The sequence below is a fragment of the Hydrogenophaga sp. R2 genome (assembly GCF_049843595.1).
GTDB lineage: Bacteria > Pseudomonadota > Gammaproteobacteria > Burkholderiales > Burkholderiaceae_C > Hydrogenophaga.
Genome location: NZ_JBBHZN010000004.1, coordinates 226,450 through 338,865, shown reverse-complemented (window position 1 = coordinate 338,865; position 112,416 = coordinate 226,450). Strand labels below are relative to the sequence as shown.

The 112,416-nt window shown below is 69.5% G+C and carries 103 protein-coding genes, 1 tRNA gene and 1 other RNA gene (2 of these 105 cut by a window edge); 39 read left to right on the top strand and 66 right to left on the bottom strand.

The genetic code is table 11. From position 1 onward, the window contains the following. Positions 1–383, bottom strand: partial view of a Holliday junction resolvase RuvX gene (ruvX, locus tag WD026_RS14995; RefSeq protein ID WP_425724463.1) — the 5' portion only. It extends 37 nt beyond the left edge of the window; 383 of the gene's 420 nt are visible here — the first part of the coding sequence; its start codon is at positions 381–383; its stop codon lies off the left edge, out of view. After that, positions 367–954: a YqgE/AlgH family protein gene (locus WD026_RS14990; RefSeq protein WP_425724462.1), complete on the bottom strand. Its 588-nt coding sequence runs from the start codon at positions 952–954 to the stop codon at positions 367–369. The genes ruvX and WD026_RS14990 overlap by 17 nt, the downstream gene beginning before the upstream one ends. A gap of 65 nt (positions 955–1,019) precedes the next feature. Here WD026_RS14990 and WD026_RS14985 point away from each other — a divergent pair, with 65 nt between their 5' ends. After that, complete coding sequence (locus WD026_RS14985) at positions 1,020–2,495, top strand: cryptochrome/photolyase family protein (protein ID WP_425724460.1); 1,476 nt, start codon at positions 1,020–1,022, stop codon at positions 2,493–2,495. Between the two features lie 43 nt (positions 2,496–2,538). On the opposite strand, the gene WD026_RS14980 is transcribed toward WD026_RS14985, so the two are convergent. The 6 genes from WD026_RS14980 to WD026_RS14955 all read right to left on the bottom strand — a co-directional run bounded on the left by WD026_RS14980 (position 2,539) and on the right by WD026_RS14955 (position 12,370). Next, a complete protein-coding gene (locus tag WD026_RS14980) occupies positions 2,539–8,373 on the bottom strand; it encodes an Hpt domain-containing protein (RefSeq protein ID WP_425724459.1) in 5,835 nt (1,944 codons plus the stop codon). A 44-nt stretch (positions 8,374–8,417) separates the two neighbouring features. Further along, entirely contained in the window at positions 8,418–10,667 is a 2,250-nt protein-coding gene (locus WD026_RS14975; RefSeq protein WP_425724458.1) for a methyl-accepting chemotaxis protein, read from the bottom strand. Positions 10,668–10,722: 55 nt separating this feature from the next. After that, positions 10,723–11,253, bottom strand: coding sequence for a chemotaxis protein CheW (locus WD026_RS14970; RefSeq protein WP_425724457.1), 531 nt, complete (start codon positions 11,251–11,253; stop codon positions 10,723–10,725). A 23-nt stretch (positions 11,254–11,276) separates the two neighbouring features. Beyond that, on the bottom strand, positions 11,277–11,678 hold the full coding sequence (locus WD026_RS14965) for a response regulator (protein ID WP_425724456.1): 402 nt from the start codon (positions 11,676–11,678) through the stop codon (positions 11,277–11,279). Next, positions 11,678–12,073: a response regulator gene (locus WD026_RS14960; protein ID WP_425724455.1), complete on the bottom strand. Its 396-nt coding sequence runs from the start codon at positions 12,071–12,073 to the stop codon at positions 11,678–11,680. The genes WD026_RS14965 and WD026_RS14960 overlap by 1 nt, the downstream gene beginning before the upstream one ends. A gap of 123 nt (positions 12,074–12,196) precedes the next feature. After that, a complete protein-coding gene (locus WD026_RS14955) occupies positions 12,197–12,370 on the bottom strand; it encodes a rubredoxin (protein WP_086121230.1) in 174 nt (57 codons plus the stop codon). A 152-nt stretch (positions 12,371–12,522) separates the two neighbouring features. On the opposite strand from WD026_RS14955, the gene thiD reads away from it, so the two are divergent. Further along, a complete protein-coding gene (gene thiD / locus WD026_RS14950; RefSeq protein WP_425724454.1) occupies positions 12,523–13,464 on the top strand; it encodes a bifunctional hydroxymethylpyrimidine kinase/phosphomethylpyrimidine kinase in 942 nt (313 codons plus the stop codon). A 21-nt stretch (positions 13,465–13,485) separates the two neighbouring features. Next, complete coding sequence (gene hemL / locus WD026_RS14945; protein WP_425724453.1) at positions 13,486–14,787, top strand: glutamate-1-semialdehyde 2,1-aminomutase; 1,302 nt, start codon at positions 13,486–13,488, stop codon at positions 14,785–14,787. On the opposite strand, the gene purH is transcribed toward hemL, so the two are convergent. Genes purH through dusB form a run of 3 tightly spaced genes read right to left on the bottom strand, consistent with a single transcriptional unit; the run spans position 14,777 to position 17,645 of the window. After that, positions 14,777–16,369, bottom strand: a complete 1,593-nt coding sequence (gene purH / locus WD026_RS14940) for a bifunctional phosphoribosylaminoimidazolecarboxamide formyltransferase/IMP cyclohydrolase (protein ID WP_425724499.1) — start codon at positions 16,367–16,369, stop codon at positions 14,777–14,779. The two genes, hemL and purH, sit on opposite strands and share 11 nt — an antisense overlap. A gap of 17 nt (positions 16,370–16,386) precedes the next feature. Continuing rightward, the gene (locus tag WD026_RS14935) at positions 16,387–16,626 is read right to left on the bottom strand and encodes a Fis family transcriptional regulator (RefSeq protein ID WP_425724452.1); all 240 of its coding nucleotides are present in this window, start codon (positions 16,624–16,626) and stop codon (positions 16,387–16,389) included. Continuing rightward, on the bottom strand, positions 16,623–17,645 hold the full coding sequence (gene dusB, locus WD026_RS14930; RefSeq protein WP_425724451.1) for a tRNA dihydrouridine synthase DusB: 1,023 nt from the start codon (positions 17,643–17,645) through the stop codon (positions 16,623–16,625). The genes WD026_RS14935 and dusB overlap by 4 nt, the downstream gene beginning before the upstream one ends. Positions 17,646–17,791: 146 nt before the next feature. Between dusB and WD026_RS14925 the strand changes: the two genes are divergently transcribed. Next, a complete protein-coding gene (locus WD026_RS14925) occupies positions 17,792–18,280 on the top strand; it encodes a YqaA family protein (RefSeq protein ID WP_425724450.1) in 489 nt (162 codons plus the stop codon). A 55-nt stretch (positions 18,281–18,335) separates the two neighbouring features. Then, on the top strand, positions 18,336–19,523 hold the full coding sequence (locus WD026_RS14920; RefSeq protein WP_425724449.1) for an MFS transporter: 1,188 nt from the start codon (positions 18,336–18,338) through the stop codon (positions 19,521–19,523). A 31-nt stretch (positions 19,524–19,554) separates the two neighbouring features. Here WD026_RS14920 and WD026_RS14915 read toward each other — a convergent pair whose 3' ends face one another. The 4 genes from WD026_RS14915 to WD026_RS14900 form a co-directional block, all read right to left on the bottom strand. Then, on the bottom strand, positions 19,555–19,863 hold the full coding sequence (locus WD026_RS14915) for a hypothetical protein (RefSeq protein WP_425724448.1): 309 nt from the start codon (positions 19,861–19,863) through the stop codon (positions 19,555–19,557). A 435-nt stretch (positions 19,864–20,298) separates the two neighbouring features. Next, a complete protein-coding gene (locus WD026_RS14910; protein ID WP_425724447.1) occupies positions 20,299–21,051 on the bottom strand; it encodes an RNA pseudouridine synthase in 753 nt (250 codons plus the stop codon). Between the two features lie 16 nt (positions 21,052–21,067). Next, entirely contained in the window at positions 21,068–22,162 is a 1,095-nt protein-coding gene (gene ychF, locus WD026_RS14905; RefSeq protein ID WP_425724446.1) for a redox-regulated ATPase YchF, read from the bottom strand. Between the two features lie 50 nt (positions 22,163–22,212). Next, on the bottom strand, positions 22,213–23,103 hold the full coding sequence (locus tag WD026_RS14900) for an MOSC domain-containing protein (protein ID WP_425724445.1): 891 nt from the start codon (positions 23,101–23,103) through the stop codon (positions 22,213–22,215). A gap of 94 nt (positions 23,104–23,197) precedes the next feature. Between WD026_RS14900 and WD026_RS14895 the strand changes: the two genes are divergently transcribed. The 4 genes from WD026_RS14895 to WD026_RS14880 are packed head-to-tail and all read left to right on the top strand — an operon-like array spanning position 23,198 to position 27,338. Beyond that, entirely contained in the window at positions 23,198–24,355 is a 1,158-nt protein-coding gene (locus WD026_RS14895) for an FAD-dependent monooxygenase (RefSeq protein WP_425724444.1), read from the top strand. Positions 24,356–24,388: 33 nt separating this feature from the next. Continuing rightward, positions 24,389–25,105, top strand: a complete 717-nt coding sequence (locus tag WD026_RS14890; RefSeq protein WP_425724443.1) for a DsbC family protein — start codon at positions 24,389–24,391, stop codon at positions 25,103–25,105. Next, the gene (locus WD026_RS14885) at positions 25,102–25,575 is read left to right on the top strand and encodes a DUF3429 domain-containing protein (RefSeq protein ID WP_425724442.1); all 474 of its coding nucleotides are present in this window, start codon (positions 25,102–25,104) and stop codon (positions 25,573–25,575) included. Before WD026_RS14890 ends, WD026_RS14885 begins: the two co-directional genes overlap by 4 nt. Then, positions 25,572–27,338 carry a M61 family metallopeptidase gene (locus WD026_RS14880; RefSeq protein WP_425724441.1) on the top strand — a complete coding sequence of 589 codons (1,767 nt, stop codon included), beginning with the start codon at positions 25,572–25,574 and terminating at the stop codon, positions 27,336–27,338. The genes WD026_RS14885 and WD026_RS14880 overlap by 4 nt, the downstream gene beginning before the upstream one ends. A 13-nt stretch (positions 27,339–27,351) precedes the next feature. Here the strand turns inward: WD026_RS14880 and WD026_RS14875 are convergent, their stop codons facing one another. The 4 genes from WD026_RS14875 to WD026_RS14860 form a co-directional block, all read right to left on the bottom strand. Continuing rightward, a complete protein-coding gene (locus tag WD026_RS14875; protein WP_425724440.1) occupies positions 27,352–27,864 on the bottom strand; it encodes a hypothetical protein in 513 nt (170 codons plus the stop codon). 100 nt (positions 27,865–27,964) lie between these two features. Further along, positions 27,965–29,275 carry a phenylacetate--CoA ligase PaaK gene (paaK, locus tag WD026_RS14870; RefSeq protein ID WP_425724439.1) on the bottom strand — a complete coding sequence of 437 codons (1,311 nt, stop codon included), beginning with the start codon at positions 29,273–29,275 and terminating at the stop codon, positions 27,965–27,967. Then, on the bottom strand, positions 29,272–29,709 hold the full coding sequence (gene paaI / locus WD026_RS14865) for a hydroxyphenylacetyl-CoA thioesterase PaaI (protein WP_425724438.1): 438 nt from the start codon (positions 29,707–29,709) through the stop codon (positions 29,272–29,274). Before paaI ends, paaK begins: the two co-directional genes overlap by 4 nt. Next, a complete protein-coding gene (locus WD026_RS14860) occupies positions 29,709–30,503 on the bottom strand; it encodes an enoyl-CoA hydratase-related protein (protein ID WP_425724437.1) in 795 nt (264 codons plus the stop codon). The genes paaI and WD026_RS14860 overlap by 1 nt, the downstream gene beginning before the upstream one ends. 161 nt (positions 30,504–30,664) lie before the next feature. Between WD026_RS14860 and WD026_RS14855 the strand changes: the two genes are divergently transcribed. From WD026_RS14855 to WD026_RS14845, 3 genes are all read left to right on the top strand, one after another. Continuing rightward, positions 30,665–31,447: an enoyl-CoA hydratase gene (locus WD026_RS14855; RefSeq protein WP_425724436.1), complete on the top strand. Its 783-nt coding sequence runs from the start codon at positions 30,665–30,667 to the stop codon at positions 31,445–31,447. Between the two features lie 36 nt (positions 31,448–31,483). Continuing rightward, positions 31,484–31,560: transfer RNA gene (locus WD026_RS14850), tRNA-Met, on the top strand. Between the two features lie 110 nt (positions 31,561–31,670). After that, positions 31,671–32,231: a YaeQ family protein gene (locus WD026_RS14845; protein WP_425724435.1), complete on the top strand. Its 561-nt coding sequence runs from the start codon at positions 31,671–31,673 to the stop codon at positions 32,229–32,231. A gap of 9 nt (positions 32,232–32,240) precedes the next feature. Here the strand turns inward: WD026_RS14845 and WD026_RS14840 are convergent, their stop codons facing one another. Next, a complete protein-coding gene (locus WD026_RS14840) occupies positions 32,241–33,614 on the bottom strand; it encodes a DASH family cryptochrome (RefSeq protein ID WP_425724434.1) in 1,374 nt (457 codons plus the stop codon). Next, positions 33,601–34,173, bottom strand: coding sequence for a lipocalin family protein (locus tag WD026_RS14835; RefSeq protein ID WP_425724433.1), 573 nt, complete (start codon positions 34,171–34,173; stop codon positions 33,601–33,603). Before WD026_RS14835 ends, WD026_RS14840 begins: the two co-directional genes overlap by 14 nt. 104 nt (positions 34,174–34,277) lie before the next feature. Between WD026_RS14835 and WD026_RS14830 the strand changes: the two genes are divergently transcribed. From WD026_RS14830 to mdoH, 8 genes are all read left to right on the top strand, one after another. Then, the gene (locus WD026_RS14830) at positions 34,278–34,616 is read left to right on the top strand and encodes a hypothetical protein (protein ID WP_425724432.1); all 339 of its coding nucleotides are present in this window, start codon (positions 34,278–34,280) and stop codon (positions 34,614–34,616) included. Beyond that, positions 34,613–35,071, top strand: coding sequence for a hypothetical protein (locus tag WD026_RS14825; RefSeq protein WP_425724431.1), 459 nt, complete (start codon positions 34,613–34,615; stop codon positions 35,069–35,071). The genes WD026_RS14830 and WD026_RS14825 overlap by 4 nt, the downstream gene beginning before the upstream one ends. 122 nt (positions 35,072–35,193) lie before the next feature. Continuing rightward, positions 35,194–36,546 carry a tRNA (N6-isopentenyl adenosine(37)-C2)-methylthiotransferase MiaB gene (gene miaB / locus WD026_RS14820; protein ID WP_425724430.1) on the top strand — a complete coding sequence of 451 codons (1,353 nt, stop codon included), beginning with the start codon at positions 35,194–35,196 and terminating at the stop codon, positions 36,544–36,546. Positions 36,547–36,572: 26 nt separating this feature from the next. After that, a complete protein-coding gene (locus WD026_RS14815) occupies positions 36,573–37,961 on the top strand; it encodes an ATP-binding protein (protein WP_425724498.1) in 1,389 nt (462 codons plus the stop codon). Next, the gene (locus WD026_RS14810) at positions 37,951–38,481 is read left to right on the top strand and encodes a hypothetical protein (RefSeq protein ID WP_425724429.1); all 531 of its coding nucleotides are present in this window, start codon (positions 37,951–37,953) and stop codon (positions 38,479–38,481) included. Before WD026_RS14815 ends, WD026_RS14810 begins: the two co-directional genes overlap by 11 nt. Positions 38,482–38,537: 56 nt before the next feature. Further along, positions 38,538–39,962, top strand: coding sequence for a sigma 54-interacting transcriptional regulator (locus tag WD026_RS14805; protein ID WP_425724428.1), 1,425 nt, complete (start codon positions 38,538–38,540; stop codon positions 39,960–39,962). 190 nt (positions 39,963–40,152) lie between these two features. Further along, positions 40,153–41,742: a glucan biosynthesis protein G gene (locus WD026_RS14800; RefSeq protein WP_425724427.1), complete on the top strand. Its 1,590-nt coding sequence runs from the start codon at positions 40,153–40,155 to the stop codon at positions 41,740–41,742. Next, positions 41,739–43,730, top strand: a complete 1,992-nt coding sequence (gene mdoH, locus WD026_RS14795) for a glucans biosynthesis glucosyltransferase MdoH (protein ID WP_425724426.1) — start codon at positions 41,739–41,741, stop codon at positions 43,728–43,730. Before WD026_RS14800 ends, mdoH begins: the two co-directional genes overlap by 4 nt. On the opposite strand, the gene ffh is transcribed toward mdoH, so the two are convergent. Beyond that, positions 43,723–45,096 carry a signal recognition particle protein gene (gene ffh, locus WD026_RS14790; protein ID WP_425724425.1) on the bottom strand — a complete coding sequence of 458 codons (1,374 nt, stop codon included), beginning with the start codon at positions 45,094–45,096 and terminating at the stop codon, positions 43,723–43,725. The two genes, mdoH and ffh, sit on opposite strands and share 8 nt — an antisense overlap. 122 nt (positions 45,097–45,218) lie before the next feature. On the opposite strand from ffh, the gene WD026_RS14785 reads away from it, so the two are divergent. From WD026_RS14785 to WD026_RS14750, 8 genes are all read left to right on the top strand, one after another. After that, entirely contained in the window at positions 45,219–46,001 is a 783-nt protein-coding gene (locus tag WD026_RS14785) for a cytochrome C assembly family protein (RefSeq protein WP_425724424.1), read from the top strand. Between the two features lie 19 nt (positions 46,002–46,020). Continuing rightward, entirely contained in the window at positions 46,021–46,269 is a 249-nt protein-coding gene (locus WD026_RS14780; RefSeq protein ID WP_425724423.1) for a PP0621 family protein, read from the top strand. 2 nt (positions 46,270–46,271) lie between these two features. Continuing rightward, positions 46,272–47,993, top strand: a complete 1,722-nt coding sequence (locus WD026_RS14775; RefSeq protein ID WP_425724422.1) for a sensor histidine kinase — start codon at positions 46,272–46,274, stop codon at positions 47,991–47,993. Positions 47,994–48,009: 16 nt separating this feature from the next. Further along, positions 48,010–49,500, top strand: coding sequence for a sigma-54-dependent transcriptional regulator (locus WD026_RS14770; RefSeq protein WP_425724421.1), 1,491 nt, complete (start codon positions 48,010–48,012; stop codon positions 49,498–49,500). Next, positions 49,500–50,168 (top strand): 1,6-anhydro-N-acetylmuramyl-L-alanine amidase AmpD, encoded by a 669-nt coding sequence (ampD, locus tag WD026_RS14765; protein WP_425724420.1) that lies wholly within the window; start codon positions 49,500–49,502, stop codon positions 50,166–50,168. Before WD026_RS14770 ends, ampD begins: the two co-directional genes overlap by 1 nt. A gap of 347 nt (positions 50,169–50,515) precedes the next feature. Next, on the top strand, positions 50,516–53,416 hold the full coding sequence (locus WD026_RS14760; protein WP_425724419.1) for a ribonucleoside-diphosphate reductase subunit alpha: 2,901 nt from the start codon (positions 50,516–50,518) through the stop codon (positions 53,414–53,416). A 141-nt stretch (positions 53,417–53,557) separates the two neighbouring features. Then, on the top strand, positions 53,558–54,736 hold the full coding sequence (locus tag WD026_RS14755; protein WP_425724418.1) for a ribonucleotide-diphosphate reductase subunit beta: 1,179 nt from the start codon (positions 53,558–53,560) through the stop codon (positions 54,734–54,736). A 223-nt stretch (positions 54,737–54,959) separates the two neighbouring features. After that, positions 54,960–55,526, top strand: a complete 567-nt coding sequence (locus WD026_RS14750) for a histone (RefSeq protein WP_425724417.1) — start codon at positions 54,960–54,962, stop codon at positions 55,524–55,526. A gap of 66 nt (positions 55,527–55,592) precedes the next feature. Here the strand turns inward: WD026_RS14750 and WD026_RS14745 are convergent, their stop codons facing one another. From WD026_RS14745 to WD026_RS14715, 7 genes are all read right to left on the bottom strand, one after another. Further along, positions 55,593–56,486, bottom strand: coding sequence for a carbohydrate kinase family protein (locus WD026_RS14745; RefSeq protein ID WP_425724416.1), 894 nt, complete (start codon positions 56,484–56,486; stop codon positions 55,593–55,595). A gap of 12 nt (positions 56,487–56,498) precedes the next feature. Beyond that, positions 56,499–57,554: a zinc-ribbon and DUF3426 domain-containing protein gene (locus WD026_RS14740; RefSeq protein WP_425724415.1), complete on the bottom strand. Its 1,056-nt coding sequence runs from the start codon at positions 57,552–57,554 to the stop codon at positions 56,499–56,501. A 40-nt stretch (positions 57,555–57,594) separates the two neighbouring features. Further along, positions 57,595–58,479: a 50S ribosomal protein L11 methyltransferase gene (prmA, locus tag WD026_RS14735; protein ID WP_425724497.1), complete on the bottom strand. Its 885-nt coding sequence runs from the start codon at positions 58,477–58,479 to the stop codon at positions 57,595–57,597. 10 nt (positions 58,480–58,489) lie between these two features. After that, a complete protein-coding gene (gene accC, locus WD026_RS14730) occupies positions 58,490–59,839 on the bottom strand; it encodes an acetyl-CoA carboxylase biotin carboxylase subunit (protein ID WP_425724414.1) in 1,350 nt (449 codons plus the stop codon). Positions 59,840–59,852: 13 nt separating this feature from the next. Further along, on the bottom strand, positions 59,853–60,320 hold the full coding sequence (accB, locus tag WD026_RS14725) for an acetyl-CoA carboxylase biotin carboxyl carrier protein (RefSeq protein WP_425724413.1): 468 nt from the start codon (positions 60,318–60,320) through the stop codon (positions 59,853–59,855). Between the two features lie 189 nt (positions 60,321–60,509). Then, positions 60,510–61,037 (bottom strand): TlpA family protein disulfide reductase, encoded by a 528-nt coding sequence (locus WD026_RS14720; RefSeq protein WP_425724412.1) that lies wholly within the window; start codon positions 61,035–61,037, stop codon positions 60,510–60,512. Then, entirely contained in the window at positions 61,034–61,636 is a 603-nt protein-coding gene (locus WD026_RS14715) for a hypothetical protein (protein WP_425724411.1), read from the bottom strand. The genes WD026_RS14720 and WD026_RS14715 overlap by 4 nt, the downstream gene beginning before the upstream one ends. Positions 61,637–61,684: 48 nt before the next feature. On the opposite strand from WD026_RS14715, the gene mpl reads away from it, so the two are divergent. Then, the gene (gene mpl, locus WD026_RS14710) at positions 61,685–63,070 is read left to right on the top strand and encodes a UDP-N-acetylmuramate:L-alanyl-gamma-D-glutamyl-meso-diaminopimelate ligase (RefSeq protein ID WP_425724410.1); all 1,386 of its coding nucleotides are present in this window, start codon (positions 61,685–61,687) and stop codon (positions 63,068–63,070) included. A 12-nt stretch (positions 63,071–63,082) separates the two neighbouring features. Here the strand turns inward: mpl and WD026_RS14705 are convergent, their stop codons facing one another. From WD026_RS14705 to rodA, 4 genes are all read right to left on the bottom strand, one after another. After that, positions 63,083–63,403 carry a hypothetical protein gene (locus WD026_RS14705; RefSeq protein ID WP_425724409.1) on the bottom strand — a complete coding sequence of 107 codons (321 nt, stop codon included), beginning with the start codon at positions 63,401–63,403 and terminating at the stop codon, positions 63,083–63,085. A 97-nt stretch (positions 63,404–63,500) separates the two neighbouring features. Continuing rightward, positions 63,501–64,625, bottom strand: a complete 1,125-nt coding sequence (locus WD026_RS14700; protein ID WP_425724408.1) for a 3-deoxy-7-phosphoheptulonate synthase — start codon at positions 64,623–64,625, stop codon at positions 63,501–63,503. A 195-nt stretch (positions 64,626–64,820) separates the two neighbouring features. Further along, positions 64,821–66,281: a metalloprotease TldD gene (gene tldD / locus WD026_RS14695; protein ID WP_425724407.1), complete on the bottom strand. Its 1,461-nt coding sequence runs from the start codon at positions 66,279–66,281 to the stop codon at positions 64,821–64,823. 63 nt (positions 66,282–66,344) lie between these two features. Continuing rightward, positions 66,345–67,499 carry a rod shape-determining protein RodA gene (gene rodA / locus WD026_RS14690; protein ID WP_425724406.1) on the bottom strand — a complete coding sequence of 385 codons (1,155 nt, stop codon included), beginning with the start codon at positions 67,497–67,499 and terminating at the stop codon, positions 66,345–66,347. A gap of 20 nt (positions 67,500–67,519) precedes the next feature. On the opposite strand from rodA, the gene WD026_RS14685 reads away from it, so the two are divergent. Genes WD026_RS14685 through ruvC form a run of 7 tightly spaced genes read left to right on the top strand, consistent with a single transcriptional unit; the run spans position 67,520 to position 74,066 of the window. Continuing rightward, positions 67,520–68,122, top strand: coding sequence for a YqiA/YcfP family alpha/beta fold hydrolase (locus WD026_RS14685; protein ID WP_425724405.1), 603 nt, complete (start codon positions 67,520–67,522; stop codon positions 68,120–68,122). A 51-nt stretch (positions 68,123–68,173) separates the two neighbouring features. Next, positions 68,174–70,243 (top strand): ribonuclease catalytic domain-containing protein, encoded by a 2,070-nt coding sequence (locus WD026_RS14680; protein WP_425724404.1) that lies wholly within the window; start codon positions 68,174–68,176, stop codon positions 70,241–70,243. Positions 70,244–70,266: 23 nt separating this feature from the next. Beyond that, a complete protein-coding gene (locus tag WD026_RS14675; RefSeq protein ID WP_425724403.1) occupies positions 70,267–71,121 on the top strand; it encodes an energy transducer TonB in 855 nt (284 codons plus the stop codon). A gap of 12 nt (positions 71,122–71,133) precedes the next feature. Next, complete coding sequence (gene mtgA / locus WD026_RS14670; RefSeq protein ID WP_425724402.1) at positions 71,134–71,880, top strand: monofunctional biosynthetic peptidoglycan transglycosylase; 747 nt, start codon at positions 71,134–71,136, stop codon at positions 71,878–71,880. Next, the gene (locus WD026_RS14665; RefSeq protein WP_425724401.1) at positions 71,877–72,494 is read left to right on the top strand and encodes a lysophospholipid acyltransferase family protein; all 618 of its coding nucleotides are present in this window, start codon (positions 71,877–71,879) and stop codon (positions 72,492–72,494) included. The genes mtgA and WD026_RS14665 overlap by 4 nt, the downstream gene beginning before the upstream one ends. Position 72,495: 1 nt before the next feature. Beyond that, positions 72,496–73,491 carry a phosphatidate cytidylyltransferase gene (locus tag WD026_RS14660; RefSeq protein WP_425724400.1) on the top strand — a complete coding sequence of 332 codons (996 nt, stop codon included), beginning with the start codon at positions 72,496–72,498 and terminating at the stop codon, positions 73,489–73,491. A 26-nt stretch (positions 73,492–73,517) separates the two neighbouring features. Continuing rightward, positions 73,518–74,066, top strand: a complete 549-nt coding sequence (gene ruvC / locus WD026_RS14655) for a crossover junction endodeoxyribonuclease RuvC (RefSeq protein WP_425724399.1) — start codon at positions 73,518–73,520, stop codon at positions 74,064–74,066. Here ruvC and WD026_RS14650 read toward each other — a convergent pair. The 28 genes from WD026_RS14650 to dapF all read right to left on the bottom strand — a co-directional run bounded on the left by WD026_RS14650 (position 74,060) and on the right by dapF (position 104,765). Beyond that, positions 74,060–75,037 (bottom strand): hypothetical protein, encoded by a 978-nt coding sequence (locus WD026_RS14650; protein WP_425724398.1) that lies wholly within the window; start codon positions 75,035–75,037, stop codon positions 74,060–74,062. The two genes, ruvC and WD026_RS14650, sit on opposite strands and share 7 nt — an antisense overlap. 96 nt (positions 75,038–75,133) lie before the next feature. Beyond that, positions 75,134–75,310 (bottom strand): hypothetical protein, encoded by a 177-nt coding sequence (locus WD026_RS14645; protein WP_425724397.1) that lies wholly within the window; start codon positions 75,308–75,310, stop codon positions 75,134–75,136. 31 nt (positions 75,311–75,341) lie between these two features. After that, positions 75,342–76,265 carry a UDP-3-O-acyl-N-acetylglucosamine deacetylase gene (lpxC, locus tag WD026_RS14640; protein WP_425724396.1) on the bottom strand — a complete coding sequence of 308 codons (924 nt, stop codon included), beginning with the start codon at positions 76,263–76,265 and terminating at the stop codon, positions 75,342–75,344. A gap of 80 nt (positions 76,266–76,345) precedes the next feature. Beyond that, positions 76,346–77,569 (bottom strand): cell division protein FtsZ, encoded by a 1,224-nt coding sequence (gene ftsZ / locus WD026_RS14635; protein ID WP_425724395.1) that lies wholly within the window; start codon positions 77,567–77,569, stop codon positions 76,346–76,348. Between the two features lie 152 nt (positions 77,570–77,721). Next, positions 77,722–78,951, bottom strand: a complete 1,230-nt coding sequence (ftsA, locus tag WD026_RS14630; protein WP_425724394.1) for a cell division protein FtsA — start codon at positions 78,949–78,951, stop codon at positions 77,722–77,724. 22 nt (positions 78,952–78,973) lie between these two features. Next, positions 78,974–79,801 (bottom strand): cell division protein FtsQ/DivIB, encoded by an 828-nt coding sequence (locus tag WD026_RS14625; RefSeq protein ID WP_425724393.1) that lies wholly within the window; start codon positions 79,799–79,801, stop codon positions 78,974–78,976. A 19-nt stretch (positions 79,802–79,820) separates the two neighbouring features. Continuing rightward, the gene (locus tag WD026_RS14620; protein ID WP_425724392.1) at positions 79,821–80,759 is read right to left on the bottom strand and encodes a D-alanine--D-alanine ligase; all 939 of its coding nucleotides are present in this window, start codon (positions 80,757–80,759) and stop codon (positions 79,821–79,823) included. Beyond that, positions 80,756–82,153: a UDP-N-acetylmuramate--L-alanine ligase gene (gene murC, locus WD026_RS14615; RefSeq protein ID WP_425724391.1), complete on the bottom strand. Its 1,398-nt coding sequence runs from the start codon at positions 82,151–82,153 to the stop codon at positions 80,756–80,758. The genes WD026_RS14620 and murC overlap by 4 nt, the downstream gene beginning before the upstream one ends. After that, positions 82,150–83,232 carry an undecaprenyldiphospho-muramoylpentapeptide beta-N-acetylglucosaminyltransferase gene (murG, locus tag WD026_RS14610; protein ID WP_425724390.1) on the bottom strand — a complete coding sequence of 361 codons (1,083 nt, stop codon included), beginning with the start codon at positions 83,230–83,232 and terminating at the stop codon, positions 82,150–82,152. Before murG ends, murC begins: the two co-directional genes overlap by 4 nt. After that, positions 83,229–84,446, bottom strand: a complete 1,218-nt coding sequence (ftsW, locus tag WD026_RS14605; RefSeq protein ID WP_425724496.1) for a putative lipid II flippase FtsW — start codon at positions 84,444–84,446, stop codon at positions 83,229–83,231. Before ftsW ends, murG begins: the two co-directional genes overlap by 4 nt. A 62-nt stretch (positions 84,447–84,508) precedes the next feature. Beyond that, positions 84,509–86,320, bottom strand: a complete 1,812-nt coding sequence (murD, locus tag WD026_RS14600) for a UDP-N-acetylmuramoyl-L-alanine--D-glutamate ligase (protein WP_425724389.1) — start codon at positions 86,318–86,320, stop codon at positions 84,509–84,511. Positions 86,321–86,325: 5 nt separating this feature from the next. Then, entirely contained in the window at positions 86,326–87,504 is a 1,179-nt protein-coding gene (gene mraY, locus WD026_RS14595; protein ID WP_425724388.1) for a phospho-N-acetylmuramoyl-pentapeptide-transferase, read from the bottom strand. Beyond that, entirely contained in the window at positions 87,494–88,933 is a 1,440-nt protein-coding gene (locus WD026_RS14590; RefSeq protein ID WP_425724387.1) for a UDP-N-acetylmuramoyl-tripeptide--D-alanyl-D-alanine ligase, read from the bottom strand. Before WD026_RS14590 ends, mraY begins: the two co-directional genes overlap by 11 nt. Further along, positions 88,930–90,450: a UDP-N-acetylmuramoyl-L-alanyl-D-glutamate--2,6-diaminopimelate ligase gene (locus tag WD026_RS14585; protein ID WP_425724386.1), complete on the bottom strand. Its 1,521-nt coding sequence runs from the start codon at positions 90,448–90,450 to the stop codon at positions 88,930–88,932. Before WD026_RS14585 ends, WD026_RS14590 begins: the two co-directional genes overlap by 4 nt. Beyond that, positions 90,450–92,183, bottom strand: coding sequence for a peptidoglycan D,D-transpeptidase FtsI family protein (locus tag WD026_RS14580; protein ID WP_425724385.1), 1,734 nt, complete (start codon positions 92,181–92,183; stop codon positions 90,450–90,452). The genes WD026_RS14585 and WD026_RS14580 overlap by 1 nt, the downstream gene beginning before the upstream one ends. Continuing rightward, positions 92,180–92,476 (bottom strand): cell division protein FtsL, encoded by a 297-nt coding sequence (ftsL, locus tag WD026_RS14575; protein WP_425724384.1) that lies wholly within the window; start codon positions 92,474–92,476, stop codon positions 92,180–92,182. Before ftsL ends, WD026_RS14580 begins: the two co-directional genes overlap by 4 nt. After that, positions 92,473–93,408, bottom strand: coding sequence for a 16S rRNA (cytosine(1402)-N(4))-methyltransferase RsmH (gene rsmH / locus WD026_RS14570; protein ID WP_425724383.1), 936 nt, complete (start codon positions 93,406–93,408; stop codon positions 92,473–92,475). The genes ftsL and rsmH overlap by 4 nt, the downstream gene beginning before the upstream one ends. Positions 93,409–93,416: 8 nt before the next feature. After that, positions 93,417–93,842 carry a division/cell wall cluster transcriptional repressor MraZ gene (mraZ, locus tag WD026_RS14565; RefSeq protein WP_425724495.1) on the bottom strand — a complete coding sequence of 142 codons (426 nt, stop codon included), beginning with the start codon at positions 93,840–93,842 and terminating at the stop codon, positions 93,417–93,419. A gap of 269 nt (positions 93,843–94,111) precedes the next feature. Next, on the bottom strand, positions 94,112–95,446 hold the full coding sequence (gene hslU / locus WD026_RS14560; protein ID WP_425724382.1) for an ATP-dependent protease ATPase subunit HslU: 1,335 nt from the start codon (positions 95,444–95,446) through the stop codon (positions 94,112–94,114). A gap of 7 nt (positions 95,447–95,453) precedes the next feature. Further along, positions 95,454–96,002 (bottom strand): ATP-dependent protease subunit HslV, encoded by a 549-nt coding sequence (gene hslV / locus WD026_RS14555; protein WP_425724381.1) that lies wholly within the window; start codon positions 96,000–96,002, stop codon positions 95,454–95,456. 115 nt (positions 96,003–96,117) lie between these two features. After that, complete coding sequence (locus WD026_RS14550; protein WP_425724380.1) at positions 96,118–97,902, bottom strand: STAS domain-containing protein; 1,785 nt, start codon at positions 97,900–97,902, stop codon at positions 96,118–96,120. 42 nt (positions 97,903–97,944) lie between these two features. Next, positions 97,945–98,844, bottom strand: a complete 900-nt coding sequence (dksA, locus tag WD026_RS14545) for an RNA polymerase-binding protein DksA (protein WP_425724379.1) — start codon at positions 98,842–98,844, stop codon at positions 97,945–97,947. Between the two features lie 590 nt (positions 98,845–99,434). Beyond that, positions 99,435–100,526 (bottom strand): CobW family GTP-binding protein, encoded by a 1,092-nt coding sequence (locus tag WD026_RS14540; RefSeq protein WP_425724378.1) that lies wholly within the window; start codon positions 100,524–100,526, stop codon positions 99,435–99,437. A 70-nt stretch (positions 100,527–100,596) separates the two neighbouring features. Further along, positions 100,597–101,781: a class I SAM-dependent rRNA methyltransferase gene (locus WD026_RS14535; protein WP_425724377.1), complete on the bottom strand. Its 1,185-nt coding sequence runs from the start codon at positions 101,779–101,781 to the stop codon at positions 100,597–100,599. Beyond that, a complete protein-coding gene (locus WD026_RS14530; RefSeq protein ID WP_425724494.1) occupies positions 101,778–102,218 on the bottom strand; it encodes a DsrE family protein in 441 nt (146 codons plus the stop codon). The genes WD026_RS14535 and WD026_RS14530 overlap by 4 nt, the downstream gene beginning before the upstream one ends. Positions 102,219–102,220: 2 nt before the next feature. Further along, positions 102,221–103,183 (bottom strand): tyrosine recombinase XerC, encoded by a 963-nt coding sequence (locus tag WD026_RS14525; protein WP_425724376.1) that lies wholly within the window; start codon positions 103,181–103,183, stop codon positions 102,221–102,223. A 2-nt stretch (positions 103,184–103,185) separates the two neighbouring features. Then, positions 103,186–103,887, bottom strand: coding sequence for a DUF484 family protein (locus WD026_RS14520; protein WP_425724375.1), 702 nt, complete (start codon positions 103,885–103,887; stop codon positions 103,186–103,188). Positions 103,888–103,892: 5 nt separating this feature from the next. Then, the gene (gene dapF / locus WD026_RS14515; protein WP_425724374.1) at positions 103,893–104,765 is read right to left on the bottom strand and encodes a diaminopimelate epimerase; all 873 of its coding nucleotides are present in this window, start codon (positions 104,763–104,765) and stop codon (positions 103,893–103,895) included. A gap of 65 nt (positions 104,766–104,830) precedes the next feature. Here dapF and WD026_RS14510 point away from each other — a divergent pair, with 65 nt between their 5' ends. Continuing rightward, entirely contained in the window at positions 104,831–106,552 is a 1,722-nt protein-coding gene (locus WD026_RS14510) for an MBL fold metallo-hydrolase (protein ID WP_425724373.1), read from the top strand. A 128-nt stretch (positions 106,553–106,680) separates the two neighbouring features. Here the strand turns inward: WD026_RS14510 and rnpB are convergent. Beyond that, positions 106,681–107,029: RNase P RNA component class A (rnpB, locus tag WD026_RS14505), an RNA gene on the bottom strand. A 71-nt stretch (positions 107,030–107,100) separates the two neighbouring features. Between rnpB and WD026_RS14500 the strand changes: the two genes are divergently transcribed. Continuing rightward, positions 107,101–108,924: an NAD(P)/FAD-dependent oxidoreductase gene (locus tag WD026_RS14500; RefSeq protein WP_425724372.1), complete on the top strand. Its 1,824-nt coding sequence runs from the start codon at positions 107,101–107,103 to the stop codon at positions 108,922–108,924. 96 nt (positions 108,925–109,020) lie between these two features. Further along, positions 109,021–109,737 (top strand): glycine zipper 2TM domain-containing protein, encoded by a 717-nt coding sequence (locus WD026_RS14495; protein WP_425724371.1) that lies wholly within the window; start codon positions 109,021–109,023, stop codon positions 109,735–109,737. 78 nt (positions 109,738–109,815) lie between these two features. Here the strand turns inward: WD026_RS14495 and htpX are convergent, their stop codons facing one another. The 4 genes from htpX to pyrC form a co-directional block, all read right to left on the bottom strand. Then, complete coding sequence (gene htpX / locus WD026_RS14490; protein WP_425724370.1) at positions 109,816–110,688, bottom strand: protease HtpX; 873 nt, start codon at positions 110,686–110,688, stop codon at positions 109,816–109,818. A gap of 157 nt (positions 110,689–110,845) precedes the next feature. Next, entirely contained in the window at positions 110,846–111,460 is a 615-nt protein-coding gene (locus WD026_RS14485; protein ID WP_425724369.1) for a hypothetical protein, read from the bottom strand. Positions 111,461–111,537: 77 nt separating this feature from the next. Continuing rightward, a complete protein-coding gene (locus WD026_RS14480) occupies positions 111,538–112,293 on the bottom strand; it encodes a DUF3025 domain-containing protein (RefSeq protein WP_425724368.1) in 756 nt (251 codons plus the stop codon). Between the two features lie 18 nt (positions 112,294–112,311). Further along, a protein-coding gene (gene pyrC / locus WD026_RS14475) for a dihydroorotase (protein WP_425724367.1) crosses the window boundary here: on the bottom strand, positions 112,312–112,416 show its end. 951 nt of this gene lie beyond the right edge of the window; 105 of the gene's 1,056 nt are visible here — the last part of the coding sequence; its start codon lies beyond the right edge, outside the window — the gene reads right to left on this strand; the stop codon is at positions 112,312–112,314.

The window sequence follows — 112,416 nt, the reverse complement described above, 5'->3', positions numbered from 1 at the left end:
CAGGCCGACGCTGCGTCAGCGTCGGTGGCACCCAGGGCATGGGCTTCGGTGGTGCTGTAGCGCTCGTCCACCTCGAACACCGGCAGGCCGTGGCGGCCGCGCAGCTGGCGGGCGAACTTGCGGGCCAGCGTGGTGTTCTCGTGCTCGGCACCATCGGGATGAAACGGCACGCCCACCACCAGGGCGTCGGGCTGCCATTCGCGCAGGATGGTCGCCACCTGGGGCCAGCGCGCATCGCCTTCGGCCCGCATCGTCGGGCGCGGGGTGGCGGTGCGGGTGAGGCGGTTGCCGGTGGCCACGCCGGTGCGCTTGCGGCCCACGTCGAAGGCGACGAAGGTCTGGCAGTGCGCCGGCACGTCGGTGAGCTCAGGCGTGGCCGGCATCGCGGGAGAGCATCCAGGGTTGCAGGCCCAGCAGGGCCATGGCGCGTTCGTAGCGCTGGTCCACCGGGGCGTCGAAGATGATGGCGGGGTCGGCCTCGACCGTGAGCCAGGAGTTCTCGGTGATCTCGGACTCCAGCTGGCCCTTGGCCCAGGAGGCATAGCCCAGCGACACGAACACGCGGCGGGGGCCGGCGCCCAGGGCCATGGCCTCCAGCACGTCGCGCGAGGTGGTCATCTCCAGACCGCCGGGAATGCTCAGGGTGGAGGCGTACACGCCTTCACCGTCGTCACTCACCGCGTCGTGCAGCACGAAGCCGCGCTCGGTCTGCACCGGACCGCCCTGAAACACCGGCTGCTGCGCCAGGTCGTCGCGGGCCAGGGTCAGGTCGACCTTCTCGAACAGGCGCGAGAGCAGGATCTCGCCCGGCTTGTTGATGATCAGACCCAGGGCGCCACGTTCGCTGTGCTCGCACATGAACACCACGCTGCGGCCAAAAAGCTCGTCGCTGAGGCCGGGCATCGCAATCAGGAAATGATTGGTCAGGTTGATGGGGGCAGAATCAGCGGACATCGGCGGATTTTAAGCGGCCCCCCTCGCCCGGCCGACCGCCCCACCCCTGCATCCCCATCCCCGCCATGCAACGTTTCGACAGTGGACTCATGTGGTTCCGGCGCGATCTGCGCGCCACCGACAACACCGCCCTGCACCACGCCCTGGCCAGCTGCCGGCGGGTGTGGTGCGTGTTCGTGTTCGACCGCGAGATCCTCGACCCCCTGCCCCGCGCCGACCGCCGGGTGGAGTTCATCCGCGAATCGCTGGTGGAGCTCGATGCCCGGCTGCGCGAACTGGGCCAGGCCCACGGCGTGGAGGGCGCCGGCCTGATCGTGCTGCACGACACCGCGCGCAGCGCCATCCCGGCGCTGGCGCAGCAGCTGGGCGTGCAGGCGGTGTTCACCAACCACGACGACGAACCGGCCGCCCTGGCACGCGACGCCAGGGTGCTGGGCGATCTGGCCCACGCCGGCATCATCCTGCGCAGCTTCAAGGACCATGTGATCTTCGAGCGCCGCGAGGTGCTGACCCAGGCCGGCGGCGCCTTCGGCGTCTTCACGCCCTACAAGAACGCCTGGCTCAAGCGCCTGGGCGAAGAGCACCTGAAGGCCTGGCCGGTGGAGCCCCTGGCCGGCGCCCTGGCCCCGCGCCCGGCCGACCATGCGCGGCCGGTACCCACGCTGCAGGACATCGGCTTCGAGCCCACCAACCTGTCGCAGCTGCCCATGCCCACCGGGGCCAGCGGGGCCGGCCGGCTGCTGGACGATTTCGTGCAGCGCATCGAGCGCTACCAGGAGAGCCGCGATTTCCCCGCCGTCAAAGGGCCGAGCTACCTGAGCGTGCACCTGCGCTTCGGCACGGTGTCGGTGCGGCAGCTGGCCTCCCTGGCGTGGCCCATGCACCTGCAGGGCATGGCGGGTGCCAGCACCTGGCTGTCCGAGCTGGTCTGGCGCGACTTCTACCACCAGATCATGGCCAACTTCCCGCACGTGACCGAGCGGGCCTTCAAGCCGGAGTACGACCGCATCGCCTTCGAACACGGCGCACACGCCCAGGCGCTGTTCGAGGCCTGGTGCGAAGGCCGCACCGGCTACCCGCTGGTGGATGCGGCCATGGCCCAGATCAACCAGACCGGCTACATGCACAACCGGCTGCGCATGGTGGTGGCGAGCTTTCTGGTGAAGGATCTCGGCCTGCACTGGCAATGGGGCGAGCGCTACTTTGCCGAGAAGCTCATCGACTTCGACCTGGCCGCCAACAACGGCGGCTGGCAGTGGGCCAGCTCCAGCGGCTGCGACGCCCAGCCGTATTTCCGCATCTTCAACCCGGTGAGCCAGAGCGAGAAGTTCGACCCGCAGGGCAAGTTCATACGGCGCTACCTGCCTCAGCTCGCCGGCCTGTCGGACAAGTCCATCCACGCGCCCTGGGCCGCCCCTGCGATGGAGCGGCTGGCCGCCGGTGTGGAACTGGGCCGGAACTACCCGCACCCGGTGGTCGACCACGCGCTGGCGCGCGAGAAGACGCTGGAGCGTTACGCGGTCGTGAAAAAAGCCGCCTGAGGGGCGGCTTTCCTTTGTGGTGGCCCCGCGCTCAGGCCTGGGCTCAAGCCTCGGTGGGCGCGTGGGCGTAACGGGCCACCAGTGCCAGCAGGTCGTCTTCGGCGTAGGGCTTGCCCAGGTAGTGGTCCACGCCCAGTTCGCGGGCATGTTCGCGGTGCTTTTCGGCGATGCGCGAGGTGATCATGATCACCGGCAGCCCCTTGAGCGCCGCATCGTTGCGGATGTTGCGCACCAGGTCGAAGCCGTCCATGCGCGGCATCTCGATGTCCGACAGCACCACCGCCGGCCGCTCGGCCTGCAGCCGCTCCAGGGCCTGCAGACCATCGGCCGCCAGCGCCACGCGGTAGCCCTCGCGCTGCAGCAGGCGCTGCGTGACGCGGCGCACGGTGATGGAGTCGTCCACCACCAGCACCAGGGGCACGCTGGCCGCCACCGCATCGGCCGCAGTGCCGGCGGCACCACTGGCCACCGGAGCCGCCAGGCGTGAGGCGACCCAGCTGCGCACCTGCTCGCCGTACACGGTGGACAGCGCCACCGGGTTGTAGATGAGCACCACTGCGCCGGACGCCAGCACCGACATGCCGGCCAGACCGGGCAGGCGCGAGAGCTGCGCCCCGAGGTTCTTCACCACGACTTCCTGGCTGCCCAGCACCTCGTCCACATGCACCGCCACCCGTTGGGCCGCACTGCGGAAGATCACCACCGGCAGCGTGCGTCCCTGGGTCTCGGTCGAAGCGGCCGATGCCTGCAGCAGCGCACCCGACCAGTAGAACGGGACCGACTCGCCGCCATAGTCCATCTGGCCGCTGGCATACGCCGCTTCCAGCTCGGACGCCGACACCCTCCGCACCAGTTCGACCAGGTTGGAAGGCACGCCCACCGTCTGGTCGCCGGCACGCAGCATCACCACCTGCGTCACGGCGGTGGTCAGCGGCAGCACCAGCGTGAAACGGGTGCCCTCGCCACTGCGGCTGGCGGTCTCCACCCGACCGCCCAGACCGACCACGTCGCTGCGCACCACGTCCATGCCGATGCCGCGGCCGGCCAGCTCGGACACGCTCTGTGCGGTGCTGATGCCCGGCTCGAACACCAGCTGGGCCACACGCGGATCGGCCGCCGGCACGCTGTCGTCGATCAGCCCGGCGGCCAGGCCCTTCTCGCGCAGACGCTCCAGGTCGAGGCCGTTGCCGTCGTCGGCGAACACCACCGACACATCGTTGAGCTCCTGGGTGAGCGTGATCTCGATCTGGCCCTCGGCCGGCTTGCCGCGCGCGGCACGCACGTCGGGCGACTCGATGCCGTGCACCACGCAGTTGCGCAGCAGGTGCTCGAACGATGCGGTCATGCGGTCCAGCACCCCGCGGTCCATCTCGATGTTGCCGCCGGTGATGTCCAGCCGGACCTGCTTGCCGGTCTCCTTCGAGGCCTGACGCACCACGCGGTACAGGCGCTCGGAGATGCCTTCGAACTCCACCATGCGGGTGCGCAGCAGGTCGCGCTGCAGTTCGCGGGTCTGGCGGGCCTGGGCCACCAGGCTGTCTTCGGTGGATTCCACCGCGCGCTGCAGGTTGCGCTGCACCGTGGCCACGTCGTTGACCGACTCGGCCATCATGCGGGTGAGTTCCTGCACCCGGGTGAAGCGGTCGAACTCCAGCGGATCGAACGACTGGTCGGCATCGCGGGCCTGGGCCAGCCGGGACTGCATCTGCGACTCGGCCTGCAGCTCGATGTCACGCAGCTGCTGGCGCAGGCGGTCCAGGTTGCCGGTGAGGTCCTTGAGCGAGGCCCGCAAGGTGACCAGCTCGGACTCCATGCGCGAGCGGGTGATCAGCACCTCGCCAGCCTGGTTGACCAGGCGGTCCAGCAGCTCCGGGCGAACGCGCACGGCACTCTGGCTGCGGGCCGCCAGGGCCACCGGCGCCTGCGGTGTGGTCAGGCCGGTCAGACCGGTGCTGGCGCTCACCGTGGCGGTCGGTGCCGCCGGCTGCGCTGCCGGGGCGGCGTCGGCCGTCTCGTCCACCGCCACGGCAGCGGTGTCGCCTTCCGGTGCGGTCTGCAGCACGTCCTGCGCGGCGTCGGGATGGCGCAGCTGGTCGAAGCGGGCCACGATGGCATCGAAGGCCGCCTGCAGGGGCTCGATGTCGGCCGAACGCTGCACGTCGGAGCCCAGCCGCTCGGCCACGGTTTCCATGCGGTGGGCCATCTCGCCCAGTCGCAGCGCGCCGGCCAGCCGGGCGCTGCCCTTGAGGGTGTGCAGGTTGCGCAGCACCTCGGAACGCGCACTGGCGTTGTCCGGACGGGCGCTCCACTGGCGCAGGGCGCCTGCGAGCTGCGGCAGCAGTTCGTCGGCTTCCTCGCTGAAGATGGGGAACAGGTCGACGTCGATGGTGTCGACGGCATCGATGTCGTCGTCGATGTCCTGCACCGGCGCGGCACGCCGCTGCACCGGCGGCGCCGGCTGGGGCACCACGACCGGTACGACCGGCGGGACGGGAACAACGGGAGTGTCTGCGGCAGGTGCCTCGGCAGCGGGTTCGGCCGGCTCTGCGGCCGACACGCCCAGATGCGCCTGGCTCGCGGCCTCGCGCACGGCGGCCAGCAGCTCGGCATCCGGCGCCTTGAGGAAACCGGCGGCGAACTGGTGCAGCAGGCGCCGGATGTCTTCGGCGGCGTCGACGAACAGCCGGGCCAGCGACGACGACGCCACAAAGCCGTCCTGTTGGTGGGCAGCCACCATGCCCAGCGCATGCTCGAGCGCACGGGCCATCTGAGAAAGGCCGTCGAAACCGACGGTGGCCGAACTGCCCGCCAGCGAATGCGCCAGCGCTTCGGCCGCGTCCGGGACCGGCTCATGGCTCTCCAGCGCCCACTCCGACAGGATGGTGCTCAGGCGGCGGGACCACTCATCGGCCTCGTTCAGGTACACGTTGAACAGCTTGAGCCCGATGCGCAGCGGGCCGATGACGCGGACCTGCTCGTCAGAGGTCTCCTCCGGCGGCTCCGCCAGCAGTTCCTCGGCCGCGGGCTCGCTCAGCTCGATGGCTTCGACGATCTCGATGGCCTCGACCGCCTCGGGCATCTCTACAGGCGCCTCCGCCGGCGCCTCCACCGTTTCGTCATCCCGGTCGGGCTCCAGGAATTCGGCGTCCTCGTACGAGGCAAATATGGCCTCGGGCGCCGGAGTCTCTGGCGCCGTCGCCACCTCGGGCTCGGCCGGCGCATCGGCAACCGGTGCGGGATCGGCAAAGGCTTCCAGGCTGCCCAGGTCGATGTCGGCCAGCTCGGGCAGGGCCAGCGGCTCGGCGGGCAGGTCCGGCAGCGGCTGGCTGTCGAGATCGATCACCTCGACCACGGGCTCCGCTGGCGGCAGATCGTTCGCGGCCTCGGCGGGTGCCGACAGCGCGTCCAGCGGCTCCAGGGGAACGGGCGCCGACTGGTCGCGCAGGGCCTCGGCACTGCGGCGGAAGGCGGCAGCCGTCCACGCCGACGTGCGGCCGGCGGCAATGTCGTCGGCCCATTGACCGAAGGCCTGCAGCGCCTGCGCAGACAGGTCCAGCAGCTCTGCGCTCGCGGCGCGCTGCTCGGCCAGCGTGGCATTGAGCAGCTGCTCCATGGACCAGGCAGCCTCACCGAACTCGTTGAGGCCCACCATGCGCGAGCTGCCCTTGAGGGTATGGAATGCCCGGCGCAGCGTGGTGAGCTGTTCCAGGTCGCGGCCCTGGGCGTGCAGCTGGGCCACGGCCTCCTGGCCGTTGCCCACCACTTCACGGGCTTCCTCCAGGAAGATGCCCAGCAGGTCATCGTCCTCGACCTCCTGCGTCGTGATGCCGGCATCGGGCACCGGCGCGCTGGCCGAGGTGGACGCACTGAGGTCGACCAGCGCCTGGGCACCGGCCTGGGGATCGTTGGCCACCACGGCGTCGGCGGCTTCGCGGGCGGCACGGGCCACCGCCGGCTGATCGGCCAGCGATGCCTGCTCGGCCAGCTGGTCGAGCGCCTGGGTGATGTCGACCAGGGGCGTGCCCTCCTGCACGCTCTCCACCACTTCCTGCACGCCCTGGCTGAGCTCCAGCGCGTCCTGGGCGGCCGAGGGGCCGGGCACGTCGGCGGTGCCGACACGCCCCATGACCGGCTTGAGCTCGCCGGCCTGTTCGTCGAACACGAACAGCTTGCGGGCCAGCGTGGGCTGGTAGTTCAGCATGTCCACCAGGAAGCTCAGGGCGCTCAGGTTGTCGCCCAGCAGCTGGAAGGTGCCGGCGGCGCGGGCCTGCGCCTCGTCGATTTCGGTGTCGATCATCTGCTCGACCGAGGTGCGCATGCGGGCCACCGCATGCACCGCCTGGTCCAGACCCAGGACCGACAGCACGCCGCGCATCTGCGCCAGCTGGCTGGCCGCCACATGCAGACCCGCCTTGTCCTGGGGATCGCGGAAAAACTGGTCCAGCGCCTTCTCGGCCTCGCCCAGCGAGACCTTGAGTTCGCCCACCACACTGCCCATGGTCTGGCGGTCGCTCACCCGGCTGTAGAGCTGCTCCATCCAGACGTCCAGCGGCTGGGCAGGCGCACCGGACATGGCACCGTCCAGCCGGGATGCCAGCGCCTGGCTCCGCTCGGCCAGCTCGGTGGCATCGGGATCGAAGTCGTCGAACACGGCCTCCAGATACAGGGTGACGGTGGCCACCTCCATCGCCAGTTCGGGGGCCACACCGGTGGACGAGGCCACCGCGTGTTCGGCGGCGCGCACCAGGGAAGCAGCCAGAGCGGTGCTGGCCGGGTGCAGCTTGAGCAACGAATCGGCGATCAGGCCGATCTGTTCGCTGGCGGGTCGGGCGCGGGCGGCATCACCACCGGCGAAAAGCGACCAGGTTTCCTTGGCGGCATGGATGCGCTTGCGCGCCTGGGCCAGCACCGCCGGGTCGTACCGGCCGAGCGACGCGCGCTGGTAATCGACCGCCACCTGCCCCGCCAGGCCATGGGCCTGACGCACCGCCTGCAGTTGCGGCGTGCGCGCTGCATCGGCACCGGCGGCCTGAGCGCAGAAGAACAGCAGATCGTGCAGCAAGGTCTCGGAGACCTGGGTCTTGCCCTGCTGGAGGCTGGTGAACTGCAGCAGCACACGGGAGGTGGCCCGCTTGACGTGGACGTCGGCCGGGATGAGCCCCGCGGCCTGGGCCTCGAAGAAAGCGGCGGCCACGCGCCAGAAGGTGCGCTGCCGCGTTTGCGTGGCACCCGCCGACAGGCCGGCGCAGAACCGCGCCAGCGACTGCAGCGAGGCCGGGCTGTGGGTCTTGACCACCAGCAGCACCAGGCGGTCGAACAGGGAGCGCAAGGTGGCGCTCGGTTGCTGTGCGGTCACGCCGTCGGGCGCCGGCAGCTCGATGCCGCGGTGCTCGGCCGGCCAGAGATCGGCCGGGTGGATGCGCTCGGCGCCGGCCACCTCCTGCACATCGCGGTACTGGGGAAACAGGGCCACCGAGGGCAGCTGGCGCCCGCGCAGCACGCCCTCCAGGTACTCGATCAGGGCAAATCCGGCCCGTTCCACCCGCGCGGCGGCATCGGCCGTGCAGGTGTCGGGGCGCTGCACGAAGCGCTGCACCGCCGCCTCCATGCCCCGCAGCACCTGGGCCGGTGCGCTCAGACCGACCAGCTCCAGAGCGCCCACGGCCTGGTGGATCTGCTGCCGTGCCAGCCGCAGCGAGGCGGGATCGGCCAGCTCCAGATCACCCTGGCGGGCCTGCTCATGGTCCCTCAGGAACCGGCGGATGGCCTTGTTGGCGGCATCGAGCGATTTGCGGAGTTCCTCGAACACCCAGGCCAGCGGCCCCAGGTCTGCATCGGGGCTGTCCTTCGGTGCGCTGTCGGTGACGGGGTCAAGCATGGGCGTCCGTGGTGGGCTGGCAGAAGGGAATCGGGCGGCGGGTGTCAGGCGATCTTGAAACGCGCCACGGACTGGCGAAGTTCTTCGGCCATGGCAGAGAGCTCGCGCACCTGCTGGGCGGTGGACCGGGTACCTTCACCGGTCTGCTCGGTCACGGCAAAGATGTGCTGGATGTTGCCGGCCACCTCGTTGGCCGAATCGGCTTCGCGGGAGGCGGCGTCCGAAATCTGTTCAATCAGCTCGGCCAGTCGGCGCGACACGCGGTCGATCTCGGACAGGGCGGTACCGGCGTTGTCCGACAGCTTGGCCCCTTCCACCACACCCTGCGTGGAGCGCTCCATGGCGGCCACCGCGTCCTGCGTGTCGGTCTGAATGGCCTTCACGAGTGCGGCAATCTGGCGCGTGGCGTCGGCCGAGCGTTCGGCCAGCCGCTGCACTTCTTCCGCCACCACCGAGAAGCCGCGACCGGCTTCACCGGCGGATGCGGCCTGGATGGCGGCGTTCAGGGCCAGCACGTTGGTCTGTTCGGTAATGTCGGAGATCAGTTCGGTGATCTCGCCGATCTCCTGGGACGATTCGCCCAGCCGCTTGATCCGCTTGGAGGTTTCCTGGATCTGGTCGCGGATGGCGTTCATGCCGCCGATGGCGTCCTGCACGGCCTGCAGACCGGACTCGGCGGCCTGCAGCGATGCGCGGGCCACCTGGGCCGATTCCTGCGCCTGACCGGACACCTGGTTGATGCGCTGGGCCATGTCCAGCACCGACTGACCGGTCTCGCGGATCTCGCGCAGCTGCTCGGTGGAGGCCGCCAGCAGCTCGGTGGAGGTGGCCTCCACCGCCGACGTGGTCTGCGCCACGCGGGTCGCCGTGGCCTGCACGTTGCCCACCAGGGAGCGGAGCTCTTCCACCGTGTAGTTCACCGAGTCGGCGATGGCGCCGGTGATGTCCTCGGTCACGGTGGCTTCCTGGGTCAGGTCGCCTTCGGCCACCGTCTGCAGTTCGTTCATGAGCCGCAGAATGGCCGCCTGGTTGGCGTCGTTGATGCGCTTGGCATCCTGCTCCTGCGCCTCGGCGGCCAGCCGCTGGGCTTCGGCCACCAGCTGGCGCTGGCGGCTGTCCTGCAGCTGCACATAGGCCAGACCGGCCGCGCACAACAGGGCGAAGGTGGCGGAGATCAGCAGCGCCGCGAATTCGGTACCGCCCAGGCCCGAACGGGAGGACAGGCTTTCCTGCAGCTGCTGCAGGCCCAGGCGCAGGGGCTCGCTCTCGTTGACGATGCCCACCTGGGCTTCACGGGCCGACACCAGACCCTGCAGGTTGCCCAGGATGGCGCCGGCTTCGGTACGGGTCTGCTCGTAACGCTGCAGCAGCGCGTTCAGGCGTTCCTTGACCTGCTCGTCGGTGGCCGGACGCAGGCGAAGCTCTTCACTGCCCTTGAGCAGACCTTCGGAGATTTCCTTGAAGGTGTTGAGGTCCTTGCCCAGCAGGAACACAGCTTCCGGGCTCACGCCTTCGGCGGTCAGGAACTCGTTGGCCGACTTGCCGATGCGCTGGGTCAGCATCACCAGCTGGCCGGCCGCCGAGATCTCGGCGGCGGGCGCGTTCTGCTGCAGCTTGAGCGACGAGATCGTCTCGGCGATCTCCAGCAGGTCGGACGATTCGCGGTTGACGGTGCGCAGGGCGTTGCCCACCTGGGTCAGGATGGCCTGCTGGGCCAGCACGGTGCGGGCATTGGCTTCGGCCTGGTCAACCTTGGGCAGCAGGGTATCCAGCTGGCTGCTGTATTCGGCGCTCAGGGCGTCCAGGGCCATGTCCCCGTCACCCTGCTTGAGGCCGCGCACGCTGCGGGTGAGCACGCTGATGCTGTCCTGCACCTCGGCGAACGCCGACGGGCTGCCCACCAGGGCCTGGGACACGCTCTTGGCCAGCCGCTGCGACTGCATCAGCGCCTGACCACTGGTGGCCACCTGCTGACCGATCTTCTCGGTCTGGCTCAGCACGAAGAAGGTGATGGCACCCAGGACCACCAGGCCGAAGGCCAGCAGCACGGCCAGCGTGCGCTGATGCTGCTCGGCCGGTTTTCGGCCCAGCAGCGGCACGGACACCAGACCACCGCCCGCCAGCAACTGCTCGTCGTCCGGACTCAGATCGACGGCGCCGAAGGCAGCCTCGTCGGTGGGGGCCAGTCGGGCGGCGGCCAGCTCGGCCACGTCCTGGTCGGTCACGGTGGACAAGTCTGGCTCGTCAGCCGGTTTCTTCTTGAAAAGACCCTGGAATCGGTCAAGCGCAGCCATGTAATCACCTTCCCTCAGATAAAACAGATGACGTTGTGCAGACGGGCCACAGCCCTCAGGCAGCAATCAGGAGGAACCCGGGTTCGCTGACCAGTTGCTGCAGATCGATTTCCTGCCAGCGCTGGCCCTGGCTGTCCACCAGGACCCGTGTGATGAATGCCGGATCGTCAGGGCTGCAGTCCTCGATGGCCGAAAACTGGCCCGGACTGCGCAGACCGAGCAGCCGGTCGATCCACAACACGGCATTGAGCCCCAGGGCGGCATGCAGGCTCACCAGACGCGACTCGGAGGTGGTGCGGTCCGAAGTGCCGGCCGCCGGTCCCAGGCCCATGAGATGCGCCAGATCGATGACGCCGTTGAGGCCGCCCCGAAGGTTGGCCACGCCCACGAACCAGTCCTTGGTGTAGGGCACCCGCTGGATCGGCGCCAGCGGAAAGATCTCTCCCGACTGCACCAGCGGCAGCAGGAACTTGCGCCCACCGGCCTCGATGGCCAGCCAGGTGGCGGCAATCGCCTCGGACCTGGCGACCGTCAGACGCTCTGCCAGCCTTTCCTGCAACTCCTTGAGCGACTGTCGTTTGGCCATGCTGGGCGGGGGTACGTTGGGTGTCAGGTCTTGGGGTTGTCGCCTTTGGCAATCGCGGCGATCTTGGAAAGCAGTTCTTCGGCGTTCACGGGTTTGGTGACGTAGTCACGAGCGCCCTGGCGCATGCCCCACACCCGGTCGGTCTCCAGGCTCTTGCTGGTGCACATGATGATGGGGATGTGCGAGTACTTCGGGTCCTTGCTGATCGCCCGCGTCGCCTGGTAGCCATTCTGGTTGGGCATGACGACGTCCATCAGGATGAGGTCCGGCTTTTCGGCGTCAAGCTGACCAAAGGCAGCCTCGGCGTTCTCGGCGGTACAGACCGTGTAGCCATTTTTTCCCAGCAGGTCCGACAGGAACATCAGCTCGGTCTTGGAATCGTCCACGACAAGAATCTTGCGAATGGGCGTCGGTGCAGTGGCCATCATGCGACTCCGGTGAGGTTGGAACCGAACTGCTGCACCGCTTGCAGCAGCTGGTCTTTGGTGAAGGGTTTGGTGAGGTAGTCCTGCGAGCCGACCATGCGACCGCGGGCCTTGTCGAACACCCCGTCCTTGGACGAGAGCATCACCACCGGGATGCTGGCAAAGCGGGCGTTGCGCTTGATGATCGCGCAGGTCTGGTAACCGTCGAGCCGCGGCATGAGGATGTCGCAGAAGATCAGGTCGGGCTGGTAGTCGTTGATCTTGGCCAGGGCATCGAAGCCGTCCTCGGCCAGCAATACCTCGTGACCTCCCTGCTTGAGGAAGATCTCGGCACTGCGTCGGATGGTGTTGCTGTCGTCGACGACGAGGACCTTCAGGGGCGCTGCGTTGCTCACGGTGCGAGGACTCCCGGTTGTTGGACCGTCAGGGCTGGGACCGGCCGGATCGCGCAAATGTAGCGGGCATGGTAGCGGGATCGCCACCCTGGCTTACCAGGGCCGTGGTGCGCCGACGACAGGTCAGATCTGCACCATCTCGAAGTCTTCCTTGCGGGCACCGCACTCGGGGCAGGTCCAGTTCATGGGCACGTCGGCCCACGCGGTGCCGGGTGCAATGCCGTGTTCGGGTGCGCCGGCCGCCTCGTCGTAGATCCAGCCGCAGATCAGGCACATCCAGGTCTTGTTGTCGGTCATTTGGTCAGAAGCCCTATCGTAGAATGGCGCGATTGTATCGGCGCATCACCACGGTCCACGCCCGGGAAATTCCGATGCACGGCCGCTGATCCCGGGTGAATGGACAGCCTCCTGGTGAACGCGAACCCCCTGCCGGACGCACGTTGCGAGCCATGCCCGACACCTCCCCCGATTCCCTGCGCGACGACAGCTCCGCACCGGCCTCCCTCCCCTGCGTGCTGGTCTTCAATGCCAACGACCCCAGCGGCGCGGGCGGCCTGAGCGCCGACCTGACCGCCATGAGCAGTGCCTCGGTGCATGTGCTGGCGGTGGTCACCGGGGCCTACGTGCGCGACACCAGCGAGGTGCACGACCACATCGCCTTCGACGAGGAAGCGGTGGTCGACCAGGCCCGCTGCGCGCTGGAAGACATGCCGGTCCAGGCCTTCAAGGTGGGCTTCGTGGGCACGCCCGAGAACCTGAGCGCCATTGCCGGCATCACCAGCGACTACACCGATGTGCCGGTGATCGCCTACATGCCCGACCTCTCCTGGTGGGACGAGATGGCGATCGACACCTACCTGGACGCCTTCACCGAACTGCTGTTGCCGCAGACCACGGTGCTGGTGGGCAACCACAGCACCCTGTGCCGCTGGCTGCTGCCCGAGTGGGAGGGCGACCGGCCGCCCCATGCCCGAGAGATCGCCCGGGCCGCTGCGGTGCACGGCGTGCCCTACACGCTGGTGACCGGCTTCAACGCGGCCGACCAGCACCTGGAAAGCCACCTGGCCTCGCCCGAGACGGTGCTGGCCAGTGCGCGCTACGAGCGTTTCGAGGCCACCTTCAGCGGCGCCGGCGACACCCTGTCGGCCGCCCTGTGCGCCCTCATCGGCGGCGGTGCCGACCTGCAGTCGGCCTGCGCCGAAGCCCTCACCTACCTCGACCAGTGCCTGGACGCCGGCTTCCAGCCCGGCATGGGCCATGCCGTGCCCGACCGCCTGTTCTGGGCCCATGACGACGAACCCGACGACGATGCCGCCGACCCGCCCGGGGACACCGGCACCGACAGCACGCTGGATGCCGACGACTTTCCGCTCGACACCACCCGCCACTGAAACCCTGCCGACGCTGCCACCATGACCGACCGCAACCAGATCCTGTTCGACCGCGCCAAAGCCCTGATTCCCGGCGGCGTGAATTCCCCGGTGCGTGCCTTCCGCGCCGTGGGCGGCACGCCGCGCTTCGTGCAGCGTGCCCAGGGCGCCTATTTCTGGGACGCCAACGGCCAGCGCTACATCGACTACATCGGCTCCTGGGGTCCCATGATCCTGGGCCATGGCCATCCGGCCGTGGTGGAGGCCGTACAGAAGGCCGTGCTGGAAGGCTTCTCGTACGGCGCGCCGACCGAGCGCGAAGTGGAGCTGGCCCAGGCCATCGTCGACCTGGTGCCCAGCATCGAGATGGTCCGCCTGGTGTCCTCCGGCACCGAGGCCGGCATGAGCGCCATCCGCCTGGCGCGCGGCGCCACCGGCCGCAAGAAGATCATCAAGTTCAACGGCTGCTACCACGGCCATGCCGACGCGCTGCTGGTCAAGGCCGGGTCCGGCCTGGCCACCTTCGGCCACCCCACCAGCTCCGGCGTGCCGCCCGAGGTGGTGCAGCACACCCTGGTGCTGGAGTACAACGACATCGCCCAGCTCGAAGAGGCCTTTGCCGAGCACGGCAACGACATCGCCTGCCTGATGATCGAACCGATTGCCGGCAACATGAACTTCGTGCGGGCCAGCGTGCCCTTCGTGAAGCGCTGCCGCGAGCTGTGCACCCAGCACGGCGCCCTGCTGGCCTTCGACGAGGTCATGACCGGCTTCCGCGTGGCCCTGGGCGGCGCGCAGAGCGTGTACGCCAAGCTGATCCCCGGTTTCGAGCCCGACATGACGGTCATGGGCAAGGTGATCGGTGGCGGCATGCCGCTGGCAGCCTTCGGTGCCAAACGCGCCGTGATGGAACAGCTGGCTCCGCTGGGCGGCGTCTACCAGGCCGGCACCCTGTCGGGCAACCCGGTGGCCACCGCCTGCGGCCTGGCCACCCTGGCCGAGATCCGCAAGCCCGGTTTCTACGAAGCGCTGGGTGCGCGCACCCGCTCGCTGGTGGATGGCCTGAAGGCCGCCGCCGCTGCCGAAGGCGTGCCGTTCTGCGGCGACAGCGAAGGTGGCATGTTCGGCTTCTTCCTGATGCCCGAACTGCCGCAGAACTACCCCACCGTCATGACCACCGACGGCGCGAAGTTCAACGCCCTGTTCCACGGCCTGCTGGACCGCGGCATCTACATCGCCCCGGCGCTGTACGAGGCCGGCTTCGTGAGCGCGGCCCACACCGAGCAGGACATCGCGGACACCGTGTCAGCCGCCCGCGACATCTTCAAGACGCTCAGTGCCTGAAGTGGCGCACGCCTGAGAAGACCATGACCACGCCGCGCTCGTTGGCGGCGTCAATCACTTCCTGATCGCGCATCGAGCCGCCCGGCTGGATGACGCAGGTGGCACCAGCGTCCACCACCACGTCCAGGCCGTCGCGGAACGGGAAGAAGGCATCGCTGGCCACGGCCGTGCCCTGCAGGGTGAGCTTCGCATGACCGGCCTTGATGCTGGCGATGCGGGCCGAATCCAGGCGGCTCATCTGGCCTGCGCCCACGCCCATGGTCATGCCGTCCTTGCAGAAGACGATGGCGTTGCTCTTGACGAACTTGGCCACCTTCCAGGCGAACATCAGGTCGTCGAGCTGCTGCTCGGTGGGCTGCAGCTTCGTCACCACCTTGAGGTCGGCGCGCTGCAGCACATGGTTGTCGGCGCTCTGGATCAGCAGACCCGATCCGATGCGCTTGATGTCGCTGATGTTCAGGCCGCGCTCCCAGGCGGTGGCGCCGCCCGGCGGCAGCGCGATCTCGAGCACGCGCACGTTCACCTTGGACTTGAACACCTCCAGCGCCTCGGCCGAGTAGCCGGGGGCCATGAGCACCTCGACGAACTGCTTGCTCACGGCCTCGGCCGCGGCCTTGTCCAGCGGGCGGTTGAAGGCAATGATGCCGCCGAAGGCGCTGGTGGGATCGGTCTGGAAGGCCTTGCTGTAGGCCTGCAGCGGGTCGGCACCCACGGCCACGCCGCAGGGGTTGGCGTGCTTGACGATGACGCAGGCCGGCGCATCGAAGCTCTTGACGCATTCCCACGCGGCATCGGCGTCGGCGATGTTGTTGTAGGACAGCTCCTTGCCCTGCAGCTGGCGCGCCGTGACCAGCGAGCCCGGGGCCGGGTGCAGGTCGCGGTAGAAGGCCGCCGTCTGGTGTGGGTTCTCGCCGTAGCGCAGGTCCTGCAGCTTGACGAAGCGACCGTTGGCCTGGCCCGGGTACTCGCTGCGCTGGGGCACAGCCGCGGCTTCATCGAACTCGATGGCCGAGAGGTAGTCGCTGATGGCGGCGTCGTAGTTGCTGATGCGGTTGAACGCCGCCACCGACAGCGCAAAGCGGGTCTTGAGCGAAATCTGGCCGTGGGCCTGCAGTTCTTCGATGACGCCGGCGTACTGCGACGCATCGGTCAGCACCGCCACGTCCTTCCAGTTCTTGGCCGCGCTGCGCACCATGGCCGGGCCGCCGATGTCGATGTTCTCGATGGCGTCGTCCAGCGTGCAGCCGGCCTTGGCCACGGTGACCTCGAACGGGTAGAGGTTGACCACCAGCAGGTCGATGGTGTCGATGCCATGGGCCTTCAAGGCGGCCATGTGTTCGGGCAGGTCGCGCCGGGCCAGCAGGCCGCCGTGCACCTTGGGGTGCAGGGTCTTGACGCGGCCGTCCAGCATTTCGGGGAAGCCGGTGACCTCGGCCACTTCGGTGACCGGCAGCCCCTGTTCGGCCAGCAGCTTGGCGGTGCCGCCGGTGGAGATCAGGGTGACGCCCTGGCGGTGCAGGGCCTGGGCCAGCTCGACGATGCCGGTCTTGTCGGAGACGGAGATGAGTGCGCGCATGGGAATGGTCAAGGTTGAGGAATTCAGTCGATGAGGCCGTGTTCGACCAGCTTCTTGCGCAGGGTGTTGCGGTTCAGGCCCAGCCATTGCGCGGCGCGCGACTGGTTGTGCTGGGCCTGTTCCATCACCACCTCGAGCAGCGGACGCTCCACCGCCTTGACCAGCATGTCGTGCAGGTTGGCGGGTTCGGTGCCGTCGAGGTCCTGGAAGTAGCCCTCCAGGCTGGAGCGCACGCAGTCGTGCAGGTTGTTGTTCTTTTTCATGCAGCCAGTTTCCACGGAAGGATGGACGCACCCGCCTGCCAGGCGTCGAAGCTGCGGGTCACGGCCTGCAGCTGTTCGTCGATGGTGGTGGTGCTGTTGATCAGGTGCCGGAAGGCGTCGGCCTCGGCCGGAGCCACCGGCAGCGAGCGCACATACCAGCCCAGGTGCTTGCGGGCGCTGCGCACACCGGTGAACTCGCCGTAGAGGTCGTAGTGGTCGTGCAGGTGGTCGAGCAGCCAGGGGCGCACCTCGGCCAGATCGGGCGGCGGCAGGTGCTCGCCCGTGGCGAGGAAGTGCGCGATCTCGCGAAAGATCCAGGGCCGCCCCTGCGCCGCGCGGCCGATCATCAGCGCATCGGCGCCGGTGTGGCGCAGCACCTCGCGGGCGCGCTCGGGGGAATCGATGTCGCCATTGGCCACCACCGGGATGCGCAGGCGGCTCTTGATGTGGGCCACGGTGTCGTGTTCGGCCTGGCCCTTGTAGCCCTGCTCGCGGGTGCGGCCGTGCACGGTGAGCATCTGCACGCCCGCGGATTCGGCCGCCAGCGCCAGCACCGGTGCGTTGCGCACCGACTGGCACCAGCCGGTGCGCATCTTGAGGGTGACCGGCACCCCGTGCGGAGCGCAGGCCGCCACCACCGCCTGAATGATCTGCAGCGCCAGCGCCTCGTCCTGCATCAGGGCCGATCCGGCCCACTTGTTGCAGACCTTCTTGGCCGGGCAGCCCATGTTGATGTCGATGATCTGGGCGCCACGGTCGATGTTGTAGCGGGCAGCGTCGGCCATCATGGGCGCGTCGGTGCCGGCGATCTGCACCGCAATGGGCGCGGCCTCGCCGTCGTGGTTGGCACGGCGCGAGGTCTTCAGGCTGTCCTGCAGGTCGGGACGGCTGGTCACCATCTCGCTGACCGCGTAGCCGGCCCCCAGCCGCTTGCACAGCTTGCGGAACGGACGGTCGGTCACCCCCGCCATGGGGGCGACGAACAGCGCGTTCGGCAGGGCGTAGGGGCCGATCTGCATGGGGGTCGGGGGATGTGGCGGGAGGGGGTGTTCGGGCCAGGGAGACGGCCCGCAAGGCCGGCCGGCGAAGCGCGCATTGTACTGCCCACTTTTTGAGCACCCCGACCCCGCCGATCCGGCGGCCGCCTTCCTACAATGCCCCACCCATGCCCACCTGGTTCACCCCGCTCATGCACTGGCTGGCCCTGCCCGAGGTCGGCCTGAGCACCGTCTTTGTGGTGGCCTTCGTCTCGGCCACCCTGCTGCCCATGGGCTCGGAGCCGGCCGTGTTCGGCCTCATCAAGCTCAACCCCGAACTGTTCTGGCCGGCCATCCTGGTGGCCACCGCCGGCAACACCCTGGGCGGCGCGGTGAGCTGGGCCATGGGCCTGGGCGCCCACAAGGCGGTGGAACACGCACGGGGCGCCGGGCACAGCGCCACCGAACTGCGCGCCCTGCTCTGGCTGCGCCGCTTCGGCCCCAAGGCCTGCATGCTGAGCTGGCTGCCGGTGGTGGGCGACCCGCTGTGCGCCGTGGCAGGCTGGCTGCGCCTGCCCTTCTGGCCCTGCGTGGCCTACATGGCCATCGGCAAGCTGGGACGGTACGTGGTGATGACGTCGGGTCTGCTCTGGGTGTTTCCGGGCGCGGTGGGTTGACCGGGCTGTCACCCGCAGCACCTGCGGGTGAACCCTGATGCGCCACACTCGGGCGATGTCCAGCGCCGCCCTCGCACGCCCTTCGCTCCCGCCCGTGTTGTGGGCGCTGATGGTGGGCAACTTCGTCATCGGCACCGGGGTGATGGTGGTGCCCGGCACGCTGACCGACATCAGCCAGTCGCTGGGGGTGTCCATCCCCAAGGCCGGGCAGCTGATCACGGCAGCCGCCGTCCTGATGGGCGTGGGTGCGCCCCTGTTCGCATCGCTCGTGGCCGGGTGGGACCGCCGGCGGCTGCTGGCGCTCTCGCTGGTCTGGTACGGCCTGCTCACCCTGGCCTGCGCGCTGGCGCCCAGTTACCCGGTGCTGCTGGTGCTGCGGGTGCTGGCCGTGGTGTCGCCGGCCATCTTCACGCCGCAGGCCGCTGCCAGCGTGGGCCTGCTGGTGGAGCCGCAGCAACGGGGGCGGGCCATCACCTTCATCTTTCTGGGCTGGTCGGTGGCGTCCGTCATGGGCATGCCGCTGTCGGCCTTCATCGGCGGCACGCTGGGCTGGCGCTGGGCCTTCGGGCTGGTGGGGGTGCTGGCGCTGCTGAGTGCCCTGTGGGTGTGGCGGGCCATGCCGGATGGCGTGAAACCCGCCGCCCTGTCGCGCCAGGCCTGGGCCGCCACGCTGGGCTCGTCGGCCCTGATGATGGCCGTGGGCGTGACCCTGCTCTCGGCCTTTGGCCAGTTCACGCTGTTCTCCTACTTTGCCCCCTACCTGCTGCAGACCCTGGGCCTGAGCGGCGGCAGCCTGTCGCTGATGTTCCTGTGGTTCGGCGCGTTCGGGCTGCTGGGCAACGTGATGCTGTCGCGCTGGATCGACCGCATCGGCGCCCCGCGCGCCGTGCTGCTCACCCTGGGCTCGATGGCGCTGTGCCTGATGCTGTGGCCGCTGGGCCGGCTGGGCATCTGGCAGCAGGCCCTGGTGCTGGTGCCGTGGGCGCTGGGCTGCTTCTCGGCCAACTCGGCGCAGCAGGCGCGGCTGGTGCAGCTCTCGCCGTCGCTGGCCTCGGCCACGGTGGCGCTCAACACCTCGGCCATGTACGGTGGCCAGGCCATGGGCGCAGCCCTGGGCGGCGCCATGATCGCCAGCGGCCAGATGCTGCAGCTGCACTGGGTGGGCCTGGTGGTGCTGGGCAGCGCCATGGCCCTGAGCGTCTGGGCCGCGTCGCGCCAGATGCGGCCGATGGTGGCGACCTGAGGGTCGCCGGCCGGCCTTCAGGGCGGCCTGGTCACTGCAGGGTGTCGCGGGGCTTGTTGCCCAGGAAATGCCCACGCGGCGAGAGCATGACGCCGGACGACCTCGGGCTGGATGGCCACTGGGGTGACGACGGAGGCGTTCGGGGCGACCCGGGCACACCCCCCTGTGACGGCTCGATCACCTGGTAGCGCTCGAACACCAGGAACTCGACGCAGACCTCGCCTTCCACGTCGTCGTCCGGCGACGGGTCGATCTGGATCGGAGGCGGTGGCGACGAACCAGGGACCGGTGGAAGCTCCGGCATGGGCCGCTGGTCGTTGAACAGATTCAGCCTGGGCACCTGTCGATGCGAGTCCGTCAGCGCGAACCGGGGCGACAGTGGCGCGCCCCCGGACGACCCGCTGTCGATCTGGCGCGGCCTGGTCGGCTTGAAGGGCGAGGGGCTTTCGAGCGGGAGCTGACGATCGGACGTGCTCGAGTGGAGCAGGACGGATTTCGGCCGGGGGCTGAAGTGGGAGATCCGCTTGCCCGATGGTTTGTCGTTCGGCGTGGCCTGCTTTGCCCAGGCCCCGGACAGGGGCGATGTCGCGGGGGATGGCGGTCCTTCCGGCGAGGGCAAGGACATCGAAAGGGGGAAAACGATCGGGGGGATGTCGGGGGATCGGGGGCTCATGGAAGGACAGGCAGGTGATGGAGACCTCCCTGAGTGACAGCCGGGCCGGCTCCAATCCCTGGCGCGCGTCCGGCCGTCAACCACCCGTCCAGCGGCGGCGGCTCAGAAACGCTCGGCGGCACCCAGGCAGCGCCACTGCCCGGCGGCCATGCCGTCCAGCCCGATGCGGCCGATGCGCTGGCGGTGCAGCTCCGCGGTCAGCCCGGCGCGGGCGGTGCGGTGGGCCGGCTCGTCCGGCATGTCGTGCTTGAAAGCCAGGCGCAGACGGCGGTCGCTCTGCCAGCTGGCCTTGAGCGACGGCAGTTCGCGCCCGTCGAAGTACAGCGGCTTGCCGATGGACCGCAGCACCGCCTCGCGAGCATCAGGGGTGGTGGGCGCATCGGTCACGTCGGCCAGCCACTCCTGCTCCAGCGGCGACTGCCGGTCGGTGACGCGGCGGGCCACGCCCGGGCTCTGGGTGAACACCATCAGGCCGCTGGCGGCCGCCGGCAGGGGCGAGACCGGCAGCAGCCGGTGCAGCAGCGCGCGCAGCAGGCGCCGGCCCGAGGCGTCGGTGCGGCTGCGCTGCGCGGCACCGAACCACTGGCGGGCCAGGGCGTCGGGCAGGGTGGCATCGGGCGGCACCACCACGCCGGCCGGCTTGTGCCAGACCAGGGTGGCCGGCGGCAGGGGCTCGGCCCGGGCCTGGGGGGCCAGGGTGATGACCTGCCCTGGCCGCACACGGGCCTGGGGTTCTTCTGTCACCGTGCCGTCCACACTGACCCAACCACCCGCGATGTAGAGCTCGGCATCGCGCCGCGAGCAGCCCATCTGGGCGGCCAGCTGCTTGGCCAAGCGCTGCGCGTCGTCGGTCACCGGGCTGCGACCGGGTTCAGACGTTGAACAGGAAGTTGAGCACGTCGCCGTCCTTGACGACGTACTCCTTGCCTTCGGCACGCATCTTGCCGGCGTCCTTGGCGCCCTGCTCGCCCTTGAAGGCGATGTAGTCGTCGAACGCGATGGTCTGGGCGCGGATGAAGCCGCGCTCGAAGTCGCCGTGGATGACGCCGGCCGCCTGGGGCGCGGTGTCGCCGATGTGGATGGTCCAGGCGCGCACCTCCTTCACGCCGGCGGTGAAGTAGGTCTGCAGGCCCAGCAGCTTGAAGCCGGCGCGGATCAGGCGGTTCAGGCCCGGTTCGTCCTGGCCCAGTTCCTTGAGGAATTCGAGCCGGTCGGCGTCGTCCATCTCGGAGAGTTCGGCCTCGATCTTGGCGCAGATGGCCACCACCGGGGCGTTCTGGGCGCTGGCGTATTCGCGCAGGCGGTCCAGGAAGGGGTTGTTCTCGAAGCCGTCCTCGGCCACGTTGCCCACGAACATGGCCGGCTTGGCGGTGATCAGGCACAGCGGCTTGAGCAGCGCCTTTTCCTGGTCGCCCAGGGCCAGGGTGCGCACCGGCTTGCCCTCGTCGAGCACCGCCTGCACCTTGGTCAGCAGGGCCACCAGGGCGGCGGCTTCCTTGTCGTTGCCGCTCTTGGCGGCCTTGGTGTAGCGCTGCAGGGCCTTCTCGACCGTGCCCAGGTCGGCCAGGCACAGCTCGGTCTGGATGACCTCGATGTCGGCGATCGGGTCGACCTTGTTGGCCACGTGGATGACGTTGGGGTCCTCGAAGCAGCGCACCACGTTGACGATGGCGTCGGTCTCGCGGATGTGGGCCAGGAACTGGTTGCCCAGGCCTTCGCCCTTGCTGGCACCGGCCACCAGACCGGCGATGTCCACGAACTCCACGATGGCCGGCACGATGCGCTCGGGCTTGACGATGTCGGAGAGCTGCTGCAGGCGCGGGTCGGGCACTTCCACCACGCCCACGTTGGGCTCGATGGTGCAGAAGGGGTAGTTCTCGGCGGCGATGCCGGCCTTGGTCAGGGCGTTGAACAGGGTGGACTTGCCCACATTGGGCAGGCCCACGATGCCGCATTTGAGGCTCATGGAGGGCTTTCGGGTCGGTCGGGGAAACCGCGAATTTTAAAGGGCGGGGGTCAGTCGAACCGCAGGTCGGCCCGCACGGCCTGGCCGGTGCGCAGCATGAAGCCGTCGCCGGCGGTGACGATGGCATTCATGCCGAAGGTCACCGCGCCGCCCACCCGCGGGTCCTGGCGGTAGGTCTGCAGCACATCGCCGACCTGGTAGCTGCGCAGGGCGGTGTCGGGGTCGATGTCGGGAATGGGGCAACGGGCGCAGGGCTTGACCGGCTCGATGACCGCCTCGCCCTGGTCGGTGGCAATCGTCATGGGGCCGCTGCGGTCTTCGTCGTGGGCGGCCAGGCCGCCCAGCACGATGTTGGGCCGAAAGCGCCGCATGTCCACCGGCGCATGGCCGGCCGCGCGCAGCCGCTGGTTCAGGTCGTCCAGCGAGGCCCGGCTGGTCACCAGCAGGCCGAAACCGTCGGCGAACTGGGTGTGGGACTCGTGTTCGCCGGTCCAGGCCGGGTCGCAGCGGCGCATGGCCACCGGGTCGAACCGGGCCAGGCGCAGCCGCTGCAGACCCTTGGGCGCATCGGGCGACAGGAAGTCGGTGAACCATTGCGCGGCCACGTCGCCCATGTCGTAAGCCTCCACCTCGTCGTCCCAGACCCGCACGCGGGCGGGCTTCTCGGCAGCGTCCAGCGCCAGGTGCAGGGCCAGCATGCCCGGGGCCTTGAGCTGCAGCTGCCCCATGCGGAAGGCCGGCTGGATGAGCGCCATGCGGGGCAGCTCGCGCTGGCTCACGAAATCGCCCTGCTCGTCCACCACCATCCAGGCGCGGTCGTAGGTGAGCCCGGTGTCCGACAGCTCGGCCTCGGGCAGGCGCACGCCGGCACACGATTTCACCGGGTAGACCCAGAGTTCTTCGATGGTCGCATTCAGGTCGCTGGAGGCTGTCTGGTTCATGGAGCGTCTCGGGAACGGTTCGGAGGGGGGCCGGTCACACACGGCGTATCCGGCAGAAAGCGCCGGATTGTGCCCTGCTCCTAGAATCCAGCCCATGCCTTCCAACACCCCCCGAGCCGGCGGCGTCCGGCGCCACGACGTCGCCATCCGGGGCACGGGCGTGGTCGGTCTGACGCTGGCCCTGTTGCTGGCCCGGGAGCGGCTGCGGGTGGCCCTGGTGGGCCACAGCGCGCCGGCCGGTGCGGCCGATGTGCGCGCCTATGCCCTGAACGCAGCCTCGAAGGCGGTGCTGGGCTCGGTGCGGGCCTGGCCGGAGGATGCGCCGGGCCAGGTGCCCGCCGTCACGCCGGTGCGGGCCATGAAGGTGCACGGCGACGACGGCGGCGAGCTGCGTTTCGACGCAGCACCCCTGGGGGCCGAGGCCCTGACCTGGATCGTGGACGTGCCCGCGCTGGAACGCCGTCTGGCGGACGCGGTGCAGTTCCAGCCCGGCATCGAACGCCTGGACGAAGCCCCGCCGGCCGCGCTCACCGTGGTGTGCGAAGGCCGGCGCAGCAGCACCCGCGCCGCACTCGGCATCGACTTCGACGTCCGGCCCTACCCCCACAAGGCCCTGGCCGCGCGCCTGTCCACCACCCTGCCCCACGGCGGTGTGGCCCGGCAGTGGTTCGTGGACGGCGAGGTGCTGGCCCTGCTGCCGCTGGACGGTGCCGACGGCCGCACGGTGGCGCTGGTCTGGTCGCTGCCGCCGGACCGGGCCGATGCCCTGCAGCAGGCCGGCGGTGCCGAACTCGCCGCGGCCGTGCAGCAGCGCTGCCACGCCGCGCTGGGCGACATGACCCTGCTGGGCGCCGCCCAGAGCTGGCCGCTGGAGCGTTCGGTGGCCCGCCAATGGACCGCCCGCACCGAGCAGGGCATGGTGGCCCTGGCCGGTGACGCCGCGCATGCGGTGCATCCCCTGGCCGGTCAGGGGCTCAACCTGGGTCTGGCCGACGCGGCCGAACTGGCCCGCGTGCTGGCCGGCCGCGAATACTGGCGCGAGGTGGGCGATGCCCGCCTGCTGCGCCGCTTCGAGCGCGCCCGCGCCGCCGACGTGCAGGCCATGGGCCTGGTCACCGACGGCCTGTTCGGCCTGTTCTCGCACGACGACACCCGCATCCAGGGGCTGCGCAACTGGGGGCTGTCCGCCTTCGACCGCAGCGGCCCGCTCAAGCGCTGGCTGGTGCGCCAGGCCATGGGCCAGGGCACCTGACCCCCTCTTCTCCTCACGACCCCACACCCCGCCATGAAACGAATCGCCCACCTGCTGATGGCCGCCCTGCTCGGCCTGTCCTTCGCGGCCTCGGCCCAGGAAGCCACCATCCGCAAGAACCTGTCCGAGCGCCTGCCCACGCTGCCCCGCATCGACGAGATCAGCAAGACGCCCATGCCCGGCATCTTTGAAGTGCGCATCAACCAGACCGACATCTTCTACACCGATGCCGAGGGCAACTACCTGATCCAGGGTTCGATGTTCGACACCCGCCAGCGCATCGACCTGACCGAAGAGCGCGTCAACAAGCTCACCGCCATCAGCTTCAAGGACCTGCCCCTGAAGGACGCCTTCACCCTGGTGAGGGGCAAGGGCACCCGCACGATCGCGGTGTTCGAAGACCCGAACTGCGGCTTCTGCAAGCGCTTCGAGCGCGACCTGATGAAGGTCGACGACATCACGGTGCATGTGTTCCTCTACCCCATCCTGAGTGCGGATTCGACCGAGAAGTCGCGCAACATCTGGTGCGCCAAGGACAAGGGCAAGGCCTACGTGGACTGGATGGTCAACAACGTCACCCCGCCGGCCGCCAGCTGCGACGCCGCCGCGCTGGAGCGCAACGTGGCCTTCGGCCGCAAGGCCCGCATCACCGGCACGCCCACCATCATCTTTGCCGACGGCAGCCGCGTGCCGGGCGCGCTCAGCCCCGAACAGCTCGAAGCCCGCCTGAAGCAGACCGCCACCAAATGAACACCACGTCGCCCCGCGCCCTGACACCCGGCCCGGATCCCGCCCGGCGCCTGATCGATCTGCTGGGCTACGGCGGCCTGCTGCCGTTTGCCGGCCTGGCACTGTTGCTGTGGCTGGTCACGCCCGATCTGGCGCCCTGGGTGGCCATGGCGCTGTCGGCCTACGCCGCACTCATCGCCTCCTTCCTGGGCGGCATCCACTGGGGTGTGGCCTGGCAGCGCATGGAACGCGGGCAGGACCAGGCACGCACCCACCTGGCCTGGGGCGTGGCGCCTTCGCTGCTGGCCTGGCCCGGCGTGGTGATGCCCGCCTACGCCGGCCTGGTGTGGCTGGCGCTGGTGCTGGTGGTCTGCTACCTGGTGGACCGCCGGCTCTACCCGGCCGCCGGCCTCTCGGCCTGGCTGCCCCTGCGCTTCCGGCTCTCGTCGGTGGCCGCGCTGTGCTGCCTGATCGGGGCGGGGGCGACATGAGCCCGGTGCAGTACACGGTGGCGGTGCGCGACGCCCATGCCCACCTGTTCGACATCACCCTCACGGTGGCAGCGGCCGGGCGCCGCCAGGTCCTGGCGCTGCCGGTGTGGATTCCGGGCAGCTACCTGGTGCGCGAGTTCTCGCAGCACCTGCAGGGGCTCAGTGCCACCAGCAACGGCCGGCCGGTGGCCCTGCAGCAGCTGGACAAGCACCGCTGGCGGGCCGAGGTCGAGGCCGGCGCCAGGCTCACCGTGTCGTACCAGGTCTATGCCTTCGATGCCTCGGTGCGCACCGCCTTTCTGGACAGCACCCGCGGCTTCTTCAACGGCACCAGCACCTGCCTGCGCGTGGTGGGCCAGGAAGACCGCCCGCACACATTGACCATCGCGCCCGGCGCAGCCCCGGCCGGCTGGCGAGTGGCCACCGGACTGAAGCCGACCCAGGTGGATGCCGATGGCTGGGGCCGCTACAGCGCCGCCGACTACGACGAACTGGTCGACTGCCCGGTGGAGCTGGGCAGCTTCTGGAGCGGCGAGTTCACCGCCTGCGGCGTGCCGCACCGTTTCGTGGTCAGCGGCGCCGGTGCCTGGTTCGACGGGGATCGGCTGCTGGACGACACCCGCCGCATCTGCGAGGCCCAGATCCGTTTCTGGCACGGCGACCAGGCCCCGCCGTTCCAGCGCTATGTGTTCATGCTGCACGCCAGCGCCGACGGCTACGGCGGGCTGGAGCACCGCAACAGCACCGCGCTGATCTGCCAGCGCGCCGACCTGCCCCGCCGCGCCGACAAGCCCCGCGCGCTCAAGGCCACCGACGGCTACACCACCCTGCTGGGGCTGATCAGCCACGAGTACTTCCACACCTGGAACGTCAAGCGCCTGCGCCCGGCCGAGTTCGCCCGCTACGACTACGACCGCGAGAACTACACCGGGCTGCTGTGGTTCTTCGAGGGCTTCACCAGCTACTACGACGACCTGTTCCTGCGCCGTGCCGGCCTGATCGACGATGCCACCTGGCTGCAGCTGCAGGCCAAGAACATCAACCCGCTGCGCCAGACGCCCGGGCGCCTGGTGCAGACGGTGGCCCAGGCCAGCTTCGATGCCTGGGTGAAGTACTACCGGGTGGGCGAGAACACCCCCAACGCCACCGTGAGCTATTACGGCAAGGGCGCCCTGGTGGCGCTGTGCCTGGACCTCACCCTGCGGCAGAGCGGCAGCTCGCTGGACGATGCCATGCGCGCCCTGTGGGAGCGCACCGGCGGCGGGCCGCTGCGCGAGGCCGACGTGCGCCGCGTGCTGCGCCAGCTCGCCGGCCGCAGCCTGGACGCCGAGCTCGACGCCTGGGTGCACAGCACCGCCGAGCTGCCGGTAGAGAGCCTGCTGCAGGCGGCTGGCGTGAAGGTGCAGGACGAGCCGGTGCCCCTGGCCCAGCAGCTGGGCCTGCGGGTGAGCGAGACCGGCGGCGCGGTGCAGATCAAGACCGTGCTGCGCGGCTCGGCGGCCGAGGCCGCCGGCCTGGCCGCCGGGGACGAGTGGCTGGGCATCGAGCTGGCACCGCTCAAGCGGGGTCAGGCGGCCGAGGCCTGGCGCATCGGCAAGCTCGACGAGGTGGCCTGGCTGCGCGGTGCGCGCCCTCGGCTGGTGGCACTCGTCTCGCGCGACCGCCGCCTGCTGCGCTGCCCGCTGGAATGGCCGGCCGCCGCACAGGCGGTGCGCCTGTCTGCGCAGGATGCGGCCGCCGTGGGCCGCTGGCTGGGCGGCTGAGCCCGGTTCGGCTTCAGGCCGGTGGCAGGCGGCTGGCCCAGGCCTGATCGAACTGCTGCACCACGCCGGCGCCCTTCATGTTGCGCAGGCCGTCGCGGATGCGCGGCAGCTGGGCCTGCAGCTCGGCCGCCGTCTTGCAGCCCTCGACCTTCATGGCCAGCGATTCGCCCATGGGGCCGAGCTGGTCGTTGATGAATCGCACCACGCCCTTGCGGGCCTCGGCCAGGGGCAGCACCTCGATGACGACCGATGCCGCACCCGTTGCGGCCTGGACGGCCGACGGGGCGGCCGCAGCGGGTGCCACTGGCGCAGCGGCGCGGGGCGCCTCGATCCATCCCTGCTGTTCCAGCTGTTCCAGCAGCGCCACCGCACCGTCGCCGCCCAGCAGCTGGTTGAACTCTTCGACGCGGCGTTTGCCGTCGACCATGATGAGCAACGACCGCAGGCGCGGGCCCAGCGCCGGCGGGCGATTGGTCAACGCCTCGCGACCCGCGTCGGTCTTGGAAAACACGGTGTTCTTGTCCATGGACTCCCTTGGTTGCCGGCACTGTAGGACACGCGGTGCCCGGCAGCCTATCCGGGTTGACCGCAGTGAACTTAGGTTTTAGGGCCGCCGCATGACCGCGTCATTTCGGACGCTGGTCGACCACCCGCCGCGCCTTGCCCTGGCTGCGCTCCACCCCGCCTTCGGGCCGCAGCGTGATGTGGGCGCTGGTGCCGATGAAGGTCTTGATGTCGTGCTGCAGCCGCGCAGCGGCGGCCGATGCCGCCTCGCTGGTGGGCGAGACGCCCGGCGCGGTCTCCACCACCACGGTCAGCTCGTCCATGGGGCCGCTGCGGGTCAGCACGCACTGGTAGTGCGCGCTGAGCTCGGGGCGCTGCAGGATCAGCTCCTCGATCTGGGTCGGGAAGACGTTGACGCCGCGCACGATCATCATGTCGTCGCTGCGGCCGGTGATCTTCTCCATGCGGCGCATGCTGCGGGCCGTGCCGGGCAGCAGGCGCGTCAGATCCCGGGTGCGGTAACGGATGATGGGCAGCGCTTCCTTGGTCAGGCTGGTGAACACCAGCTCGCCGGGCTGGCCGTCGGGCAGCACCTCGCCGGTCTCGGGGTCGATGATCTCGGGGTAGAAGTGGTCTTCCCAGATGGTGGGGCCGTCCTTGGTCTCCACGCACTCGTTAGCCACGCCGGGGCCGATCACTTCCGACAGGCCGTAGATGTCCACCGCATCGATGCCCATGCGGGCCTCGATGGCCACACGCATGTCGTTGGTCCAGGGCTCGGCACCGAAGATGCCGGTGCGCAGGCTGGATTCGCGCGGGTCCAGGCCGATGCGCTGGAACTCGTCCGCAATGGCCAGCATGTAGCTGGGCGTGACCATGATGATGTCGGGCCGGAAGTCCTGGATCAGCTGCACCTGGCGCTCGGTCTGGCCGCCGCCGAAGGGCACCACGGTCAGGCCCAGCTTTTCTGCGCCGTAGTGCGCGCCCAGGCCGCCGGTGAACAGGCCGTAGCCATAGCTGATGTGCACCAGGTCGCCGCGCCGCGCACCGGCCGCGCGGATGCTGCGTGCCACCACGCCGGCCCACATGTCGATGTCGCGCGCGGTGTAGCCCACCACCGTGGGCTTGCCGGTGGTGCCGCTGCTGGCGTGGATGCGGGCGCACTGCTCGCGCGGCACGGCGAACATGCCCCAGGGGTAGCTCTCGCGCAGGTCCTGCTTGGTGGTGAAGGGGAACTTCGCCAGATCGGCCAGGCTGTGCAGGTCGTCCGGGTGCACGCCGGCCGCGTCGAACTTGGCGCGATACACCGGCGAATTGGCGTAGGCGTGGCGCAGCGTGGCCTTCAGGCGCTTGAGCTGCAGCGACCGCAGCTCGTCCACGCTGGCGGTTTCAATGGGGTCGAGCGGCAGGCCGCCGGCAGAGAGTCGGGTCATGGCTGGTCCTCGGGGAACACGGTGCCGGCGATCTGGGCGCTCTTGCCCCGGAACAGGGCCACCGCCTCGCCGCGCTGGTTGGTGACCTTCATGTCGTAGATGCCGTGGCGGCCGCTGAGGGTCTGCTCCAGGCCCTCGCAGGTGAGCACGTCGCCCTCGTGAGATGGCCGCAGGAACTCGATGCTGCAGCCGGCCGCCACCGCATTGCGGTTGTGGCTGTTGCAGGCAAACGCAAAGGTGGAGTCGGCCAGGGTGAACACGAAACCGCCATGGCAGATGCGGTGGCCGTTGAGGTGCCGGGGCGTCACCACCATGCGCATCACGGCGCGGCCCGGCTCGCAGGCCAGCAGCTCCATGCCCATGGTGTCGCGGCTGGCCACATCGTTGGCGAACATGGTCTCGCCCACCTGGCGGGCGCGTTGCTCGGGTGTCATCAGGCCCCCTTGAACTGAGGGGCGCGCTTCTGGCGGAACGCCATCACGCCTTCGATGTAGTCGTGCGTGCGGCCCAGCGCCGACTGGGTGTCGCGCTCGGCATCGAGCTGCTCGCTGAAGCTGCGGGTGCCGGCGGCGCGCAGCAGTTCGCGCGTGGCCACCAGCGCCTTGGTGGGCATGACGGCCAGACGCTCGGCCATGGCCATGGAGGCGCCCAGGCAGTCGTCGGACACGTCCCAGATCATTCCCCAGTCGCGGGCCTGCGCGGCCGGCAGCTTGTCGCCGGTCATGGCCAGCGCCATGGCGCGGGCCAGACCGAGGCGCTCCACCAGCAGCCAGCTGCCGCCGGCGTCCGGAATCAGGCCGATCTTGCTGAAGGCCTGGATGAAGCTGGCACCGGGTGCGGCAATGGCGATGTCGCAGCACATGACCAGCGAGGCACCGGCCCCGGCGGCCACGCCATTGACCGCCGCCACCACCGGCATGCGCAGGGCCTGCAGGCGGCGCGCCGTGGGGTTGAAGGCCTGCTCGATGACCGGGCCCGGGTCGGCGCGTTCCACCAGGTCGGGACCGGGTTCGAAATCGAATTCCGACAGATCGGCACCGGCGCAGAAGCCGCGCCCGGCCCCGGTGATGACCATGGCGCGGATGGCCGGGTTGGCCTCGGCGCGGTCGAGCGCGGCCCAGAGGTCGCGGTGCATGGCGCGGGTGAAGCTGTTCAGCGCCTCGGGCCGGTTGAGCGTGAGCAGGGCCACGGCCCCGCGCTCCTCGTACCGCACGGTGGGTTCGGTCATGTTGTCTCCTCGGTCGGATGGCGGCCAGGACGGCATGGGTCCTGGCCTGCTGCGGTGCAATGTAGCATTCGCCAACCAGTCGGTCGGTTAATGTTTTCCCGGGGTTGTACCCCGGTATAGTGTCCGGCTGATCCCGATTTTTCCCTTGCAAGGACCCCTGCATGAGCACCACCCCCGAGACCATCCTGGTTCGCACCGAAGGCCGCGTCGGCATCGTCACCCTGAACCGGCCCAAGCAGCTCAATGCGCTGAACGACCAGCTCATGAACGAGCTGGGCGCGGCGCTGGCCGCCTTCGACGCCGACCCCGAGATCGGCTGCATGATCGTCACCGGCAGCGAGAAGGCCTTTGCCGCCGGCGCCGACATCGGTGCCATGGCCAAGTACAGCTTTGCCGACGTGTACGTGGGCGACTACATCACCCGCAACTGGGAAACCATCCGCAGCGTGCGCAAGCCGGTGATCGCGGCCGTGTCGGGCTTTGCCCTGGGCGGCGGCTGCGAGCTGGCCATGATGTGCGACTTCATCATCGCCGCCGACAACGCGAAGTTCGGCCAGCCCGAGATCAAGCTCGGCGTGATTCCGGGTGCCGGCGGCAGCCAGCGCCTGCCGCGCGCCGTGGGCAAGTCCAAGGCCATGGACATGTGCCTGACCGGCCGCATGATGGACGCCACCGAGGCCGAACGGGCCGGTCTGGTGAGCCGCGTGGTGCCGCTGGACAAGCTGATGGACGAGGCCCTGGGCGCGGCACTCAGCATCTGCGACTATTCGCTGCCCAGCGTGATGGCGGCCAAGGAAGCGGTGAACCGTGCGTTCGAAGGCTCGCTGTCCGACGGCGTGATGTTCGAGCGCCGCCTGTTCCACGCGCTGTTCGCCACCGAAGACCAGAAGGAAGGCATGGACGCCTTCGTCAACAAGCGGGCCCCGGCCTGGAAGCACCGTTGAAGACGGCCTGAATTTCGGTCTATAATGTCGGCTTTCGGCGATATAGCTCAGTTGGTTAGAGCGCAGCATTCATAATGCTGATGTCGGTGGTTCAAGTCCACCTATCGCCACCAGATTCGATCCACACGATCAGGCAAGGGCGGGTACCGGCAACGGCACCCGCCCTTCTTCATTTCGGGCCCCATCCTCGGCCCCATCCTCGGCTTCATTCCCGGCAAACCGCATGGCCCTCAAGTCCACCATCTTCAAGGCGAACCTGCAGATCGCCGACATCGACCACGGTTACTACGCCGACCATGCGCTCACCCTGGCCCGCCATCCCAGCGAGACCGACGAACGCATGATGGTGCGCCTGGTGGCGCTGGCCCTGCAGGCCCACGAGCTGCAGGACACCTGCCGCGGTGACGGCACCCTGGCCTTCGGCGCCGGCCTGTCCGACCCGGAAGACCCCGATGTCTCGCTGACCGACTTCACCGGCCGCAAGCGCCTGTGGATCGAGGTCGGCCAGCCTGAGGACAAGCCACTGGCCAAGGCCTGCAGCAAGGCCGATGCGGTGATCGTCTATGCCTTCGGCAGTGCGGCCGATGTGTGGTGGCGTGGCATCGAGACCAAACTCACCCGGCTCGACCGCCTGCAGGTATGGCGCCTGCCCACCGAGGTGGCGCCCGCGCTGGCCGCCCTGGCCGAACGCAGCATGCAGCTGCAGGCCACGGTGCAGGAAGGCGGCCTCACGCTCAGCAGCAACATGGGCAGCGTGCAGGTCGACGCCATCCGCTGGAAGTGACCCTGGGCCTCAGCGGCCCATCCACATCTTCACGAAGGCCCCGTCGGGGTCGTGTTCACGCGCCTGCTTTTCCGGGTTGAAGCGCCGGCCGCCACGCGGGTCGGTGCCGCGCCCGCTGATGTAGAGCCAGTTGCCGTGGTTGCTGTGCACGTCGTGGTCCAGCAGCAGGTGCTCGAACCAGGCGGCACCGGCGCGCCAGTCGCCACCCAGGTCGTGGATCAGGTAGCTCGCCACCAGCTGGCGCAGGCGGTTGCTCATGAAGCCGGTGGCGGCCAGTTCGCGCATGGCCGCGTCCACCAGCGGCTCGCCGGTGCGCCCGGCCTGCCAGCGCGCAAAGCCCTGCGGGTTGTGGCGCGGCGGGGGTTGATCGGTCAGGCCACGGCCCCGGTAGAGCTTGCGGCCGAAGCGGTGGTGCAGCAGCCGGAAATGCTCGCGCCACAGCAGCTCGAACACGATCCAGCGGCTGCCGTCGCTCGCGCCTTCCCGCGCCTCGTGCGCCAGCAGCTCGGCATGGATCTGCCGGGGCGAGAGCGCGCCGGTGGCCAGCCAGGGCGAGAACTTGGTGGAGAAGCCGGTGCCCGAGAGGCTGTTGCGCGTGGCCTTGTACTGGCGCGGCAGCGGGCCGGCGAAGTAGCGCTGCACATGGGCCAGGGCGTCGCGGGCCGAGCCGGTCCAGCCGGGTCGGGCATAGGGGAAGGAGCTGCGCGGGTCGTCTCCGCCGGACGCGTCCACCGCCGGCAGCACCGGCTCGGGCAGGCCGGTGGTGTCGGGCAGCGGCGGCAGGCTGCGGGGTGCGGCCAGGGGCGCATGCACCGGCGTGCGTTCGCCCTCCACAGCGTGGCGGAAGGGGGCGAACACGGTGGGCACGGCACCGGGCTTGAACGGCAGGTCGACCAGATCGAACAGGCTGGTGGGCGCCACGGTGAGCACCTGGAAACCGGCCTGCGCGCCGGCGCGCCGCAGCGCCGCCACGTCGTCCTGCTCGTACGGCGCCACCTCGGCCTGGGTCACCACCACATCGATGGCCGCCGCCTGGACCAGGGCGGTGATCACCGCCACCGGATCGCCGGACTGCGCCCACAGGCGGCTGCCCAGCGCCCGCAGGCCACGGTCGAGGTCGGCCACCGCATCGGCCTGGAAGCGCGCGCGGTGCGGCCCCAGCGGGGTCATGCCCCATGGGCCGGGCTGGTGCCAGCGCGCCTCGTCCACCCACACCGGCAGCAGCGCGGCAGCGTCCATCGCGGCGCGCAGCCCGGGCAGGTCGGCCAGGCGCAGGTCGCGGCGGAACCAGTGGATGACGCGCTTTCCGGTGCACTGGCGCGCCACCTGCACCGGCGACTGACCGGCGTCGATGCCGGCCAGGCCACCCTCAGCGCGGGGCACGTCCGTGCTCCACCCAGATCAGGCCTTTCGTGTCCACGCCGAGCGACGCGGCCTGGGCCAGCAGCTTCTCGCGCACGGCGGCGTCCAGCGTGCGTTCGCGCGCCAGGATCCACAGGTAGCCGGTGTCGGGGCCGATCACCATGGCCCAGCGGTAGTCGGGGTCCAGCGCCACCACGTGGTAGCCGCCGAAGAAGGGGCCGAAGAAGCTCACCTTGAGCGAGCCGGTCTGGCGGTCGCCGATGAACAGCGCGCGGCCTTCGGCCTCTTTCCAGACGCCCTTGACCGGGTCAAAACCCCGGTTGAGCACCGACACGCTGCCATCCGCCTTGAGCGCGTAGGTGGCGTTCACGTCGGTCAGGCCGCGCTCGAAGGCATGGTCGAGCCGGGCGATCTCGTACCAGGTGCCCAGGTAACGCTGCACATCGAAGGGGCTCACCGGCACCGCGCCCTTGGGCACGCCGGTGAAGCAGCCGGCGAGCAGGGTGGAAGACAGCAGGGCGGCGCCCAGCAGGCCGGCAGACAGCCAGCGGCGTCGGGGCAAAGAGGTCGGGTTTGACATGGATCAGCAGGCCCGCCACGGGTGCGGGCGCAGAATGGACGTCTGTTGATTCTGGCTGCCTGCCCCCTGCCCTGCAGGCGCAGGGATATGGAGCTTCCCCGACCATGCGACGACTGCCCGGCCACACCCGCACCCCCTACGGACGCGAACGCGTGGTGCTGCGTCGCCTGCCGGTGTGGTTGCTCGGGGGCACCGTGGTGCCCGCCATGAGCGCCGGCATGGCCCGGCTGTGGCCCTGGGAGCTGCCGGCGGCCGAGCTGGCGGCCCGCATCGGGCTGATCGACATCCTGGCGGTGGCGGTGGTCATCCTGTGGTGGACCGCGCTGTTCACCGTGGGCATCGGCGCCTTCATCGTGATGGTCATGAAAGGACCGGCCTACGTGGCCGACGCCTACCCGCTGGTGGACGCCGACCAGCCGGCCGAAGGCCCCGTGCGAAAATGACGCTTTCCCACAGCCTCTGGATCTACACCATGAACCGCTGCATTCCGTTCTCCGCCCTGGCACTGGCCGCAGGTCTGCTGCTCGGCAGCCTGCCCGCCCAGGCCCAGTCGCTCAAGCGCCCTTTCCCCAAGGATGCCCTGCGCGGCACGCTGGAAATGACCCAACCCCCCTACGGCCGCATGGACGACCGCGAGGTGCGGCTCTCCCCCGGCGCCCGGATCCTGAGCGACAACAACACCGTGCTGCGCCCGGCCTCCCTGGTGGGCAAGGAAGTGGTGGTGAACTACAAGGTCGACGGGCGAGGCCAGATCCAGATGGTCTGGATCCTCACCCCCGAAGAACGCAAGGAAGAACGCCGCACCCTGGGCGTGACCCGCAACTACGTCTTCGAGTCCATGATCCCCGAGCCCGACCCGCGCGCCTACAAGCCGCCGGTCAAGCCGGCCGCCGACTGACCCCCTCCCTGCCGCTGCGGCACCACCGAGGTGCCGCCGGCATCCCCTTGCATTGCTGTCGGCGCCGACCGCCGACGCCCACGCCGGGCCTGCCCCTGCCCCGGCGTTCCAGGAGCCATTCCATGACCCGCAAAGTTTTCATCAAGACCTTCGGCTGCCAGATGAACGAGTACGACTCGGACAAGATGGCCGACGTGCTGGGCGCTGCCCAGGGCTACGAACCCACGCAGGACGTGGAAGAGGCCGACCTGATCCTGTTCAACACCTGTTCGGTGCGCGAGAAGGCGCAGGAGAAGGTGTTCTCCGACCTGGGCCGGGTGAAGCACCTCAAGAAGAAGGGCGTGCTGATCGGCGTGGGCGGCTGCGTGGCCAGCCAGGAAGGCGCCGAGATCATCAAGCGCGCGCCCTTCGTGGACGTGGTGTTCGGCCCGCAGACCCTGCACCGCCTGCCCGAGCTGCTGAACCAGCGCCAGCAGCAGGAGCGGCCGCAGGTGGACATCAGCTTCCCCGAGATCGAGAAGTTCGACCACCTGCCGCCGGCCAAGGTGGAGGGCGCCTCGGCGTTTGTGTCCATCATGGAAGGCTGCTCCAAGTACTGCAGCTACTGCGTGGTGCCCTACACCCGGGGCGAAGAGGTCAGCCGCCCGTTCGACGACGTGCTGGTGGAGGTGGCCGGGCTGGCCGACCAGGGCGTGCGCGAGGTGACGCTGCTGGGCCAGAACGTGAACGCCTACCGCGGCGCCATGGGCAACACGGCCGAGATCGCCGACTTCGCCCTGCTGCTGGAATACGTGGCCGCCATCCCCGGCATCGAGCGCATCCGCTACACCACCAGCCACCCCAACGAGTTCACCCCGCGCCTGATCGAGGCCTATGCCCGCATCCCGCAGCTGGTGAACCACCTGCACCTGCCGGTGCAGCACGGATCGGACCGCATCCTCATGGCCATGAAGCGCGGCTACACCGCCATGGAATACAAGAGCACCATCCGCAAGCTGCGGGCCATCCGGCCCGACATCTCCATGAGCAGCGACTTCATCGTCGGCTTCCCCGGCGAGACCGAGGACGACTTCGGCAAGATGATGAAGCTCATCGAGGACGTGGGCTTCGACAGCAGCTTCAGCTTCATCTTCAGCCCGCGCCCGGGCACCCCGGCGGCCAACCTGCCGGACGACACGCCGCACGAGGTCAAGCTGCAGCGCCTGCAACACCTGCAGGCCACCATCGAGGCCAACGTGCGCCGCATCAGCGCCAGCCGCGAAGGCACGGTGCAGCGCATCCTGGTGGAGGGCCCCTCGCGCCGGCCCGGCCCGGGTGGCGCGGCCGAACTCATGGGCCGCACCGAGTGCAACCGCATCGTCAACTTCGACGGCGGCCCGAACGGCGCCCGCCTGGTCGGCCAGATGATCGACGTGCGCATCACCCAGGCCCTGCCGCACTCGCTGCGCGGCGACGTGCTGACCGTCGAGGCGTGAAACCGTCGTCGCTGTCGTTCCAGCAGATGCTGCTGGTGGCGTTCCTGCTGATCGGAGCGCTGCTGGGGGCCGCTGCGGTGCGCGCGCTGTTCTCGCTGGAGTCGCTCATGGCGCAGGGCCGCGAGGGGGCCGATCAGGCCATCGCGCTGTCCACCGCCGCCCAGTCGCTGGGGGAACGCAGCGTGGCCATGGAGCGGGCGGCCCGGCAGTCGCTGGTGCTGCGCGACCGGCAGCTGCGCCAGCGTTTCGACGAGGCCGCCCGGCAGGCCGCCACCACGCTGGACCGGCTCACCGCCAACGACCTGCCCGACGAGTTCGCCCGCCCCTGGCGCGAGCAGATCCAGGCCATCGGCCATCTGCTCGATGGCCCGCCCGAGACCGCACTCGACCGCGAACGCGAGGTGGCGCGGGCCTTCCGCGAACTCGACGGCTACACCACGCTGATCGCCCAGCAGGTGCAGAGCCTGATCACGCAACGCAACGAGGCGCTGCAGGCCCGCTTCGAGACCAGCCGCCAGCAGCTGGCCCAGCAGGTGCTGGGCTCCATCGGCCTGGCCGCCGCGCTGGCGGTGGGCTTCGGTGTGTGGCTGGCGCGGCCGTTCCAGCGGCTGGAAAAAGCCATCGTGGCCCTGGGCGAGAACCAGCTGGAAGCCCCCATCGACATCCCCGGCCCGACCGACGTGCGCCGGGTCAGCCAGCAGCTCGACTGGCTGCGCCTGCGCCTGACCGAACTGGACGCCGACAAGGCGCGCTTCCTGCGCCACATCTCGCACGAGCTCAAGACGCCCCTGGCCTCGCTGCGCGAAGGCGTGGCGGTGCTGGGCGACGGCGTGGCCGGGCCGCTGACCCCCGATCAGGCCGAGGTGGTGCGCATCCTGCAGCACAACACAGGCCAGCTGCAGGACCAGATCGAGGCCCTGCTGCGCTTCAATGCCGCCGCCTTCGAGGCGCGGCAGCTCAAGCGCGAACGCACCGACCTGCTCACCCTGACCAACGACCAGGTACAGGCACAACGGCTGCACTGGCAGGCGCGCGGCCTGCTGGTGCGGGTGGAAGGCTCGCCGGTGGTGCTGCCGCTGGACCGCGAGAAGATGGCCTCGGCCCTGGGCAACCTGCTGCTCAACGCCATCCGCTTCTCGCCCGACGGCGGCGTGATCCGGGTGCTGGTGAACGACCTGCCCGGGCGCGCCAGCGTGGACATCATCGACCAGGGGCCCGGCGTGGCCGAGCCCGACCGCGAACGCATCTTCGAGCCTTTCTACCGGGGCCAGCGCCAGCCGCCGCAAGCGGTCAAGGGCACCGGCATCGGCCTGTCCATCGTCCATGAATACGTGGTCGCCCACGGTGGGCGCGTATCCCTGGTGCCGCAACCCGGCGGCGCCCATTTCCGCATCGAGCTACCCCATGCCAGCTGACACCCTGCCTTCCCTGCGACGCCCACGCCTGGTCGCCGCCCTGCTGCTGGCGCTGTCGCTGCTGGCCAGCGCCTGCAGCGCCACCCCGGCCGCCGCCGACGACCGTGTGGCCGTGGCCCATGTGCTGGCCTACGCCGACCGGGTGCGCCAGCTGGGGCCCGCCGAACTCGCCACCGAGATCGCCAGCCTGGGCGACGGGGGCGACGTGCCCCACCTGCAGCTGCAGCTGGCCCTGGCGCTGGTGCAGACCCACCAGCCGGTGGACACCGCCCGCGCCCTGGGCCTGGTGCAGCGGGTGACCACCAGCACCCAGCCCCAGGCCGCCGCGCTGCAGCCCCTGGCCCGGCTGCTGGCCGCGCGCCTGATGGAACAGCGCCGGCTGGAAGACCTGGCCGACCGGCAGGCCCAGCAGATCCGCGACGCGCAGCGCCGCATCGACCAGCTCAACGAGCGGCTGGAGGCCATGCGCGCCATCGAACGCAGCCTCACGCCACGCACGCCGCGGCCGCCTGCGCCCTGAGCCCGCCGCAGCCACACCACCCCGGAACCATCGCGCCTGCCACCTGTCCCACCGCCATGGCCGACACCGCTTCTTCCCCCCAGGCCGTCACCACCACCGCGCGCCGTGCGCGCCTGCTGGTGGTGGACGACGATGCCGACATGCTGCGCCTGCTGTCCATGCGCCTGGGCGCGGCCGGCTACCAGGTGAGCGCCGTGGGCTCGGCCGAGGCCGCGCTGGCGCAGCTCGACATCGAACGGCCCCAGGTGGTGGTGTCGGACGTGCGCCTGCCCGGCCGCGACGGCCTGGCCCTGTTCGACGACATCCGGGCGCGGCACCCGTCGCTGCCGGTGATCCTGCTCACCGCGCACGGCACCATCCCCGACGCGGTGGAGGCCACCTCGCGCGGCGTGTTCAGCTACCTCACCAAGCCCTTCGAGGCCCGCGAACTGCTGGAGAAGATCGGCCAGGCGCTGGCCCTGGGCTCCAGCGAAGGCCCGAGCGAACCGGTGGACGAGGCCTGGCGGTCGGAGATCGTCAGCCGCTCCAGCCGCATGGCCGATCTGCTGGCCGAGGCCCGCATGGTGGCCCGCAGCGACGCCAGCGTGCTGCTGCGCGGCGACTCCGGCACCGGCAAGGAGGTGCTGGCGCGCGCCATCCACAAGGCCAGCAGGCGCGCCGGCAAGCCCTTCATCGCGGTCAACTGCGGCGCCATCCCGGAGGCGCTGCTGGAGTCCGAGCTGTTCGGTCACGTCAAGGGCGCCTTCACCGACGCGGTGGCCCACCACAAGGGCCTGTTCCAGGCGGCCGACGGCGGCACCCTGCTGCTCGACGAGATCGGCGACATGCCGCCGGCCCTGCAGGTCAAGCTGCTGCGGGTGCTGCAGGAACGCGCGGTGCGCCCGCTGGGGTCCAGCCAGTCCATCCCGGTGGACGTGCGCATCGTCTCGGCCACCCACCGCGACCTGGAGGCCGCCATGGCGCAGGGGCAGTTCCGCGAAGACCTGTACTACCGCCTCAACGTGGTCACGCTCACCCTGCCTACGTTAGCCGAGCGGCGCGAGGACATCGCCCTGCTGGCCAACCACTTCCTGGCGAAGCTCGCGGCCAAGTACGGCAAGCGCAGTTCCGGCTTCGCGCCCGAGGCCCTCAAGGCCCTCACCCTGGCCAGCTGGCCGGGCAATGTGCGCCAGCTCTACAACGTGGTGGAGCAGGTCTGTGCCCTGGCCACCACCCCGCTGGTGTCGCTGGCGCTGGTGCAGCGCGCCCTGCGCACGCCGGCGGTGGAGGTGCTGAGCTATGCCGAGGCCAAGCAGCGCTTCGAGCGCGACTACCTGGTGGGCCTGCTGAAGATGACCGACGGCAACGTGGCCGACGCCGCCCGCCTGGCCGAACGCAACCGCACCGAGTTCTACCGCCTGCTGCAGAAGCACGCGCTCACCCCGGGCCTGTTCAAGAACGACGGCGGCGGGGCCGGCACCGAGCCTGTCGCCACAGAGTGACAGCCACAAGCCGTTGATCTGCAACGGTTTTTTCTCTGCACGTCACAGGCCTGTCGCCATCCGGCGACAAAAAACGCGGGTTTACCCTGATATTTCGGCCTGTGTCGCCATGACACACCTGCGCCAGCCCGCAAGTGCTTGATGTGAAACGATTTTTTCGCGCTGGCACGGGGTTTGCCCTATACAGGGCATGTCCCTGGTTTTTCACCCTGTCCGCCGTACCGCCCGCTCCCTGCGCCGGCACCTGCTGACCGGCCTGATCGTCAGCCTGGCCGCCATTTCCGGCCCTGTGGCCGCCGCGCAGGGCCTGGACTGGGACGGCGTCTCCCACATCGCCCAGACCCGCGCCACCCAGCCCTGGACGCCAGCCGGCGACAAGGCCAAAGCCCTGCCGCCCGAGCTGGCCAGCATCAGCTACGACGGCCTGCGCGCCATCCGCTTCCGGCCCGAGCGCAGCACCTGGCGCAGCCAGCAGCTGCCCTTCGAGCTGCAGTACTTCCACCTGGGCCTGTACCAGACCGAGCCGGTGCGCATCCGCGAGATCGGCCCGGACGGCCAGGTGACCGACCTGCCGTTTTCCACCGCCGACTACGACTACGGCCCCAACCGCTTCGACACCCGCGCCTGGGGCGACCTGGGCCATGCCGGCTTCCGGCTGCACTACCCGCTCAACAGCGTGGCCTACAAGGACGAGCTGGCGGTGTTCCTGGGCGCCAGCTACTTCCGCGCCCTGGGCGCCGGCCAGCAGTACGGCCTGTCGGCGCGCGGCCTGGCCATCGACACCGTGGGCGGCCAGGGCGAGGAATTCCCCCGCTTCACCGAGTTCTGGGTCCGCCGCCCCGCCGCTGCCGACCGCGAGGTGACGGTGCTGGCCCTGCTGGAGTCGCCTCGCGCCACCGGCGCCTACCGCTTCGTCATCCGCCCCGGCTTCCAGACCACCATGACGGTGCATGCCCGGGTCTACCTGCGCGAAGGCGCCGCCCCGGTGGCCACCCTGGGCCTGGCGCCGCTGACCAGCATGTTCCTCTCCGGCGAGAACCAGCCGCTGCCCGGCGACTTCCGCCCCGAGGTGCACGACTCCGACGGCCTGATGCTGGCCACCGGCGAAGGCGAGTGGCTGTGGCGCCCGCTGCAGCGGCCGCGCAGCGTGCAGGTGAGCTCGTTCGCCACCGTCAACCCGCGCGGCTTCGGCCTGATGCAGCGCGACCGCCGCTTTGCCAGCTACGAGGACGTGGAAGCCCGCTACGAGCGCCGCCCCAGCGCCTGGGTGCGCCCGCTCGGCAACTGGGGTGCCGGTCGGGTGGAGCTGGTGCAGTTGCCCACGCCCGACGAGACCCACGACAACGTGGTCGCCTACTGGGTGCCGGCCCGCCTGCCGGCGCCGGGCCAGCCACTGGAATTCGCCTACGAGCTGTCGTGGCAGGGCGATGAACAGCAGCGCCCGCCGTCCAGCTGGGTGACCCAGACCCGCCGGGGCTACGGCTACACCCGCCTCAGCCCGGCCGAGCAGTCGGCGCAGCCCAAGTTCGTGCTCGATTTCGCCGGCCCTGCGCTCGACGCCCTGCCCCCGGGCGCGGCCGTGCAGGCTGTCGTGAGCGCCAGTGCCAACGGCCGTGTCATCGAAGCCGTGGCCTATCCCAATCCGGCCACCAGCACCTGGCGGGTGAGCCTGCGCGTGGTGCGCATCGACCCGAACCAGCCGGTCGAGCTGCGCGCCTTCCTCCAACACCAACAACACGCCGTGAGCGAAACATGGACACACCTGCTGCTGCCCGAATGAGCCCCGCCAAGAGCCTGTCCGTGACCCGGGCGGTGACGCCGCGCAGCACCCTGCGCGAGGAACGCCATCCCAACGCGGTCACCGCTCCGCCCATCCACCGGGGCTCCATGGTGCCGCGCCCCTGGCGCGGCTTCTGGAACAGCGTGGGCACCGGCGCGCTGGCCCTGGCCGACCGGCTGATCCCGCCGCCGAGCCAGCCCGCTGTGCCGGCCGAGGCACCGACGCCGTGGGACGGCGCCGCGCGCCGCCGCCGGGCCGCCTTCGTGCTGCTCACGCTGCTGAGCACCGGCCTGGCCGGCTGGCTGTTTGCCGATGCCCAGCCCGAGGGCAGCAGCGGCTGGATGCAGACGGCGCAGCTGGTGCTGTTCTCGGTGCTCTCGGCCTGGGTGGTGACCGGCTTCGTGACCGCGCTGATGGGTTTCTGGGTGCTGCTGCGGGGCGACCGCCACACCCTGCGTGCCGCCGACGTGCGCGACCACGCCATGAACCCCGAGGCCCGCACCGCCATCGTCATGCCGATCTGCAACGAGGACGTGGCCACCGTGTTTGCCGGCCTGCGCGCCACCTGCGAGTCGCTGATTGCCACCGGCCACGCCGGCCAGTTCGATGTGTTCGTGCTGTCCGACAGTTTCCAGAGCGGCGTGCCGCAGGCCGAACGCGCGGCCTGGGAACAGCTGCGTGCCGACCTGGCGGCCCAGCACGGCGGCCAGCCGCCGCTGGAGGTGTATTACCGCCTGCGCCGTCGCCGCACCCACCGCAAGGCCGGCAACGTGGCCGACTTCTGCCGCCGCTGGGGCCGCGACTACCGCTACATGGTGGTGCTGGATGCCGACAGTGTCATGAGCGGCCGCTGCCTGACCGACATGGTCAAGCTGATGGAAGCGCATCCGCGCGCCGGCATCATCCAGACCGCCACCCAGTCCATCGGACACGCCACGCTGCATGCGCGCGCGCAGCAGTTCGCCTCGCGCGTGACCGGCCGCCTGTTCACCCTGGGCATGCAGTTCTGGCAGCTGGGCGAATCGCACTACTGGGGCCACAACGCCATCATCCGGGTCGAGGCCTTCATGAAGCACTGCGCGCTGGCGCCCATCCGGGGCACCGGCGGCATGTCGGGCGGCATCCTGTCGCACGACTTCGTCGAGGCCGCCCTCATGCGCCGCGCCGGCTACCACGTGTGGCTGGTGTCCGACCTGCAGGGCAGTTTCGAACAGCAGCCGCCGGATCTGCTGAGCGAGCTGCAGCGCGACCGCCGCTGGTGCCAGGGCAACCTGCAGAACGCCCGGCTGGCGGCCGAGCCGGGCATCCACCGGGTGCACCGCAGCATGTTCGCCATCGGCGCCATGTCCTACCTGTCGGCCCCGCTGTGGCTGGCCTTCCTGTCCATCGGCATCGCCCTGTGGCTCACCGGCGGCACCGATGCGCCGGTGTGGCAGGCGGTGCCGGCCGAGCTGCGCGGCCTGTGGGCCTTCACCCTGTGCCTGCTGTTCCTGCCGCGGGTGCTGGGCGTGCTGGCGGTGTTCATGAAGGGCGAGCAGAGGTCCTTCGGCGGCGGCGGCGTGCTGGTGATCAGCGCCCTGGCCGAGACCCTGCTGGCGCTGGTGCTGGCGCCCATCCGCATGCTGGCGCATTCGCTGTTCGTGCTGGTGGCCGTGACCGGCATGAAGCTGGAATGGAAGTCGCCCCCGCGCGAGGCCAATGGCGTGAGCTGGGCCGATGCCGCCGCGCGGCTGGCCCCGATGAGCCTGGTGATTGCGCTCATGGCCGCCGGTGTGGCCGCCATCAACCCGGGCGCCCTGCTGTGGCTGGCGCCGGTGGCACTGCCGCTGCTGCTGGCCATTCCGCTGGCGGTGCTGACCAGCCATGTGGAGCTGGGTCAGTGGATGCGCTCGCGCGGCGTGCTGCTGATCCCGGAAGAGTCGGCCTCGCCGGCCGTGCTGCGCCGCGCCTGGCGCCACGCCAGCCAGATGGCGCTCAAACCTACCTGATGCCCGGCGGGAGGCCCTTCATGCCTCCCATGCCGCCCATGCGTTTCATCATCTTCATCAGGCCGCCGCCCTTCATCTTCTTCATCATGCCCTGCATCTGCTCGAACTCCTTGAGCAGGCGGTTGACTTCCTGCACATGAACCCCGGCGCCGGCGGCGATGCGGCGCTTGCGGGTGGCCTTGATGATCTCGGGCTTGCGGCGCTCCTGCAGCGTCATGCTGCAGATGATGCCTTCCTTGCGCCGGATGTCCTTCTCGGCGCGGCCGAGGTCGGCCTCGCTGGCCTTGGCAGCCATGGCGCTGGGCAGCTTGTCCATCAGGCTGGACAGGCCCCCCATCTGCTTCATCTGGCGGATCTGGTCGAGGAAGTCGTTGAGGTCGAAGCCCTCGCCGCTCTTGACCTTGGCCGCCAGCTTCTGGGCCGACGCCATGTCCACACCGGCCGTGACCTGCTCCACCAGGGCCACGATGTCGCCCATGCCCAGCACCCGGCCGGCATGGCGTTCGGCATCGAAGACCTCCAGGCCGTCAAGCTTCTCGGAGGTGCCCGCAAACTTGATGGGCGCACCGGTGATGGCGCGCACCGACAGGGCGGCACCGCCGCGCGAGTCGCCGTCGAGCTTGGTCAGCACGATGCCGGTCAGGGGCAGCGCCTCCTTGAAGGCCCGCGCCGTGTTGATGGCGTCCTGACCCTGCATGGCGTCCACCACGAACAGGGTCTCGACCGGGTTCAGGATGCCGTGCAGTTCCTGGATCTCGCGCATCAGCGCTTCGTCGATGGCCAAGCGGCCGGCGGTGTCGACCAGCAGCACGTCGAAGTAGTGGCGGCGGGCGTGGTCGAGTGCGGCGCGTGCGATGTCGGCGGGCTTCTGGTCGGGCGTGCTGGGAAACCACTCGGCCCCGGCCTGCGCGGTGACGGTGCGCAGCTGCTCGATGGCAGCCGGGCGGTACACGTCGCCCGAGACGGTGAGCACCTTCTTCTTGCGCTTCTCGATCAGGTGGCGGGCCAGCTTGGCGGTGGTGGTGGTCTTGCCGGCGCCCTGCAGGCCGGCCATGAGGATGACGGCGGGCGGTTGCGCGGCCAGATTGATGTCGGCCACCCCCTCGCCCATGGTCGCCGCCAGCTCGCGGTTGACGATGCCCACCAGCGCCTGGCCCGGCGTGAGCGAACCCACCACCTCGGCACCCAGCGCACGCTCCTTGACCCGGGCAATGAAGTCGCGCACCACCGGCAGGGCCACGTCGGCCTCCAGCAAGGCCATGCGCACCTCGCGCAGCATGTCGGTGACGTTGGACTCGGTGATGCGGGCCTGCCCACGCATCTCCTTGACGATACGTGACAGGCGTTCGGAGAGGGCTGATGCCATGCGGAGCTCGGGGAAAGTGGGGAACGGCCGGCACAAAGGGGCCGTTAAACTGTGCGGATGATTTTAGCCGCGCACCCCCGTCCAGCCCTGCCGGAACGCGGCCATCCCGAGGCTTGATGCCCATGCTGTCCAGTCCGGCCCCCACCGTCATCGCCTCCGGGCTTGCCGCGCTGGCCTACGCCTTGATGATCTGGGCCCACACACGCATGTCGGCGGCCCAGCTGCGCAGCCTGCTGGGGATGGCCTGGCTGCTGCACGCGGTGGTGCTGCTGCGCGGCCTGCTCAACCAGCCGGCCTCGTTCGGTTTTGCCCCGGCGCTCTCCATCACGCTGTGGCTGGTGCTCACCGTCTACCTGCTGGAGAGCCGGCTGTACCCGCAGCTCAAGGCGCGGCGCGCGCTGGGCTGGCTGGGCATGGGCGTGGTGCTGCTGGCCGTGGTGTTCCCGGGAGCCACCTACCCCTCGCTGTCCTCGCCCTGGATGCCGCTGCACTGGGCCCTGGGCATCGCGTCCTACGGGCTGATCGCAGCGGCCGTCGGCCACGCCTGGCTCATGCAGCGGGCCGAGCGGGCCATGCGCCAGGGCCGCACCGCCGACACCGACATGCCGCTGCTCACCCTGGAACGCCTGACCTTCCGCCTGGTGGGCGCCGGCTTCGTGCTGCTGACCGCCACCCTGCTGGCCGGGGGCTGGTTCGCCGAGTCGCTCAACCACCGCTGGACCTGGAACCACAAGACGGTGTTCTCGGTGCTGGCCTGGGCCACCATGGGCGTGCTGCTGCTGGGCCGCTGGCGCCTGGGCTGGCGCGGCGGCATGGCCGCCCGCATGGTCTACCTGGGCGCCGGCCTGCTGCTGCTGGGCTACGTGGGCTCGCGCTTCGTGATCGAAGTGTTCCTGCAACGCTGACACCCTTCCCTCCAACCGCATGAAATACCTGCTCGTCCTGGTGGTGGTCCTGGTGGCCGTGCACATCTGGCGCAAGAACCGCCGCGAGACCCTGGAAGAAGAGGCCCGACGCCAGCCCCCGCCGCCCCGCCCGGTGCCCGCCCCGGTGACCATGGTGGCCTGCCGCCACTGCGGCACCCACCTGCCGCGCGCCGACGCCGTGGAAGGCACGCTGGGTCTGTACTGCAGCGCCGAGCACCACCGCCTCAACGAACCCGCCCCGCGCTGACCATGGCCCACGAGCCGAACTCCCACTTCCAGCCGTCGTGGTATTCGGCCTTCGAGTCGGCCGGCACCGAGGGTCGTGAACAGCAGCAACGGGCCTTCGACCGCCTGTGGCGTGCCTTCATGGGCGCCCGGGTGCTGGTGGCCGTGGTGCTGGCCGCCCTGCAGCTGTTCCTGCTGTTCTCGGGCATCAGCGGCTCGATCCTGCTCACCGGCCTGAGCGGGGTGTACCTGCTGCTCACCGTGGCGGTGCTGCTGTTCTGGCGTCCGCGCCAGCAGGGCCGGGTGCCCACGGTGCAATGGCTGATGACCATCGGGGTCGACGTGGCCACCTTTGCCCTGATGCAGTCCATGCAGAACGGCTCGGTCAACTACACGCCGCTCTTTGCGCTGCCGGTGCTGCTGGGCGCCATCCTGGGGCCGCTGACGCTGGCACTCGGCACCGCCGCATCGGTGACGCTGGTGTTGCTGCTGGACGCCTGGATGTCCAGCAATGGCCTGGGCAGCCAGGACACCACCCGTTTCGTGCAGACCGGCCTGGCCGGCACCGGCCTGTTCCTGGTGGCCCTGCTGGCGCACCAGCTGGCCATCCGGCTGGCGCGCGAGGAGGCCCTGGCCGCCAGCAGCCAGGCCGCCGCCCGGGCCCAGGCCCGGGTGAACGAGGTGATCATCGACAACCTGAGCATCGGCGTGCTGGTGGTGGACCTGCATGGCGTGGTGCGCAATGCCAACCCGGCCGCACAACACATGCTCATGGGCGACCGCTACCCCGAAGGCGCGCGCCTGCTGCTGTCGGCCCGCAACGGCTGGGAGCACCTGGCCGCCCTGGTGAGCGACACCTTTGCCGCCGGCCAGCCGCTGGAGACCGAGACCACCATCGAGCACGACGACCGCCCCAGCCAGCGGCTGCTGGCCCGCACCCGGCTGACCGCCTCCGAAGGCCGACGTGCCGGCCTGTGCGTGCTGTTCCTGGAAGACCTGCGTGAGGTCGAGGCCCGGGTGCGCACCGAAAAGCTGGCCTCGATGGGGCGGATGTCGGCGGCCGTGGCCCACGAGATCCGCAACCCGCTGACCGCCATCACCCAGGCCAATGCGCTGCTCGACGAAGAGGTGAAGGAGCCGGCCCAGAAACGGCTGACCGGCATGATCGAGCAGAACGCCACCCGGCTCTCGCGCATCGTGGACGACATCCTCAATGTGGCCCGGGTGCAGCCTTCCCAGTCGGCCGGTGCGGCGCCGGTGGTGCCGCTGGACGCTTCGGTGCGGGTGATCACCGGCGAATGGAATGCCCAGGTGCAGCCCGGCCAGCGCCTGGGCGTGCACACCCATGCCCCCAAGGCACAGGTGGCCTTCGAGCCCGAACACCTGCGGCGCCTGCTGGTCAACCTGCTGGACAACGCCGAACGCCACGCCAGCGCGCAGCCGGCGTCCATCCGCGTCATCACCCAGCCCAGCGGTCAGGAGCATGTGCGGCTGTCGATCTGGAGCGACGGCCCGCCGCTGGAGGCCGCGGTGCTGCGCCACCTGTTCGAGCCGTTCTTCTCGTCCGAAAGCCGCTCCAGCGGCCTGGGTCTGTTCATCTGCCGCGAGCTGTGCCAGCGTTACGGTGCGCACATCGCCTACCAGCGCACCCAGCTCGACCAGCGCGAGGGCAACGAGTTCTATGTGCTGCTGCCGCTGGCTGCACCGCCGGCCCGCACCACACGCCCGCCGCTGCAGACCGCCTGACGCACCCCCTTCTGCCATGCCGTCCTCCAGTCCCAACCCCAGCGCGTCCATCCTGGTCGTCGACGACGAGCCCGACCTGCGCACGCTCTACGAGCTCACGCTGCTGCGCGAGGGGCATGCCGTGGTGGCCGTGGGCGACCTGACCCAGGCCCGCGAGGCGGTGGAGCGCGACCGCTTCGACATCGTCATCTCGGACATGCGCCTGCCCGACGGGCTGGGCCTGGAGCTGCTGCGCGAACTCGCGGCGGCCCAGCGCACCGAGAAGTGCATCGTCATCACCGCCTATGGTTCGGCCGAGAACGCGGTGGAGGTGCTCAAGGCCGGCGCCTTCGACTACCTCACCAAGCCGGTCGACCTCAAGCAGCTGCGCAGCGCGGTGGCCTCGGCCCTGCGCAGCCAGCGGGCACCGCTGGCGTCCGGCGCCTCGGGCGAACCGATGCGGGCAGCGCCCCCGCCACCGGCCGGCGTCCAGTCGCTCGCGCGCATCGTGGGCCGCTCGCCCAGCATCCTGCAGATCAAGTCGCGCATCGAGAAGGTGGCCACCAGCATGGCACCGGTGCTCATCCTGGGCGAATCGGGCACCGGCAAGGAGCTGGTGGCCCGCGCGGTGCACGACTGCAGCCACCGCGCCAGCGGCCCGTTCGTGGCGGTCAACTGCGGCGCCATCCCCGAGAACCTGATCGAGGCCGAATTCTTCGGAGCCCGCAAGGGCGCCTACACCGGCGCCACCGCCGACCGCGAGGGCTACTTCCAGGCCGCGCGCGGCGGCACGCTCTTTCTGGACGAGATCGGCGACCTGCCCCTGGCCATGCAGGCCAAGCTGCTGCGGGTGATCCAGGAGCGACGGGTGCGCGCCCTGGGCGGCGTGCAGGAAGAAGCGGTGGATGTGCGGCTGGTGAGTGCCACCCACCGCGACCTGCCGGCCCTGGTGCAGTCGGGCCAGTTCCGGCAGGACCTGTTCTACCGCCTCAACGTGATCGGGCTGCGCACCCCGGCCCTGCGCGAACGCCGCGACGACCTGGACGACCTGGTGCAGGCCCTGCTGGAGCGTCTGTGCCAGGACATCGGCCAGCCCGTGCCCCAGCTCACGCCGCAAGCGCGCGACTGGCTCTGGCGCCGTGAACTGCCGGGCAATGTGCGCGAGCTCGAAAACCTGCTGCAGCGCGCCCTCGCCCTGAGCGACGGCCATCAGCTGGACGTGCCGGACTTCGGCGAATCCTTCGACGAGACGCCGACCGATCCCATGCCGCTGCGCCAGCCGGCGCCTGCCGGCACCAGCGACACGCTGCCGCCCGATGCCATTCCGTCCGACCTGCAGCGCTACCTCGACGAGAAGGAACGCCAGGTGCTGCTCAAGGCCCTGCGCGAATGCGACTACAACCGCACCGCCGCTGCCGCCCGGCTGGGCCTGAACCTGCGGCAGATGCGTTACCGCATCCAGCGGCTGGGCATCGTGATGCCCTCCGGCTCGGTCGAGCCGGAACCCGAGGACGACGAGGCCCGCTGATGTCCATCGACACCCGGCAGACCGGCAGGCCGGTGGCCCTGAGCGACTGGGACGGTGGCTGGCTGCGCGAGGCACGCCGTTGCCCCTCGCCCAACTTCGGCCCGCGACCGGCAGGCGCCGTCATCGATCTGGTGGTGCTGCATTCGATCAGCCTGCCACCGGGCCAGTACGGCGGCCCCGAGGTGGAACAGCTGTTCGTCAACCGCCTGGACTGGGACGCCCACCCCTACTTCGGGCAGATCCGGGGCATGGAAGTGTCCTCGCACTTCTTCATCCGCCGCGACGGCGAGCTGGTGCAGTTCGTCGACACCTTCGAGCGCGCCTGGCATGCGGGCCGTTCGTGCTGGCGGGGGCGCGAGAACTGCAACGACGATTCGGTCGGCATCGAGCTCGAAGGCCTGGAGGGCGACACCTTCGAGGCGGCGCAGTACCAGCGCCTGGTGCGCCTGATGCAGCAGCTGGCCCTGCGCCATCCGCTGCGGCATGTGGCAGGGCATGAACACATCGCACCGGGTCGCAAACTTGACCCCGGCGCAGGGTTTGATTGGGCACATCTGCAACAGCTCGCCCTGGCCCGTCTGGGCTGGGACCGTGGGTACTTTCCCGAGGTCACCCACGGACTGGCTGCCACCCCGCCACAGCCTCACCAGGACGGTGCATCCGGCTGAGCCCGGCCCCATGCGGGCTGGCACGCGAAAACGGTCTGCAGACCGCACGGACATTGAACATCGGACCCCGGCATCGCATGGCGCCAGCGATGCCGCCGGGGGGCATGCAACGCCATGTCCGGGTGCTTTTTATCCAGCGAAATATGCACGACGCGCCTTCTGCACTGCAGCAGGCCACACACCATAGGTAGTGGCTTGAAGGGGTCACAGACACCAGATATAGTGTGCTTCCGAGAACGGCCCTACAGGCCGACGAGCACCCGACAGGCACCGCACAAGGCGGCAGGCACGCCGCCCGCACCGGGCCACAGACCCCGGACATCCCACAACAACACCCAAGAGGAACCATGCTGACCGCCACCACCCCCCAGACCACCCACAGCCCCTCGGCCATGCCGACCGGCAGCATGAGCCCCAGCGCAGCGCCCGTGAGCGCCTCCGTCCTGGCCCACTACCAGATCATCCGCCGCAACGGCGCGGTGGTGTCCTTCGAACCCAGCAAGATCGCCGTGGCCATGATGAAGGCCTTCCTGGCGGTGCACGGCACCCAGGGCGCGGCATCGGCCAGCGTGCGCGAGACGGTGGACGAGCTCACCCAGGCCGTGGTGCGCGCGCTCATGCGCTCGCGTCCGGGCGGCGGCACCTTCCACATCGAGGACGTGCAGGACCAGGTCGAGCTCGGCCTGATGCGCGGCGGTCACCACGAAGTGGCCCGCGCCTACGTGCTCTACCGCGAGCGCCGCACCCGCGAGCGCGCCAGCCAGGCCGTGGCCCAGGCAGCCGAGCCACAGCTGCACGTGATCGACCGCGGCCAGCGCGTGCCGCTGGACCTGCAGGCACTGCAGACCCTGATCGCCCAGGCCTGCGCCGGGCTGGGCGCCGACGTCAAGCCCGAACCCATCGTGGCCGAGACCAAGCGCAACCTGTACGACGGCGTGCCCATCGACGAGGTCTACAAGGCCGCCATCCTGGCCGCCCGCACCCTGATCGAGAAAGACCCCGACTACACCTACGCCACCGCCCGCCTGCTGCTGCACACCATCACCAAGGAAATCCTGGGCGAGGCCGTGCCGGCCGAGCAGATGGGCGAGCGCTATGCCGAGTACTTCCCGCAGTTCATCAAGAAGGGCGTGGAGAACGAGCTGCTGGACGAGAAGCTGATGCAGTTCGACCTGGCCCGTCTGGGTGCTGCGCTCAAGCCCGAGCGTGACCTGCAGTTCGACTACCTCGGCCTGCAGACCCTGTACGACCGCTACTTCCTGCACGTGCGCAAGACCCGCATCGAGATGCCGCAGGCCTTCTTCATGCGCGTGGCCATGGGCCTGTCGCTGAACGAGATCGACCGCGAGGCGCGCGCCATCGAGTTCTACGAGATCCTCTCCTCGTTCGACTTCATGTCGTCCACCCCCACGCTGTTCAACAGCGGCACCCTGCGTTCGCAGCTGTCGTCCTGCTACCTGACCACCGTGCCCGACGACCTGGACGGCATCTACGAGTCCATCAAGGAAAACGCACTGCTGTCCAAGTTCGCCGGCGGCCTGGGCAACGACTGGACCCGTGTGCGCGCCCTGGGCTCGCACATCAAGGGCACCAACGGCGAATCGCAGGGCGTGGTGCCCTTCCTCAAGGTGGTCAACGACACCGCCGTGGCGGTCAACCAGGGCGGCAAGCGCAAGGGCGCGGTCTGCACCTACCTGGAGTCGTGGCACCTGGACATCGAGGAATTCCTGGAGCTGCGCAAGAACACCGGCGATGACCGCCGCCGCACCCACGACATGAACACCGCGAACTGGATCCCCGATCTGTTCATGCGCCGTGTCATGGAAAAGGGCGAGTGGAGCCTGTTCTCGCCCAACAGCGTGCCCGACCTGCACGACAAGTTCGGTGCCGACTTCGAGCGCGCCTACGTGGCCTACGAAGAGAAGGCCGCCCGCGGCGAGATCAAGCCCTACCGCAAGGTGCCGGCCACCGACCTGTGGCGCAAGATGCTGACCATGCTGTTCGAGACCGGCCATCCCTGGATCACCTTCAAGGATGCCTGCAACGTGCGTTCGCCCCAGCAGCACGCCGGCGTGGTCCACAGTTCCAACCTGTGCACCGAGATCACGCTCAACACCAGCGACACCGAGACCGCCGTGTGCAACCTGGGTTCGGTCAACCTGCACCGCCACCTCAAGGACGGCCCCAACGGCAAGGAACTCGACCACGCCAAGCTGCAGAAGACCATCAACACCGCCATGCGGATGCTCGACAACGTGATCGACATCAACTACTACGCGGTGAAGAAGGCACGCGACTCCAACCTGCGCCACCGTCCGGTGGGCCTGGGCATCATGGGCTTCCAGGACGCGCTGTACGAACTGCGTGTGCCCTATGCCTCCAACGAAGCCGTCGACTTTGCCGACCGCTCCATGGAAGCGGTGTGCTACTACGCCTACTGGGCCTCCACCGAACTGGCGCGCGAGCGTGGCCGCTACAGCAGCTACAAGGGCTCGCTGTGGGACCAGGGCATCCTGCCGCCCGACACCCTGGACCTGCTGGCCCGCGAGCGCGGTGGCTACGTGGACGTGGACCGCTCCAGCACCATGGACTGGGACGCCCTGCGCAAGAAGATCGCTGCCGACGGCATGCGCAACTCCAACTGCGTGGCCATCGCCCCGACCGCGACCATCTCCAACATCATCGGCGTGGACGCCTCCATCGAGCCCTGCTTCGGCAACCTCTCGGTGAAGTCCAACCTCTCCGGCGAGTTCACCGTCATCAACGGCTACCTGGTGAAGGACCTCAAGCGCCTGGGCCTGTGGGACGACGTGATGGTCATGGACCTCAAGCACTTCGACGGTTCGCTGCGCCCCATCGACCGCGTGCCGCAGGACGTCAAGGCGCTGTACGCCACGGCGTTCGAGGTCGAGACCGTGTGGCTGGTGGAAGCCGCCGCCCGCCGCCAGAAATGGATCGACCAGGCACAAAGCCTGAACATCTACATGGCCGGTGCATCGGGCAAGAAACTGGACGAGACCTACAAGCTGGCATGGCTGCGCGGCCTGAAGACCACCTACTACCTGCGCACCACCTCGGCCACGCAGATCGAGAAGTCCACCGGCCGCACCGGTCAGCTCAACGCCGTGTCGGTCACGCCGAGCGCACCGGTGGCTGCAGCGGCCGTGTCCGCCGAAGCCGCGAGCGAGCCGGCGACCGACATCAAGTTCTGCGCCATCGACGATCCGGGGTGTGAAGCCTGCCAGTGATGCAGACCCGTGCACGCTGATGCAGCGTGGTGCGTGGTGCCTCTTTTCGATGCACCACCGCAACACAAAGCATCAGGTGCATGAGCGATCACTTTGCAATTCATGCCGACACTTTGATAATCCAGCGAATTGGACACCACCATGCTGACCTGGGAAGACAACTCGACTCCCGTCTCGATGCCCTCGCAAACCCCGCGGCCTGCCGCTACCGGTTTGCCGACCTCGCCCACCGGCGGGGCTGCTCCCGCCTCCCCCTCGATTCCCTCGCGGCCTGCCGCCACCAGCGCTGACGCATCGTCCGAGCGCCGCGTCAACGTGGCCGACAAGCGCATCATCAACGGCCAGACCGACGTCAACCAGCTGGTGCCCTTCAAGTACAAGTGGGCCTGGGAGAAGTACCTCGCCACCTGCGCCAACCACTGGATGCCGCAAGAGATCAACATGAGCCGCGACATCGCGCTCTGGAAGGATCCCAACGGCCTGACCGAGGACGAGCGCCGTCTCGTCAAGCGCAACCTGGGCTTCTTCGTGACCGCCGATTCGCTGGCCGCGAACAACATCACGCTGGGCACCTACCGCCACATCACCGCGCCCGAATGCCGCCAGTTCCTGCTGCGCCAGGCCTTCGAGGAAGCCATCCACACCCACGCCTACCAGTACATCGTGGAGAGCCTGGGCCTGGATGAAGGCGAGATCTTCAACGCCTACCACGAGGTCGCCTCCATCCGCGACAAGGACGAGTTCCTGATCCCGTTCATCGACGCGATCATGGACCCCAACTTCAAGACCGGCACGCCCGAGAACGACCAGAAGCTGCTCAAGTCGCTGATCGTCTTTGCCTGCCTCATGGAAGGCCTGTTCTTCTACGTGGGCTTCACCCAGATCCTGGCGCTGGGCCGCCAGAACAAGATGACCGGTGCGGCCGAGCAGTACCAGTACATCCTGCGTGACGAGTCGATGCACTGCAACTTCGGCATCGACCTGATCAACGCCATCAAGATGGAGAACCCCCTGCTCTGGACCGCCGAGTTCAAGGCCGAGATCAAGGAGCTCTTCCTGAAGGCGGTCGAGCTGGAGTACCGCTACGCCGAGGACACCATGCCGCGTGGCGTGCTGGGCCTGAACGCCTCCATGTTCAAGGGCTACCTGCGCTACATCGCCAACCGCCGTGCCACCCAGATCGGTCTGGAGCCGCTGTTCCCCAACGAAGAAAACCCGTTCCCCTGGATGAGCGAAATGATCGACCTCAAGAAGGAACGCAATTTCTTCGAGACCCGCGTCATCGAGTACCAGACCGGTGGCGCGCTGTCCTGGGACTGACGCCCGCAACACCGGCGCCGCATTGCCAGTCAACACCGACATGCACATCGAACAACCGGAAACCCGCACACGTCGCGATGGCGCCGTTGATGGGATTTCCGTCACCGGATTCAGCCCCCTGGGGTCGGCCGTGGATGCATCCACAGGACCCCAGTGGGTTGAGTCGCTTCACCGGCATCTGCCGCGCTGAAGTGCTCTTTGCAACTTGATCAAGGAGAAAACAATGGCAACTGCAAAAAAGGCGCCGGCTAAGAAAGCGGCCGTGAAGAAGGCCGCTCCGGCCAAGAAAGCCGCCCCGGCGAAGAAGGCCGCTCCGGCCAAGAAGGCCGCTCCGGCGAAGAAGGCCGCCCCGGCCAAGAAAGCCGCTCCGGCGAAGAAGGCCGCTCCGGCCAAGAAAGCCGCTCCGGCGAAGAAGGCCGCCCCGGCCAAGAAAGCCGCTCCGGCGAAGAAGGCCGCCCCGGCCAAGAAAGCCGCTCCGGCGAAGAAGGCCGCTCCGGCCAAGAAAGCCGCTGCGCCGAAGAAGGCCGCTCCGGCCAAGAAAGCCGCTGCGCCGAAGAAGGCCGCCCCGGCCAAGAAAGCCGCTGCGCCGAAGAAGGCCGCCCCGGCCAAGAAAGCCGCTGCGCCGAAGAAAGCCGCCGCGCCCAAGAAGGCCGCTGTGAAAAAGGCTGCCCCCGCAAAAAAAGCTGAGCCGGCCAAGAAGCCGGCAGCCCCTGCGGCCGCTGCACCTGCAGCGCAAACCAAGCTCAATCCTCAGGCTGCCTGGCCGTTCCCGACCTCCAGCAAGCCCTGATTCCGATTGAGATGAAGGCTCGAACCCGGCGCGAAAGCGCCGGGTTTTTTCATGGGCGGAACGCCCTCAGGCCATCAGGGGCGCGCGGTAGTTCTGCGGTCCGTGGGTGGCAATCTTGGCCGCCCCCATGCGGTTGCCCAGCTCGGCACAGCGCCGCAGATCCCAGCCCTGAGACAGACCGTGCAGCAAGGCCGCCCGGAAGGCATCGCCGCAGCCGGTGGGGTCCAGCACCGCCGTCGCTTCCACACCCGGCACCTTGGTGGCCACGCCGTCTTCCCAGATCTCGCAGCCTTCGCCACCCAGGGTCACGACCAGGCCCTTGACCTTGGCCGCGATCGCCTTGAGCGTGAGTCCGGTGCGTTCGCACAGCATGCGGGCCTCGTAGTCGTTCACCGCCACCCAGGTGGCCTGCTCGATGAAGGCCAGCAGCTCGGGACCACCGAACATGGGCAGACCCTGACCCGGATCGAAGACGAAGGGAATGCCGGCGTGGTGCAGCTGGCGTGCGTGCGAGGTCATGGCATCACGACCGTCGGGCGCGACGATGCCCAAGGTGATGCCCGAGGCGGCCGGCACCGGGTTGAGGTGCGCCTGCGACATGGCACCCGGGTGGAACGCGGTGATCTGGTTGTTGTCACGGTCGGTCATGATCATGGCCTGTGCGGTGTAGCTGTCGGCATGCACCGCCACATGGTCCACGTTCACGCCCAGGCCACGCAGCCGCTCGATGTACTCGGCACCGTCGCTGCCCACGGTGGCCAGCGGCGTCACCTCGGAGCCCAGCAGGCGCAGGCCGTAGGCGATGTTGCCGGCACAACCGCCGAACTCGCGCCGCAGCCCCGGCACCAGAAAAGACACGTTGAGGATGTGCAGCTGGCTGGGCAGGATCTGCTCGGCGAAGCGGCCCTCGAAGGTCATGATGGTGTCGAAGGCCATCGATCCGCAAACAAGAATGGACATGGTGTTGCTCGGTCAGGGGTAGAAGACCAGCGCACGGTAACCGGCCATGGGCAGGTCATCGCTGCTGGCGATGGAGAGTCGGAAGCTCACCGGCACCGTGGCGCGCGGCGGCAGCTCGGTCACCGCCTCCGGCCATTCGGAGGGCAGGAAGACGCGGCGCGCGATCACGCGGTCGCCGACATCGGTGAGGCTGAGCTCCAGGGCGGGCGCCGCCAGTGGCAGGTCGGCCGTGTTCTGCAGCACGATGTCGAAGGAGTGGAACTGGCCCAGGCGCCGCACCAGGGTGGCGCTGTCGATGACGATGGCATCGATGCGGCGCAGCGGCTCCACCGAGCAGCCCAGCAGGTCGCAGGCCTGCACCAGATGCGGCTTGAGCGCCGGGTAGCGGGCAGCGATCCAGCTGCGCTGCTGCACCGCCCACTGACCGGCCAGCAGGGCCGAGAGCGCCAGCACCAGCACCAGCAATGCCGCGCGGACCGGGGCCGAGCGCCAGAAGGCCTGGCGCCGGGCCTGGCGCACGAAGCCGGGCTCGGTGGCCGACGCTTCCGGCGCGTCCGCAACGGCATCCACATCGGCGCCATCCCCGGCAGGGGAAGTGAGGTCGGGAGCCGAAGGCTCCGAGGCGACCGTGCTGGAGGTCGCTGGCGGGTGGTCGTCGACCTCCACGCCCTCGGCAGGCAGGTCGGTCGACGGGAGCTGGCTCGACAGATCCAGGTCCAGCGGCTGCGCTGCCGAATGCTGGGCAAACGCCTGCAGGGCCGCATGGAAGTCCGACACCGGATCGTCGGCCGGCGAGGCCGATGCGGCCGGTGCGAGGGCCGGCGCAGCCGGAGGGGCCGGCGCGACGGCCGCAGGGGTGTCCTCGGGCTCCGGCAGCGGCACCTGCGGCGGCAGGGCCTGTGGCTGGGGTGCCGCCGGGCTGAGCATGAGGGAGGCGCTCAGGTGCAGGGTGGCGTCGAACACGTTGGAGCAGTGTCCGCAGCGCACCCAGCCGTCCGAGATCTTGAGCTGGTCGGGCACCACCCGGAAACGGGTGCTGCAGGCGGGGCAGCGGGTGGTGAGGCTCATGCGCCGATTATTGCAGCGGCACCCGGCCCCACCGGGCGGGTCAGGTGCGCTGCGCAGCCATGAGGATCCAGCCGTCTTCCTCGTCGGCCACCGAGAGCTGCACCCAGGGTGCATACGCCTCTTTCAGCTCGTCGGCCTGGCGGGCCAGGATGCCGGCCAGCACCAGGTGACCACCGGGCTTCACATGCGAACACAGCAGCGGCGCCAGCACCTTCAGCGGCGTGGCCAGGATGTTGGCCAGCACCAGGTCGTGCTCACCCTGCGCCGCATCGGGCAGGCCGGCCTGCAGCCGCACGCCGTTGGCCTCGGCATTGAGGATGGTGGACTCCACCGCCGCCGGGTCGATGTCGACCGCGACGATGTCGGCGGCCCCCATCTTGGCCGCGCCGATGGCCAGGATGCCCGAGCCGCAGCCGTAGTCGAGCACGCGCGGTCCCACCGGAGCATGCCCTGCGGTCCAGCGCAGGCACATGCGGGTGGTGGGATGAGTGCCGGTGCCGAAGGCCAGACCGGGATCGAGCCGGATGATCTGCTGCGCGGCCGCCGGCGGCTCGTGCCAGGTGGGCACGATCCAGAAGGTGGGCGTGATCTCCACCGGCTCGAACTGCGACTGCGTCAGGCGCACCCAGTCCTGCTCGGCCACCGGGCGCAGCTCCAGCACGGTGCAGCCGGCAAAGAAGTCCTGGGCCTGCAGCAGGGCGGCCGCCTCGCGGGCCTGCGCCTCTCCAGGGAACAGCGCGACCACGCGCGAGCGCTGCCAGCCATCCTTGGGCGGCGGCATGCCGGGTTCTCCGAACAGGGCCTGCTCGGCATCGGTCATGGCGTCGGCGTCTTCCACCGATGCGCTCAGGGCCTCCAGGGCCTCGAGCGCATCGCTCACGTCCTCCACCGCCGTCTCCGGCACCATGAGGACGAGCTCGTGCAGGGTGGACGGATCAGCGCTCACGCTGCGACAGCCATTCTTCGAGGTAGTGGATGTTGGTGCCACCGGCCACGAAGCTGGCGTCCACCATGAGCTCGCGGTGCAGCGGCACGTTGGTCTTGATGCCTTCGATGACGGTCTCGGCCAGGGCCGTGCGCATGCGGGCCAGGGCCTGCTCGCGGGTGTCGCCGTGCACGATGATCTTGCCGATCATGGAGTCGTAGTTGGGCGGCACGAAGTAGTTGGTGTAGACGTGCGAGTCGACCCGCACGCCCGGACCACCCGGCGCATGCCAGGTGGTGATGCGGCCCGGCGACGGCGTGAACTTGTACGGGTCTTCGGCGTTGACCCGGCATTCGATGGCATGGCCACGCAGCTGGATCTGACGCTGGGTGAAGGGCAGCTTCTCGCCGGCGGCCACCGCGATCTGGGTGCGCACGATGTCGATGCCGGTGATGAGCTCGGTCACCGGGTGCTCCACCTGCACGCGGGTGTTCATCTCGATGAAGTAGAACTCGCCGTTCTCGAACAGGAATTCGAAGGTGCCGGCACCGCGGTAGCCGATCTTCTTGCAGGCGGCGGCGCAGCGCTCGCCGATCTTCTCGATCAGGCGGCGCGGGATGCCCGGCGCCGGCGCTTCCTCGATCACCTTCTGGTGGCGGCGCTGCATGGAACAGTCGCGCTCGCCCAGGTACACCGCGTTGCGGTGGGTGTCGGCCAGCACCTGGATCTCGATATGGCGCGGGTTCTGGAGAAACTTCTCCATGTAGACCTCGGGGTTGCCGAAGGCCGCACCGGCTTCCGCCTTGGTGGTCTGCACCGCGTGCAGCAGGGCCGCCTCGGTGTGCACCACCCGCATGCCCCGGCCACCGCCGCCGCCGGCGGCCTTGATGATGACCGGGTAACCCACCGACTTGGCGATGCGCTTGATGGCCACCGGATCGTCCGGCAGTGCGCCGTCCGAACCCGGCACGCAAGGCACGCCGGCGCGGATCATGGCCTGCTTGGCCGACACCTTGTCGCCCATCAGGCGGATCGACTCCGGGGTGGGACCGATGAAGGTGAAGCCGCTTTTCTCGACGCGCTCGGCGAAATCGGCGTTTTCCGACAGGAAGCCGTAGCCCGGGTGGATGGCCTCGGCGTCGGTGACTTCAGCCGCCGAGATGATGGCCGGCATGCTGAGGTAGCTCTGGCCGGACGGCGCCGGGCCGATGCAGACCGCCTCGTCGGCCAGGCGCACGTACTTGGCGTCGCGGTCGGCCTCGGAATAGACCATCACCGCCTTGATGCCCAGCTCGCGGCAGGCGCGCTGGATGCGCAACGCGATCTCGCCGCGGTTGGCGATCAGGATCTTCTTGAACATGGGAGGCCGTCCCTCACTCGATGACGAACAGGGGCTGGCCGTATTCGACCGCCTGGCCGTTCTGGGCCAGGATCTGGGTCACGGTGCCGGACTTGTCGGCCTCGATTTCGTTGAGGATCTTCATGGCCTCGACGATGCAGATCGTCTCGCCTTCCTTGACCACGCTGCCCACTTCCACGAAGGCCTTGGCACCCGGGCTGGACGCGCGGTAGAAGGTGCCCACCATGGGCGACTTGACGATGTGGCCGGTCGGCTCGGCCGGTGCGGCAGCCGCTGCCGGGGCGGCTGCAGGGGCTGCAGCCACTTCCACCACCGGCGCAGCGGCGGCGGGCGGCGCCATGGTGTAGGTCACCGGAGCCGCCATGGCCACCGGAGCGCTCTTGACGATGCGGACCTTGCCTTCCGCCTCGGTGATCTCCAGCTCCGACACGTTCGATTCGGACACCAGGTCGATCAGCGTCTTCAGTTTTCTCAAATCCATGATTTCTCCAACGAATTTCGTTCAAGTTGACCTAATTTCGGCCAACTTCGGGCGAGCAGGCGCCAGGGCCGTCGCAAAAGGTGCCGCAGTGTACACGAACCGACCGTGAAATCCTCCACTGGCCGCTGGCGGCGACGCGAGGCGGGTTTGGGTACTTTTTAGATGAAATTGGCCGACATTCGCGCCAGCTCAGGCGCGCTTGGCCCAATCGGCCAGATCGGCCTCGGACACCTTGCCGATCTTGCGGTCCAGGATGCGGCCATCCCGGCCGAACACCACGGTGAACGGCAGACCGCCGTTGCCGTTGCCCAGGCTGCGGCTGAGCTGGGTGCCGTCCAGCCCGGCCATGCCCACCGGGAATTCGATGGGCAGCTTCTGCAGAAAGCTGCGCACCGCACTGGGCTGGTCCACCGCGAGCGCCAGCAGCCCCCAGCCCTTGGGGCCGTGGGAGCGCTGGAACTGGTTGAGCAGGGGCAGCTCCTCCACGCAGGGCGGGCACCAGGTGGCCCAGAAATTGACCAGCAGGGGCTTGCCCCGGAAGTCGGCGACCCGCACCGCCTCGCCGTTCGGCCCGTCGAAAGCCGCTTCCCAGAAGGCCAGTTCGGCCTCGCTGGCCACCGGTTGCGGCTGGTGGCGGCGGTTGGACCACCAGGCGCCGGTGCCGGCGGCGGCCAGCGCCACCAGGGCGCCGATCCAGTGTCGTCGTTGCAGTTTCATGTGTCTTCTTCCAGCAGGGCGCGCACCGAAGCCATGTCGCCCCGGGGCTTGCGGCCCTGCACATCGGGTTTGAGGGCGCCGCGCAGATCGTCCTGGTCATGCACCATCAGGTGCACCAGCACCCACTGGCCCAGATCGGGACAGCGGCTGCGCAGCGTGAGCACGTCCACCGGCTCGCCGCGCCAGCCGGTCACCGTGCCAGGGTGGTAGTCCACCCGGTGATCCAGCAAGGCCCATTCGGGTTCCTTGGGATCGTCGCAGTAGAGCTGCAGGTGGATGTCGCTGTGGCGGGTGGCGGTGCCATGCCAGACGGCGCCCGCCAGGTGGGGGCGGAAAGCCTGCAGCCGCTCCATCCAGACCAGGGCCAGCTCCCGCAGGGCGCGCAGCTCGCCGGGCTGGGTGTCGGCGCAGAACACGGCGATGTGTTCACGCACGGCCGCCTCGACCAGCTGGTTGTCCGGCAGCGCGGTGCGGCTGCCCAGCCCCAGCTGCTTGACCGCATGGCGCTTGGCGGCGGCGTACTCCTGCCCCTCTTCCACCACCAGGCGGGCGGCCACGGCGGCGATCTCGGCGGCAAGGGATTCGGGGCTGGCATGCATGCCCGGATTGTGCCCGGGCATGCCGGCAGCCCCGCCTAGAATCCCCGGATGCACATTCACATCCTGGGCATTTGCGGCACGTTCATGGGCGGACTGGCCGCCCTGGCCCGAGAGGCCGGCCACCGTGTCACCGGCTGCGACGCCGGCGTCTACCCCCCCATGAGCGACCAGTTGCGCGCCCTGGGCATCGACCTGATCGAAGGCTTCGGCGCCGACCAGATGGCCCTGAAGCCGGACGTCTGGGTGGTGGGCAACGTGGTCAGCCGCGCCCGCCTGCCCGACGGCACGCCGAAGTTCCCGCTGATGGAAGCCATCCTGAACGCCGGTCAGCGCTACACCAGCGGGCCGCAATGGCTGTCGGAACACGTGCTGCAGGGCCGCCATGTGCTGGCGGTGGCCGGCACCCACGGCAAGACCACCACCACCTCCATGCTGACCTGGGTGCTGGAGGCCTGCGGCCGGCAGCCCGGCTTCCTGGTGGGCGGCGTGCCCATGAACTTCGGTGTCTCGGCCCGGCTGGGCCAGGGCCCGGCCTTCGTGATCGAGGCGGACGAATACGACACCGCCTTCTTCGACAAGCGCAGCAAGTTCGTTCACTACCGGCCGCGCACCGCCGTGCTGAACAACCTGGAGTTCGACCACGCCGACATCTTTGACGACCTGACGGCCATCGAACGCCAGTTCCACCACCTGGTGCGCACCGTGCCGGGCGAGGGCCGCGTGGTGGTCAATGGCCTGGAGGACAGCCTGGAGCGCGTGCTGCACCAGGGCTGCTGGAGCGAAGTGCGCACCTTCGGCGCTGCCGTGAGCGACTTCACCGCGCAGGGCGAACCGCACGATTTCGAGGTGCTGCACCAGGGCCGGCCGGCGGGTCGGGTGCAGTGGGGCCTGAGCGGCGTGCACAACCAGCTCAATGCCCTGGCCGCCATCGCCGCCGCCGAGCACCTGGGCGTGGCACCGGCGGATGCCGCCGCTGCCCTGGCCAGCTTCCAGAATGTGCGCCGCCGCATGGAGGTGCGCGGCACGGTGCCACGCCCGGGCGGCGACATCACCGTCTACGACGACTTTGCCCACCACCCCACCGCCATCCGCACCACGCTGGACGGTCTGGCGCGCCGGCTCGGCCGGCCGCGCGGGCGCATCCTGGCGGTGTTCGAACCGCGCAGCAACACCATGAAGCTGGGCACCATGAAGTCGCAGCTGCCCTGGAGCCTGGAGATGGCCGATCTGGCCTTCTGCCACTCGGGCGGCCTGGACTGGGACGCTGCCGAGGCCCTGGGCCCCATGGGCGAACGCGCCCAGGTGTGCGCCGATGTGCCGTCGCTGGTGCAGGCCGTGGTGAGCGCTGCCCGGCCGGGCGATCACATCGTGTGCATGAGCAATGGCGGATTTGGCGGCATCCACGCCCGCCTGCTGCAGGCCCTGGCGGCCTGAGCGCCGGCCCGGTCAGTACGACAGGGCGTGGGACGGCACGTCCACCGTGACCGCCGGCTTGGCCAGCGCGGCGCTGGCGGCACGGGCAAAGGCCATGGCCCATTCGCGATGGCGGCTGTCGCTGAAGCGCACGGGGCCTGCCGCCTCGGCCACGCACAGCACCTTGTCGGCGGTCAGCACCTTGCCGGTGGCCCGCAGCGGCTCGCAGCCCAGCTCGACGAACTGGTCATCCAGCCAATGGCGGGCCACGTCGTGCGGCATCGGCTGCACCTCTTCCAGATCGAGCACGTAGCTGGCGGCGTCGCCCCAGGACACGGTGACATGGCTGCGCATGGCAATCAACCTCTCGGGTGGTGGAACCTGGCCCATTGTGCGCAGCCCCGCCGCGGCGTCCACCGGAATAACCCCGGTGGCGCGCCGATGGCGGCGGTCAGCCGCGCGCGGCCTTGACGGCGGCCGACAGGATGTCGAGCGACTGGACCGAGTCGTCCCAGCCCAGGCAGGCGTCGGTGATGCTCTGGCCGTAACGCAGCCCCTCCACGCTGTCCTTGCCGGGGGTGAACTTCTGGGCGCCGGCCTCGATGTGGCTCTCGATCATCACGCCGAACACGCTGCGCGAACCGCCGGCGATCTGGGCCGCGATGTCCTTGGCCACCTCCAGCTGCTTCTCGTGCTGCTTGCTGCTGTTGGCATGGCTGAAGTCCACCATGAGGCGCGGGGTGAGCTTGGCGGCTTCCAGTTCCTTCACGGCGGCGGCCACGCTGGCGGCGTCGTAGTTGGGGGCCTTGCCACCGCGCAGGATGACGTGGCAGTCCTTGTTGCCCTTGGTCTGCACGATGGCGACCTGACCGTTCTTGTGCACCGACAGGAAGTGGTGACCACGCGCAGCCGCCTGGATGGCGTCGGTGGCGATCTTGATGTTGCCGTCGGTGCCGTTCTTGAAGCCGATGGGGGCCGACAGACCCGAGGCCAGTTCGCGGTGCACCTGGCTCTCGGTGGTGCGGGCACCGATGGCGCCCCAGCTGATCAGGTCACCGATGTACTGGGGCGAGATCACGTCGAGGAACTCGCTGCCGGCCGGCAGGCCCAGGCGGTTGATCTCGATCAGCAGCTGGCGGGCGATGCGCAGGCCCTCGTCGATGCGGAAGCTCTCGTCCAGGTAGGGGTCGTTGATCAGGCCCTTCCAGCCCACCGTGGTGCGCGGCTTCTCGAAGTAGACCCGCATCACGATCTCCAGCGTGTCGGCGTAGCGGGTGCGCAGGTCCTTCAGGCGTCGGGCGTAATCCAGCGCCGCGGCGGGATCGTGGATGGAGCATGGGCCGATGACCACCAGCAGCCGGTCGTCCTTGCCGTGCAGGATGTCGTGGATGCGGCGGCGGGTCTGGCTGATCAGCGCCTCCACCGGCGTGCCGCCGATGGGGAAGAAGCGGATGAGGTGTTCGGGGGGCGGGAGCACGGTGATGTCCTGGATGCGTTCGTCGTCGGTCTGGCTGGTCTTGTCGACAGGACGGGCATGCCAGGCATCGCTGGTGGCGGGGGCGTTCTTGGCGGTCATCACAGGCTCCTCAGGATCGTTTGCAGATGGGTGGAAGGGCGAAAAAAAACCGCCGGGCTTGGGGCTCCGGCGGTTGTTTCGAGATTCGGTGTGCGCTTACAGGCTCGCCTCTCGTCCGCCGGGGACAGAGAACCAAAAATAAAAGGCGAAGAAGGCAAAGCGCGACATGAGGCCGGAATGTAGCACAGGAAATCGTCAGGCCGTGCCGCCCACGGTGAGGCCGTCGATACGCAGTGTCGGCTGCCCCACACCCACCGGCACGCTCTGGCCTTCCTTGCCGCAGGTGCCCACGCCGCTGTCGAGCTTCATGTCGTTGCCGATCAGGGTCACGCGGGTCAGCGATTCGGGGCCGTTGCCCACCAGGGTGGCGCCCTTCACCGGGTACTGGATGCGGCCGTTCTCCACCCAGTAGGCCTGGCTGGCCGAGAACACGTACTTGCCGCTGGTGATGTCGACCTGACCACCGCCGAAGTTGGTGGCGTAAAGGCCCTTCTTGATGCTGGCCACGATTTCCTCGGGCGACTTGTCGCCCCCCAGCATGTAGGTGTTGGTCATGCGCGGCATGGGCACATGGGCATAGCTCTCGCGGCGTCCGTTGCCCGTGGGCTTGACGCCCATCAGGCGGGCGTTCATCGAGTCCTGGATGTAGCCACGCAGGATGCCGTCCTCGATCAGCACGTTGCGCTGCGACACATGGCCTTCGTCGTCGATGTTGAGCGAGCCACGGCGGTCGGCGATGGTGCCGTCGTCCAGCACGGTCACGCCCTTGGCCGCCACGCGCTGGCCGATGCGGCCGGCAAAGGCGCTGCTGCCCTTGCGGTTGAAGTCGCCTTCCAGGCCGTGGCCCACCGCCTCGTGCAGCAGGATGCCGGGCCAGCCCGAACCCAGCACCACCACCATCTCGCCGGCCGGGGCCGGGCGCGACTCCAGGTTGGTCAGGGCCTGCGACACGGCTTCTTCCACATAAGCGGCCACCATGGCGTCGTCGAAGTAGGCCAGGCCGAAGCGGCCACCGCCGCCCGAACTGCCCATCTCGCGGCGACCGTTCTGCTCGGCGATCACGGTGACCGACAGGCGAATCAGCGGGCGCACATCGGCCGCCAGGGTGCCGTCGGCACGGGCCACCAGCACCACGTCGTGTTCGGCGGCCAGGCCGGCCATGACCTGCACCACCCGCGGGTCGCGGGCCTTGGCCAGGCGCTCCACCTTTTCCAGCAAGGCCACCTTGGCCGTGCTGTCGAGCGTGCCGATGGGGTCCAGGCCGTCGTAGAGCGAACGGGACTTGGCCACCTTGGCCGCCGGGGTACGGACCTTGCGCGACTGCCCGGCGCCGGAGATGGTGCGCACGGTGCGGGCGGCGTCCAGCAGCGAATCCCAGGACAGGTCGTCGGAATAGGCGAACGCCGTCTTCTCGCCGCTCACCGCGCGCACGCCCACACCCTGGTCGATGCTGAAGCTGCCGGTCTTGACGATGCCCTCCTCCAGGCTCCAGCCCTCGCTGCGGGTGGTCTGGAAGTACAGGTCGGCGTCGTCGACCCCGTGGGACATGATCTCGGCCAGGGCCTTCTGCAGGTGCGAGGGCGTGAGACCGAAGGGCTCCAGCAGGGAAGCCTGGGCGGTGGCCAGGCGGGCCAGGGTGGGTTCGCGTGAAATCATCCGGCCATTGTAAGAACCGCCCCCGGGCATGACCACACCGGGGTTTTGACCCTGGGTGGGCCCTCAGCGCGGCACCAGCTGGCGCGAGCGGGCGATCGACATCAGCATGCCCAGCCCCAGGCCCATGGTGACCATGGCGGTGCCGCCGTAGCTCACGAAGGGCAGCGGCACGCCCACCACCGGCAGGATGCCGCTGACCATGCCCATGTTCACGAAGGCGTAAACGAAGATGTTCATGGTGATGGCCCCGGCCAGCAGGCGCGAGAACAGCGTGGGTGCGTCCAGCGCGATCACCAGGCCGCGGCCGATCAGGAACAGGAAGCCCGCCAGAAGGGTGAGCACGCCGGCCAGGCCGAATTCTTCGGAGAAGGCGGCAAAGATGAAGTCGGTGGTGCGCTCCGGGATGAATTCGAGGTGGGTCTGCGTGCCCTGCATGAAGCCCTTGCCCCACACCCCGCCGGAGCCGATGGCGATCATGCCCTGGATGATGTGGAAACCCTTGCCCAGCGGGTCCTTGGTGGGGTCGAGCAGGGTGCAGACCCGCTGGCGCTGGTACTCGTGCAGCACCTTCCAGTCGACCCCGGGGGCACACCAGGCATCCTGGTTGAAGATGAGCACCGTCACGCCGACGATGCCCAGCACCACCGGCGGAATGATCAGTTTCCAGCTCAGGCCGGCAAAAAAGATGACGAACAGGCCCGACGACAGCACCAGCAGCGAGGTGCCCAGGTCGGGCTGCTTGATGATCAGGCCCACCGGCACCGCCAGCAGCAGGCCGGCCACCACGAAGTCGATGGTGTGCAGCCGGCCCTCGCGGCGGTGGAACCACCAGGCCAGCATCAGCGGCATGGCCACCTTCATGATCTCGCTGGGCTGGATGACGATGCCCACGTCCAGCCAGCGCTGAGAACCCTTGCGCTCGATGCCGATGAGCTCCACCGCGATCAGCAGCAGCACGCCCATGGCGTAGGTGGGCAGGGCCAGCGACATCAGGCGCTGCGGTGGCACCTGGGCCACCACGAACAGGATGATCAGGGCCAGCGCCATGTTGCGGCCGTGGGCCGAGAACCGGGTGCCGTGGTCGAAGCCGACCGAGTACATGGTGACCATGCCGATGACCGCCATGACCGCAAACGCGGCCAGGAACACCCAGTCGAAGCCCTGCACCACCGGCACCAGGCGTTGCAGCAGGGAGGGTTTTTCGATCACGACGGCCATGGGGCGGCATTATCCGCGCCATGACGACCCACCTGCTCTACCTGCACGGATTCCGATCCTCCCCCCGTTCGTTCAAGGCGCAACGCATGGCCGCTGCCGTGCAGGCCCGGGGCGTGCACTGGCTGTGCCCGCAGCTGCCGCCCTCGCCCGCCCAGGCCACGGCCGGTCTGCTGGAGGCCACCCGGCACTGGCCGCGTGGGCAGATGGCGGTGGTGGGCTCCTCGCTGGGCGGGTTTTATGCGCGCTGGTTCGCGCTGCAGACCGGCTGCCCGGCGGTGCTGCTCAACCCGGCGGCCCAACCGGCGCGCGACCTGGCCCGCCATGTGGGCGAACAGACCGCCTGGCACGACCCGGCCGAGCGCTTCTGGTTCGATCCGGCGTACGTGGACGAACTGCGGGCACTGGAGGCCGACATCGCCCGGCTCGCGCCGCAGCACCCGGCCACGCCGCAGAACCAGCTGGCCATCGTGGCCCAGGGCGACGAGGTGCTGGACTGGCGCGAGATGCAGGCCTTCTGCGCCGGTGGCCGCATGCGCCTGCTGGCCGGCAGCGACCATGCCCTCAGCGACTTCGACGACCACCTGGCCGAGGTGCTCGACTTTCTGGACCTGCAGCCGGCCTGAGGGGCCTGGCCGGCGCCCGGGCGGCACAGGCCGCATGGGACAATCCGGTCCATGCACATCCTGTTCGACGAGGCCGGCAAACTGCTGACCGGCCGTCTCATGTCCGAAGCCGAAAGCTCCCTGCAAGTGGAGCTGGACAGCGGCAAACGCGTCAAGGTCAAGGCCGCCAACACCCTGCTGCGTTTCGACAAGCCCGCCCCGGCCCAGCTCATGCAGGCCGCCCAGGCCCTGGCCGACACCATGGAGCTGGACCTGGCTTACGAGTTCGCGCCCGAAGACGAGTTCGGTTTTGCCGACCTGGCGGCCGAGTACTTCAGCGCCTCGGCCGGTGCCACCGAGCAGGTGGCGGCGCTCATCACGCTGCAGGGCGCGCCGCATTACTTCCGCCGCGCCGGCAAGGGCCGCTACCGCAAGGCCCCGCCCGAGGTGCTGGCCCAGGCCCTGGCCGCCATCGAGAAGAAGAAGCAGGTGCAGGCCCAGATCGAGGCCTGGTCGGCCGAACTGGTGGCCGGGCGCTGCCCCGAGCCCATCCGCGACCAGCTCTACCGCATCCTGTTCAAGCCGGACAAGAACGCGCCCGAGTACAAGGCGGTGGTGGAAGCCGCCCGCAGCAGCCATGCCGCGCCGCTGGCGCTGCTGCAGAACGCCGGCGCCATCACCAGCGCCTACCAGTTCCACTGGCAGCGTTTCCTGTTCGAGCAGTTCCCCAAAGGCACCGGCTTCCCGGCCCTGCAGGCGCCTCCGGTGGCCGACGAGCTGCCGCTGGCGCCGGTGCAGGCCTTCTCCATCGACGACTCGGCCACCACCGAGATCGACGACGCCCTCTCGCTGCAAGGCCTGGGCAGCGGCACCGTGGTGGTCGGCATCCACATCGCCGCGCCCGGTCTCGCGGTGCAGCCCGAGAGCCCGCTGGACCAGGTGGCCCGCAGCCGCTTGTCCACGGTGTACATGCCGGGCCACAAGATCACCATGCTGCCCGACGAGGTGGTGAACACCTACACGCTGGAGGCCGGGCGCGACTGCCCGGCGGTGTCGCTCTACGTCACCTTCGACGAGGCCACGCTGACCGTGCAGCACAGCCGCACTGCGCTGGAGCGGGTGCCGATTGCCCACAACCTGCGGCACGACAAGCTCGATGTCTTCATCACCCCGGCCTGGCTCGACGGCGAAGCGTCCGACGCCACCCCGGCCGAGATCGCCGGCCTGCAGCCGCAGCTGGCCTTCCTGTGGCGGCTGGCGCGGCAGCTCAAGGCCCGGCGCGAGGTGGTTCGGGGCAAGCCCGAGAGCTTCACCCGCCCCGACTACACCTTCCGCCTGGAAGGCGTGCAGGGCAGCGAGCCCGACGGCACCGAGCGCGTGCTCATCGGCACCCGATCGCGCGGTGCCCCGCTGGACCTGATGGTGGCCGAGGCCATGATCCTGGCCAACAGCACCTGGGGCCAGTGGCTGGCCGACTGCGGCGTGCCCGGCATCTACCGCAGCCAGGCCAGCCTGGCGCCGGGCATCAAGGTGCGCATGGGCACCAAGGCCCAGCCGCACGCGGGCATCGGCGTGCCGTGCTACGCCTGGAGCACCTCGCCGCTGCGCCGCTATGTGGACCTGGTCAACCAGTGGCAGATCATTGCCTGTGCCCGGCACGGCAAGACCGCTGCCCTGGCCGCGCCCTTCAAGCCCAAGGACGCCAACCTGTTCTCGGTCATCAGCGCGTTCGACGCCGCCTACACCGCCTACAACGGCTTCCAGGGCGGCATGGAGCGCTTCTGGACCCTGCAGTACCTGAAGCAGAACGGCATCACCGAGCTCACCGCCAGCCTGATCCGCGACAACCTGGTGCGGGCCGACGACCTGCCGCTGGTGATGCAGGTGCTGGGCGCCGAGGGCCTGCCGCGCGGCGCCCATGTGCGGGTACGGCTGGGTCAGAGCGACGACATCACGCTGGAAGTGCACGGCACCGTGATCGAGCGCCTGGACAGCCCGGCCGATCAACCCGCGGGCGGCGCTGCCGACGAAGCCGCCGAGGCCGATGAGGACGAAGCCCTGGCCGCGCCCATCGCCCTGGCCATCGACGTGAACGAAGGCGACAACCCGACCGCTGCCACCGGGGCGGCCGAGAACGGATAATCCGCCGCGTGAAATCCTCCGGCATGTCACGGCTGCGCAACTTCTCCACCCTGCAGTGGGCGCTGGCGTTTTCGCTGCTGGTGCATGCCGCGCTGCTGACCATCCGCTTCGTCAACCCCGAAGCCATCGAGCGGACCTTCAAGGACACCCCGCTGGAGGTGATCCTGGTCAATGCCCGCAGCGACCAGCAGCCCGAGAAGGCCACCGCCCTGGCCCAGGCCTCGCTGGCCGGCGGCGGCGAGGCCGAACGCGGCCGCGCCACCTCGCCCCTGCCCTCGTCCGCCACCGCCCGGCTGGGCGATTCGGCCGAAGACGACGCCCGCCGCATAGAGGCCCTGAAGGAACAGCAGAACCGCATGCTGGCGCAGGTGCGCAAGGCCCTGGCCTCGCTGCCGCCGCCCGACCCCCGGGCCACGGCCAGCACCACCGAGGCGCAGGAGCGCGAGGAGCGCCGCAAGGCACTGGTGAAGGCGCTGGCCGAGATCGAGAAACGCATCAACGAAGAGAACGCCCGGCCCAAGAAGCGCTACATCAGCCCGTCCACCCGCGAGGTGGTGTATGCGGTGTATTACGACGAGCTGCGCCGGCGCATCGAGGAGCGCGGCACCACCCAGTTTCCGGAGGTGGACGGCCGCAAGCTCTACGGCGAACTGACCATGATCATCACGGTCAACCACACCGGCCAGGTCCTGGCCACCGAGGTGGTGCAGGGCTCGGGCATCCCGTTGCTCGACCGCCGTGCCCAGGCCATCGTGCGGGCCCTGTCGTTCGGCAGCTTCTCGCCCGCCATGCGCCAGCAGGCCGACCAGATCGTGGTGGTCTCGCGCTTCCGATTCACCCGCGAGGATGGGCTGCAGACGCAGCTCTCCTCCCAGTGACGGAGGCCCCGGGTGCGGGCATTCGGTCGCTGGCTGCTGTGGCTGCTGCTCGCCGGTGTGGCGCTGCAGCTGGCCTTTCTGGGGCGCATTGCCTTCATGGCCTGGGCCGATCCGCACAGCACCGCCTTCCAGCGCTCCGAGGCGTTCCGGGTGGCGCGTGAGAGCGTGCAGGGCGACAGCACCTGGCGCTGGAAACAGCAGTGGGTGCCCATGGGCCAGATCAGCCCGCACCTGCAGCGCGCCGTGATCGCCTCGGAAGACGCCGGCTTCGTGGACCACGGCGGCGTGGACTGGGACGCCATCCAGACCGCGTGGCAGAAGAACGAGCGCCGCCAGGCCCAGGCCGAACAGCGCGCCGCCCGCAACCCGGCCCGCCCCGGGCGGGAACCCAGGATCGTGGGCGGCTCCACCATCACCCAGCAGCTGGCCAAGAACCTGCTGCTCTCGGGCGAGCGCCAGTTGCTGCGCAAGGGCCAGGAACTGGTGCTCACCCTCATGCTGGAGGCCGTGCTGAGCAAGCAGCGCATCCTGGAGATCTACCTCAACAGCGTGGAATGGGGCGAAGGCGTCTTCGGGGCCGAGGCCGCGGCCCAGCACTACTTCCGCAAGCCGGCCAGCCGCCTCACGCCCTACGAGGCAGCCCGCCTGGCGGTCATGCTGCCCAGCCCGCGCTTCTTTGAAACCCGCCAGGGCTCGGCGTATCTGGCCCGCCGCACCGGCACCATCGTGGCGCGCATGGGCGCGGTGGCCCTGCCATGAGGCTGGCCGCCACCGCCGTGGGTTACGCGCTGCTGGGCTTCGTGCGCCTGCTCACCGGCGCGCAGGCGCGCTGGTACGGCTGCCCGCCCAAGGCCGAGCAGCGCATCTACTTTGCCAACCACCAGAGCCATGCCGACCTGGTGCTGATCTGGGCCGCGCTGCCCCAGGAACTGCGCAGCATCACCCGGCCGATCGCCGCGCGCGACTACTGGACCGCCTCGCGCCTGAAGCAGTGGATCACCACCGAGGTGTTCAACGCGGTCTATGTGGAACGCGAACGCAAGGGCGACGAAGACCCGCTGCAGCCCCTCATCCAGGCGCTGGAGAGCGGCGACTCGCTGATCCTGTTCCCCGAAGGCACGCGCGGCTTCGAGGAAGACCCGCAGGCCTTCAAGAGCGGCCTGTACAACCTGGCCCTGCGCTTCCCGGACGTGGTGCTGGTGCCCACCTGGATCCACAACGTGCAGCGCGTGATGCCCAAGGGCGAGGTGGTGCCGGTGCCGGTGCTGTGCTCGGTCACCTTCGGCGAACCGGTCCGCCTGGGGGCCGACGAGCCCCGGGCCGACTTCCTGGCCCGCGCGCGGCTGGCCGTCATGGCACTGAGGGACATCTGACATGGGCAGCTTCCTGCGCAGCCTCACGCCCGGCCAGCAGGTCAGCCTGCTGTTCGTGGCGGTGTTCGGCCTGCTGGCCCTGGCCACCGTGGTGCAGGTGCTGCTGTCGCTGCGCGAGAAGCACCACGACATCGACGCCGACGCGGCCCGCATCCGCACCCAGCGCACGCTGGACAACCAGGCCCTGCTGCGCAGCTCGTGGGTCATGGCCATCGTGTTCTGGGTGGGCTGGACCGCCGGGCCGCATGTGGCCATCGTGCTGTTCGGGCTGGTGTCGTTCTTCGTGCTGCGCGAATTCATCAGCCTCTCGCCCACCCGACGGGGCGACCACCGCAGCCTGGTGCTGGCCTTCTTCGTGGTGCTGCCGGTGCAGTACGCCCTGGTCTGGACCGGGCAGGTGGCGCTGTTCACCGTGTTCATCCCGGTGTATGTGTTCCTGGCCATCCCGGTGGTGAGTGCCCTGCGCAACGACCCGCACCGCTTCCTGGAGCGCAATGCCAAGCTGCAGTGGGGCATCATGGTCTGCGTGTACGGCCTGAGCCATGTGCCGGCCCTGCTGCTGCTGGAGTTTCCGCGCTGGCAGGGCAACACCGCCTTTCTGGTGTTCTTTCTGGTGCTGGTGGTGCAGACCTGCATGCTGGTGCAGCACCTGGCCGCGCGTGGGCTGCAGCGGCCGGTGGCGCCCGCCATCAGCGACAGCTTTCACTGGCGCAGCTGGGGCATGGGCCTGCTGGCCGGCGGCCTGGTGGGTGCCCTGCTGGCCGGCCTGACCCCGTTCAAGCCGCTGCCGGCGCTGGCCATGGCCCTGGTGGCCTGCGTGGCCGGCACCCTGGGCCACGTGGTCATGAAGGCCATCAAGCGCGACCGGGGCGTGACCCACTGGGGCGGCGCCAGCAAGTCGGTCACCGGCGCGGCCGGCCTGCTGGACCGGGTGGACGCCCTGTGCCTGGCCGCCCCGGTGTTCTTCCATTCGGTGCGCTGGACCTTCCAGCTCTGACCCCACCGCCCCCACAGAGGCATCCCATGCGCATCCTCGGCATCGACCCCGGCCTGCAGTGCACCGGCTTCGGCGTGATCGACGTCGACGGCCCGCGCCTGCACTACGTGGCCAGCGGCACCATCACCACCAGCCCGCGCGACGGCGCCCTGCTGCCCGGGCGGCTGAAGGTGCTGTTCGACGGCATCACCGAGGTGGTGGGCCGCTACCAGCCGCAGGTGGCCGCCTGCGAGATCGTGTTCGTCAACGTCAACCCGCAGGCCACCCTGCTGCTGGGCCAGGCCCGGGGCGCCTGCCTGACCGCGCTGGTGGTCAACGACCTGCCGGTGGCCGAGTACACCGCCCTGCAGCTGAAGAAGGCGGTGGTGGGCTACGGCCGCGCCACCAAGGAACAGATGCAGGCCATGGTGCAGCGCCTGCTGGCCCTGCCCGGCCAGCCCGGCAAGGACGCCGCCGACGCCCTGGGCCTGGCCATCACCCATGCCCAGGTGAGCCGCACCACCCAGGCCATCGAACGTGTGGCGCCGCTCAGGGCACGCACGCATGCGGCTTACAAGGACGGGCGGAGTTACTGATCGCTGAAGTCGTCCTGCGAGGTTTCACTCGCGGAGACGGTCTCCTGCCGGATGGAATACGTCCGATCCCGGGGCGTCGGATGGGGCTTGAGCTTTCGGGACACCTGGACGGACTTCCCGGTATCGGGGTCGTCCTTTGAAGCCGTCTGAACCCATCGGCTCAAGGCCTGGATGCGTTCGTTGTCCTGCTTCAGGCGGGCCGTGTCGGCATCCTGCCACCGGGCCAGCAGGGTGGTTGCCAGTGCCGGGGTGTTGAACTGCGCTGCATTGGCCCTGATCTCGGTGATGGTCCTCTGCAGGTACTCCTGGCAGCGCTCGATGTGTCCATCCTCCAGTTCCAGGGCGGCCATGCAGGTGGAGCCGGCCGCCAGGATCTGCTGGTACAGCCAGTCGGCCACTGCGGCACCGTGGCCCTGACGGGCCAGCTCCTGGGTGAGGAACTGCTTCAGGTCGGCGGCCATGCTGTCGGTCTTGTGCGACTGGCGCAGCCATTGCTGGATGGCATTCTTGGGCAGACCGAAGTCTTGCGGCAGCTCCTCGATGGTGACCCTGACATGCGTCCCCGCATGGTCAGCAAGGTGCGGCTTCATGGCTTCGAGATCGGAACCCGGTCGGGACAGATCGTGGAGCAGACCCTGAAGTCCGGCATGCGAACTGGTTCCGCCAATGATGTCGTTGGTCAGGAACTTCCCGTAGCGCGCCAGCTCGGCGGGTTTCGGCCACTGGGCCTCGGATTTTTTTTCCGCCGGCTCCAGGGAGTCGTCAGCGTCCGTCTCGCTCACCGACGTGCTCGAACTCAACCCGGTCTTTTTGGACTTTTGGGGCTTTTTCCGGGCCTCCTCGGTCAGCCGGTCTTCGGTCTGCGACACGTCGTGCCCACGGTCGCGGCGCACGGCATCCTTGACCCTGTTGGCCGCCCCCTTGAGTCTGCTCTTGATGGCATCGGCCACGCCCCCCAAAGACACCGTCATGCGAGACTCCCCATCGTTGGTGGCCCGCCGGACACGGTGGCGGGAATGGGGATGGGTGACGCAGGCAGTGCCGGCGTTGCAGCCGCCGGTCGGCCGTCAGACCAGGCGTTCGAGGATGAGCACGCCGAAGAAGCCCAGGGCGGCCAGCACGGTCCACTTGAGGATGACCAGGCCCCACTGGCGGTAGCGGGCCTGGCCGGTGCCGATGTAGAAGGCAAAACACACGCCGGCGGCCAGCAGCAGCAGCATGACGGTCCAGCGGAACAGCAGCATGGCCAGGCAGAGGGCAGCGGAGGCCGGTGGCTTACCAGGCCGGGGCGAGCTGGGCGAAGCCGGCGGGGGCTTCGCGGTCGCGTTCGAAGCTGACCACCTCGAACGCGTCGGGCTGGTCCAGCAGGGCACGCAGCAGCTGGTTGTTCATGGCGTGGCCGCTGCGGAACGCGGTGTACGCCGCCAGCAGGGGCTTGCCCACGATGTAGAGGTCACCCATGGCGTCCAGGATCTTGTGCTTGGCGAACTCGTCGCCATAGCGCAGGCCGTCGGCGTTGAGCACCTTCACGTCGTCCATGACGATGGCGTTGTCCAGGCCGCCACCCAGGGCCAGGCCATGGGAACGCATCATTTCCACGTCGCGCGTGAAGCCGAAGGTGCGGGCGCGGGCGATCTCGCGCGAGTAGTTGCCGCTGCCCAGGTCGAACTCCACGCGCTGGCCGGTGGAGTTGACGGCCGGGTGGTCGAACTCGATCTCGAAACTGAGCTTGTAGCCGTGGTAGGGCTCCAGGCGGGCCCACTTGAGGCTGCGGCCCTCGCCTTCACGCACTTCCACCGGGCGGGTGACGCGGATGAAGCGCTTGGGCGCGTTCTGGGTGACGATGCCGGCGCTCTGCAGCAGGTAGACAAAGGAGGCGGACGAGCCGTCGAGGATGGGCACCTCTTCGGCCGTGATGTCGACCATGAGGTTGTCCAGCCCCAGGCCGGCACAGGCGCTCATGAGGTGCTCGATGGTGTGCACCTTGGCGCCGCCGCTGGAGATGGTGGAGGCCAGCCGGGTGTCGGTGACCGCCTGGGCGTTGACCGGAATGTCCACCGGCTCGGGCAGGTCGACCCGGCGGAACACGATGCCGGTGTCGGGTGCGGCCGGCCGCAGGGTGAGTTCCACCCGCTGACCGCTGTGCAGGCCGACGCCGACCGCCTTGGTCAGGGATTTGAGGGTTCGTTGCGCGAGCATCCGGCGATTTTAGGTTTTCGCCCCGCCGGGCGGCATGAAGGAAAGCTATCCCTTCGATCGCCGCCCGGGGGCCGTCGGGATCAGTCGGCCTGCTTGCGCAGGAAGGCCGGGATCTCGAAGTCGTCCATGCCGCCGGAGGCCAGGGCATCCACCCGGGCGGCGGCCTGGGTGCGGTTGGTGCGCCACACGCTGGGCACGGCCATGCTCTGGTAGTCGGGCTGGGCCGCAGCCGGGGCGGCGGCGCCGGGGCCGGCCACGGCGGCGTTCATGGTGGGCACGTTGAAGGGCACGTTGTCGGTGCCGGTGCGCAGCACCTGCAGCGGCGGGGCGGCGCGGCGGGCGCCCTGGCGCGACAGGCCGGTGGCCACCACGGTGACGCGCATCTCGTCGCCCAGGCTGTCGTCGTAGGCGGCGCCGTAGATGACATGCGCTTCCGGCGAGGCGTAGGCGCGGATGGTGTTCATGGCCAGCTTGGACTCGGACAGCTTGAGCGAACCCTTGGCAGCGGTCACCAGCACCAGCACACCCTTGGCGCCGGACAGGTCGATGCCCTCCAGCAGCGGGCAGGCCACGGCCTGCTCGGCAGCGATGCGGGCGCGGTCGGGGCCGGCCGCGGTGGCGGTGCCCATCATGGCCTTGCCGGGCTCGCCCATGACGGTGCGCACGTCTTCGAAGTCGACGTTGACGTTGCCGTACTCGTTGATGATCTCGGCGATGCCGCCCACGGCGTTCTTGAGCACGTCGTTGGCATGGGCGAAGGCCTCGTCCTGTGTGATGTCGTCGCCCAGCACTTCCTGCAGCTTCTCGTTGAGCACCACGATCAGCGAGTCGACGTTGGCCTCCAGTTCGGTCAGGCCGCCGTCGGCGTTGGTCATGCGGCGGCCGCCTTCCCAGTCGAAGGGCTTGGTGACCACGCCCACCGTGAGGATGCCCATTTCCTTGGCCACGCGGGCAATCACCGGTGCCGCGCCGGTGCCGGTGCCGCCGCCCATGCCGGCGGTGATGAACAGCATGTGTGCGCCGGCAATGGCCTCGCGGATCTGGTCCACGGCCTGCTCGGCGGCGTCGCGGCCCTTCTCGGGCTTGCTGCCGGCGCCCAGGCCGGTGAGGCCGAGCTGGATGGTCTTGTGGGCGGCGCTGCGGGTCAGGGCCTGGGCATCGGTGTTGGCGCAGATGAATTCCACGCCCTGGACGTTGCGGGCGATCATGTGCTCCACGGCGTTGCCGCCGCCGCCGCCGACGCCGATCACCTTGATCTGGGTGCCCTGGTTGAATTCTTCGACTTCGATCATTTCGATGCTCATGGGGATGCTCCTTGTGCAGTTGCCTGTCTGCGGGGTTTCTGAAAAATCAAATCCGTGTGTTGTTCTGGGCGGTCAGCCGTCGGGCGGGCCGGTGCAACATCGTCGCCTTCGGCCGGAGCCGAACAGGCGGGGGGTGTGGGGCATGGTCTTCATCAGAAGGTGCCTACAAACCAGTTTTTCACGCGCTCGAAGGCGCTCGACACCGAACCGGCCTTCTGCGCCACCTTGTGGCCGCGCACCCGGGCCAGCCGGGCTTCTTCCAGCAGGCCCATCACGGTGGAAGCCCGGGTCTGGGCCACCATGTCGGACAGGGCGCTGGTGTAGTTGGGAACGCCCCGGCGCACCGGCTTGAGGAAGATGTCTTCCCCCAGCTCGACCATGCCGGGCATGACGGCGCTGCCGCCGGTGAGCACGATGCCGCTGGAGAGCATTTCCTCGTGGCCGCTGTCGCGCACCACCTGCTGCACCAGCGAGAAGATCTCTTCCACGCGCGGCTCGATCACGCCGGCCAGGGCCTGGCGGCTGAGCATGCGCGGGCCGCGGTCGCCCAGGCCGGGCACCTCGACCTGCTGGTCGGGGTCGGCCAGCAGCTGCTTGGCGCAGCCGCTCTCGACCTTGATGTCCTCGGCGTCCTTGGTGGGGGTGCGCAGCGCCATGGCGATGTCGCTGGTGATCAGGTCGCCCGCGATCGGGATGACCGCCGTGTGCCGGATGGCGCCGCCGCTGAAGATGGCCACGTCGGTGGTGCCGGCGCCGATGTCCACCAGCGCCACGCCCAGTTCCTTCTCGTCGTCGGTCAGCACCGCCTGGCTGGAGGCCAGCGGGTTGAGCATGAGCTGGTCCACCTCCAGGCCGCAGCGGCGCACGCACTTGATGATGTTTTCGGCCGCGCTCTGGGCGCCGGTGACGATGTGCACCTTGGCTTCCAGGCGGATGCCGCTCATGCCGATGGGCTCCTTCACTTCCTGCCCGTCGATCACGAATTCCTGCGGCTCCACCAGCAGCAGGCGCTGGTCGGTGGAGATGTTGATGGCCTTGGCGGTCTCGATGACGCGGGCCACGTCGGTGGGTGTGACTTCACGGTCCTTGATGGCCACCATGCCGCTGCTGTTGATGCCCCGGATGTGGCTGCCGGTGATGCCGGTGTAGACGCGGGCGATGCGGCAGTCGGCCATCAGTTCGGCCTCTTTCAGCGCCTGCTGGATGCTCTGCACCGTGGCGTCGATGTTGACCACCACGCCGCGCTTGAGGCCGTGACTGGCCGACACGCCGAGCCCGGCGAGCTTGAGCGTGCCGCCCGGCTGCACCTCGGCCACCACCACCATGATCTTGGCGGTGCCGATGTCCAGTCCGACGACGAGGTCCTTGTATTCCTTGGCCATGATATTCTGTGGGTCTTCGGGTCTAGCGGGTGATGGGGCGGGCAGCGGACGGGCGCACGGGTGCGCTGGCGGGGCGCGGGGGAATCGGCTTGTCGGTGGTGGTGACGCCGCGCACGCGCAGGGCGTAACCGTTGGGGTAACGCAGGTCGACCGACTGCAGGGCACCGGCGTAGCGCTGCGTGAGCTGGTTGAGCGTGGCGGTGAAGCGGCGCAGGCGCTGCAGCAGTTCGTCCGGCGTGCCCCGGCCGAGTTCGACCACGGCGCCGCTGTCCAGGCGGGCCCGCCAGCTGCCGCGGTCGTTGAGTTCAAGGCGGTCCAGATCGAGGTCGAGCCGCTGCAGCTCGGGCTGCAGCAGGCGGAACACCGCCAGCACCTGGGCCGACTGTTCGGTGGGGCCGGCGAGTTCGGGCAGGCCGTCGCCATCGTCGGGCGAGGCTTCGAACACCTCGCCCTGGCGGTTGACCAGGCGACCCGACCCCGACTGGTCCCACCAGGCCACGGCCTCGTGCTCTTCCAGCGTCACCCGCAGGCGGTTGGGGAATTCGCGCTGCACCACCGCGCTGCGCACCCAGGGCACCTGCTCGAACAGTTCGCGCACCTGCTGCAGGTCCACCGTGAGGAAGTTGGACGACACGCGCGATTTCATCTGGGTGGCCAGGTGGGCGCGAAAACCCACGGCGTTCTGGTGCTGCACGTCGCCCTGCACCTCGATGGCCTTGACGGTCCACACCGGGTGGCGCAGCAGCCAGGTGCCGAAGGCCCCCAGGCACATGAGCGCGAGCAGGCCCAGCATGAGCTGCGTGGCCAGGGCCATCAGCTTCACGTCCAGGGGCAGGTCGGTGGTGCTCATGTCGTGGGCGCTTGGGTGGTCAGGCGTTGTCGCGCGCGGCGCTGGCCAGCAGGGTCAGGCACAGGTCTTCGTAGGCCAGGCCGGTGGCGCGGGCCGACATGGGCACCAGCGAATGGCCGGTCATGCCGGGCGAGGTGTTGATCTCCAGCAGGTAGGGCTTGCGGGTGGCGGCGTCGATCATCACGTCGGCGCGGGCCCAGCCCCGGCAGTCGAGGGTGCGGTAGGCCTTCAGCACCAGGGTCTGGATGGCGGCTTCTTCGCCCTCGGGCAGGCCGCAGGGCACCAGGTACTTCGTGTCGTCGGTGAAGTACTTGTTCTGGTAGTCGTAGTTGCCGTCGGGGGCCACGATGCGGATCACCGGCAGGGCGCGGGCCTGCTCACCCGTGCCCAGCACCGGGCAGGTGACCTCGTCGCCGGCAATGAACTGTTCGCACATGACCATCGGGTCCTGGCCGGCGGCCAGGACATAGGCGGCGTCGCACTGCTCCAGCGTGGTGACCTTGGTCAGCCCGATGGTGGAGCCTTCGCGCACCGGCTTGACGATCATGGGCGAGCCCAGGGCCGCGAAGGCAGCGCGGGTCTCGGCGGCGCTGCGCACCTGGCGCCAGGCCGGCGTGGGCAGGCCCTCGGCCAGCCAGATGCGCTTGGTCATGAGCTTGTCCATGGCCACGGCCGAGGCCATGACGCCCGGGCCGGTGTACGGAATGCCCAGCAGTTCGAGCGCGCCCTGCACCGTGCCGTCTTCACCGAAGCGACCGTGCAGTGCGATGAAGCAGCGCGCAAAGCCCTCGCGCTTGAGGTCGCCCAGATCGCGCTCGGCCGGGTCGAAGGCATGGGCGTCCACGCCCTTCGATTGCAGGGCCTTGAGCACACCGGTGCCCGACATGAGCGAGACCTCGCGCTCGGCGGAGCGTCCACCCATGAGCACGGCGACCTTGCCGAATTCCTTCACGTTCATTGCGCCAACTCCATGATTTTTCCGGCCACGGTGCCGATGGATCCTGCGCCCATGCACAGCACCACGTCCCCGTCGCGCGCGTTGTCCAGCACCGATTGCGGCATGGCGGCGATGTCGTCCACGAACACCGGCTCCAGCTTGCCCGCCACCCGCAGCGCGCGGGCCAGCGAACGGCCGTCGGCCGCCACGATCGGCGCCTCGCCGGCGGCGTACACCTCGGCCAGCAGCACCGCATCGGCCTGGCCGATGACCTTGACGAAATCCTCAAAACAGTCGCGGGTGCGGCTGTAGCGGTGCGGCTGGAAAGCCAGTACCAGACGCCGCCCCGGGAAGGCACCACGCGCCGCCGACAGCGTGGCCGCCATCTCCACCGGGTGGTGGCCGTAGTCGTCCACCACGGTGCAGTGGCCGCCACCGGGCAGCGCGGCCTCGCCGTAGCGCTGGAAGCGCCGGCCCACGCCCTTGAAGCCGGCGAGGGCGCGCAGCACCGCGTCGTCCGGCACGCCCAGTTCCACCGCAATGCCGATGGCGGCCAGTGCGTTGAGCACGTTGTGGCGGCCCGGCAGGTTGAGGGTGACGTCCAGATCGGGCAGCTGCACGCCGTTGCGGCGCTGCACGGTGAAGCGCATGCAGGGACCTTCGGCCCGCACATCGATGGCCCGCACCTGGGCGTCGTCGCTGAAGCCGTAGCTGGTGATGGGGCGGGCGATCTGCGGCAGGATCTCGCGGATGGCGGCATCGTCCACGCACACCACCGCTGCGCCGTAGAACGGCATGCGGTGCAGGAACTCCACGAAGGCGCCCTTGAGCCGGCCGAAGTCGTGGCCGTAGGTGTCCATGTGGTCGGCGTCGATGTTGGTCACCACCGACAGCACCGGCAACAGGTTCAGGAAGGAGGCATCCGATTCGTCGGCCTCGACCACGATGTACTCGCCCGAGCCCAGAGCGGCATTCGCGCCGGCGCTGTTGAGCCGGCCACCGATGACGAAAGTCGGGTCCATGCCGGCCTCGGCCAGCACGCTGGCCACCAGGCTGGTGGTGGTGGTCTTGCCGTGGGTGCCGGCAATGGCCACGCCCTTCTTCATGCGCATGAGCTCGGCCAGCATGACCGCGCGCGGCACCACCGGAATGAGCCTGGCGTGCGCGGCCACCACCTCGGGGTTGTCGGCCTTCACGGCGGTGGAGGTGACGATGGCGTCTGCCCCTTCGATGTGGGCGGCGTCATGCCCCACATGCACCACCGCACCCAGCGACTGCAGGCGGCGGGTGGTGGCGCTCTCGCCCAGGTCGCTGCCGGAGATGCGGAAGCCCTGGTTGAGCAGCACCTCGGCGATGCCGCTCATGCCGGCACCGCCGATGCCCACGAAATGGATGTGACGGATGGCGTGTTTCATGCAGCGGGGACTTTCGCGAGTTCGTGGCAGGCCGCCACCACCGCATCGACCGCGCCGGGCTTGCACTGGGCACGGGCGCGTTCGGCCATGTCCTGCAGCTGGCGGCGGTTGACGGTCTGCAGCAGGTGGGCGAGCTTCTGCGGGGTCAGGCCGGCCTGGGGTTCGAGCCAGGCGGCACCGGCATCGACCAGGAAGCGGGCATTGGTGGTCTGGTGGTCGTCGACCGCCGCCGGGAAGGGCACGAACACCGCGGCGGCTCCCACGGCCGCCAGTTCGGTGACGGTGCTGGCGCCAGCGCGGGCGATCACCAGATCGGCCTGGGCATAGGCGCTGGCGGTGTCGTCGATGAAGGGGGTGAGGTCGGCCTGCACGCCGGCCTCGGCATAGGCGGCGCGCAGGGCGTCGATCTGTTTTTCGCCACTCTGGTGCAGCACCTGCGGGCGCTCGGGTTCGGGCAGCAGGGCCAGCGCCTGCGGCACCACGCGGTTGAGTGCCTGGGCGCCCAGGCTGCCCCCCACCACCAGCAGGCGCAGCGGGCCGCTGCGGCCGTGGAAACGTTCGGCCGGCGACGGCTGCTGCAGGAAGGCGGCGCGCAGCGGGTTGCCGACCCAGGTCGCCTGGGCCATGGCCTTGGGGAAGGCCGTGAACACCCGGTCGGCCACGCCGGCCAGCACCTTGTTGGCCATGCCGGCCACCGAGTTCTGTTCGTGGAGCACCAGCGGGCGGCCCAGCAGCACGCCCATCATGCCGCCCGGGAAGGTGATGTAGCCGCCCAGGCCCACCAGCACATCGGGCTGCACCCGGCGCACCACCTGGATGCTCTGCCAGAAGGCGCGCAGCAGGCGCAGCGGCAGCAGGGCCAGCGTGAGCACGCCCTTGCCGCGCACGCCGCCGAAGTCGATGGTCTCCAGCGCAAAGCCGCGCGGCGGCACCAGGCGGCTTTCCATGCTGCCGGGGGCGCCCAGCCAGTGCACGCGCCAGCCGCGTTCGCGCAGCGCTTCGGCCACGGCCAGACCGGGGAAGATGTGGCCACCGGTGCCGCCAGCCATGATGAGGGCGCAAGGTTGCTTGCTCGTCATGCCCGTGCCCCCCGCATCAGCTGGCGGTTTTCGTAGTCCACGCGCAGCACGATGGCCAGCGCCACCATGTTGAGCAGGATGGCCGAGCCGCCGTAGCTCATGAACGGCAGCGTGAGGCCCTTGGTGGGCAGGGCCCCCAGGTTCACGCCGATGTTGATGAAGGCCTGGAAGCCGAACCACAGGCCCACGCCCTGCGCCACCAGACCGGCAAACACCTGGTCCAGGGCGATGGCCTGGCGGCCGATGTGCATGATGCGGCGGGTCAGCCACAGGAACAGGCCGATCACCACCAGCAGGCCCACCAGACCGAACTCCTCGCCGATGACGGCCAGCAGGAAGTCGGTGTGGGCCTCGGGCAGCCAGTGCAGCTTTTCCACGCTGCCGCCCAGGCCCACGCCCCACAGCTCGCCGCGCCCGATGGCGATCAGCGCATGCGAGAGCTGGTAGCCCTTGCCCAGGGCATGCTCCTCGCTCCAGGGGTCGAGGTAGGCAAAGATGCGTTCGCGCCGCCAGTCGCTGAGCATGATCATGATGGCGAACGAGGCCACGGCCAGCAGCGCGATCAGGAAGAACATGCGGGCGTTCACGCCGCCCAGGAACAGGATGCCCATGGCGATCACCACGATCACCATGAAGGCACCCATGTCGGGCTCGGCCAGCAGCAGCATGCCCACCACCAGCACCGCCACGCCCATGGGGGCCACGGCCTTGAAGAAGCGCTCCTTCACGTCCATCTTGCGGACCATGTAGTCGGCCGCATACAGCAGCACCGCCAGCTTGGCCAGCTCGGAGGGCTGGAAGTTCATCACGCCCAGCGAGATCCAGCGGCGTGCGCCATTGACGCCCTTGCCGATGAAGGGAATGAGCACCAGCACCAGCAGCACCAGGGCCACGGCAAACAGCCAGGGCGCCATGCGTTCCCAGGCGCGCAGCGGGAACTGGAAAGCCACCAGCGCAGCCACCAGGCCCACCAGCATGGAGAAGGCGTGGCGGATGACGAAATGGGACTGCGCGTAGTTGCCGAAACGCGGGTTGTCCGGCAGGGCAATGGAGGCCGAATACACCATCACCAGGCCCCAGGCCAGCAGGGCCACCGCCACCCACATCAGCGGCTGGTCGAAGCCGAGTTCGCGCACCGCGTCCTGGCGGGTGCCGGCGTAGTTGCGGCTGGACAGGCGCACCGGCAGGCCGTCGCCGCCGGCACCGCCCAGCAGGTTGCGCAGGCGTTGCCACAGCGGCACCGGCGCGGTGGTGGCAGCAGCGGATGCACGGCGACTCACAGCGCGCCCTCCAGGCTCTGGCCGCTGTCGGCGGCCAGCGTGCCCACCGCATCCACGAACACGCGGGCGCGGTGCACATAGTTGTCGAACATGTCCAGGCTGGCGCAGGCGGGCGACATCAGCACCGCATCGCCAGGCTGGGCCAGACCGGCACAGGCGCGCACGGCGGCCGGCAGATCGGCGGCATCGTGCAGCGGCACGCCGCGCTCGGTCAGGGTGGCGCCGATGGCGGCGCGGATGGCCGGCGCATCGCGACCGATCAGCACCACGGCGCGCGCATGGCGGGCCAGCGGTGCGGCCAGCGGCACGAAGTCCTGCCCCTTGCCGTCGCCGCCCAGGATGACCACCAGACGGCGGTCGGCCCCCAGGCCGGTGACGGCCGCCAGCGTGGCGCCCACATTGGTGCCCTTGCTGTCGTCGAAGTACTCCACCTCGCCGACGATGCCCACCGGCTCCACCCGGTGCGGCTCGCCCCGGTATTCGCGCAGGCCGTGCAGCATGGGGGCCAGGCTGGCGCCGGTGGAGGTGGCCAGGGCCAGGGCGGCCAGGGCGTTGGCGGCGTTGTGCCGGCCGCGGATGCGCAGGGCATCCACCGGCATCAGGCGCTGCAGGTACACCTCTTCTTCGCCCGGCGCGCCGCGGCCGCGGGCGCGGGTTTCGTCCAGCGCCACGGCACGCACCAGCCAGGCCATGCCGTTGACGGTTTCCACGCCCCAGTCGCCGGGGCGGGTGGGCGCATCCAGCCCGAAGCTGCTCCACGCGCGGGCGGGGACCTGGCGGTTGCGGTTGGACACCTTGACCGTGACCAGCGGCGGCTGGAAGCCCATGACGGTGGGGTCGTCGCGGTTGAGCAGCATGAGCGCGCCCGTGCCGTGGATGGCGCGCTTGGCCTGGGTGTAGGCGGCCATGCTGCCGTGCCAGTCGAGGTGGTCCTCGGTGATGTTGAGCACCGTGGCCGCGGTGGGCACCGCGTCCCAGGCACCACCGGCCGTGCCGTCGAGCTGGAAGCTGGAGAGCTCCAGCACCCAGGCGGTGGGCAGGTGGGGCGGCGGCACATAGGCGGGTGCAGCGGGCGCGGGGGCTTCGTCGCCCTCGCCGTCCAGCGGTGGCGGCAGCGGTTCGTCGTCGACCGGGTCGGCGGCATCGGCGTGCACACCGGCATCCACACCGGCATCCCCATGGGCCGCAACGGTGGCCTCGACCGGGGTTTCGACCGCGGGGTCGGCAGCGGCCTGGGCGGCCTCGGCCTCACGGGCTTCTTCAGCCGCGCGGACCGCATCGGCTTCGCGGGCAGCGGCTTCGGCATCCAGCGCATCGGCCAGCACGTCCAGCAGCGCCGGGCCGATGTTGCCGGCCACGGCCACGCGCTGGCCGGCGCGCTGCAGCAGCAGGCCGGTGAGCGAGGTGACGGTGGTCTTGCCGTTGGTGCCGGTGATGGCCAGCACCTGCGGGCGGTAGGGTTGTTCGTCGCGCTGGCCCAGCTGCTGCAGGGCCTGGGCGAACAGATCCAGCTCGCCCACCAGGGGCGTGCCGGTCTGCGCGGCCCAGGCGCGGGCGGCGGCCAGGCTGTCGGGCGAGAGGCCCGGGCTGCGGGCCACCAGGGTCCAGGCCTCGCGCTGCATCAGGGCCTCGTCCAGCGGACCGCCGACGAAGCCGGCCTGCGGGCAGCGCTCGCGCAGGGCCTGCAGCTGGGGCGGGGCCTCGCGGGTGTCGGCCACCGTCACGCGGGCACCCTGGCGCGTGCACCAGCGGGCCATGGCCAGGCCCGAGATGCCGAGTCCGAGGATGAGGACGTTCTGGTCGTGCATCGTGCTCAGCGCAGCTTGAGGGTGGACAGACCGACCAGGCACAGCAGCATGGTGATGATCCAGAAGCGGACCACGACCTGGGTCTCCTTCCAGCCGGTCTTCTCGAAGTGGTGGTGCAGCGGCGCCATCTGGAACAGGCGGCGGCCGGTGCCATAACGCTTGCGGGTGTACTTGAACCAGGTCACCTGCAGCATGACCGACAGGGCCTCGACCACGAAGATGCCGCCCATGATGGCCAGCACGATTTCCTGCCGCACGATGACGGCAATCGTCCCCAGCGCACCGCCCAGGGCCAGCGCACCCACGTCGCCCATGAAGACCTGGGCCGGGTGGGTGTTGAACCACAGGAAGGCCAGGCCGGCACCGGCCATGGCACCGCAGAAGATGAGCAGTTCACCGGCGCCCGGAATGTGCGGCAGCAGCAGGTAGGGCGCGAACACCGCATTGCCGGTGACATAGGCGAACACGCCCAGGGCCGAGCCCACCATCACCACCGGCATGATGGCCAGGCCGTCCAGGCCGTCGGTGAGGTTGACCGCGTTGCTCGACCCCACGATGACCAGGTAGGTCATGACCACGAAGCCAGCCACGCCCAGGGGGTAGCTGATCTCCTTGAAGAAGGGCACCAGCAGGCCGGACTGCGGCGGCAGGTCGACGGTGAAGCCCGAGCTGACCCAGGCCACGAACAGCTCCAGCACCCGGGTGTTGCTGGTCTCGGAGACGGCAAACACCAGGTAGAAGGCCGCCACCAGACCGATGACCGACTGCCAGAAGTACTTCTCGCGCGAACGCATGCCCTCGGGGTCCTTGTGGACCACCTTGCGCCAGTCGTCCACCCAGCCGATGGCACCGAAGCCCAGGGTGACGATCAGCACGATCCACACGAAGCGGTTGCTCCAGTTGAACCATAGCAGCGTGGACAGGGCAATCGAGAACAGGATGAGCACGCCGCCCATGGTGGGCGTGCCGCCCTTGCTCAGGTGCGTCTGCATGGCGTATTCGCGGATCGGCTGACCGATCTTGAGAGCGGCCAGCCGGCGGATGAAGTACGGCCCGGCCGCCAGACCCACCAGCAGCGCCGTCATGGAGGCCATGACCGCCCGGAAGGTGAGGTACTGGAACACCCGCAGGAAGCTCAGGTCGGGGTGCAGGCCTTGCAGCCAGAGGGCCAGGCTAGGCAGCATGGGAGGAATCCTTCGGTTGGGATGAGGCGGGATCGAGCGCGGCGATGGCCTGCACCACGCGCTCCATGCGCATGAAGCGCGAGCCCTTGATCAGGACGCTGCGCAGCGGCGCCTCGGTGCAGGTGACCACACCGGCCATGGCGGTGGCCAGTTCGGCCACGTCGGTCCAGTGGCGGGGGGCGGGTTCGCCGCCGGCATTCAGCGCGGCGGTGGCATTGGCCATGTGGGTGCCGGCCACGTGCACCGTGCGCAGGCCGCGCGCGGTGGCGTGCCGCAGCACCTCCAGGTGGAAGGCCAGACCCTGGTCGCCCACCTCGCCCATGTCGCCCAGCACCAGCAGGTGCGGGCCCGGCAGTTCGGCCAGCACATCGATGGCGGCACGCACCGAGTCGGGGTTGGCGTTGTAGGTGTCGTCCACCAGCGTGACCGGACGGCCGCTGATGTTCAGGCCCAGGGTGCGCGAACGCCCGCCCACCGGCTCGAAGTTCTGCAGACCCTGCACCACGGCCGGCAGGCCGACACCGGCTGCCAGGGCACAGGCGGTGGCGGCCAGCGCGTTGCGCACGTTGTGGCGGCCGGCAATGCCCAGCCGCACACCGGCGTCGCCCGCCGGGGTGTGCAGGTGCACGAACCAGCACTGCCCCTCCCAGCGGGCGGCCAGGGCATGCACGTCGGCCCGGGTGTCGGTGTCGCTGAAGGTCAGGGTGCGCAGGCCGGTGGCCATTTCCTGCCACAGCGGGGTGTAGGTGTCGTCGCTGGGGAAGACCGCGGTGCCGTCCACGCCCAGGGCGCGGATGACCTGGCCGTTCTCGCGGGCCACGGCTTCCACCGTGGCCATGAACTCCTGGTGCTCGCGCTGCGCGTTGTTGACCAGGGCCACGGTGGGTGCGGCCATGCAGGCCAGGCGCTCGATCTCGCCGGGGTGGTTCATGCCCAGCTCCACCACCGAGAGGCGGTGCTGGGCGCGCAGGCGCAGCAGGGTCAGCGGCACGCCGATGTCGTTGTTGAAGTTGCCCTGGGTGGCATGGGCCTGGCTGCCGTCGCCGCCCACCGCAGCACGCAGGATGCTGGCCACCATCTGGGTCACGGTGGTCTTGCCGTTGCTGCCGGTCACGGCCACCAGCGGCATGGCGAACTGGCTGCGCCAGCGGGCGGCCAGCTCCATCAGCGCGGCATGGCTGTCGGGCACTTCCACACCGGGCAGACCGGCCTCGGCCAGGCCCCGCTCGGCCAGCGCGGCCACGGCCCCGGCGGCAGCGGCCTGGGGCAGGAAATCGTGGGCGTCGAAGCGCTCCCCCTGGAGCGCCACGAACAGGTCGCCGGCCTGCAGGCTGCGGGTGTCGGTGTGCACGCGCAGCACCGGCTGGGCCATGCGGCCCACGGCACGGGCACCACTGAGCAGGGGCAGGAGTTCGGCCAGCGACTTCATCGGGTCACCTCGCGCGCAGCCAGGGCCAGGGTCGCCTGCTGCAGATCGGAGAACGGGTGCCTGACGCCCCGGATCTCCTGGTAGTCCTCATGGCCCTTGCCGGCGATCAGCACCACGTCGGCCGGGGCTGCGGTCTGCACCGCGTGGGCAATGGCCTCTGCGCGGAGCTCGATCACGTCGATCGCATGGCCGGCGGGCACACCGGCCTGCATCTGGCGCAGGATGGCGGCGGGCTCCTCGCTGCGCGGGTTGTCGCTGGTCAGCACCACGCGGCTCGCCTGCTGGCAGGCCACGGCCGCCATGAGGGGGCGCTTGGTGGCGTCGCGGTCGCCACCGCAACCCACCACCACCCACAGGGCACCGCCCCGGTGGGCCGCCAGCGGCTGCACCGCCTGCAGGGCTTTCTCCAGCGCGTCGGGCGTGTGGGCATAGTCCACCAGCACCAGGGGCTCGTTGTCGGCACACGGCGCCTGCTCCATGCGGCCCGGCACGGCGCTCAGCGCGGCACAGGCGGCCACGGCCTGGCCCAGCGGCACGTCCAGCGCGCGTGCCGCCGCCAGCACACCCAGCAGGTTGTGCACGTTGTAGCGGCCCACCACCGGCAGTGCCACCCGCAGGGCCGGGCTGTCGGCGCCGTGGGGCAGACGTTCGATCACATCGAAAGCCAGCCCGCTGCGCGTGAGCTGCACCCGCTCGGCGCGCAGGCGTGCCGGTGCGTCGATGGCCACGGTCCATACCTCGGGCGCTGCCGGGTCGGCCGATGCCCGTTGCGACAGGCGTGCGGCCAGTTCGCGACCGTGCGGGTCGTCCACATTCACCACGGCGGATTGCAGACCGGGCCAGTCGAACAGCCGGGCCTTGGCGGCCCAGTAGGCCTGCATGCTGCCGTGGAAGTCGAGGTGGTCGCGGGTGAAGTTGGTGAACACCGCCACACCGATGCGGGCCGCGTCCAGGCGCTGCTCGACCAGCCCGATGGACGAGGCCTCGATGGCGCAGGCCTGCAGCCCCTCGTCCACGAAGGTCCGCAGGCTGCGCTGCAGCTGCACCGGATCGGGGGTGGTGAGGCCGGTGGGCACCACGCTGCGGCCGGGACGTCCGATGCCCAGGGTGCCCACCAGACCACACGGGCGGTCGCAGGCGTCGAGCAGCTGGGCCATCCACCAGGCACTCGAGGTCTTGCCGTTGGTGCCGGTAAAGGCCACCATGTCGAGCTGCTGGGAGGGATGGCCGAAGAAGGCGGCGGCCACGGCGCCGGCCTGGGCCTTGAGGCCGGGCACGGCCAGCACGCGACCGTCGTTCAGATCGAAAGCTTCCAGACCGTCGCGCTCCACCACGGCGGCGGCGGCACCGGCGGCCAGGGCGCCGGCGACAAAGCGGCGGCCATCGGTGGCCGCACCGGGCCAGGCGATGAAGCCGTCACCGGGCTGCAGCTGGCGGCTGTCGCAGCGCAGCGTGCCGGTCACGGTGGCATGCAGCCAGCGGGCCACGGCGTCGGGCTGGGGCAGCGTCTGGATCATCAGAACGACTCCTCCACCACCTCGGTGACGATCTGCGGCTTCACGCTCATGTCGGGCTGCACGCCCATGATGCGCAGCGTCTGCTGCACCGTCTCGGAAAACACCGGAGCGGCCACCAGGCCGCCGTAGTACACGCCGTTGTTGGGTTCATCGACCATCACCGCCACCACGATCCGCGGCTTCTCGACCGGGGCCAGCCCCACGAACCAGGCGCGGTACTTCTTCTCGGCGTAGCCCTTGCCCTCCTGCTTGCGGGCGGTGCCGGTCTTGCCACCCACCGAATAGCCGATGGTCTGGGCCTTGACGGCAGTGCCACCCGCGCTGGTGGCCAGCGCCAGCATGTGGCGCACGGCCTGCGCGTTCTTCTCGCTGAACACGCGCACGCCGGTGGCGGGCTGGTCGGTCTTGAGCAGGGTGACCGGCACCAGCTCGCCGTCGCGGGCGAACACGGTGTAGGACTGGGCCAGCTGGAACAGCGAAGCCGAGAGGCCGTAGCCGTAGCTCATGGTGGCCTGCTCGATGGGGCGCCAGGTCTTGTAGGGGCGCAGCCGGCCGGACACGGCGCCGGGGAAGGGCACCACCGGCTTCTGGCCGAAGCCGGCCTGGGCATAGGTCTCCCACATCTCGCGGGGACTCATCTGCATGGCCATCTTGACCGTGCCCACGTTGCTCGACTTCTGGATCACCTCGTTGACGGTCAGCACATCGTTGGGATGGCTGTCGCTGATGGTGGAGCCGCCGATGGTGATGCGGCCCGGCGCGGTGTTGATCGGGGTCTCGGGACGGACCAGGCCCTTCTCCAGCGCCAGTGCGGCAATGAAGGGCTTCATGATCGAGCCCGGCTCGAAGCTGTCGGTGAGCACCCGGTTGCGCAGCTGCTCGCCGGTGAGGTTGCGGCGGCGGTTGGGGTTGTAGCTGGGGTAGTTGGCCAGGGCCAGCACCTCGCCGGTGATGGTGTCGATGACCACCACGCTGCCGGCCTTGGCCTTGTGCGCCTGCACCGCGTCCTTGAGCTTCTGGTAGGCGAAGAACTGCACCTTGCTGTCGATGGACAGCTGCAGGTCCTTGCCGTCCACAGGCGGCACCACGTCGCGCACGTCTTCCACCACGCGGCCCAGCCGGTCCTTGATGACGCGGCGCGAGCCGTTGCGGCCCGACAGCTGCTCGTTGAAGGTCAGCTCCACGCCTTCCTGGCCCCGGTCTTCCACATTGGTGAAGCCCACCACATGGGCGGCGGCCTCGCCTTCGGGGTACTCGCGCTTGTACTCGCGGCGCTGGTAGATGCCCTTGATCTCCAGTGCGGCGATCTGCCGGGCCACCGGCTCGTCCACCTGGCGCTGCACCCACACGAAGGTCTTGTCCTCGTTGGCCAGCTTGCGGCGCAGCTCGGGCAGCGGCATGTCCAGCAGCCTGGCCAGCTTGGCCAGCTTGGGATCGTTCTTGTCGACGTCTTCCGGAATCGCCCAGATGCTCTGCGCCACCACGCTGGAGGCCAGGATCAGGCCGTTGCGGTCCAGCACCTTGCCGCGGTTGGCCGGCAGCTCCAGGGTGCGGGCGAAGCGCACCTCGCCCTGGCGCTGGAAGAACTCGTTGCCGAACACCTGCACATAGGCGGCACGGCCCGCCAGCCCGGCAAAGGCCAGGGCCAGACAGGCCACGATGAACTTGCTGCGCCACACCGGCGTCTTGCTGGCCAGCAGCGGGCTGGAGGTGTAGTTGATGCTGCGGCTCATCGGGTCGGCTCCGCAGGGGTGGTGGCCGACGCCGGCAGCACCACGTACTCGGTGATGCCCGGCGTGACCGGCCGCATGTCGAGCTGGCGGGTGGCCAGCTGCTGCACCCGCGACGGCGTGGCCTGGGCGCGCTTCTGCACCTGCAGCTGTTCGTGCTCGGATTCGAGCTTGCGCGACTGGGCCTGGGCGCGGTCGATGGCGGTGTACAGGCGGCGCGACTCGTACTGGGTGTGCACCAGGTAGAAGGCGCTGGCCAGCACCGCCACCAGCAGGACCAGGTTCAGGCGGATCATGCGGCCACCTCCGCCGGCACCTCGGTGCGGGTGGCCACGCGCATGACGGCGCTGCGCGAACGCGGGTTGGCCGCCACCTCGGCAGCCGAGGGCATGACACGCTGCGCATCGGCCAGCCGCATGGGCTGCGGTTCGGCAAACGGGGCGCGGCGGTCGTACACGGCACGCGAATGCGCGGCCATGAACTGCTTGACGATGCGGTCTTCCAGCGAATGGAAGCTGATGACCACCAGCCGCCCCCCGGCCTTGAGCACCGACAGGCTGGCCTCTAGCGCTTGTTGCAGCTCTTCAAGCTCGGCGTTGATGAAAATCCGAAAAGCCTGAAATGTGCGCGTTGCAGGGTCCTTGCCCGGCTCGCGGGTTTTGACCGCGCCAGCCACGACTTCGGCCAGCTCGGCGGTGGTTCGAAAAGGGCCCCGTTCCTGTCGGCGACGATCAATCGCCTTTGCAATCGGTTGAGCAAACCGTTCTTCGCCGTATTCACGGATGACCTCCGACAGGGTTGAAACATCGGCCGTTTCCAGCCACTGGGCCACGCTCTGTCCGCGCGTGGTGTCCATGCGCATGTCCAGCGGGCCGTCGTTGCGAAAAGAAAAACCCCGTTCGGGGTCGTCGATCTGAGGGGAGCTGACACCCAGGTCCATCAGCACGCCATCGGCCACGCCGCTCCCCAGTTGCCCCAGGTGCCGGAAGCCCTCGTGCCGCACGGTCAGTCGGGTGTCGGCATGGGCCAGCGCCTGCGCCACCGCGATGGCCTGCGGGTCCTTGTCGAACACGGTGAGCCGGCCGGCCGGCGACAGCTGTTCCAGGATCAGGCGGCTGTGACCGCCGCGGCCGAAGGTGGCGTCCACGTAGTGGCCGTCCGGCCGGATGGCCAGGGCCTGCACCGCTTCCTGCAGCAGGACGGTCTGGTGGGTCCAGGTGCCTTGCACTGCCGGCCTCAGAACGAGAAGTCCTTGAACACGTCGGGCATCTCGCCCTTCATGGCCTCGGCCTCCTGGGCGGCGTAGGCCTGGGCGTCCCACAACTCGAAATAGGCACCCATGCCCAGCAGCACCGCATCCTTCTCGATGCCGGCGGCGGCACGCAGCTCGGGCGAGACCAGCACGCGGCCGGAAGCATCCATCTCCACGTCCATGGCGTTGCCCAGGAAGATGCGCTTCCACCACTGGGCCTGCATGGGCAGGGCAGCGATGCGGGTGCGGAAGTCTTCCCACTCGGCGCGCGGAAAGACCATGAGGCAGCCGTGCGGGTGCTTGGTGATGGTCAGCTGTCCGCCGGCCGCGCCCAGGGCGTCACGGTGCCGGGTCGGCACGGACAGCCGACCCTTGGCATCGAGACTCAGCGAGGAAGCACCCTGGAACACCGTGTTCAGCCCTTGAAAGACACTTTTCACCACTTAATTGCACTTTTTTCCACTGTAGCAGGAAAAGGCGGGCGCGCAACGGGGGCTCTACACTTTTTTTCAATGAAATCAACCACTTAGCGCGGTTTTGCAAGACTCCTGAAGCCAAAAAACACATCAAAAGCAAGCACTTACAAAAGCCACTGAAAGTGATGCTTCAAAACAAAACGCCCCCGGGTATCGGAGGCGTTCTGAGGGCCGATCGGCGACCTGCGGCAGGCCGCTGGCGGTCAAAGGATGTAGCGGGACAGATCCTCGTTGCGGCTGAGCTCGCCCAGCCGGCCATCCACATAGGCCGCGTCGATCTGCAGCGTCTGCCCTTCCAGGCGCACCGCATCGAAGCTGACCTCGTCCAGCAGGTGCTCCATGACGGTGGACAGACGCCGCGCGCCGATGTTCTCGGTGCGCTCGTTGACCTCGAAGGCGATCTGCGCCAGCCGGTGGATGCCGTCCGGCGTGAAGGACAGCGTCACCCCCTCGGTGGCCAGCAGGGCCTGGTACTGGCGCACCAGCGAGGCATGGGTCTGGGTCAGGATGGCCTCGAAGTCGGCCACCGACAGCGACTGCAGCTCCACCCGGATCGGGAAACGGCCCTGCAGCTCCGGGATCAGGTCGCTGGGGCGGGCCAGGTGGAAGGCGCCGCTGGCGATGAACAGGATGTGGTCGGTGCGGATCACGCCGTACTTGGTGGACACGGCCGTGCCCTCCACCAGCGGCAGCAGGTCGCGCTGCACGCCCTGGCGCGACACCTCGGCCGTGCTGCCGCCGTCGCTGCGGCTGGTGACCTTGTCGATCTCGTCGATGAAGACGATGCCGTTCTGCTCGGCGTTGTGCAGGGCACTGCTGCGGATCTCGTCTTCGTTGACCAGCTTGGCGGCCTCTTCGTCCACCAGCAGCTTCATGGCCTCGGCGATCTTCAGGCGGCGCGTCTTCTTGCGCCCGGCACCGATCTGGCTGAACAGGCCCTTGAGCTGGTCGGCCATGGCCTCCATGCCGGCCGGCCCCATGACCTCCATGGCGGGCAAGGCATCGGCCACCTCCAGTTCGATCTCGCGGTCATCCAGCAGGCCTTCGCGCAGCTTCTTGCGGAAGGCCTGGCGGGCGGCGCCATCGGTGGCGGGCGCTGCGGGCTCGAAGCCGATGGAGCGCGGCGGCGGGATCAGGATGTCGAGGATGCGCTCCTCGGCCGCGTCTTCGGCGCGGGTGCGGTGCTGGCGCATGGCGACCTCGCGGGCCTGCTTGACGGCCACCTCGGCCAGGTCGCGGATGATGCTGTCCACGTCCTTGCCCACATAGCCCACCTCGGTGAACTTGGTGGCCTCGACCTTGATGAAGGGCGCATCGGCCAGTTTGGCCAGACGGCGCGCGATCTCGGTCTTGCCCACGCCGGTGGGGCCGATCATGAGGATGTTCTTGGGCGTGATCTCCGGCCGCAGCTTCTCGTCCACCTGCTGGCGGCGCCAGCGGTTGCGCAAGGCAATGGCCACGGCGCGCTTGGCGCCCTTCTGGCCGATGATGAAGCGGTCGAGTTCGGAGACGATTTCCTGGGGAGTCATGGAGGACATGCCTGGTTCACCCCAGCGTTTCTATGGTGTGGTTCATGTTGGTGTAGATGCACAGCTCGCCGGCAATCGCCAGCGACTGTCGGACCACCTGTTCGGCGCTGAGTTCGGTGTGGTCGATCAGCGCCTTGGCGGCAGCCTGGGCGTAGGCGCCGCCGGAGCCGATGGCCACGATGCCGTGCTCGGGTTCCAGCACGTCGCCGTTGCCGGTGATGATCAGGCTGGCGCTCAGGTCGGCCACGGCCAGCATGGCCTCCAGGCGGCGCAGCACGCGGTCGGTGCGCCAGTCGCGGGTGAGCTCGATGGCCGCGCGGGCCAGGTGGCCCTGGTGCTTCTCCAGCTTGGCCTCGAAACGCTCGAACAGGGTGAAGGCATCAGCGGTGGCACCGGCAAAGCCGGCCAGCACCTTGCCGTGGTAGAGCTTGCGCACCTTGCGGGCCGTGCCCTTGACGACGATGTGACCCAGGGTCACCTGCCCGTCGCCACCGATGGCCACCTGCACCCCCTGAGGGGTCTGGCGGCGCACGCTGACGATGGTGGTTCCGTGAAACGATTCCATGGCGGTCCGGAAATGAAGGGAGATGGGCAGATGGTGCCACCGTCGGGGGTATCAACCCCCGGGCAGGCCGGCCGATGCAACAGAACGTGAAGCCGCCCTGGCGGGCGGCACGGCCTCAGTCGGTGCGCAGCACGACCTTGGCGTACTCGGTGATGCCGATGACGTGGAAGAAGGCCGACACCAGGCGGTGCACGTCCACGAACTGCACCAGGCGGCCTTCGGCATGGTGGCGCGAGACCCAGTTGAGCAGCGTGCCGGCGGCGGAGAAATCCACCCGGATCAGGTTGCGGCAGGAAATGATGAGCACGTCGGCACCGGCCAGCCGGTCCTCCAGCGCATCCAGCGTGGCCTGGGGATCGCCGCGCACCTCGCCCGAGAGCTCCACCATGCCCAGCTGCCCCCCGCCGGCCAGCGTGTTGCCCAGCGTGGAGGACTCGCCGCTCAGCGTGGAGTTCAGCGGCTCCAGCACCGACTCGCCCAGCACCGACTGGTCCACATCGGGCGATCCCGGCTCGCCCTGCTGTTGCTGGAACCGGCAACGCGGGCGTTCCCAGCCCGGGGGCGACACCTCGTAGGTGACGCAGAAATCCAGCGCGGTGAGCTCGAACTCGTCGGCCCGGTTCATGACCCGCAGTGCCGCCATGCGCAGCTCCCACCAGAGCTGCTCCACGTCGCGGCGGCCGGCCGGCGTCATGTCGCGCAGGCAGTCGCGCAGGGCATGGGCGCCGATGAAGCGCAGCTCCACCGGCTGGTCGCCCCACAGGGTGAAGATGCCCAGCAGCGCGCGGGCGGCCTTCTGGTCCAGGCTGCGCAGGGGCGACCAGTCGATCACCCAGGGCGAGGCGGCCCGCTGCAGCACGTTCTGCAGGGTGCCGACGGAGTAGGCGTCGAGCTCGACCTCGCTGACCCAGTGCGCCCGGACATTGGCCGAGGCCACATCGGATGCTTCCTTGCCGGACATGGCGGCCACGGCACCCGGCATGTCGTACCACTGCGGCGGCGAACGGTGGAAACGGGTGGTGAAGTCGACGGCGCGGCTCTCGTAAGGCGCCACCTGGCCGGTGGCCCGGTAGAAGTCGAAGATGGTCAGCCAGCTGGCCATGTCGTCGGCTTTGGGACTGCCGTCGATGATCATGTCCATCAGGCCCTGCTCGGCACCGGCGTCGTCACCGTTGGCAAAGCGGATGGCGGCCTCTTCCACCTCGGGGTCCTGCGCCACCTCCTGCACTTCCAGGGCATAGAAACGCGACGCCGAGAAGGACGAGCCCTGGGCCGAAGGCGCACCGCCGTCGCCCACCGGCATCACCAGACCGGTCTTCACCGAGGCACCCTGCAGCTTGTCGGGCGCCGTCGGCGTGGCGCCGGTCAGGGCCATGGGCACGGTGGTGGCCGGCTGGGTTTCCATGCGCGGCAAGGGCCGCGACGTGACCCGGGGCGACTGCAGCCCGGCCGGCTCGGTGGGCAGGTCGGCCCGCTGCTGGGAGGTGAGCCGGTCCTGCATGGACGCGCCCGGGGCGCCACCCGTGCTCACCGCCGAATCGGGCCCCTTGGTCTTCCACCACTGCATGGACATCTGGGCCTCGATCTCGTCGATCTTCTTCAGCGTCATGGCCCGATCGTCCGGGCGGGACGGCAGGCTGCTCTGGAAGAAGGACGGACGCACGCCCTGGGCCTCGCCCGGCGTGCCTTCGCGGCTGCGGATCTTGCGCAGCATGTCGAACTCTCGCTTGCGCACGAAATCGTTGCGGCGCTTGCGCTCGATCATCTCCTTGAGCGCCGCCTTGCTGTACTCGCTCTCGCGATCGACCTCGCGGGTGTCGAGGTCGGCCCAGCTCGTGGTCGGATGACGCACGAACTTCACCACTTTCGACAGGAATCCGCCGGAGTCGTCCTTGGCCATGGATGGGTGTGCCGGATGGGTGTGGAACGGGACGCCTGCGCGTCAGTCCCCGAACATCTTCTGCTTGAGCTCGCGGCGCTGCTGCGCTTCGAGCGACAGGCTGGCGGTGGGGCGGGCCATCAGGCGGGCCACACCGATGGGCTCGCCGGTCTCTTCGCAGTAACCATAGTCGCCGGCATCGATGCGGGCAATGGCCTGCTCGATCTTCTTGAGCAGCTTGCGCTCGCGGTCGCGGGTGCGCAGCTCCAGGGCGTGCTCTTCCTCGATGGTGGCGCGGTCGGCGGGATCGGGCACCACCACGGTGTCCTCGCGCAGGTGCTCGGTGGTCTCACCGGCATTGGCCAGCATGTCGGCCTTGAGCTGCTGCAGCTTGCGGCGGAAGAAGGCCAGCTGCACTTCACCCATGTACTCGCTCTCGGGCATGGCCTGGATGTCCTGGTCGGTGAGTTGTTCGACAGGCAGGGTCTTCCAGTTGTTGGCCCTTTTGGGGTCTTTCTGGATCGATGAAGGAACGGGAGGCGTCATGACTCGTGCAATCGTTGGAGAAAAAGTGGCTTTCGCCGCATCGGGAGCATGGGTGGGCACCACTTCGGCCTGGGTCATCTGTTCCATCATGACCTTCTTGGCAGCCCGCTTGCCCAGGGGGCGCGGGGTCGGCTCGATGACCGCTGCCGGCTTCGGTGCAGCATGCACCTTATCGGCCGGTGCCGGGGATGCCTTGACCGCAGAGCTGACCGGCGGCTGGGCCGGCGCAGCCTTGGCTGCGGGCTTGGTCGGCGCAGCCTTGACCGGTGCGGCCTTGGCGGGAGCGGCCTTGGCCGAGGGCGTCTTTGCAGGCGTCTTTGCAGGTGCCTTGGCCACCGGCTTGGCCGCTGCCTTGGCAGCAGCCTTGGCCGGCGCTTTGGCCGACGGTCTGGCCGCCTGCTTCGCGGGTGCCTTCACCGGCGGTTTGGCGGCGGTTTTTGCAGCGGATTTGACCGCCGATTTGACCGCCGGTTTTGCGGATGTCTTGACCGAGGCCTTGGCGGCAGCTTTGGCAGCAGGTCGGGCAGCGCCCTTGGACACCGGAGCCTTGGCCGCCGGCTTCGCCACGGTCTTGGCTGCCGGCTTCGGCGCCACCTTGACGGCCTTCGCGGCGGCCTTGACCGGCGCCTTGGCAGCAGACTTCGGTTTCGGCGCGGCGGAAGAGGTCCGCGCCGCAGCCCCCTTGGTGGTGGGCTTGCCAGTCTTTGCTGCCTTCGATGCCGGGGCTTTCACTGAGGGTCTCCTGATGGGCTCGGACGGATCGGTCTTGTGGCGGCCCGCCCCTGCAAAGGGCCGGGTCGGCGGATCAGTGCGCTGTTATACCCCCTCATCACATCGGCCTGTCCGTCCGGGCGGAGCCGGGTGATGCCGGTTGCGGCAGGGCAGTTCCCTGGCCGCAGATTGGTCTGGTCGCCAACTTGGGCCGCGCGATTGTAGCCACGGCCCTGTCCGGGCTGCTGACGGGCGCAAGCGCCCGGCCCGCAACGTTGGGGAAGAACGACACCGGCTCAGACCAGGCTCTGCTCCAGCCCCTGTTCCAGGATGTCGCGCGGCAGGTCGATGCCGATGAACACCAGCTTGCTCATGCGCTGCTCGCCCTCGGCCCAGACCGGACCCAGATCGCTGCCCATGAGCTGGTGCACGCCCTGGAAGATGACCTTGCGGTCGGTGCCCTCCATGTGCAGCACGCCCTTGTAGCGCAGCATGCGCGGGCCATAGACCTGCACGATGGCGCCCAGGAAGTCTTCCAGCTTCTCGGGGCTGAAGGGCCGGGTGGCCCGGTAGACGAAGCTCTTCACATCGTCGTCGTGGTGGTGGTGGTGCCCGTGGCTGTGGCCGTGCTGGTGCGAGGGGTGGCTGCAGTGCTCGCCATGCGCGTGGTCGTGGTCGTGGTCGTGGTGGTCATGCCCATGATCGTGGTGGTCATGGTGGTCGTGGTCGTCGGCCTTGAGGAAGTCGGGGTCGATCTCCAGCTTGGCATTCAGGTTGAAGCCGCGCAGGTCGAACACTTCCTTGAGCGAGACCTCGCCGAAATGCACCGGGCGGATCGGAGCGCGCGGGTTCATGTGTTTGAGGCGGTGGATCAGGGCGTCCACCTCGGCCGGCTCGACCAGATCGGCCTTGCTGATGAAGATCTGGTCGGCAAAGCCCACCTGGCGGCGCGCTTCCTGCCGGTCGTTGAGCTGCTGGGCCGCGTGCTTGGCATCCACCAGGGTCAGGATGGAGTCCAGCAGGTACTGCTCGGCCACCTCGTCGTCCATGAAGAAGGTCTGGGCCACCGGGCCGGGGTCGGCCAGGCCGGTGGTCTCGATCACCACGCGCTCGAAATCCAGCTCGCCCTTGCGCTTCTTCTGGGCCAGGTCCTGCAGCGTGGCACGCAGGTCGTCGCGGATGGTGCAGCAGATGCAGCCATTGCTCATCTGGATGATGTTCTCGGTGGTGTCGGCCACCAGGATCTCGTTGTCGATGTTCTCTTCGCCGAACTCGTTTTCCACCACGGCGATCTTCTGGCCATGGGCCTCGGAGAGCACGCGCTTGAGCAGGGTGGTCTTGCCGGAGCCGAGGAAGCCGGTGAGGATGGTGGCGGGAATGAGGGCCATGGGAGCAGGTCCGGTAGAGGGGTGGGTATCGGGAGGCGCCGCAGTGTAGTGCAGTGCCGTGACGGCCGGATCAGGCCTGGCGCATCACCACCAGGCCCTTGAGGTATTCGCCCTCGGGAAAGGCCAGCGTCATGGGGTGGTCGGGCGCGCCGCCCAGGCGCTGCAGGATGGCACCGTCCACCCCGGCGTCGATACCCGCCGAGGCCACGATCTTGTGGAACAGCTCCACCCCGATGCCGCCCGAACACGAGAAGGTGAACAGCACGCCGCCCGGGTTGAGCAGCTTCAGGCCCAGGCGGTTGAGGTCCTTGTAGGCGCGCGCGGCGCGTTCGGCATGGGCCGCCGTGGGCGCCAGCTTGGGCGGGTCGAGCACGATGGCGTCGAAACGCCGGCCTTCGTCCAGGAAACGGCGCAGCGAGGCATTGACGTCGGCGTCCAGCAATGTGGAGCGGCCGGCATCGAAGCCATTGAGGGCCACGTTGGCCGCCGCCTGCGCCAGCGCCGGGCCGGAAGAATCGATGGAGGTGACCTGCCCTGCCCCGCCGGCCAGCGCGGCCACGCTGAAGCCGCCGGTGTAGCTGAAGCAGTTGAGCACCTCGCGGCAGCCCAGGCGCTGCACGTGGTCGCGGAAGATGCCGCGGCTGTCACGCTGGTCCAGGTAGTAGCCGGTCTTGTGGCCCTGGGCGATGTCCAGCCCCAGCCGCCAGCCGTGTTCTTCCAGTTCGAAGGCGGTCGGGCCGTCGCCGCGCAGCCAGCCGGTGGCGGGTTTCAGGCCATCGAGCTCGCGGCTGCTGGTGTCCGAGCGCTCGTACAGGCGCGGGCAGCCGGTGAGCTCGATCAGCGCATCGGCGATCACGTCCTTCCAGCGCTCCACGCCGCAGGCGGTGAACTGGGTCACCAGGGTGTCGCCGTAGCGGTCGACGATGAGCCCGGGCAGGCCGTCGGACTCGCCGTGCACCAGCCGCACGCCGTTGCTGGCAATGCCCAGGCGCTCGCGCAGGGCGAGTGCGCGTTGCAGGGTGCTGCGGAAGAAGGCCGCGTCGATGCGGGTGGCCTGGTCGAAGCTCCAGGCGCGCACGCGGATGCGGCTCTCGGGCGAGCACGCGCCCCAGGCCAGGAACTGGCCCTCGTGGCTGTCCACGCGCACCGTCTCGCCGGGGTCGGCACTGCCCTTGGCGATGGCGCCGTCGAACACCCAGGGGTGGCGGCGCAGCAGCGAACGCTCTTTGCCCGGCTTGAGTCGGATGACCTTCATGGACGCAGGTACACGAAGCCTTCGCGGGCCTGCAGGCGGGCCACTTCGGCCACGCCGGAGGGCACCACGGTGGCTTCCATGGCCAGCTTCGAGGCGTCGATCTTGCGCGACACCAGGGTGTTGTTGCAGACCCGGAACTCCACGCCCTTGTTGGCCAGGTCGGCAATGGAGCCGGCGAAGGGCTGGTCCATCTGGTTGGTGGCGCCCTGCAGCAGGAAGTCGATGCCCAGGCCATGGGTGACCACCACGATGCGCGCCTTGGGGTCGGCCGCGAGGTGGTTGCGGATGTTGCCGATGGCGCGCGAGGCCTGGGGGATGCCCTCGCTCAGGTGGTAGACCACCTTGATGGGGGCGTCGGCAGCGGGGGCCTGGGCCAGGGCGGCCAGCGGGAGGGCGGTCAGGCCCACGGCAAAGACGGCCAGGCGGCGGCGCAGCATGTTCATGAGGATTCCTTGTCGTCGGGGACGGATCGGGCCTGGGCCCGGGGATGGGCCGCGTCGTAGACGCGGGCCAGGTGCTGGAAATCGAGGCGGGTATAGACCTGGGTGGTGCCGATGTTGGCATGGCCCAGCAGCTCCTGCACCGCGCGCAGGTCGCCGCTGGACTGCAGCAGGTGGCTGGCAAACGAGTGGCGCAGCATGTGCGGATGCACCGGCACCGACAGCCCCGCCTGCATCGAGCGGCGGCGCAGGCGCAGCCGGATGTGCTGCGGCGTGAGGCGGGCACCCCGCTGGCCGATGAAGAGCGCCGGATCGTCCTTGGCCCACAGCGGGCGCTGCGCCAGCCAGCGTTCCAGTGCGGCCAGCGCGGTGCGGCCCACCGGCACGCTGCGCCGGCGCGAGCCCTTGCCCAGCACATGGGCCTCGCCGGCCTGGGCATCGATCCAGCCGCGTGCGGCCGGGCCGGCACTCACGTCCAGCCCCACCAGCTCGCCGATGCGCAGGCCGCAGCCGTACAGCAGCTCGGTGATGCAGGCATCGCGCGCTTCCAGGCCCGGGTGGTCGTCGGCCTGCACATGGTCGGCCAGGCGCACCGCATCGTCCACCGCCAGGGCCTTGGGCAGCGGCTTACCGGCCTTGGGCGCACGCACGCCCTGCACCGGGTGGTGGGCGATCCATCCTTGCCGGCCCATCCAGGTGTAGAGCCCGCGCCAGCCCGAGAGGATGAGCGCGATGCCCCGGGCGCTGCGCCCGCCGCTGTGCATGGACGCGATCCAGCGGCGGATGTGCGCCGGCTGCACCGCTGAAAGGGCGACACCGGCCTCCTGCGCGAACTGCTGCAGGCGCTGCAGGTCCAGCGTGTAAAGGGCCACGGTGCGCTCGGCCAGCCGCTTCTCCACCCGCACATGGTCCAGGTAGGCCCGGACCAGGGCAGCGTCGTCGGCCGGGGGCGCATCCTGCATGGTCAGAGCACCGCGGCCGGCACCACCGGGCGCAGGCGCGAGAAGGCGGCGCTGGTCAGTTCGCCGATGCGCTCCAGGAAGTCGGTGCCCATGTCGGCGGCAAAACGCTGCGGATCGGACGAGGCCAGCACCAGCAGGCCGAAGGCCTCGGGCGCGGCGCCGGCCCGCAGCGGGATCAGCGCCAGCGACTGCACCGTGGCCGGATCGTCCAGCCAGCGGGCGGCTTCCAGGCCCGGGTTGCCGCCGCAGTACGGCAGCGAGAGCGACGAGGCGAAGGCCTTCACGTCCTCGCTGGCACCGCTGGCCCAGGGTTCTGCGGCAAAGGGCGCATCGACGCCCCACACCTTGACGGCCACCTGTGGCACCAGGAACAGCCGGGCCAGCTCGCGGGCGGCCACCACCGGCAGGTCGCGCGATTCGCGGGTGAGCAGCAGCTCGCGGGTCCAGCGCTGCAGCCGGTCGGCGATCACGGTGTTTTCCTGGCCGTGGCGGATCATCTCGGCCGCGCGCAGCTCCAGGCCACGGATCTTCTCGCGCAGCATCTCGGCCTGGCGCTCCTGCAGGCTGACCGCCCGCTGCCCGTGAGGGCTGGTGAGCTGCACCGCCGCCAGCAGCCCGGCATGGCGCTCGAAGAAGTCGGGCGTGTTGGCCAGGTAGTTGGCGATGTCGTCTTCGGTGATGGGGGGAATGGCGTCGGGTTTCATGGTGTTCAGCTCAGTTCGGGCACGTCCACCGTGCCCTCGAAAACAGGGGTGGCCGGGCCGGTCATCATCACCGGCGCATCCAGGCGCTGCAGGCCCGGCCATTCGATGGTGAGCACGCCGCCGCGGGTGTGCACGTCCACCCGCGCATCGAGCCAGCCCAGGCGGATGCCGGCCACCACCGCCGCACAGGCGCCGGTGCCGCAGGCCAGCGTCTCGCCGGCACCGCGCTCGAACACGCGCAGGCGCACGGTGGCACGGTCGATCACCTGCAGGAAGCCCACGTTCACCCGGCGCGGAAAGCGCGGGTGGGATTCGATCTGCGGCCCCCACTCGGCCACCGGCGCGGTGTCCACATCGTCCACCCGCAGCACCGCGTGCGGGTTGCCCATGGAGACCACGGCCACGCCGGCCTGGCCACCGGCCACATCGATCGGCCAGGGGCGGTAGTCGGCCGCGTCGCGCGGCGGCAGGCCGGTGGCGTCGAAGGGAATGCGGGGCAGGTCAAAGACCGGCGCGCCCATGTCGACCGTCACGCGGCCGTCCGGCAGGCGCAGCAGGCTCAGCTCGCCCTGCTTCACCTTCACCCGCAGCGGGTTGCGCTCGCTCAGGCCGTGGTCGTGCACATAACGCACGAAGCAGCGGGCACCGTTGCCGCAGTGCTCCACCTCGCCGCCGTCGGCGTTGTGGATCACGTATTCGAAGTCCAGGCCCGGGCCGGGCGAGGGCCGCACGGTGAGGATCTGGTCGGCGCCCACGCCGAAATGGCGGTCGGCCAGCCAGCGGTACTGGGCCGGGCTCAGGCCCAGGCGGGCCTGCGTCTCGTCGAGCACCACGAAGTCGTTGCCCGCGCCCTGCATCTTGGTGAAGCGGATCTGCATCGCGCCATTATCGGCGCTCGCCCCGGCGACAGGGGACCGGCCGCGCCTTCCCGCACAATGGCCGCATGGTCCGCCCCACCCAGCTCCTGCACCCGCCCCGCACCCCCGCGCCGCTGCTGTCTGCCGCCACCGTGCTGCTGCTGCGCGACAGCACCGATCCGGCCCGGCCCGGCATCGAGGTGCTGATGACGCGCCGCTCCATGAAGGCCAGCTTCGCGCCCGGCGCCTATGTGTTCCCGGGGGGCGGCATCGAGGCAGCCGACAGCGAGTGCTTCGACGTGGCCAGCCGCCGCCCCAAGCAGGACGACACGGCGCTCACCCAGGCCGTGGCCGCCATCCGCGAGAGCTTCGAGGAACTCGGCGTGCTGCTGGCGCGCCGGGCCGACGGCGGCCCGGCCGACGACAGCGACATCGCCGCGCTGGACCGCCAGCGCCCGCTGCCCGAACAGTGCCGCGAACGGGGCCTGACGCTGGACGCTGCCAGCGTCTTCGTGCTGGCCCACTGGATCACCGACCGCGACCTGCCCCGCCGCTTCGACGTGCCCTTCCTGGTGGCCCGCATGCCCGAGGGCCAGCAGCCGGTGGCCGACGAATCCGAGCAGTTCGAGCCGATCTGGGTGCGCCCGCAGGACGCGCTGGAGCGCCATGCCGCCGGCCAGTTCTTCATCATCTTCCCGACCATCCGCACCCTGGAGCGGCTGCAGGCCCATGCCACGGTGCAGTCGGTGCTGGACGCCTGCGCGGTGGACGACCGCCCGCTGTGGACCAGCTGCCCGCGCGCGGGCCTGCTCAACGGACACGAGTCGCGCCACATGGAGCACGAGGCCCCGTTCGGCGAACTGGCGCTGGTGTCACCCGACGGCCAGATCGTGCACGCGCTGGACTGGCAGACTACCCAGCCGGTACCGCTGCTGCGCAACGTCATGCGCCTGACCGCGCCCAACCCCGGCTTCATGACCGGCCCGGGCACCAACAGCTACATCGTGGGCGACCCGGCCACCGGCTACGTGGTGATCGACCCGGGCCCGGACGAACCCGAGCACATCGACCGCTTGTGGCGTGCCACCGGCGGCGGCCTGCGCGCCATCGTCTGCACCCATTCGCACGCCGACCACTCGCCCGGCGCCGCCCGCCTGCAGGCCCTGTGCACCCAGGCGGGCCTGCAGAAGCCGCCGGTGCTGGGCCTGCCCAGCGCACCCACGGCCCGGGCCAACAGCCACTTCGTGCCCGACCGCGCTCTGGCCGACGGCGAACTGATCGAACTGGTGGGCCTGCAGGGCGACACCACCGTCAGCCACACGCTGGAGGTCATCCACACCCCTGGCCACGCCGCCAACCACCTGTGCCTGGTGCTGGTGGAAGACGGCCTGCTGTTCTCGGGCGACCACATCCTCAATGGCAGCACCACCGTCATCGACCCGCCCGACGGGAACATGGATGCCTACCTGAACTCGCTCGACCGGCTGGCCGATGCCTGCCGGCGGCACGGCATCGAGTTCATCCTGCCGGCCCACGGTTACCTGCTGGGCGACCTGCGCCAGAGCGCCGACCACCCCAGCGCCCCGCCCGAAGGCGGCGCCCTGGTGGCCATCGCCCAGCTCAAGGCCCACCGACTGGCCCGCGAAGCCAAGGTGGCCCGAGCCATGCAGGCCATCCCCGACGGCACACCCGACGACTGGGTGAAGCTGGCCTACGACGACGTGCCCGAGCGCCTGTGGCCCGTGGCCCGCCGCTCCCTGCTGGCCCATGTGGAACGCATCCAGAGCCTGGGCGGCTTCAACGCCTGAAGCCAGGACCCGCGCAGAACCTCCACCGGAGACAACGGCGGGCCAGCCGCCGGGCCGCCCCAAGGCAGGCCCAGCCCCCTCGGGGGGCAGCGACCCGCGCCAGCGGCGGAGCGTGGGGGTGGAATAAGTTGTGAAGCGCGCCTGTAAGCCGGATTCTGTGCACCCCGGTTGCCCGGGGCGTGACCGCCATTCATCTGGGCCGGGGGTTGCCCACCCGGCTCGGTGCTACCTACCCGCCAGCTCAGCGGAACCACCTCAACGCTGGCCTATTTGGTATTGCTGCGCGTAGAGATTGCCCGTTTCACCCGAACTGAATCGGCTCGTCTCTGTTGCTCTGATCCTCACCTTGGGGCCGCCCGGGTTGCCCCGGCCGGCTTTCGGTGGAGAGGTGTTACCTCCTACGCTGTCCTGTGCAGTCCGGACGTTCCTCCAGCACACCCTTTCGGGCCCTGTGCCAGCGGCGGTCCGGCGCGCTCCACCCCGGTATTATCGGCGCCCGGCGTGCCAGTTCCGGCCCGCCGCCTGCTTGATCGCCACAAGCCCCCGCCATGATCCGCATCGCCGAACTCAAACTGCCCCTGGCCGAGGTCCCTTTCGAGACCCGCCGCGCCGCCGACGCCCCCACCGAGACCGACGCCGACCGCGCGCCGCCGCCCCACCCCGAGGCCGCCCTGCGCCGCCTGGCCGCCGAGGCCCTGGGCATGGACGCAACGCAGATCGCCGACCTGCAGGTCTTCAAGCGCAGCTTCGACGCCCGCAAGGCCGACCTGCGGGCGGTCTACATCGTCGACATCACCCTGGCCGACCCCTCGCAGGAAGCCGCCCTGCTGGCCCGCCACGCCGGCCACCCCCACATCACCCCCACGCCCGACATGGCCTGGAGGGCACCGGTGCAGGCGCCCGCCGCCTGGCCAGCCCGCGAGGAAGACCGTCCGGTGGTCATCGGCCTGGGTCCGTGCGGCCTGTTCGCCGCCCTGGCGCTGGCCCAGATGGGCCTCAAGCCCATCGTGCTGGAACGCGGCCGGCCGGTGCGCCAGCGCACCAAGGACACCTGGGGCCTGTGGCGCAAGAAGGTGCTGAACCCCCAGAGCAACGTGCAGTACGGCGAAGGCGGCGCCGGCCTGTTCTCCGACGGCAAGCTCTACAGCCAGATCAAGGACCCGCGCTTCCTGGGCCGCAAGGTCATGCACGAGTTCGTGGAGGCCGGCGCGCCGCCCGAGATCCTGTACATGGCGCACCCCCACATCGGCACCTTCAAGCTGGTCAAGGTGGTGGAGGCCATGCGCGAGAAGATCACCGCACTGGGCGGCGAGATCCGCTTCGAACACCAGGTGACGGGCGCGCGGTTCGAGCCCGAGGGCGAGGGTCGCCAGCGCCTGACCGGCCTGCAGGTGCGGCAGCTCGCCACCGGCCAGACCCTGGACATGCCGGTGCGCCACGCCGTGCTGGCGCTGGGCCACAGCTCGCGCGACACCTTTGCCTGGCTGTGGGACGCCGGCGTGTTCATGGAGGCCAAGCCGTTCTCGGTGGGTTTCCGCATCGAGCACCCGCAGGGCGTGATCGACCGCGCCCGCTGGGGCCGGCACGCCGGCCACCCGCTGCTGGGGGCGGCCGACTACAAGCTGGTGCACCACGCGGCCAACGGGCGGGCGGTGTACAGCTTCTGCATGTGCCCGGGCGGCACCGTGGTGGCGGCCACCAGCGAACCCGGCCGGGTGGTCACCAACGGCATGAGCCAGTATTCGCGCGCCGAGCGCAATGCCAACGCCGGCATGGTGGTGGGCATCGACCCGGCCGACTTTCCGCAGAACTTTCCCGCCGATCTGCCGCTGTGGACCGCCGCCTTCGGCGAGGTCGACGGCCCGCGCTACGCCGAACAGGCCCGTGCGCTGCGCCAGCAGGGGCAGCACCACCCGCTGGCCGGCGTGGTGCTGCAGCGCCAGCTGGAAAGCCGCGCCTTCGAGCTGGGCGGCGGCACCTACGACGCCCCTGCCCAGCGGGTGGAGGACTTCCTGGCGGCCCGGCCCAGCACCGCACTCGGCGAGGTGCTGCCGTCGTACAAACCCGGCGTGCACCTGACCGACCTGGCCGCCGCCCTGCCCGCCTACGCCATCGAGGCCATGCGCGAGGCCCTGCCCGTGTTCGGCCGCAAGATCCGCGGCTACGACATGCCCGACGCCCTGCTCACCGGGGTGGAGACCCGCACCTCGGCCCCGCTGCGCATCACCCGGGGCGAGGATTTCCAGAGCCTCAACACCAGCGGCCTGTACCCGGCCGGCGAGGGCGCGGGTTATGCCGGCGGCATCCTGTCGGCGGGGGTGGACGGAATCAAGGTGGCCGAAGCGGTGGCGTGCGCGGCCATCACCGGGTGACGCATGTCCCGCCGGAGCCGCATTTCTTTACCTGGCAGCCACACGCCCGGTCGCGGTTTGCGGCAGCATACGAACACGTTCTTGAAGGAGTTCGCCATGAACACCCGTCGTCTGTCCCTCCTGGCCCTGGCCTGCGCTGCCCTGTCGGGCCACGGCATGGCCCAGGCCCAGCAGGAAGAAGGCCGCGTCATCAGCAGCACCCCGGTCATCCAGCAAGTGGCCGTGCCCCGCCAGGTGTGCAGCGATGAAGTGGTCACTTACGAGGGCCGCAGCTCCGGCGCCGGCGCCCTGCTGGGCGCGGTGGCCGGTGGTGCCGCCGGCAATGCCATCGGCAACGGCGGGGGACGGGCCGCGGCCACCGTCATCGGCCTGATCGGTGGCGCCATGCTGGGCGACCGCATCGAGGGCCGGGGCCCGGCCCAGAGCGAGACCGTCACCCGCTGCGGCACCCAGACGATGTACGAGCCGCGCACCGTGGCCTATGACGTGGTCTACGAATACGCCGGCCGCCAGTACCGCACCCAGATGGCACAGGACCCGGGCCGTTTCGTGCGGCTGAACGTGGCGCCGGTCGATGCCCTGCCGGCCGCCCCGCCCCCGGTGTACCCGCAGCGCCCGCAGGTGATCTACCAGACGCCCTACCCGGCCCAGACCCAGATCTACTCCGGCACCACCTACTACCCGGCCACCTCGGGCGTGGTGGTGATCAACGGCCAGCGTTACCACCGGCCCTACGACCCGGACCGGCGCTGGGACAACCGCTACAACGATCGACATTGGGACCGTGACGGACGCCGCTGGGACCGCGACTGAAACCGCAGAACCCAGGCCGGGTTCCCGACATCAAAAAAGCCGCCCGAGGGCGGCTTTTTCGTGGGCAGCTGCGCCGGATCAGGCGTTCTGCTGGAGGGCGGCGATGCGCTCCTCGATCGGCGGGTGGGTGCTGAACAGCTTGCCCAGGCCACCGGTGATGCCCATGGCCTGCATGGTCTTGGGCAGCTCGCCCGGGGTGAGGCCACCCAGGCGGGCCAGGGCATTGATCATGGGCTGCTTGCGGCCCATGAGCTGCGCGGCACCGGCGTCGGCCCGGAACTCGCGCTGGCGGCTGAACCAGGCCACGATGATGGCGGCCAGGAAGCCCAGGATGATGTCCATGACGATGGTGGTCACCATGTAGCCGATGCCGGGTCCGCTGTTCTGGCTGTCGCCCTTGCGCAGGAAGGCATCGACCGCGTAGCCGATGACACGGCTCAGGAACACCACGAAGGTGTTCATCACGCCCTGGATGAGGGTCATGGTGACCATGTCGCCGTTGGCGATGTGGGCCACCTCGTGGCCGATGACGGCCTCGACCTCTTCGCGGGTCATGTTCTGCAGCAGGCCGGTGGACACCGCCACCAGGGCCGAATTCTTGAAGGCGCCGGTGGCAAAGGCGTTGGGGGCGCCTTCGAAGATGGCGACCTCGGGCATGCCGATTTTGGCCTGGCGGGCGAATTTCTCGACCGTCTGCACGATCCAGGCCTCGTCGGCGTTCTGCGGCTGGCTGATGACCCGGGCGCCGGTGCTGAACTTGGCCATGGGCTTGCTGATGAGCAGCGAGATGAAGGCACCGCCAAAGCCGATGACCAGCGAGAAGCCGGCCAGCGCCGTCAGGTTGAGGCCGTTCTGGGTCAGGAACCGGTCCACCCCCAGGAGGCGGGTGGTGATCAGCAGCACCGCCATGACGGCGACGTTGGTGAGGACGAGCAGCAGGATGCGTTTCATGTGGGCTCCGTGGAGTGGGTGTGGCCGGTCAGGGCGGCCAGCGCTGCATGGGATTCCGGCGGGGTGTCCGGGTTCCCTGGAAGCAGCGGCTGCGCATGATACCGAGAAGCCGATGTGCCGCCGTCGGCGCCGATTTCAAGACCGCGAAGCCCGTCGGTCAGCCCACGGGGGGTCCGAAACGGGCGTCGATGACCGCCCAGGCCAGCCCGACATGGGTTTCCAGCAGCGCCGCCGGATCGGGCAGGACACCCTCGGCCACCGGCGGCTCGCCCGGCCGGCCCGAACACCCGATCACGAAGCGCCAGACATCCCCGAGGTACTGGAGGGCGCGGTCGGTTTCGAGGGCCAGCTGCCGATCCGGCCGCCGGCTCAGGCCCGTCGCCCATGTCTGGATGCACAGGCCGATGGCGTCGAGCCGGGTGACCAGCAGCGCGTGTGCGCGCTGCGGATCGACGCCCTTGAGCAGGTCGGTGCCGATGGAATCCGCCGTCTGGCGAATGGCATCGCCCAGACACGCGGCCTCGCCCGCCGCACAGGCTTCCTCGATGTCCCGGGACAGGCGGGACAGAAACGTGCGCAGCTGCCGTTCCGCCTCCGGGGTGGGCGTGGGCGTGGGCGAGACCAGGGGCGACCAGGACCGGGGGAGGTTCCGGGATTCACCGATCAGGGTGGCTTCCCTGGCGTCCGTACGGGTCGGCTGCTGCGGCGGTGGTGACGGCCGTTCGATGACCGATGGAGGGCTTGAAGACGAAGGGACCGAGGAACCGATCATGGGCAACATCCGGAGCAGTGAAGATGAGCACCTGGGTGACCCGCACCCGCCGGGAGTTCCAGGACCGGCGCGTCGCTTCAGTGCCGGGGCGGCCGGAACACGGTGGCGTCGGCATAGAACGCTGCATCGGCATTGGCCGGCCACCAGCCCGGCACGCCCAGCACCGGCAGCGGCGTGAAGGGCTTGCTGCGCAGGCCGTCGGCCGACAGCTGGCCGGCCAGCCAGGTGTCCCAGGCAGGCAGGTCGTCGCCCAGGGCCGGCGGCACCGGCCAGCGCAGCACATGGGCGGTGATCGATTTGTAAGGGCTCACCAGCTTTTCCAGCAGCGCATGGCCGAACACCACCAGCCGCGTTTCGCGCCAGAGGGACCGCTGCTGCACGAACAGCCGCTGCCAGTCGCGCGCCAGCAGGGCGTCCCACAGTTCGGGCGGGGCCTGCAACAGGGCCGCGTTCTCGTCGAACAGGGTCAGCGCGTCGCGCAAGGGTCCGCGCACCGCGCCGACCCCGGCCTGCGCGATCTCGGCGGCCTGCAGGCGGTTGAGGCCCTGCTTGGTGCGGGGAAAGCGGTGCCAGCACAGGCCGTTGAAGGCGTCGTGCAGATTGGTGCGGGTGGGCACGCTGCCGGCATCGAAGATGAACTGCTCGTAGGCCATGCCCTCGGGCAGCGCCGATTGCGGCACGAAGCGCACCGGCAGCGGACCCAGCCGGTTCAGGGCGTCGGGCAGGTCGGCCGGAAAGGCGCCGGTGTCATCCGGTGCCGGCAGGGCCGGCCCCCAGTGGGCCAGGGGCGCGAACCAGGGCGCGTCCCAGGGCAACGACCAGCCATGGCGCATGGCGTGGGGGCCGTCCCCTCAGGCCACCTGGCGCCAGGGCAGTGCTTCGCCGGAGCGCAGGGGCTTGAGTTCGGCCTGGCCGAAGGCAAAGCTCTCGGGCGGGGTCCAGCTTTCGCGCTGGAG

What these genes read in the sequence shown, in the direction of transcription:
- hslU (WP_425724382.1), bottom strand. Translation starts at nt 95,446, where the DNA reads ATGTCCTCCATGACTCCCCAGGAAATCGTCTCCGAACTCGACCGCTTC.
- WD026_RS14845 (WP_425724435.1), top strand. Translation starts at nt 31,671, where the DNA reads ATGGCCCTCAAGTCCACCATCTTCAAGGCGAACCTGCAGATCGCCGAC.
- WD026_RS14660 (WP_425724400.1), top strand. Translation starts at nt 72,496, where the DNA reads ATGGGCAGCTTCCTGCGCAGCCTCACGCCCGGCCAGCAGGTCAGCCTG.
- WD026_RS14645 (WP_425724397.1), bottom strand. Translation starts at nt 75,310, where the DNA reads ATGCTGCTGTTCCGCTGGACCGTCATGCTGCTGCTGCTGGCCGCCGGC.
- WD026_RS14895 (WP_425724444.1), top strand. Translation starts at nt 23,198, where the DNA reads ATGCCTTCCAACACCCCCCGAGCCGGCGGCGTCCGGCGCCACGACGTC.
- mdoH (WP_425724426.1), top strand. Translation starts at nt 41,739, where the DNA reads ATGAGCCCCGCCAAGAGCCTGTCCGTGACCCGGGCGGTGACGCCGCGC.
- ruvC (WP_425724399.1), top strand. Translation starts at nt 73,518, where the DNA reads ATGCGCATCCTCGGCATCGACCCCGGCCTGCAGTGCACCGGCTTCGGC.
- WD026_RS14875 (WP_425724440.1), bottom strand. Translation starts at nt 27,864, where the DNA reads ATGGACAAGAACACCGTGTTTTCCAAGACCGACGCGGGTCGCGAGGCG.
- miaB (WP_425724430.1), top strand. Translation starts at nt 35,194, where the DNA reads ATGACCCGCAAAGTTTTCATCAAGACCTTCGGCTGCCAGATGAACGAG.
- WD026_RS14800 (WP_425724427.1), top strand. Translation starts at nt 40,153, where the DNA reads ATGTCCCTGGTTTTTCACCCTGTCCGCCGTACCGCCCGCTCCCTGCGC.
- WD026_RS14785 (WP_425724424.1), top strand. Translation starts at nt 45,219, where the DNA reads ATGCTGTCCAGTCCGGCCCCCACCGTCATCGCCTCCGGGCTTGCCGCG.
- WD026_RS14760 (WP_425724419.1), top strand. Translation starts at nt 50,516, where the DNA reads ATGCTGACCGCCACCACCCCCCAGACCACCCACAGCCCCTCGGCCATG.
- WD026_RS14580 (WP_425724385.1), bottom strand. Translation starts at nt 92,183, where the DNA reads ATGAGCCGCAGCATCAACTACACCTCCAGCCCGCTGCTGGCCAGCAAG.
- ftsZ (WP_425724395.1), bottom strand. Translation starts at nt 77,569, where the DNA reads ATGAGCATCGAAATGATCGAAGTCGAAGAATTCAACCAGGGCACCCAG.
- paaI (WP_425724438.1), bottom strand. Translation starts at nt 29,709, where the DNA reads ATGACACCCGAGCAACGCGCCCGCCAGGTGGGCGAGACCATGTTCGCC.
- WD026_RS14855 (WP_425724436.1), top strand. Translation starts at nt 30,665, where the DNA reads ATGAGCACCACCCCCGAGACCATCCTGGTTCGCACCGAAGGCCGCGTC.
- WD026_RS14880 (WP_425724441.1), top strand. Translation starts at nt 25,572, where the DNA reads ATGAGCCCGGTGCAGTACACGGTGGCGGTGCGCGACGCCCATGCCCAC.
- WD026_RS14540 (WP_425724378.1), bottom strand. Translation starts at nt 100,526, where the DNA reads ATGGCCCTCATTCCCGCCACCATCCTCACCGGCTTCCTCGGCTCCGGC.
- WD026_RS14825 (WP_425724431.1), top strand. Translation starts at nt 34,613, where the DNA reads ATGACGCTTTCCCACAGCCTCTGGATCTACACCATGAACCGCTGCATT.
- WD026_RS14585 (WP_425724386.1), bottom strand. Translation starts at nt 90,450, where the DNA reads ATGATCCAGACGCTGCCCCAGCCCGACGCCGTGGCCCGCTGGCTGCAT.
- mraY (WP_425724388.1), bottom strand. Translation starts at nt 87,504, where the DNA reads ATGCTGCCTAGCCTGGCCCTCTGGCTGCAAGGCCTGCACCCCGACCTG.
- accC (WP_425724414.1), bottom strand. Translation starts at nt 59,839, where the DNA reads ATGTTCAAGAAGATCCTGATCGCCAACCGCGGCGAGATCGCGTTGCGC.
- WD026_RS14720 (WP_425724412.1), bottom strand. Translation starts at nt 61,037, where the DNA reads ATGAAACTGCAACGACGACACTGGATCGGCGCCCTGGTGGCGCTGGCC.
- WD026_RS14740 (WP_425724415.1), bottom strand. Translation starts at nt 57,554, where the DNA reads ATGAGCCTCACCACCCGCTGCCCCGCCTGCAGCACCCGTTTCCGGGTG.
- htpX (WP_425724370.1), bottom strand. Translation starts at nt 110,688, where the DNA reads ATGAAACGCATCCTGCTGCTCGTCCTCACCAACGTCGCCGTCATGGCG.
- WD026_RS14520 (WP_425724375.1), bottom strand. Translation starts at nt 103,887, where the DNA reads ATGAAACCCGACGCCATTCCCCCCATCACCGAAGACGACATCGCCAAC.
- WD026_RS14900 (WP_425724445.1), bottom strand. Translation starts at nt 23,103, where the DNA reads ATGAACCAGACAGCCTCCAGCGACCTGAATGCGACCATCGAAGAACTC.
- hemL (WP_425724453.1), top strand. Translation starts at nt 13,486, where the DNA reads ATGACCGACCGCAACCAGATCCTGTTCGACCGCGCCAAAGCCCTGATT.
- murG (WP_425724390.1), bottom strand. Translation starts at nt 83,232, where the DNA reads ATGACGAGCAAGCAACCTTGCGCCCTCATCATGGCTGGCGGCACCGGT.
- WD026_RS14535 (WP_425724377.1), bottom strand. Translation starts at nt 101,781, where the DNA reads ATGAAGGTCATCCGACTCAAGCCGGGCAAAGAGCGTTCGCTGCTGCGC.
- WD026_RS14990 (WP_425724462.1), bottom strand. Translation starts at nt 954, where the DNA reads ATGTCCGCTGATTCTGCCCCCATCAACCTGACCAATCATTTCCTGATT.
- WD026_RS14780 (WP_425724423.1), top strand. Translation starts at nt 46,021, where the DNA reads ATGAAATACCTGCTCGTCCTGGTGGTGGTCCTGGTGGCCGTGCACATC.
- WD026_RS14700 (WP_425724408.1), bottom strand. Translation starts at nt 64,625, where the DNA reads ATGACCGCCAAGAACGCCCCCGCCACCAGCGATGCCTGGCATGCCCGT.
- hslV (WP_425724381.1), bottom strand. Translation starts at nt 96,002, where the DNA reads ATGGAATCGTTTCACGGAACCACCATCGTCAGCGTGCGCCGCCAGACC.
- WD026_RS14920 (WP_425724449.1), top strand. Translation starts at nt 18,336, where the DNA reads ATGTCCAGCGCCGCCCTCGCACGCCCTTCGCTCCCGCCCGTGTTGTGG.
- WD026_RS14770 (WP_425724421.1), top strand. Translation starts at nt 48,010, where the DNA reads ATGCCGTCCTCCAGTCCCAACCCCAGCGCGTCCATCCTGGTCGTCGAC.
- paaK (WP_425724439.1), bottom strand. Translation starts at nt 29,275, where the DNA reads ATGACCCGACTCTCTGCCGGCGGCCTGCCGCTCGACCCCATTGAAACC.
- mpl (WP_425724410.1), top strand. Translation starts at nt 61,685, where the DNA reads ATGCACATTCACATCCTGGGCATTTGCGGCACGTTCATGGGCGGACTG.
- WD026_RS14985 (WP_425724460.1), top strand. Translation starts at nt 1,020, where the DNA reads ATGCAACGTTTCGACAGTGGACTCATGTGGTTCCGGCGCGATCTGCGC.
- WD026_RS14980 (WP_425724459.1), bottom strand. Translation starts at nt 8,373, where the DNA reads ATGCTTGACCCCGTCACCGACAGCGCACCGAAGGACAGCCCCGATGCA.
- ftsL (WP_425724384.1), bottom strand. Translation starts at nt 92,476, where the DNA reads ATGATCCGCCTGAACCTGGTCCTGCTGGTGGCGGTGCTGGCCAGCGCC.
- WD026_RS14815 (WP_425724498.1), top strand. Translation starts at nt 36,573, where the DNA reads ATGCTGCTGGTGGCGTTCCTGCTGATCGGAGCGCTGCTGGGGGCCGCT.
- murC (WP_425724391.1), bottom strand. Translation starts at nt 82,153, where the DNA reads ATGAAACACGCCATCCGTCACATCCATTTCGTGGGCATCGGCGGTGCC.
- WD026_RS14835 (WP_425724433.1), bottom strand. Translation starts at nt 34,173, where the DNA reads ATGTCAAACCCGACCTCTTTGCCCCGACGCCGCTGGCTGTCTGCCGGC.
- WD026_RS14750 (WP_425724417.1), top strand. Translation starts at nt 54,960, where the DNA reads ATGGCAACTGCAAAAAAGGCGCCGGCTAAGAAAGCGGCCGTGAAGAAG.
- WD026_RS14965 (WP_425724456.1), bottom strand. Translation starts at nt 11,678, where the DNA reads ATGGCCACTGCACCGACGCCCATTCGCAAGATTCTTGTCGTGGACGAT.
- WD026_RS14590 (WP_425724387.1), bottom strand. Translation starts at nt 88,933, where the DNA reads ATGAAGTCGCTGGCCGAACTCCTGCCCCTGCTCAGTGGTGCCCGTGCC.
- WD026_RS14665 (WP_425724401.1), top strand. Translation starts at nt 71,877, where the DNA reads ATGAGGCTGGCCGCCACCGCCGTGGGTTACGCGCTGCTGGGCTTCGTG.
- WD026_RS14685 (WP_425724405.1), top strand. Translation starts at nt 67,520, where the DNA reads ATGACGACCCACCTGCTCTACCTGCACGGATTCCGATCCTCCCCCCGT.
- dapF (WP_425724374.1), bottom strand. Translation starts at nt 104,765, where the DNA reads ATGCAGATCCGCTTCACCAAGATGCAGGGCGCGGGCAACGACTTCGTG.
- WD026_RS14625 (WP_425724393.1), bottom strand. Translation starts at nt 79,801, where the DNA reads ATGAGCACCACCGACCTGCCCCTGGACGTGAAGCTGATGGCCCTGGCC.
- WD026_RS14805 (WP_425724428.1), top strand. Translation starts at nt 38,538, where the DNA reads ATGGCCGACACCGCTTCTTCCCCCCAGGCCGTCACCACCACCGCGCGC.
- murD (WP_425724389.1), bottom strand. Translation starts at nt 86,320, where the DNA reads ATGCACGACCAGAACGTCCTCATCCTCGGACTCGGCATCTCGGGCCTG.
- thiD (WP_425724454.1), top strand. Translation starts at nt 12,523, where the DNA reads ATGCCCGACACCTCCCCCGATTCCCTGCGCGACGACAGCTCCGCACCG.
- WD026_RS14525 (WP_425724376.1), bottom strand. Translation starts at nt 103,183, where the DNA reads ATGCAGGATGCGCCCCCGGCCGACGACGCTGCCCTGGTCCGGGCCTAC.
- WD026_RS14485 (WP_425724369.1), bottom strand. Translation starts at nt 111,460, where the DNA reads ATGATCGGTTCCTCGGTCCCTTCGTCTTCAAGCCCTCCATCGGTCATC.
- WD026_RS14860 (WP_425724437.1), bottom strand. Translation starts at nt 30,503, where the DNA reads ATGACCGAACCCACCGTGCGGTACGAGGAGCGCGGGGCCGTGGCCCTG.
- WD026_RS14745 (WP_425724416.1), bottom strand. Translation starts at nt 56,486, where the DNA reads ATGTCCATTCTTGTTTGCGGATCGATGGCCTTCGACACCATCATGACC.
- dusB (WP_425724451.1), bottom strand. Translation starts at nt 17,645, where the DNA reads ATGCAGATCGGCCCCTACGCCCTGCCGAACGCGCTGTTCGTCGCCCCC.
- ampD (WP_425724420.1), top strand. Translation starts at nt 49,500, where the DNA reads ATGTCCATCGACACCCGGCAGACCGGCAGGCCGGTGGCCCTGAGCGAC.
- WD026_RS14830 (WP_425724432.1), top strand. Translation starts at nt 34,278, where the DNA reads ATGCGACGACTGCCCGGCCACACCCGCACCCCCTACGGACGCGAACGC.
- WD026_RS14885 (WP_425724442.1), top strand. Translation starts at nt 25,102, where the DNA reads ATGAACACCACGTCGCCCCGCGCCCTGACACCCGGCCCGGATCCCGCC.
- WD026_RS14755 (WP_425724418.1), top strand. Translation starts at nt 53,558, where the DNA reads ATGCTGACCTGGGAAGACAACTCGACTCCCGTCTCGATGCCCTCGCAA.
- WD026_RS14500 (WP_425724372.1), top strand. Translation starts at nt 107,101, where the DNA reads ATGATCCGCATCGCCGAACTCAAACTGCCCCTGGCCGAGGTCCCTTTC.
- WD026_RS14890 (WP_425724443.1), top strand. Translation starts at nt 24,389, where the DNA reads ATGAAACGAATCGCCCACCTGCTGATGGCCGCCCTGCTCGGCCTGTCC.
- WD026_RS14530 (WP_425724494.1), bottom strand. Translation starts at nt 102,218, where the DNA reads ATGCTGCGCCGCCGCCTGGCCGTCTTTGCCGTGGGCCTGACCGCCCTC.
- WD026_RS14650 (WP_425724398.1), bottom strand. Translation starts at nt 75,037, where the DNA reads ATGACGGTGTCTTTGGGGGGCGTGGCCGATGCCATCAAGAGCAGACTC.
- WD026_RS14975 (WP_425724458.1), bottom strand. Translation starts at nt 10,667, where the DNA reads ATGGCTGCGCTTGACCGATTCCAGGGTCTTTTCAAGAAGAAACCGGCT.
- WD026_RS14705 (WP_425724409.1), bottom strand. Translation starts at nt 63,403, where the DNA reads ATGCGCAGCCATGTCACCGTGTCCTGGGGCGACGCCGCCAGCTACGTG.
- WD026_RS14495 (WP_425724371.1), top strand. Translation starts at nt 109,021, where the DNA reads ATGAACACCCGTCGTCTGTCCCTCCTGGCCCTGGCCTGCGCTGCCCTG.
- ffh (WP_425724425.1), bottom strand. Translation starts at nt 45,096, where the DNA reads ATGGCATCAGCCCTCTCCGAACGCCTGTCACGTATCGTCAAGGAGATG.
- accB (WP_425724413.1), bottom strand. Translation starts at nt 60,320, where the DNA reads ATGGATTTGAGAAAACTGAAGACGCTGATCGACCTGGTGTCCGAATCG.
- WD026_RS14955 (WP_086121230.1), bottom strand. Translation starts at nt 12,370, where the DNA reads ATGACCGACAACAAGACCTGGATGTGCCTGATCTGCGGCTGGATCTAC.
- WD026_RS14510 (WP_425724373.1), top strand. Translation starts at nt 104,831, where the DNA reads ATGGTCCGCCCCACCCAGCTCCTGCACCCGCCCCGCACCCCCGCGCCG.
- WD026_RS14715 (WP_425724411.1), bottom strand. Translation starts at nt 61,636, where the DNA reads ATGCATGCCAGCCCCGAATCCCTTGCCGCCGAGATCGCCGCCGTGGCC.
- tldD (WP_425724407.1), bottom strand. Translation starts at nt 66,281, where the DNA reads ATGATTTCACGCGAACCCACCCTGGCCCGCCTGGCCACCGCCCAGGCT.
- lpxC (WP_425724396.1), bottom strand. Translation starts at nt 76,265, where the DNA reads ATGCTCGCGCAACGAACCCTCAAATCCCTGACCAAGGCGGTCGGCGTC.
- WD026_RS14680 (WP_425724404.1), top strand. Translation starts at nt 68,174, where the DNA reads ATGCACATCCTGTTCGACGAGGCCGGCAAACTGCTGACCGGCCGTCTC.
- WD026_RS14675 (WP_425724403.1), top strand. Translation starts at nt 70,267, where the DNA reads ATGTCACGGCTGCGCAACTTCTCCACCCTGCAGTGGGCGCTGGCGTTT.
- ychF (WP_425724446.1), bottom strand. Translation starts at nt 22,162, where the DNA reads ATGAGCCTCAAATGCGGCATCGTGGGCCTGCCCAATGTGGGCAAGTCC.
- ftsA (WP_425724394.1), bottom strand. Translation starts at nt 78,951, where the DNA reads ATGGCCAAGGAATACAAGGACCTCGTCGTCGGACTGGACATCGGCACC.
- WD026_RS14550 (WP_425724380.1), bottom strand. Translation starts at nt 97,902, where the DNA reads ATGGCCAAGGACGACTCCGGCGGATTCCTGTCGAAAGTGGTGAAGTTC.
- WD026_RS14810 (WP_425724429.1), top strand. Translation starts at nt 37,951, where the DNA reads ATGCCAGCTGACACCCTGCCTTCCCTGCGACGCCCACGCCTGGTCGCC.
- WD026_RS14935 (WP_425724452.1), bottom strand. Translation starts at nt 16,626, where the DNA reads ATGAAAAAGAACAACAACCTGCACGACTGCGTGCGCTCCAGCCTGGAG.
- WD026_RS14620 (WP_425724392.1), bottom strand. Translation starts at nt 80,759, where the DNA reads ATGAACGTGAAGGAATTCGGCAAGGTCGCCGTGCTCATGGGTGGACGC.
- WD026_RS14925 (WP_425724450.1), top strand. Translation starts at nt 17,792, where the DNA reads ATGCCCACCTGGTTCACCCCGCTCATGCACTGGCTGGCCCTGCCCGAG.
- rodA (WP_425724406.1), bottom strand. Translation starts at nt 67,499, where the DNA reads ATGGCCGTCGTGATCGAAAAACCCTCCCTGCTGCAACGCCTGGTGCCG.
- WD026_RS14480 (WP_425724368.1), bottom strand. Translation starts at nt 112,293, where the DNA reads ATGCGCCATGGCTGGTCGTTGCCCTGGGACGCGCCCTGGTTCGCGCCC.
- WD026_RS14775 (WP_425724422.1), top strand. Translation starts at nt 46,272, where the DNA reads ATGGCCCACGAGCCGAACTCCCACTTCCAGCCGTCGTGGTATTCGGCC.
- WD026_RS14970 (WP_425724457.1), bottom strand. Translation starts at nt 11,253, where the DNA reads ATGGCCAAACGACAGTCGCTCAAGGAGTTGCAGGAAAGGCTGGCAGAG.